This is a genomic window from Streptomyces piniterrae, from assembly GCF_005048155.1.
GTDB lineage: Bacteria > Actinomycetota > Actinomycetes > Streptomycetales > Streptomycetaceae > Streptomyces > Streptomyces piniterrae.
The window spans coordinates 173015-288357 of sequence record NZ_SUMB01000009.1 but is presented as its reverse complement, the minus strand read 5'-3'; the positions used below and the strand labels follow the sequence as shown (position 1 = coordinate 288357).

The window sequence follows — 115343 nt, the reverse complement described above, 5'->3', positions numbered from 1 at the left end:
CAGCTGGACGAGGTAGGCGCGCTGGCCGTAGCGGTAGCCGGAAGCGCGCTCGGCGTCGACGGCGACCGGACCGGAGCCGGCCGCGAAGGCGGCCACGACCTCGGCGAGCGCCTCGTCGGTGGCGGTCACCGAGGGGATGCCTTCGCGGGGCTCCAATAGCGGTTCCGGCGCCGGTCCGAGATCCGGAGGAGAGTCTCCGGCTGCTCGCAGTGTCGTGTCTGCTGCGGTCTTTTGGGCGTCGGTCACCAGTCAAGGGTATCTGTGTATGCACGGCGCCCGTCGAGGGAACGTTCCCTCGACGGGCGAGACGGCCTGGTTGAGTGGGTCAGTGGATGATGCCGGTGCGCAGGGCGACCGCGACCATGCCGGCCCGGTCACCGGTGCCGAGCTTGCGTGCGATGCGGGCGAGGTGGCTCTTGACGGTCAGCGCCGACAGCCCCATCGAGACGCCGATGGCCTTGTTGGACTGGCCCTCCGCCACCAGCCGCAACACCTCGACCTCACGGCCCGAAAGCTCGCGGTAGCCGCCCGGGTGGCCGGGGGCGCCCGGGGGGCGGCGCTGCATACGGGCCGCGTTGGCGCCGATGGGCGCGGCGCCCGGCCGGCCCGGGAGGCCGAGGTTGGTGCGGGTGCCGGTGACGACATAGCCCTTGACGCCGCCGGCGAGGGCGTTGCGTACGGCGCCGATGTCGTCGGCGGCGGACAGGGCGAGACCGTTGGGCCAGCCGGCGGCCCGCGTCTCGGAGAGGAGCGTGAGGCCGGAGCCGTCGGGCAGGTGGACGTCGGCAACGCAGATGTCGCGCGGGTTGCCGACGCGGGGACGGGCCTCCGCGATGGACGACGCCTCGATCACGTCACGTACTCCGAGGGCCCACAGGTGGCGGGTGACGGTGGAACGGACGCGAGGGTCGGCCACGACGACCATGGCCGTCGGCTTGTTCGGGCGGTAGGCGACCAGGCTCGAAGGTTGCTCGAGGAGAACAGACACCGGGCCTCCTGGGGGGAGTGGCGGGGACGGAAGCCGACTTGGGAGCGTCGGAATGATCCGTGTTTGAAGGGTCACTGACCTCTTCGGCAGCAATCGGGCGGGACTTTAGAGTTTGATCACGATTTAGTTAGGGGCAATTCGGGCAAATCGGACGCTTGGTCGATCAGAGCTGAGCATCGAGTGACCACAGAGGTGAACAGAGGCGCATGTGATGACGCGATGTCGCCCGGAACGCTTCACGGACGGTGCGGGAAGAGCACGGTTGACGCGCGAAGTTGATCAGGCGTTGTCGTAGGTGCTCAGAGGCTGTCGGTGGGGTGGGGGCGGGAGGGGGACGGGATGGGGGAGGTGTGCTGCCGCCGGCGGGTGGGTGGGCGGGGGTGCCGGGCGTCGTCGTTGCCGGTCGTCGCTGCTGCTTCTGCCGGTCGTCGTCGCTGCTGCCGAACGGTTCGGCGCGGCTGCCGATGATGGTGTCCGGGCGCCCTGGTGTCCGCATCCGCTGCCGCGTGAACCCGGCGGGTCTCGTGTCCCGGCGCGGCCGCACCGGGACACCCGACGCTCAGCGGGGATGCGGCCCCCGGCGCTGCGGCAGCGGTACGACACCGCCGCGCGGCGACGGGTCCGGCGCGGCCGGCGGCAGCCCCGCCACCTGACACAGCAGATCGCACCACGCCGACAGATGCGCCGCCATGTCCGGCACCCCGCCCGGCCCCTCGGCCGGTGTCCACGACGCCCGGATCTCGATCTGCGTCGCCGGCTCCCGCGCCGAAAGACCACCGAAGTAGTACGACCCGGCCCGCGTCACCGTGCCGCTCGCCTCGCCGTACCGCACCCCGCGCGCCTCCAGCGCACCCGTCAGCCACGACCAGGACACCTCGGGCAACAGCGGATCGGCGCCCATCTCCGGCTCCAGTTCCGCCCGTGCCAGCGTCACCACACGGAACGTGCCCTGCCAGGCCTCATGCCCGGCCGGCTGGTGGAGCAGCACCAGCCGCCCGTCCGCCAGATCCCTGTCCTCGTCGCCCGGTCCCGAGGCGTGTTCGACCACCGCCGCCTCCAGCGCGTACGCGAACGGGGCGAGCCGCTTCGGCGCCGGCGTCGGGTCGATCTCGATCTCCGGCCGCAGTCGAGCCGCCCGGAGCGCCTCGACCGCCTGACGGAAGGGGATCGGGGTCTCGTCCGCGCTGTCCGCGAGGTGTTCTTGAGCCGCAGCCATGCCCGGAAGATTAGGCGGAAGGAGGCCGTCATCCCGGGAGGACACCCGGTGCGCGCGTCGCCCATTCGGAGGTGCCCCGGAGGCGCCGGCGCAGTTCCGCCCCCGGGCGCCGTCCCGGACATGCCCTCTGCCGCGCCGCACCGCCCCGGTCGTCACCGGGAGACGGCCGGTCTCCGTCGCCGGGAGGTGCCTGTCTCCCTCACCGGGAAGCGGCCTGTCGGCGAACTCCGGGACCCCGGTCACGCCCTCCGGCGCGCATGCGAAGATTTGGGGCGTGAGCGCCAACGACGCCCCCACGGGCCAGCAGCAGACCGCTACATACGACTCGGCATTCCTCAGGGCCTGCCGCCGCGAGCCGGTGCCGCACACGCCGGTGTGGTTCATGCGCCAGGCGGGGCGCTCGCTGCCCGAATACCGCAAGGTCCGCGAGGGCATCGCGATGCTCGACTCCTGCATGCGCCCCGAGCTGGTCACCGAGATCACCCTCCAGCCGGTGCGCCGCCACAACGTCGACGCCGCCATCTACTTCAGCGACATCGTCGTCCCCCTCAAGGCCATCGGCATCGACCTCGACATCAAGCCCGGCGTCGGCCCGGTCGTCGAGAACCCGATCCGCACCCGCGCCGACCTCGAGCAGCTGCGCGACCTGGAGCCCGGCGACGTCTCGTACGTCACCGAGGCCATCGGCATGCTCGTCCGCGAACTCGGCAGCACCCCCCTCATCGGCTTCGCCGGCGCACCCTTCACCCTCGCCAGCTACCTCGTCGAGGGCGGCCCGTCCCGTAACCACGAGCGCACCAAGGCGCTCATGTACGGCGACCCGCAGCTGTGGGCCGACCTCCTGGACCGGCTCGCGGAGATCACCGCGGCCTTCCTCAAGGTCCAGATCGAGGCCGGGGCGAGCGCCGTGCAGCTCTTCGACTCCTGGGTCGGCGCGCTCGCGCCCGCCGACTACCGGCGGTCCGTGATGCCGTCCTCCGCCAAGGTCTTCGACGCGGTCGCGTCCTACGGCGTGCCGCGCATCCACTTCGGTGTCGGCACCGGCGAACTCCTCGGCCTGATGGGCGAGGCCGGCGCCGATGTCGTCGGCGTCGACTGGCGCGTCCCGCTGGACGAGGCGGCTCGCCGCGTCGGCCCCGGCAAGGCACTCCAGGGCAATATCGACCCGGCCGTCCTCTTCGCCCCGCGCGAGGCCGTGGAGACCAAGGCCCGCGAGGTCCTGGAGGCCGCCGCCGGCCTGGAAGGCCATGTCTTCAACCTCGGCCACGGTGTCCTCCCCACCACCGACCCGGAGTCGCTGACCCGGCTGGTGGAGTACGTACACGAGCAGACGGCGGGCTGAGGGAGGGGCTCGGGGCGTTCCCCGGTCCTTCGGCCTCCCCCGGGGGGCTCCCCTCGCCCCCCGCCCCGCCCCCGCCCCGCCCCACCCCTCGCCCTGACCTGACAGAGCTCTGGTCCGGCCCGGGACGGCTTGATCAGGTCTGGCCGGCCCGCCCAGGTCATACCCCCGCCGCCCGTATCGCCGCCGTCGCCTTGCGGGCCGCGACCAGGACCGGGTCCCAGACCGGGGAGAAGGGCGGGGCGTAGCCCAGGTCGAGGGTGGTCATCTGCTCCACGGTCATGCCGGCCGTCAGTGCCACCGCCGCGATGTCCACCCTCTTGCCCGCGCCCTCGTGCCCGACGATCTGCACACCCAGCAGTCGGCCCGTACGGTGCTCGGCGAGCATCTTGACGTGCATCGGGCGGGCGCCGGGGTAGTAGCCGGCCTGGTTGGTGGACTCGATGGTCACCGTGACGAACCGCAGGCCGGCGGCGCGCGCATGGCGCTCCAGCAGTCCGGTGCGGGCGATCTCCAGATCGCAGACCTTGCTGACGGCGGTGCCGACGACACCGGGGAAGGTCGCGTAGCCGCCGCCCACGTTGGAGCCGATGACCTGGCCGTGCTTGTTGGCGTGCGTGCCGAGCGCGATATGCCGGGTGTGCCCCGACACCAGGTCGAGGACCTCGACGCAGTCGCCGCCCGCCCATATCGCGTCCTGGCCGCGCACCCGCATCGCGAGGTCGGTGAGCAGCCCGCCGGACTCGCCCAGGGGGAGCCCGGCCGCGGCGGCGAGGGTCGTCTCGGGCTGTACGCCCATGCCCAGGACGATCACGTCCGCCGGATATTCGGCGTCCTCGGTGGTGACCGCGCGGGCCCGGCCTTCCGCATCCGTCAGCACCGCGGTCACGGCCGCGCCGCGCACCGTCTCGATGCCCAGCCCGCACATCGCCGTGTGGACGAGCGCCCCCATGTCCGGGTCCAGGGTGGACATCGGCTGCTCGCTCTGTTCCAGCACGGTGACCTCGTAGCCGCGGCGGATCAGCGCCTCGGCCATCTCCACGCCGATATAGCCGGCGCCGACGACGACGGCCCGCCGGCCCTCGGTGGCCTCAAGGGTGTCCAGCAGGGCCCGGCCGTCGTCGAGTGTCTGCACACCATGCACACCCGGCGCGTCGATCCCCGGCAGCGCGGGGCGCCGCGGTCGGGCGCCGGTGGCCAGCACCAGCTTGTCGAAGCCGGTCCAGGACTCCCGGCCGCCGTCGTCCAGCTGCCGGGTGCGCACCCGGCAGCGGTCCAGGTCGAGTTCGGTGACCTCGGTACGCAACCGCAGATCGATGTCGCGGGCGCGGTGCTCCTCCGGAGAACGGGCGATCAGGGCGTCCGGACCGTCGACCACACCGCCGACCCAGTACGGGATGCCGCAGGCGGAGTACGAGGTGAAATGGCCGCGCTCGAACGCGATGATCTCCAGCTCGTCGGGCTTCCTCAGCCGCCGCGCCTGCGACGCGGCGGCCATCCCCGCCGCGTCGCCACCGACGACCACCAGCCGCTCCGCCGCCATCGCGCCACCCCTTCGTCGGATCTCACCGCAGCGCCTCCGCCGCCTCTTGACGATGCGCGGTGTTCGCTGCGTCTTGATTCGTAACGTTAGGACTCGCCGCGTGTCGGCGCGTCAGGAATGCCCCTGAGAAACGCCCTGACGGGCCCCTGAGGAAGACCCTGATGAATCGTCGCGAAGTCCCCTAGGGGCCCGGAAACGGGGGGCGAGAAAAGGGGCCGAACGGGTGCGGGACGGCGCAGGACGGTGCGGGAACGGCACGCGGACAGCACGAGAACGGGCGCTGGCAGGGGCGCTGGCAGGGGCGCTAGAAGGGGTAGGCCGCGGGCGTGGCGCGCACCGTCGTCCAGCGGGTTTCGGTGAACGCGTCGAGGTTGGCCTCGCCGCCGAAGCGCGAGCCGGTACCCGAGTCGGCGAGGCCGCCGAAGGCCGCGACCGGCTCGTCGTTGACCGTCTGGTCGTTGATGTGGACGAGGCCGGTGGGGATGCGTTGGGCCAGGTCCAGCGCGCGGGCCGCGTCGCGGGTGACGATCCCGAGCGCCAGGCCGTAGGACGTGTCGTTCGCCAGCTCGACGGCCTCGTCCAGGGTGTGGAACGCGCGCACGGGGGCCACCGGGCCGAAGACTTCCAGGGCGTACGCGGCGGAGGCGCCCACGGAGCCGGGCCCCGATCCGGAGTCGGCGCCCGCGTCGGCGAGCACCGTCGGACGGTAGTACAGGTCGTGGTGGGTGCCCCCGGCGGCGACCCGTACGCCGGCCTCGGCGCTGCTCCGTACCAGCTCGTCGATCTTGTCGAGCTGACCGCGGTCGATGACCGGGCCGAGGTGCACCTGCTCGCGGAACGGGTCCCCGACGGCCAGCGCGTCCGCCTTCTCCGCCAGCCGGGCCACGTACTCGTCGTAGAGCGAGGCATGCACGAGATGCCGGCCCGCGGTCATGCAGACCTGGCCCTGGTGGAAGAAGGACGCCCAGGCGGCGGTGGACATCGCCGCGTCCAGATCGGCGTCCTCCAGGACGAGGAAGGCGCTGTTGCCGCCCAACTCCAGGTGGGCGCGCTTGAGATGGCTCGCGGCCAGAGCGCCGACGCTGCGGCCCGCGGCGGTCGAGCCGGTGAACGAGACGACGCGGACACGCGGATCCGCGATCAGCGCCTGACCGGTCTCCGCGCCGCCCGGCAGGACGTGCAGCAGCCCCTCGGGCAGCCCGGCCTCCGCGAAGACCGCCGACAGGACATGGCCGCCGCAGATCGCGGTACGCGGGTCGGGTTTGAGGAGGACGGCGTTGCCGAGGGCGAGGGCGGGTGCGACGGATCTGACGCCGAGCACCAGCGGGGCGTTGAACGGCGCGATGACGCCGACGACCCCGGCCGGGACGCGGGTCGTGTACGACAGGCGCGGCGTGGAGGAGGGGAGCACCTGCCCGATGGGGCGGTGGGCGAGTGCGGCGGCCTCGTAGCACTCCTCGGCCGCGGTGCGGATCTCGAAGTCGGCCTTGCCCCGGATGCTGCCGGACTCACGGATGATCCACTCGGCGATCTCCGGCTCGTACCGCTGGATCAGATCGCCGGCCCGGCGCAGCACCGCGGCCCGCTCCGAATACGGCCTGCGGGCCCAGTCCCGCTGGGCGTGGGCGGCGCTGCTCGCGGCCTGCTCGACGTCGGACGGGCCGGCCAGCGTGAAGGTGTCCAGCACGTCGCCCGTCGCGGGCTCGATGGCGTCCGCCTCGCCGCCGTTCAGGGACAGTCGTTCCTTCGGGTCGAGCAGGGGCATCGCGCCAACCTCCGGTCGGGAGAAAACAGTTGAGGAATGAACGAGTGGTCACATTCTCTCGCGAGGGGAGCGGCGGCGCCATGTGTGGAGGGGAAGGGGGCGAGGGGGAGCGGGCCGAGCGGGGTGGGGGCGCGCGGTTATGCGGCGGGGTGCGGGCGGGGTCAGGGGTGCGCTGGGGGAGATCCCCTAGGGGACGTGGTCGCCCCTTGCAGGCCAGAACGCGGGGGCAGGGGCGGGTATTCCGGCATCCGGTCTACCGGCATCTCTACCGGCATCACAGCACCCGATCCGCAGCCCCAGCGCTCCCGAGCCGACCCGCAGCCCCAGCGCTCCCGAGCCAGCCGTCCGAGGCGGCGCTCCCGGGTCAGCGCTCCCGAGCCAGCCGTCCGAGGCGGCGCTCCCGGGTCAGCGCTCCCGGGCCAGCCGTCCGAGCCAGCGCCCCCGAGCCAGCCCTCCCGGGCTAGCGTTCCAGAACCAGGGCGAGGCCCTGTCCCACCCCGATGCACAGTGCCGCGAGTCCCGTGCCCGAGCCCAGTGCGGCGAGCTGGTGGGCCACCGACCCGGCGAGGCGGGCGCCGGACGCGCCCAGGGGGTGGCCGATGGCGATGGCGCCGCCGCGCGGGTTCACCACGGACGGGTCCAGGTCGGGCCACTGGCCGATGCAGCCCAACGCCTGGGCCGCGAACGCCTCATTGAGTTCGAACGTCGCGACATCGCCGAAGCCGCGCCCGGACCGGTCCAGCGCCCGCCGTACCGCCTCCACCGGGCCGAGCCCGAACAGCTGCGGCTCGACGCCGGTCACCGCGCTCGCACGGATACGGGCCAGCGGTTCACGCCCGGTCGCCCGCAGCCCCTCCTCGTCGACCAGCAGCAGCGCCGCCGCGCCGTCGTTGAGCGGCGAGGAATTGCCCGCGGTGACCGTGCCCCCGGCCGTACGGAACACCGGCTTCAGCTTCGAGAGAGACTCCAGGGACGAAGCCTCCCGGATCGTCTCGTCCCGCTCCAGCTTCACATCCGGAAGCGGCACCACCTCCGCGTCGTAGCTGCCCTCCCGCCACGCCCGTGCCGCCTTCTGGTGGCTGGCCAGCGCGAACACGTCCTGCTGCTCGCGGGTGATGCCGTGCTGCTCGGCGATCAGCTCGGCGCCCTCGCCCAGCGCGACCGTCCACTTGGGCCGCATCCGCGGATTGACCATCCGCCAGCCCAGCGTCGAGGAGAACATCTCCTGATGGCCCGCCGGGAAGGCCCGCTCCGGCTTGCGCAGGACGTACGGCGCACGGCTCATCGACTCCACGCCGCCCGCCACCGCGATATGCGCATCGCCGTGCGCGATGGCGCGGGCGGCCTGGATGACCGCCTCCAGACCGGAGCCGCACAGCCGGTTGACGGTCACGCCGGGGACGGTGACCGGCAGCCCCGCGAGCAGTACGGCCATCCGGGCGACATTCCGGTTGTCCTCGCCGGCGCCGTTCGCATCGCCGAAGCAGACGTCGTCGATCCGGGCCGGGTCCAGCTCCGGGGTGCGGTCCACCAGGGCCCTGACCACATGGGCGGCCAGGTCGTCGGGGCGGGTTCCGGCCAGGGCGCCGCCGTATTTGCCGACGGGGGTCCGTACGGCATCGACGATGTAGACATCCCGTACGCGTGGCTCGGTCATCAGGCAGTGTCCTCGGTGTATTCGATGTGCTCGCTCGACGGACTCGCTCTACTTGCGGTCCCGGGCCGGGGGTCGGCGGGCGGCAGGAAGATCGCTGCCGCCCGCCCCGAGTCTTTGCCCGCCGCTCCCCGCTGTCAACGGGGTCCTCGGCCACGGACGGATCCGGCCCGCCTACGGGCGGGCGGATCGGGAACCGGGCAAGGATCCCGATCCGGTTCCGGGTTCCGTGCCTGGTTCCGTTCCCGGGCCGGTTCCGGGTCCGGCCGAGGTCTCCGGTCCGGTTGCGGCCTCCGGTCCGGCCGAGGCTTCCGGTGCGTCCGCGGCGGCCGCCGGTCCGCCGGATGCGGTCCCGTCCTCACCGCCGGAGCCGGCCGCCATACCGGCAGCGCCCGCCATGCTTGCCGCGCCCGCCGCGCCGTCAGCGCCCTTCACACCCAGCGCGCCCACCGCACCCGCCGGATCCACCGGGCCTGCCCCTTGCGACACGCCCCCGCCGTTCACCCCGCGCCGCCGGGTACGGCGTCCCGCCGGCAGCCGGTCGCGGACCAGCCGCCACAGCCCGTGCAGGAGGGCCCCCGCCGCCGCGAACGGCAGCACCGCACCGATGATCACCAGCAGCCACCGCACCGCCTCGGTGAAGGCGTGCCAGCCGCCGGAGAGCGCGTCCCCGAAGGACGTCGGATCGTCCTCGTGCTGCGGGGCGGCGCCCGGCTGCCGCAGCAGCAGCGTGATGGTGGCCATGCCCGTCCGCTCCTTGAGCGACGCCAGCTGGGCCTCCAGCGACTCCAGGTCCGCCTCGCGGGTGTTGAGTTCGGACTCCAGGGAGACGATGTCGCTGATCGTCGTGGCCCGCTCCATCAGCTCCCGGACGCGTGTCACGCTCGCCCGCTGGGTCTTGATGCGGCTCTCGGTGTCCACCACCTGCTCGGTCACGTCCTTCGCCGAGACCTCCCGCGAGACGAGCTTGCCGAGCCGGGACAGCCGCCCGAGCACCGCGTCGTACTCCTTGGGCGGCACCCGCAGCACCAGCTTCGACCGGTCGTGGCCCTCGGCGTCCCGGTCGGTGGTCTCGTCGCCGGTGTAGCCGCCCGCGCCGTCCACCGCCGTACGCGCCTTGGCCAGCGCCTCCGGCAGATCCTTGGTCTCCACGGTGACCGTCGCGGTACGGATGATCTGGCTGGGCGCGACCTTGGCCGCCTTCGGCCGCCCCGGGGCGTGCTCCTCGGCCGCCGCCCCGTTTCGGCCGTCGCCGGGGGCCCGCTGCCCGCCCCGCTCGTACCCGCCGCCCGTCGCCCGAGGCGGCGCGGCCGCCCCCTTGTCGGCGATCGCCTCGCTCGTCGCGGCTTCGTCGCCCGACGCGCCGCATCCGGCGACCGCCAGCGACGCCGCGAGCAGCACCGCGGTCGCGGCACCCCGACGTCCCGCCGCAGCGCGTCCGGCTGGTGCTCCCGGCATCCGTCCCGTTGTTCCCCGCATGACCCGTCCCCCTCGAAGTGGCCTGATGTCGTTGCCAGTTCGACGACTCCCGGGAGCGGCCGGTTGCCGCCTCCGGGTCGCGATGCGGTCACGGTCCGGACTCCGCGAGGACTCCCCACCGGGCAGCGGATTCCACACCAGGGATCTGAGAGAACCAGGCCTCGGGGACAACCCGGCATCCGGGAGAACCCGGAATCCGACGGATCCCGGCCTCTGAGAGAGTGGGGGCATGAGCGCTGCGCATACCAGTACGGGCCGGGCGTCCGGCACCATCCCGCACGTAGTCGTCATCGGTGGGGGCATCTCGGGGCTGGCGGCGGCACACCGCCTGCTCGAAGGCGGCGCGCAGGTCACCGTCCTGGAGTCGTCGGACCGGCTGGGCGGCAAGCTGCGCGCGGGCGAGATCGCGGGCGTACCGGTCGATCTCGGCGCCGAATCGATGCTGGCCAGGCGGCCGGAGGGGGTCGACCTCGCGCGCGCCGTCGGACTCGGCGACCGGCTGCAGCCGCCCGCCACCGCTGCCGCGTCCCTGTGGACCCGTGACGCGCTCCGCCCGATGCCCAAGGGCCATGTCATGGGCGTCCCCGGGGACCTCGCTCCGCTCGCCGCGTCCGGAGTGATCTCCCCTGCCGGTCTGGCGCGGATCTCCGAGGACGAGGTGCTGGCGCGGACCGAGACCGGCGAGGATGTCGCGGTCGGCGAGTATGTCGCGGCCCGGCTCGGCCGCGAGGTCGTCGACCGGCTCGTGGAGCCCCTGTTGGGCGGGGTGTACGCGGGTGACGCGTACCGCATCTCGATGCGTGCCGCGGTCCCGCAGCTCTTCGAGGCCGCGCGGTCGCACCGTTCGCTGCTGGACGGCGTACGGGCCATCCTGGCGCGGTCCGCCACCACGGTCCACCAGACCGGGCCCACCGCGACCGGCCCCGTCTTCATGGGCATCGACGGCGGCATCGGGACGCTGCCGGGAGCGGTGGCCGACGCCGTGCGCGCCGCGGGCGGCGAGATCCGCCTCGACGCCGCCGTACGGGAACTGCGCCGGGCCGGCGCCGACGGCTGGCAGGTGTGCGTCGAGGACCGGGTGATCGAGGCGGCCGCGGTGATCATGGCGGCCCCGGCCGACGCGGCGGCCCAGCTGCTCCGCCACGACTGCCCGGCCGCCGCCACCGAGTTGGACACCGTCGACTACGCCTCGATGGCGCTGGTCACCATGGCCTTCCGCCGCTCCGACCTGGGCAGCGTCCCCGCCGGCAGCGGCTTCCTCGTACCGCCCGTCGACGGGCGCCGGATCAAGGCCTCGACGTTCGCCAGCCACAAGTGGGGCTGGATCGGGAACGCCGATCCGGACCTCTTCGTGCTGCGCACCTCCCTCGGCCGGTACGAGGACGACGCCGACCTCAAGCGCGACGACTCCGAACTGGTCGATCTCTCGCTCGCCGACCTCGGCGAGGCGGTCGGCCTGCACGCCCGGCCCGTCGCGAGCACGGTCACCCGCTGGCAGGGCGGCCTGCCGCAGTACGCCGTCGGCCATCTGGAGCGGGTGGCCAGGATCCGCACCGCGGTCGCCGGGCTGCCGGCGGCGCTGCGGGTGTGCGGCGCGGTCTACGACGGTGTCGGCATCCCGGCCTGCGTCGGCTCCGCGCGCCGCGCCGCCGACGACATCCTGGCCACCCTGGCGCCGGACTCCTCGGGCGGCGAGTGAGAATGGATGACATGACAGACGCTTCCACCCCCGCCACCGCTCCCGAGAAGACCCCGAACGCCGGCAAGAAGGCGAAGGACCTCAACGAGGTCATCCGCTACACCCTCTGGTCGGTGTTCAAGCTGCGTGACGTCCTCCCGGAGGACCGCAGCGGCTACGCAGACGAGGTCGAGGAGCTGTTCGCTCAGCTCTCCGCCAAGGACGTCGTCGTCCGCGGCACCTATGACGTGTCCGGTCTGCGCGCCGACGCCGACCTCATGATCTGGTGGCACTCGGAGAGCTCGGACGCGCTCCAGGAGGCATACAACCTCTTCCGTCGCACCCGTCTCGGCCGTGCGCTGGAGCCGGTGTGGTCGAACATGGCGCTGCACCGCCCCGCCGAGTTCAACAAGTCGCACATCCCGGCCTTCCTGGCCGACGAGGAGCCGCGCGACTACGTGAGCGTCTACCCCTTCGTGCGCTCCTACGACTGGTACCTCCTCCCCGACGAGGACCGCCGACGGATGCTCGCCGACCACGGCAAGATGGCCCGCGGCTTCCCGGACGTCCGCGCCAACACGGTGCCGTCGTTCTCGCTGGGCGACTACGAGTGGATCCTGGCCTTCGAGGCCAACGACCTCTACCGCATCGTCGACCTGATGCGTCACCTGCGCGCCTCCGAGGCCCGGCAGCACGTCCGCGAGGAGATCCCGTTCTACACGGGGCGCCGCAAGCCGGTGGCGGAGCTGGTCGCGGGTCTGGCGTAACCGGGACGGACGCCGCGTCCGGCCGGGGTCCGGGGGTTGCTCCCCGGGTGATGCGGTATCGGGCGCCGGGCCGTACCGAGCCCCGTGCACGGAGTACTGCGGGCCGCCCCCCTGGGGACGGCCCGCAGTGGTTTGCCGCGTCGGGCGCTACTTCTTCACTTCTTCACTTCCTGACTTCTTCCGCTTCGCCGCGGACGGCACGGGTTCCGCGCGCGGTGCGCAGTACACCCGGTCTCCCGGGACCTTCCCGTGCAGCAGGTACGCCTCCGTGTACTTGTTGACGCAGTCGTTGTCGCTGAGCGCGATGCCGTGCGTACCGGCTCCCTTCTCGGTGACCAGCGAGGCACTGCCGTGCAGCCGCCGCTGGAGGTTCAGCGCCCCCGGATACGGCGTCGCCGCGTCCCGCTCGGCCGCCAGCAGCAGCACCGGGGGCAGCGCGCCCGGTGCCGTCTGGATGTCGAGGGGCGCGGGCCCGCCGTGCAGCGCGTCGTCGAGCCCGGTCGCGGCCGCATGGCCGGTGGCGTCGGCCAACCTGTCCAGCCCGTCCGGGACGGCCACCGGGTCCCCGGCGCGGGTGCCCTCCCCGGCGAGCCGGCCGGTGGTCCGGTCGAGTGCGTCATCGAGCCCGGCGGCGGCGAACTCCGACCGTTCCGGCCAGAACGCGCAGGGCAGATTCATCCAGGCGTTGTCCCATGTCTCGAACGGCGCCACCCGGGCGACCTTCGTGTTGTCGCGGTCCCAGGTGCGCCAGTCGCGCGGCCAGGGTGCGTCGTTGCACTCGACCGCGGTGTAGACGGCGTTGCCGTTCTCGTCCTCCTTGGCGCCGCCCGCCTTGGGCGACGCCTGGTCGATCAGCGGCTGCGGGTTGCCGTGCAGATAGGACGAGAGCGCCGCCGCGCGCATCGGCCAGTAGGCGTCGTTGTAGCCGGTCTTGAGGTACGCCGCCTGGAGCTGCGCAGGGCCGATCTTGCCGTTGACGGGCGAGCGCCGGACCCGCTTGAGCGCCCTGTCGTACGAGTGCTGCACGGCCTTGCGGGTCTTGCCGAGGTGGTAGTGGGCGTGGTGCTTGGCGACCCAGTGGAGCCAGTCGCCCCAACGGTGCTCGAAGGCGATGTTCTGATCGAGGTTGTTGGCGTACCAGATCTGGCCGGGATCAGGGTTGACGATGCTGTCGAAGACCATGCGGCGGACGTGGCCGGGGAAGAGCGTCGCGTAGATGGCGCCGAAATACGTCCCGTAGGACGCGCCCATGAACGTCAGCTTCTTCTCGCCCAGCGCGGCCCGCACCATGTCCAGGTCGCGGGCGTTGTTGACCGAGTTGTAAAAGGGCAGGTCGGCGCCCGCATTACGGGCGCACCCGCGGGCGTACGCCTTCGCCTGTGCCACCTTCTTCCGCTTGAATGCCTCGCTCGGGTACCGCTGGGTGTCGGTCGGCGTCTTGGCGTACTCCTCCGGGTTCTGGCAGGAGAGCGGTGCCGAGCGGCCGACACCGCGCGGTGCGTATCCGACGAAGTCATAGGCGCGGGCCGTTCTGCGCCACTTGGCGAGCGCGCCGTAGAGCGGGAAATCCATGCTGGTCGCGCCCGGGCCGCCGGGATTGAAGATCAGCGCGCCCTGCCGTTCGCCGGGCGCGGTGGCCTTGATCCGGCTGACGGTGAGGTTGATTTTCTTGCCGTCGGGCCGCGCGTAATCGAGCGGCACGGCGACCGTGCCGCACTGGACGTGCGCCGGCAGATGCTCCACGGCCGGGCATTTGCCGAAGGCGATGGGGTGCGGAACGGGGGCGGGGGGTGCGGCGGACGGGCCGCTGGCGCCGCCCGCCGGGGCGGTGGCGAGCGCGGTCAGAACCAGCGACCCGATGGTGCCGTACAACGCGAGTGCTCTCACGAGCCGTCCCTTCGTATGGTGCGTGGCGCACGGCGAGAGGCTCACTCCACTAGGCCGCACGGTGTGCATACAAAAGGGATAGTTGGGGCGGTGGTTGCCGATGTAAAGCACCTGGCACCGGTGTCGGCAGCTATGCCCCGGAAGAGTGGCGGGCGGCCCTCGGCGCGGGTTCGGAAAAGCGCTCCGGGACCGGGTGAGGCGAGTGCGACCAGTGTGGCCCCGGCGCGTCCCTCTTGGCGGCCGACGACGCGCCGCACCATCCGCTCGCCCGCCGCGGTCGCCCAACTGGCGGACACGGGGACCTCGATGGCTTCGCTGCGGGGCGCAGTGGCATGGACTGCCGCGCCCGGCCGCGGCGCAACGGCGTCAGCTGCCGCGCCCGGCCGGCCGTCAGCTGCCGCCGCCGCAGCCGCCCCCGCCGCCGCACGATGAACCGCCCCCGCCGCACGACGATCCGCCGCCCCCGCAGGACGACGCGGCCCCGCACGAAGAGCTGCCGCACCCGGAGCCGCCGTCCGACGAGCCGCACCACGACGTGCCCGACCCGTCGCCCGGCGATATCCCACCGGAGTCGGAGCCGGACGAGCCGGAGGAGGCCGAGGCCGAGGCCGTCGTGCGATGCGCCTCCGCAAGATGCTGCCGCAGCGCCTCGTCGGCGATCACCGCCGCCCCGCCGAGCGCCACCAGGGATGCCACGGACTGCACCGCTCCGGGACGGTGGGCGGCACGGGCGGCTCCCAGCGCACGGAGACCGGCCTTGGTGACCCGGCGGCCGCACACCGACTTGCAGACCGCGCCGACGACGATGCCGGCCAACACGCCGGGCATGATCCTGAAGACGGTCGGCGCCTCCGCCAGATCGCCGCTGTCGGCGTCCGCGAAGGTCAGCAGCAGGCCGACGAGGAACACCACCACACAGGCCGTCACCTGGGCGGTGGCCCACCGGCGCCATCCCTGACCGAATCCGGGACGTCGCATCAGGCCGCGGGCCGCCAGCCGGTCGCCGATCTCCTGGACCGCCGGGCTGCGCATCGTATGGCCGCGCACCGCGGCCAGCGCCCCACCGGGTGTCCGGGCCACCGAGTCCAGCACCGCGGCCTCGACCGCGTCCTGGGCGAACGCCTGGCGAACCGTCACCACGCCGGGGCCGCCTACGGCCAGCCGGCCGTCCGCGTGCATGCCGGCGAGCGCGGCGTCCGCCACCCGCCCCGGGCCACCGGCGAGAAACGCGATCTCCCCCATGTCGTGGGTCCGGGCGTAGACGGCACGGCCGGACGGCGGCCCTGCCGCCCGGACGGCCCGGACCGTGCCGGTGACCAGTACCAGCGACGAGGCGCAGATCCCCAGATTCGCGGCGAGTACGAAGGACATGGCCGTCACCCCCGGTGCAGCGCGCGCCGGACGGCGTCCGCGAGACGTGAGACGGGGCTCGCCGACGGCGGCCTGGGCCCGGCGCGATCGCGCCACCACCGCGTCAACTCCCGCCGCGCCTCCGCGTCCTCGGGGCGGCCCTGGGCCAGCAGATACGCCGCGAAGTCCAGGGCGTCCTGCCGGTAGCCGCCGCCCATGGGCCGGTGGCCGGCATAGCCGAGGAACGCGGCCCGGTAGTCCGCGCCGAGGATCTCGGGCAGTTCGGGAGCGACCTTGGCGACGACGGACGCCCGCTTGGCGGTCAGCGCCCGGCTCTGCACCCGCAGCCGGGCGCCGTCGAAGCCCTCCGGTGCGGGCGTCCCCGCGACCAGCGCGGACAGCAGCGCGGTCTGCGCGAGCGCGAGACGCTGCCGCGCCGCCTCGGTGGAGCCCGCCGGAGCGTCCACGCCGCCCACGGCCCCGTCGGGCAGGGCGTCCCTGCCGCCCCCGGACCGCTCCGTCACGGGCTCAAGCCGCCTGGACATGACGGGCCTCCTTCAGTACGGCGCGTATCGCGTCGAGTTCCCCGGCCAGCTCCCCGGCCTCGGGGAAGTCCTCGTCCCGCTCCAGCAGCACGCCGGGCGGCGTGGTGCGCGCGCAGAGCTCGGCGAGCACATCCAGCACCGGCTGGGTCACCGGGTGGGCGTGGCTGTCGTGCCACACCCCGTCCCGCTCCACGCCGCCCGCGACATGGACGTACGCGATGGCCTCGACCGGCAGCTCGTCCAGGGCGACGGCCGGGTCCTCGCCCCGGTTGACGTGGTTCGTGTGGAGGTTGGCGACGTCGATGAGCAGCCGGACACCGGTCCGCTCGACCAGCTCGTACAGAAACTGCCCCTCGGTCATCTCCTCGCCCGGCCAGTTGATGAGCGCCGCGATGTTCTCCAGTGCCAGCGGCACCGGCAGCGCGTCCTGGGCGATCCGTACGTTCTCGCACAGCACGTCCAGGGCGTCGCGGGTGCGCGGCACCGGGAGCAGATGTCCGGCCTCCCTGAGCGGTGAGGCGGTGAGCGGTCCGCCGGCGCGGACGAACGCGATGTGCTCGGTGACCAGGGGCGCGCCGAGGGTCTCGGCGCGCTCGGCGAGGGCGGTCAGCCGCCCGGCGTCCGGCCGGTCCGCGCCGCCGAGGCCGAGCGAGACACCGTGCGGGACGACGGTCGTGCCGCGCTCGCGCAGCTCCTGCAGGGCCGCCGGCAGATGGCCGGGACAGAGGTTCTCGGCCACCACCTCCACCCAGTCCACACCGGGCAGCCCGGCGATCTCCGCGGCGATCTCCGGCCGCCAGCCGATCCCCGTACCAAGGCGCTTCATGCTTCCCCCTCTCGCTCTGTGGTGTCGGTACTCATGGCCAGTTGAGACCGGCCGAACCCTGCGCATGCGGGGTTCAGAGCTTGATTTGAGCTTCCCGCGCCTCACCCCCCTTCAGAGACCGCCCCCGTGAGAGCCGCCCCCTAGAGCTGTCCCCGCAACGCGGGATGATCGGCGACCACCGTGCACGATCCCGCCTCGATCTCCGTGAACCCCGCATCCCGCACCACCGGCAGCCCACTACGGGTCAGCGCCGCCCAGGACTCCCGCTCCGCTGACCGCACGGCCAGCGGGAAGCCCGCCGCCCGCCATGCCGCCCGCTGCTCCGTGCCCAGCTCCCACCACGCGAGCTGCGCACCGTGCCCCACCTGCGCCATCTCCTTGCCGGCCGACATCTCCAGCTCGGGATTGAGCCACAGCACCGGCTGATCGGTGCCGGGCTCGGCCGGCCGCAGCGGATCATCCAACTCCGTCCCCGACACCTGGAGCCGCGCCAGATCCTTCGGCCAGCCGTCCAGCGGCACCGGCGGGAAGACCCGCACCTCCGCGCTCGCACCGCGCACCGTGATCCCCGGCAGCGCCGCCGCGCGCCGCCACTCCGCGCCGCGCGCCCGCCGCACGACCTTCCGGATCCGGGCGTCCTGCCAGTCCCGCACCGCCTCGGCCCACTCGCCGTCGCCCACCGCCCGCTCGTCCGACAGCAGCACGAGCACCGCCCGCGCCGCCGTCTCCAACGCGTCCGTACGCGCCGGCGGCGCCGCCTTCTCGATCCGCGCGACGAGCGGCAGCACGAACTGCGGGGCCGCGTCCCGGTCGGTCTCCTCATGGCGGAACGGGCCGCTGCTCCCCGCCGCCCCGTCGGGGTCGCCGGTGCTGCTGGGGTCGGTGGTCTCGGTGCTGGTCACGCGGCCAAGTCTGCCAGCCGCCACTGACAAGCCGCCCCGCCGGCCGCCGGCTGCCGTTCGCCGGCCGCCGGCCGCGGATCCGCCCGAGCGGTCCGTTGCCGTACGCCGCATCCACGGCCGCCCGTTCCCCGTCACGGCCTAGCATCCAGGCCCATGAACAGTGACCTCTTCGCCTCCGAGAACATGGCCAAGCCGGCGACCGCGCCCGGCATGACGCAGCAGAACGCAAAATCGCTCAAGTACGCCCTGGACGGCGAGTGTTACGCCCGCCAGGGCGCGATGATCGCCTACCGCGGCGACCTGCAGTTCGAGAAGCAGGGACAGGGAGTCGGCAAGTTCCTCAAGCGCGCCGTCACGGGCGAGGGGCTGGCGCTGATGGCCGTACGGGGCCGGGGCGAGGTGTGGTTCGCCCATGAGGCCGCCAACTGCTTCATCATCGACCTCGCCCAGGGCGACGGCATCACCGTCAACGGCCGCAACGTGCTGTGCTTCGACCCCTCCCTCGCCTACGAGATCAAGGTCGTCAAGGGCGCCGGAATGGTCGGCGGCGGGCTCTTCAACTCCGTCTTCACCGGCCACGGCAAGCTGGGCGTGATGTGCGAGGGCAACCCCATCGTCATACCCGTCGCACCGCAGGCCCCGGTGTTCGTCGACACCGACGCGGTGGTGGGCTGGAGCAGCTCCCTGCAGACCTCGCTGCAGCGTTCGCAGAGCCTCGGCTCGATGCTCCGCGGCGGCTCCGGTGAGGCCGTCCAACTCCGCCTGGACGGCGAGGGTTTCGTCATCGTAAGGCCGAGTGAGCTGCGCCCCGAGAAGGCGGCCGGGAACTGATCCGCGCCGGCGCCCGGGAACTGATCCGCCGGCGAGACGTTGAGAAGGTGAGAAGGGCTGGGGGAGCCGGGGGAGGTGCGGCAACGCATGAGGCTGGACGGGGTGGGGCGGCGCTACGGGGTGAGCGGGCCCTGGGTGCTGCGCGATGTGCATCTTGAAGTGCCCGCGCGTGCGCTGTTGCGCGTCGAGGGCACCAACGGCAGCGGGAAATCCACCCTGTTGCGGCTGTTCGCCGGGATCGACCGGCCCAGCGCCGGCCGCATCACCGGGCGCCCGCGCACCGCGTACGTCCCCGAACGCTTCCCGGGCGCGCTCCCCTTCACGGCCCTCGGCTACCTCACCCACCTCGGGCGCGTCCACGGCCTGCGCGGCCCCGACGCGGCCCGCCGCGCAGGCGAGTGGCTCGAACGCTTCGGGGCGGCCGGGCATGCGCGTACGCCGCTGGCCAACCTCTCCAAAGGCACCAGCCAGAAGGTCGCGGTCGCCCAGGCGCTGCTCGCCCGGCCCGAACTCCTCGTCCTCGACGAGGCCTGGACCGGCCTGGACCCCGGTGCGCGCGACGTCCTGGACCGCGCGGTCGCCGAGCGGATCGCGGACGGCGGCACCGTGGTCTTCGTCGACCACGACCCGCGCCGCCTGGAGGGCGCGGCCGACGCGCGCTATCGGGTCGCCGACGGGCGCCTGCTCGCAGAGGCCGGCGGGGCGGTCTCCGGCGCCGCGGTCGCGGCCGGCCCGCGAGTGATCATCGAGGCCGAGGGGGCGCCGGGCAGCGCCCCCGATCGGCTACGGGAGCGCGGCGGCCAGGAGCTGCCCGGCGCCCCCGACATCACGGCCGGCCCGGACGGCACGACCCGGCTCACCGTCCCGGCCGTCCACTCGGACGCGCTGCTGCGGGCCCTGCTCACCGCCCGACCGCCCTGGCACATCCGCTCGGTCGCGGCAGCCCCGAGCCCTGCCACCCCCGATGACCAGCGCATAACTCCCGCCCCCACGCCCAACGCGCCCGCTCACGTCCACCCCCACTCCGACGAGGCTCCGCTCCCGTGACCGCTCTCCTCCGCTATCAGGCGGCCCTGCTGATCGGCTCGCACCGCTGGCTGCCGCCGGTCATCCTCTACGCGGCGTATCTGGCCGTCGGCGTCCAGACCGGCGGCCCGATCCTCGATTCGTTCGGCTTCGCCGCCGCCGGACTGCTGCCCGTCGCGGTGTGGCTGACCCGGATCTGTGTCACCAACGAGCCGCCGGCCGCCCGCAGTTGCGCCGCTGCCGCCACCGGCCCCGGCCGCGTCCATCTCGCCTGCGTGCTCACCGCGACGGGCGCGGCCTCGCTCCTCGCGCTCCTGGGCACGGCGTTCGTCGCGCTGTCCGCCGACCCGCACTCCTCCGTCGGCCGTGTCCCCGTCCCGGTCCCCGCCGCGACCGGTGCGGGGCTGCTCACCGCACTGGCCTGCGTACTGCTGGGGACGGCGATAGGCGCGCTGTGCAACTGGCCGGTCCTGCGCAGCCCCGGCGCCGCGATACCGGCCGGGCTGCTCGCCGCGCTGGTGCTGAGCGTGGTGAGCGCCTCGCCCGCCAACGCCGCCGTATCGGGGCTGGTGACCGGCTCTGCGAGCGGCACCATCAGCACCCCCTGGCTGCCGCTCGCCGCCACCCTGCCGATAGCGGCCGCCGCCACCGCGGTCGCCTGCGCCCTGAGCTCCCGCCGTACATGACCCGGGCGGGCGCGGGCGGCTGCCGGGACCGCCCGGGTGACCCCTCGGCGTAGGCTCTGCCTCATGTCCGACACCGACGAGCCCACACCCCGCGGCGCCGGCCCCGCGCAGGGCGGCTGCTACACCGATGCCGACGTCGACATCGACGCAGGCTCGTCGGAGGCCGCAGCTCACGGGGCCGCGGCGGGCCCGCCGTACGCGGACTGTGTCCAGTGCGGCGAGCCCACCGAGTACCCCGTCGCGCGGCCCGGCATCGTCCTCTGCCCGGTGTGCGAATGGCAGGAAGCCCAGCGCTCGGCCTGTTCCGGCTAGGCCCCGTCCGCCGGCCGGGTCAGTGGCGCCAGGGGCCGGTCACCGCGAACGTGGTCCCCGGCGTGTAGCAGTTGACGTACATCGTGCCGTGGTCGGGTGAGAAGGTCACACCGGCGAACTCGCCCCACTCCGGCTCCTCCGGGGTGCCGATGTTCTGCCGGCCGCGTGCCATGGCGTAGACCTCGCCGCGCCGGGTGAGGCCGTAGACATGCTGGGCGCCCTCGCCGTCCTCGCAGACCATCAGGCCGCCGTTGGGTGCGAGGCAGATGTTGTCGGGGGACTCGCCGGGGAGTTGGAGGTCGCTGTCCGGGCCGAAGACGACGACCTGGGTGAGGCGGCGCCGCTTCGGGTCGTACTTCCACACCTGCCCGTAGTGGTCGGCGGCCGAGCCGTCCTTGCTGTGCGCGAAGCTGGAGATGAAGTAGACGCAGGAGCCGCCCCAGTAGCAGCCCTCCAGCTTCTGGGCGTGGGTGATGCCCTCGGGGCCGAAGTCCTGGAAGCGGATGGGGGTCCGGCGGGCCAGCGGGTCGGGGACGTCGACCCAGGTGACGTGGTCGAAGGTGGCGCCCGGCTGCTGCACGGTGGACAGGTCGGGCACGCCGGGGACGCGCAGCGCCTGGAGGCGGCCGCCGGCGCGCAGTGAGCCGCGGCCGCCCAGCGGCTTCGCCGGCAGAAAGCGGTAGAAGAGCCCGAACGGCTTCTGGAAGGCGTCCTCGGTCTCGTAGACGGTGCCGGTGCCGGGATCCACGGCGATCGCCTCGTGCTGGAAGCGGCCCATCGCGGTCAGCGGGACGGCGCCGGTGCGGCGCGGGTCGTACGGATCGACCTCGAAGATGAAGCCGTGGTCCTTGGTGTAGTTCTCCTCGCCTGCCCGGAACTCGGTTTCCTCGCAGGTCAGCCAGGTGTTCCAAGGGGTGTGGCCACCCGCGCAGTTGGTGGATGTGCCGGCGATGGCGACGCGTTCGGAGCGGACGTTGTCGTCCGCGTCGAGCTCCAGGGCGGTACAGCCGCCCTCGCCTCCGGGGTCGTACGTCAGATCGCGGACCCGGGGGACGGGGGAGCGGGACGCCGTACGGTTCTCATGGTTGCGGACGAGGTGGCGGCGGCCGCCCCGGCCGGGGAAGGCCGACATGCCGTCGCAGTTGCTGGGAACCTTGCCCTCGCCGGACGGCAGCGGGTCGCCCTCCCGGGAGAGGACCTTGTAGCGGAAGCCCTCGGGGAGGTCGAGCAGGCCGTCGGGGTCCGGAACCAGTGGTCCGTAGCCGCCCTGTCCCATGCTCTGGGCGGTGGCGGTCCCCGCGAAGATCTCCGAGAGGCTGCCGGCGAAGGCGATTCCCGCGCCCAACACACCGGTTCTGGCCAGGATCTGACGTCGTGTCGCAGACATGGGCAACTCCCTGTTGGCGGACAGGTGACGTGACCCGCATGTGTGTATCACGCACCCGGGCCGCCGGGAACCGTCCGCGAAGCGCCGTTCTCGATGTGTCGCCGGAGCGCCGTTTCGGCAGGGCCGACGACCCACCCGACAGGCCCTAGTGGGCCACCAGCGGCCCCGCGTCGCGTGCCAGCGCCGTCAGACGGGAGATGGCGCGGAAGTACTTCTTGCGGTAGCCGCCGCGCAGCATCTCCTCGCTGAACAGCTCGTCGAAGGGCTTGCCCGAGGTCAGCACCGGCACCTCGCGGTCGTAGAGCCGGTCCGCGAGGACCACCAGGCGCAGTGCGGTGGACTGGTCGGGCACCGCCTGGACGTCGGTGAGGCAGACGGCCTGGATGCCGTCGCACATCGCCCCGTACCGGCTGGGGTGCACCTTGGACAGATGCTCCAGGAGGGTGGGGAAGTCGTCGAGGGAGGCGCCCGGAGTGCGGTACGCGGTACGGGTGACGGTCTCGTCGTCGTACGGGGCGGGCGCCTCGGGCAGGCCGCGGTGGCGGTAGTCCTCGCCGTCGATGCGCAGCGGGCGGAAGTGGGCGCTCAGTCCCTGGATCTCGCGCAGGAAGTCGGCGGCGGCGAACCGGCCCTCGCCGAGTTTGCCGGGCAGCGTGTTGGAGGTGGCGGCGAGCGCCACCCCGGCGTCCACCAGCTTGCCGAGCAGGGTGGAGACCAGGACCGTGTCGCCGGGGTCGTCCAGTTCGAACTCGTCGATGCACAGCAGACGGTGGTCGCCGAGGGTGCGCACGGTCTGCTGGAAGCCGAGGGCGCCGACCAGGTTGGTCAGCTCGACGAAGGTGCCGAAGGCCTTGCGCTCGGCCGGGGCGGGGGTGGCGTGCCACAGGGAGGCCAGGAGGTGGGTCTTGCCGACGCCGTAGCCGCCGTCCAGGTAGACACCGCGCGGACCCTTGGGTGCGGCCTTCTTGGGGGACTTGCCGAACCAGCGTCGTTTGCCCGTCTCCGTCCCGCCGTCGATGCTCGCGGCGAAGCCGCTCAGGACCTCGACGGCGGTGGCCTGGCTGGCCTGGTTCGGGTCCGGGAGGTAGGTCTCGAAGCGGGCGCCCTGGAAGCGCGGCGGCGGCACCATCTCGGCGACCATGTGCTCGGCCGGGACGTGCGGGGCGCGTGCGGTGAGCGCGGCGGGGGTCGCGTCGCTCCCGCCGGCCGGCTCTCCGGCTATGGGGGCGGGCGGCGGGGACGAGGACTGGGAAGGTGACACAGCCGTCCAGCCTAGTCGCTGTGCGACACCGAGTGGTCAGGCGAGCGAGCCATGTCACACTGCCGCCATGCGACGCCTGTTCCCCCATTCCGCCCCGTCCCTGCCCGCCCCTGACACCGCGAGCCCGGTAGCGGTCCCCGACTCCGTGGACCGCGAGTGGACGCTGGAGGAGCTGGCCGACGCGTACGGATATCCGGAGGCGGACGATCCGGTGCGGGCGGGGCGCACCGGGTGGCTGCGCGCGAACATGGTCTCCTCCATGGACGGCGCGGCCCATCACGAGGGCCGCTCGCAGCCGCTCTCCAGCGACGCGGACATGCGGATCTTCGGTGTGCTGCGGGGTCTCGCGGACGCGGTGGTGGTCGGGGCGGAAACGGTCCGCCAGGAGGGGTACCGGCCGGCTCGCGCCCGCGAGGCGTTCGCCGCCCGGCGGGCCGCGGCGGGGCAGGGTCCGGCCCCCGCCATCGTGGTGGTGACGGCCGGCCTGGGGCTGGATTTCAGCCTGCCGCTGTTCGCCGCGCCGCTGGTCCCCACCCTGGTGCTGACCGGCGCGGGCGCCCCCGCCGACCGGGTGCGCGAGGCCCGCGCGGCGGGTGTCGAGGTGCTGTTCGCGGGCGAGGGCCTCGGCGTCGATCCGGAGCGGGTGGCGCCGACGCTGGCGGAACGGGGGCACACCCGGCTGCTCACCGAGGGCGGCCCGAAGCTGCTGGGGCAGTTCGCGGCGGCCGGGGCGCTGGACGAGATGTGTCTGTCGCTGGCTCCGGTCGTTGCTGTCGGTGACGCGCCGCGGGTCATGAACGGTCCCGCCGTTGCGGTTCCCGAGCGCTTCGCCCTGGTCTCCGTGCTGGAGGAGGCCGGGTTTCTGTTCACCCGCTACCGTCGGTCCTGAATATCAACGGAATTACCCGTTCCGCTTAGCTTCCGTTGGGCACACTTAAGGCCAACAGGCCCCGAGTGGCGACGGGGCAGGATGGTTTCTGTGGGCGCCGCGCCACGTGACGCCCGGAAGAGGAGAAGGGCGCCCGTCGTGTTCACGAGCGTATTGATGATCGAGAAGCCCCTGACGCCCGCCGACGTGGAGTTCGTGAGCACGCTGCACGGCGACGACCCGACCTCCTTCGTCGTCCTCATGCAGCCGCGCGGCAAGCAGGACATCCTGCTGCGGGCGATCGACGACGTCGCGCTCGGCGAGTTCGACGACGCCGTGCGCGAGGGCGCGGAACCCTCGGGACCGCTCGCCGACCGCGCCCTCTCCCAGACCCTCGCCGCGCTGCGCGCCAAGGGCGCCGAGGCCATCGGGCAGGTCGTCGAGGAGCACCCGATCGACCTGCTGAAGTCCGTCGTCGAGCAGACGAAGGCCGACGAGGTGATCGTGCTGACCACCCCGCACTTCGTCGAGGAGTTCTTCCACCGCGACTGGGCCTCCCGCGCCCGCCACAAGGTCGGCGTGCCGGTCCTCAAACTCTTCTCGCACGCGGCCGACGACCGGCCGCAGGACGCCGGCGGGAGCTGAGCTGGCCGCCCGGCGGACGGGGCGCCCACCCGACGGGACGGCCGCCCACCCGGACGGCGTACGCACGCCTCACAGGCTCGCGACCATCCGCGGACGCAGCCGCCCGTCCCGCATCTCGGCGGCCTCGTCCACCGCGTCCAGATGCGAGCGGTCGTGCGTGACCAGCACCGTCGCGGTGGCGCGCTGGTGCGTGAGCGTGGTCAGCAGATCCAGCACCGCCGCGCCCCGCTCGTGGTCCAGCGCGCTGGTCGGCTCGTCCACCAGCAGGACGGCCGGATCGTTCATCAGCGCCCGCGCGATATTGATCCGCTGCCGCTGCCCGCCGGACAGCTGGTGCGGCCGGCGGCCGGCCAGACCGTCCAGACCGACCGCCGCCAGCAGCTCCAGCGCCCGCGCCCTGGCCTTACGGGGCGAGCGGCCGTCCAGGTGCGCCATGACCTGGAGCTGCTCGGCGGCCGTCAGGGACGGCAGCAGGTTCGGCTGCTGGAAGACGGTGCCGATCGTGGTGCGGCGCAGCCGGGTCAGCTCGGCGCGGCTCATCCCTGCGGTGTCCGTACCGTCGACCACCACCCGCCCGCCGTCCGGGGCGATCAGCGTCGCGGCCACCGCCAGCAGGCTGGACTTGCCGGATCCGGACGGGCCGACCACCGCGGTGACGCAGCCCGCCGGCACGGTCAGCGAGACCGCGTCCAGCGCGGTCAGCCGGGCGCCGCCATCGGGATAGGTGAGGGTGACATCGGTCAGTTCGAGGCTCATCGGGCGCTCCCCAGGGCGGTCAGCGGGTCGACGGACGTGATGCGGCGGATGGACAGCGCGGCGCCGACGGCACCCAGCGCGATCATGATCAGAGCGGGCACCAGCACGGTGGACGGGTCCAGTACGAACGGCACGGTGCCGCTCACCCCGGCGCCCACCCCGGCCGCGACGGCGGTGCCGAGGCCCGTACCGATCACCAGCAGGACGACCGCCTGGCCGAGCGCGTCCCGCAGCAGCGAGCCGGTGGAGGCGCCCAGCGCCTTCAGGACCGCGACATCGCCGCCGCGCTGAATCGTCCACACGGTGAAGAAGGCGCCGATGACCAGCGCGGAGATGGCGAACAGAAAGCCGCGCATCAGCTGGAGCGAACCGTTCTCGGCGGTGTACGAGCCGATGGCCTTGAGGGCGTCGTCCGTGGTGACCGTGCGGGTGCCCAGCCGCTTGTCGGCGGCGGCCAGATCGGCCGCGGCGGTGGTGGACAGGGCGAGCACCGTCGCGCCCCCGGAGCCGCCGGGCCCGCCGGCCAGCTTCCGCCAGTCGCCCAGCGACGTCCAGACCACCGGCGTATGGCTGTACATCGCCGTGCCCGAGACCGCCGCGACCCGCACTTCACGGCCGCCCAGCGCGAGCGTGTCGCCGGCCCCTACGCCGAGGGACGCGGCGGCCTTCGCGGACAGCACCGCCGTGCCGTCCCCGACCGGCCCGGCGCCCGGCGCCAGGGGCGACCCGGAGCGCACACCGAACACGGACAGCGCCGCCGTACGGGCGCCCGCCGCCGCCTTCGTCGTGGCGATCCCCAGCGGCTCGGCCCGCCGTACGCCCGGCACCCGCGCCCAGTCCCGCACGGTCCCTTCCGGCAGCCGCGAATCGGTGAACGCGACGGCGCCGCCCTCGGCGGGGGCCGAGAACACCAGGTGGTCGGCGGGCAGCGAGGTGATCGCGGAGGTGTTCTCCCGGCCCAGGCCGGCGGTCAGCCCCGACAGCAGACCCACCAGCACCGTGATCAGCACGATGACGGTCCCCATCAGGGCGAACCTGCCCTTGGCGAATCTCAGGTCTCTCCAGGCGACGAACACAGGCGCGGCCATCCTCGGCTCCGTGCGCCGGGCCCACTGCCCGGCAGCTGGATCCACCGTCGCCTGCCGCCGGGGCCCCGCGCATCGCGCCCAGGAGTGGTTGATCGCTGTCGAAAGATGCAGCCCGGCTTCCACCTTTTGATTGATGCCGGGGCGGGGGCGGGCGCTTAACCTGGGGAATCCGGGCCGGAGAACAGCGACCACCGCTGTCCGGGCGAGCAGTGCCTCGACGGGCGGTTCCGGAACTGCCTCGACGAGCAGTACCGGAACGAGCAGTGCCCGAACCAGCAATGGCCGATGACGCCGTGACCGAAGAAGCCGTGAACGATCACTCCCTCACCCCCGTCCTGCGGGTGCTGCGCATGTGCCTCCATCTGATGGTGGCCGCCCTGCTCACGCTCGCCGCCGTACGGGCGGTCGCCGGCCACGCCCCGGACGCGCCCGCCGTCCTCACCACCGCCGCCGCGCTCTTCGCCCTCTACGCCGCCGGCCCCTCGATGCCCCGCCTGCGCACCTCCACCTCCGCCGCCGCCCTCTGGCTCGCGGCCGTGGCCCTCGTCTGGATGGTGCTGCTCGCCCTCACCCCCGACGGCATCTGGCTGGCCTTCCCGCTCTTCTTCGTCCAGCTGCATCTGCTGCCGACCCGTGGGGCGCTGCCCGCCGTCGCCGCCACCACGGTCGTCGCCATCGCCGGATTCGGCTGGCACACCCACACCCTCACCGTCGGCACGGTCATCGGCCCCTTCCTGGGCGCGGGCGTCGCGGTCGCCGTCGTCCTCGGCTACCAGGCGCTCTACCGGGAGAGCGAACAGCGCCGCCGCCTCATCGAGGAGCTGACCGCGGCCCGCAGCGACCTGGCCGCCGCGGAACACGCCGCCGGTGTCCTCGCCGAGCGCGAGCGGCTGGCCCGCGAGATCCACGACACCCTCGCGCAGGGCCTCTCCAGCATCCAGCTGCTGCTGCGGGCCGCCGAACGGGCCATACCGGAGCGGCCGGAGACGGCCCTGGGCCACGTCCGGCACGCCCGCACGGCCGCCGTCGACAACCTCGCCGAGGCCCGCCGCTTCGTCCGCGCGCTCACCCCGCCCGACCTGGAAGCCGGCTCGCTGCCCGCCGCCCTGGAACGGCTCTGCGCCACCACCGCCCGCTCCTCGGGCCTCGCCGTGCACTGCCAGGTCTCCGGCGCCCCCACCGAACTGCCCACCCCGCACGAGGTCGCCCTGCTGCGCATCGCCCAGTCCGCGCTCGCCAACACCGTCCAGCACGCCGCCGCCGACCGCGTCGAACTGACCCTCAGCTACATGGACACCGAGGTCGCCCTGGACGTCGTCGACGACGGCGCCGGCTTCCTCCCGGCCGAGGCCACAGGACCCGGCTCGGCGGCCGTCCCCGGCACCGGCTTCGGCCTGGCCGCGATGCGCGCCCGGGCCCGCGCCCTCCAGGGCACCCTCGTCGTCGAATCCGCCCCCGGCGAGGGCACCGCCGTCGCCGTCACCCTGCCGTGCCCCGCCGCCACCCCGGAGGCCGCCCCGTGACCGTCCCGGAGTCCCCCATCCGGCTGCTGCTCGCCGACGATCACCCCGTCGTACGCGCCGGGCTGCGCGCCGTCCTGGAGACCGAACCGGACTTCGAGATCGTCGCCGACGTCCCCACCGCCGAACAGGCCGTCGCCCTCGCCGCGCAGCTCGACGTCGACGTGGTCCTGATGGACCTTCAATTCGGCGGCCGGATGCTGGGCTCCCAGGCCACCGCCTCAATCACCGCCCGTGAGGGCGCCCCGCGTGTCCTGGTCCTGACCACGTACGACACCGACGCCGACATCCTCGCCGCCATCGAGGCCGGCGCCACCGGCTACCTCCTCAAGGACGCCCCGCCCGAGGAGCTCGCCGCCGCGGTCCGGACCGCGGCGGCCGGAAAGTCCGCGCTCGCGCCCGCCATCGCGCTGCGCCTCATGGACCGGATGCGCGCCCCCGCGACCGCGCTCTCCCGCCGCGAGACCGAAGTCCTCCAGCTGGTCGCCGACGGTCTGTCCAACGCCCAGATCAGCAAGCGGCTCTTCCTCAGCCAGGCAACCGTAAAGTCCCACCTCGTCCATATTTACTCCAAGCTGGGTGTCGACTCCCGAACCTCCGCGGTCGCCGCCGCCACCGGACAGGGGCTGATCCGCCGCTGAGCGGCGTCTCGGCGCAGGCTGTCAGTGCCGGGTGCGAGAATCATCAACGGCAGCACGCTCGACCGCACCACGCTCGCGACGATCAGGGAGACCCACCCATGGCACCCGCCATCCCAGCCTCGATGGACCGGCCGCACTTCATCGGTATCGGCGGAGCCGGCATGTCGGGCATCGCCAAGATCCTCGCGCAGCGCGGCGCCCAGGTGGCGGGCAGCGACGCCAAGGACTCCGCGACCGCCCAGGCCCTGCGCGACCTCGGCGTCACGGTCCACATCGGCCACGCCGCCGACCACCTCGCCCCCGACGCCACCAGCGTCGTCGTCTCTTCCGCGATCCGCTCCGACAACCCCGAGCTCGCCGCCGCCCACGAGCGCGGCATCCCGGTCGTGCACCGCTCCGACGCACTCGCCTCCCTCATGGACGGCCTGCGCCCCATCGCCGTGGCCGGCACCCACGGCAAGACGACGACGACCTCCATGCTCGCCGTCTCCCTCGGCTCGCTCGGCCTCAAGCCCTCCTACGCCATCGGCGGCGACCTCGACGCCCCGGGCTCCAACGCCGACCACGGCGCCGGCGAGATCTTCGTCGCCGAGGCCGACGAGAGCGACCGCAGCTTCCACAAGTACGCGCCCGAGGTCGCCATCGTCCTCAACGTCGAGCTGGACCACCACGCCAACTACGCCTCGATGGACGAGATCTACGAGTCCTTCGAGACCTTCGTCGGCCGGATCCGCCCCGGCGGCACCCTCGTCATCGCCGCCGACCACCCCGGGGCCCGCGAGCTGACCGCCAAGATCTCCGGCCGGTACGACATCGAGGTCGTCACCTACGGCGAGTCCAAGGACGCCGACGTCCGTGTCCTCAAGGTCAACCCGCGCGGCCTGACCAGCGATGTCACCGTCATGCTCACCAGCGGCAAGATCCTCACCTTCACCGTCTCCGTCCCCGGCCGGCACTACGCCCACAACGCCGTCGCCGCCCTCGCCGCCGGCGTCGCCCTGGGCCTGCCGCCGCACAACCTCGCCTCGGCGCTCGGCACCTACACCGGCGTCAAGCGCCGCCTCCAGCTCAAGGGCGAGGCGGGCGGCGTGCAGGTCATCGACTCCTACGCGCACCACCCCACCGAGATGACCGCCGACCTGGAGGCCATCCGCGGTGCCGTGGACGAGGCGTCCCGGGTTCTGGTGGTCTTCCAGCCCCACCTCTTCTCCCGCACCCAGGAGCTCGGTGCGGAGATGGGCCAGGCCCTCGCCCTCGCCGACGCCTCCGTCGTCCTGGACATCTACCCGGCCCGCGAGGACCCGATCCCCGGCGTCACCAGCGCCTTGATCATCGACGCCGCGCGCACCGCCGGCGCCGACGTCACCGCCGAGAGCGACCAGGCCGCCATCCCGGACGTCATCGCCGGAATGGCCAGGCCCGGTGACCTTGTTCTCACCATGGGCGCCGGCGATGTCACCGACCTCGGCCCGGCGATCCTGACCCGCCTCGACCGCTGAGCTGAGGAGCCACCAGATGCCGTACGAGATCGACAAGCCCGACGAGCAGTGGCGCGCCGAGCTGACCCCCGCGGAATACCAGGTACTCCGCCAGGCCGGCACCGAACCCGCCTTCGCCGGTGAATACACCGACACCAAGACGGCGGGCGTCTACTCCTGCCGCGCCTGCGGCGCCGAACTCTTCCGCTCCGACACCAAGTTCGAGAGCCACTGCGGCTGGCCGTCCTTCTACGACCCCAAGGACTCCGCAGCCGTCGAACTCATCGAGGACCGCAGCCACGGCATGGTCCGCACCGAGGTGCGCTGTGCCAAGTGTGGTTCCCACCTCGGGCACGTCTTCGCGGGCGAGGGCTACCCGACGCCGACTGACCAGCGGTACTGCATCAACTCGATCTCGCTGCGACTGGCTCCGGACGAGGCGTGAGCGGCTGTACGTAGCGGCAAAAAGGTCCTCCGGCCAGTGTGTGTCGCCACTGACCGGAGGGCCGGGGGATCTTGCCGAACAGGAGACCGCCGTCCCGGTGCGCCGGGACGGCGGCGGTCAGCGGCGGGTCAGCGGACCGGTTCGAGGTGGAACATCACGCTCTCCGCGGGTACGGAGATGGGGTGCTCGCCCACGAGACGCCAGCCGGCCTCTTCGAAGACCGGGCGCCACTCCTCCAGGGTGGGGAGGTAGTCACCCATCACCGCGTGGGCGAACTCGAACGCCATGCTGAACACGGGCATCTCGGTGTCCGCGTACGCCGTGGTCCGCGTCGCGTCCGCGAGCAGGAAGTGCTTCAGGTCGGGGAAGACCTCGCGTATCCGGCGCAGCGACGCGACCGCTTCGGCGCGGGGCCAGAAGTCGTGGCCCATCATGAACGAGGTCAGCAGGTCGACCCCGGCGTATTCCGGGCGGGGTTCGAGTGCCGTGGCATCGCCCTGAGTGATGCTGATGCGGTCCGACAGGCCCGCATCAGCCACCGACTTGGTGGCGACCTCGATGGCTCCGTCGGCAGCGTCGATGCCCAGGCCCCGCACACCTTCCCTGGACCGGGCCAGCTTGATCAGCCGCTCGCCGCTGCCGCAGCCCAGGTCGGCGACGTGCGTGAAGTCCAGCTCGCTCACCACCGGCCAGAACACCGGGTCCCACCACTCGGCGTTGATCTCACGGCAGGCCACGCTGATCGCCGCCGCGTCGCGCCGGTAGAAGGAGCCCTCGCGGTTCTCCACGCGGATCAGGTCGGGGAGCGTGGCGAACAGCTCACCGCAGCCCCGTGTCGTCCAGTGGAACAGCGACTTGGCGCGGTCCGCCTCGTCGAAGTTCGAGCCGGGCCGGACCTTGCTGCCCTCCCGCTCGACCACCTCCGCCGCGGCCAGCGCACGGAACAGCTCCTGCATCGAGCGCGCGTCCAGTCCTCGTTCGGCCGCGAACGCCTCGGCGTCCAGGGGGCCTTCCGTGCGCAGTGCGTCGAAGACGCCGACCTCCCATGCCGCGCTGATGGCCGAAGCCGCCACGGCGTGGTTGTACACCTCGTTGATCGTCGTACTGGCCTTGCTCATGCCGCACCCCTCGTTGTCATCATTTTTGGCAAGCGTTGTGGACGGAGGTCCGTCCGCGGCGCGTGTTTGCGCCTCGTAGTTGTTCCTCAGAACCGCGGATGAGCCGTACGGCGCATCTCGAGGTCTGCTCATATCCGGTCCGTTTCCTGTGTCAGTCATTCGCCCCTTGCCCATTCGCTCGTTCGTCGACAGGTAATGGACTTTCGCCAATTGGCAAGGGGACCGGGCATCGGATGACGCTTCACACGAGAACTTCGTGAAGCCCATTGGTGATGTGGTCGAAGACGGCCTGCTCGTGCCGGTGGATGAAGAAGTGGTCGTCGTCCACGAGATGCAGCCGGAATTCGCGGTCCGTGTGGTCGAGCCAGCTCTCCACCGACCAGGTGGGCACCTGCGGATCGCGGGTCCCGCCCAGCGCTGTCACCGGCACGGTCAGCGGGGCCCGCGGGCGGTAGCGGTAGCTCGCCAGCACGGAGAAGTCGGCGCGGATGCGTGGCAGGCACAGGTCGAGGAGGTCCTTGTCCTCGAACACCTCCTGCGGGGTGCCGTTGAGCCGTCGCACCTCCGCGACGAATTCCTCCCTGGGCAGATCGTGAATGCGCCAGCCGGGGCGTTCCACATCGGGCGCCGCGCAGGCGGAGACCGCAAGCAGTTCGGCCGGTCGGCCCGTCAATTCCCCCAGGCGGTGGGCGAGTTCGTATGCGAGCAGGCCGCCCATGCTGTGTCCGAAGAGGGCGTAGCGCTCGCCCGTCCAGGGAGCGATCGCCCGCGCCAGGCGCTCGGTGAGGGTGTCGAAATCGTGCTCCGGCGGCTCATGGAGCCGGTTCTCCCGGCCCGGGAGCTGCACGGGGACGAACATCGCGCCCGAGGCGGGGCGCCGGCTCCAAGAGCGGTAGAGGCCGGCGCCACCGCCCGCGTACGGAAGGCAGAAGACGCGTACCGGCGCTTCGAGATCCGGGGTGCCGAAGGGGAACAGGACACACGGATCGTCAACCGTGGTGCTCATGTGGTCCTTTCGCAAACAAGTCGCAGGCAAGCCGCAAGCACGTCGCAAGCAAGTCGCGAGAAAGTCGTAGGAAATCCGCTGAAGTTTCGCGGAGGTGGGGCGCTTTTCGAGCTGCGCCTTTCAGAATGAGGTCTCGTGAACAGGCTCTTGTGAATAGGGCCTTCTGAGTGGCCCTTCTGCATGGGCCTTCTGAATGGCGCTCCGTCTCAGCCCGCCGGAGCTTCGTCCGCCCCGGCCGCCGCCAGCGCCTGTGCGAGCACGGCCGCGCAGTCGGTGACGGTGCCGCCGTCCAGTACCGCTCGTACGGAGAACTCCACCTGCCATTCCTGGCGGATGCGGGACGCGATCTGCGTGGCCTTGATGGAGTTGCCGCCCAGCGCGAAGTAGTCCTCGTGCGGGCCGACGGAGTCAAGGCCCAGCGTCTGCGCCCACAGTTCGGCCACCCGGCTCTCCAAGGGGGTGAGCGGTGTCGCCGGCCCATCGGCCGGAACGTTTCTCCTGGGCTCCGGCAGGGCCGCGTAGTCCAGCTTGCCATTGGCGGTCAGCGGCAGGGAGTCCAGCGTGACGAAGGAGTTGGGCACCATGTAGTCCGGCAGCGTCCGGCGCAGGAAGACCCGCCAGTCCTCCTCCGGGCGCTCGTCACCCGGGCGTATCACCAGGTAGGCCACCAGCCGCTGGTCGGCCCCGGCCCCTTCGGCGCCGTCGCGCACCTGTACGGCGGCGTCCTTGACGTCCGGATGCTCGCGCAGGGCGCTTTCCACCTCACCCGTCTCGATGCGCAGGCCCCTGATCTTGGCCTGTCCGTCCACCCGGCCCACGAAGTAGAGCCGTCCGTCGGGGCGCCTGCACAGCAGGTCGCCGCTCCGGTAGAGGCGGGCGTCGGGCACATCGGAGAAGGGGTCCGGCACAAAGCGCTCGGCGGTCAGCTCGGGCCGGTTCAAGTAGCCGCGGCCGACCTGGATGCCGCCGAGACACAGCTCACCGGGGATGCCGACCGGGACCGGCTGTCCGCTGCCGTCGAGCAGATGGAGCCGTACGCCGCGGACCGGCCGGCCGACCGACGGGGGCTGTCCGTCCGCCGAGCACTCCTCGACCGTGGCCCAGATGCTCGTCTCCGTGTGCCCGTACACGTTGAAGATCCGCCGGCCCGGGCACCACCGTTCGAGCAGCGCCGGAGAGATCGACTCGCCCCCGAGCACGATGCCGCGCAGCGCGGGCAGTCGCTCCGGCGCCTCCGGCGGGAGGGCGGCGAGCGCGGAGGGAGCCATGACCAGGAAGGTGATGCGCTCGCGCGCCAGCAGGTCGACGAGCCCCTGCCCCGGCATGACGTCCTCCTGGGAGGCCAGGCACAGGACCGCTCCCGCGCCCAGCGCCAGGAAGACCTCGAACACCGATGCGTCGAAGCTCGGGGACGCCCACTGAAGCACCCGGTCCTCGGTCCCGACGCCGAACTCGTCCCGCTGCGCCAGGCAGCTGTTCACCAGCCCGTCGTGGGTGATGAGCGCTCCCTTGGGCCGCCCGGTCGAGCCCGAGGTGTAGATGACGTACGCGAGGCTGTCAGGGCGGACGTCGCTGGACACGGGATCCGTGCTGTGCCGGTCGATCGCCTCGGTCTGCTCGTCCAGCAGCAGGGTACGGATGCCGAGCCCCGGCAGGTGCGCCTTGGCCGTGCTGCTCGTCAGGAGCAGGGACAACTCGGCGTCCCGGCTCATGAAGTCGAGACGGTCCTGGGGGTAGGCGGGGTCGAGCGGTACGAACGCGCCGCCGGCCTTCAGTACACCGAGCATCGCGACCACGAGGTCGATCGAGCGCTCCAGGCAGAGCCCCACACGGGCCTCGGGGCCGATGCCGTGCTCTTGCAGCAGATGGGCCAATTGGTTGGCGCGACAGTCAAGTTGACGGTAAGTCAGGAGGGTCTCGCCGAAGGTCACCGCCGGCGCGTCCGGAGTCAGCGCGGCCTGCTCCTCGAACAGTCGCTGGGCGCACACGCCGGGTGGCGTCGCCGCCGCGCCGGTGTTCCACTCGTCGAGCAACTGCCGCTCCCCACCGGTCAGCAGGGAGATCCGGCCGACCGGACGGGTGAGGTCGGCGGCCACCGTCTCCAGGATCGTGGCGAAGTGTCCCAGTACGCGCTCGACGGTGGCCGCGTCGAAGCGACCCGGGTCATAGCCGATACGCAGGCTGATCTCCTCGTCGGGGATGACGAGCACGGCCAGCGGATAGTTGGTGTGGTAGCGGTACTCCCCGCGCTGGACTTCCAGTTCGCCGGTACGGCGTCCCAGGTTCGCGATCCGCGGCACGTTGAGGATCGTCATGATGCTCTCGAACAGCGGCTCACCCGGTTCGGCATCGCTCCACTGCTGGACATCGGCCAGCGGGCTGGCCAGGAAGCCCCGCAGCCGTGTCTGCGCGGCCTGGACCTGGGCGCACGCATCGGCGAAAGGACGGTCGGGGTCCAGCTCCATGCGCAGCGGCAGGGTGTTGATGAACAGGCCGAGGGTGTCCTCGATCCCGTCCAGCTCGGTCGGCCGGTGCGTCTGGGTCATGCCGAACACCACGTCCGGCTGATCGGTGTACCGGCTGAGCAGCAGGCCCCAGGCGGTCTGGAGCACGGTGCTCAGGGTGAGCCGGTGCTCGCGGGCGAGTGTGCGCAGCGCGTCCCCGGTCTCCCGCCCGAGCACCAACGACACCTCGGGGTTCTCCCGGCCGGTGTCGGCCTCCGCCTGTCGGGCGTCGGTGTGCTGCGTACCGGCGTCGGCCACGAGCAGTGGTGCGGGCCTGAAGCCGGCGAGCTCGTCGCGCCAGAACTCCTCGGCGCGGCCCATGTCCTGACGGCGTACCCACTCCACATAGTCGTGGTACGGCCGCACGGCCCGGGAGGGCGGCTCCTGCCCCCGTACCAGCTGGTCGTACGAGGACAGCGCCTCCTCCAGCAGCATCAGCGCCGACCAGGCGTCGAGCAGGATGTGGTGGTAGCGGAAGACCAGGATGTGCCGCCGCTCGGCCACCCGCATGAGATGCAGCCGGAACAGGGGCGGGCGGTCCAGCCGGAATCCGCGGCGCCGGTCGGTGCGCAGGAAGTCCTCGAGCCGCTCCTCTACGCCGTCGCCATCCGGTACGGCGTCCCGCCAGTCGTGCCGCTCGATGCGCGCGGTGCCGGTGGCGTACACGACCTGCGCGGGCTCGGCGATCTCCTCCCAGTGGTAGGAGGACCGCAGGATCGTGTGCCGGTCGACGGACCGCTGCCATGCCCGCTCCAGGGCCTCGGCGTCCAGGTCGCCGTCGAGTGTCTGCACGATCTGGTCGACGTAGAAGGACGTGCCGGGGTCGGCGATGGTGTGGTACAGCAGACCCTGCTGCAGGGGCGAGAGGGGATGGACGCCCTCGATGCTCGTGGTCATCGGCTTCGCCTTTCTGTGTTGTCGTTGTCGGGGCCGTCGCCGGGGCCGTCGTCCTTGCCGTCGTCCGCCGCGGCGGATCCGATACGGGACAGCAGCCGCGCCAGGTCGTCCTCGGCCAGGTGGGAGTTGTGGACTTCGGTGCCCGCCGGCCCGTCCGCCGCCGGGGCCTGCTGCGCAGGAGCTCCGGCGTCGTCCGGAGCGGGATCGGTGCTCGCGGTGGCCGCCAGCTCCGCCACGGTCGGATGGGCGAAGAAGTCGGCCTCGGTGAGCCGGATGCCCGCCTGCTTGGCCCGGCTGATGATCCGCAGGCTGGTGATGGAGTCGCCGCCCAGCCGGAAGAAGTCGTCCTCGACGCCGATGGGGTGGATGCCCAGCAGCGATTCCCAGATGGCCACCAGCCCGGCCTCGGTCTCGTTCCGCGGGGCGAGGGCGGGACCGAGGTCGGCGGCGCGGTCATACACGGTCTGCCCGGCCGCGGACGGGGTGTTCCGGCGCTCTGCCGCGGACCGGCCCGTTGCCGTCGAGCGGCCCGTAGCGGACGCCCGCCCGCCGGCGGGCTCGCCGCCGTAGACGTACGCGTGCGGAATCCCGGCCCGCAGTACGTCCTCCAGGGCCCGGAACGCGGGCCCCGGTTCCAGCATCCCGAAGCCGCTCTCCCGCACCCGGCGCTCGGCCTGCGCATCCAGGGTCGCGACCATCCCGCTGCCGCTCCACGGCCCCCACGCCACGCTGGTCGCGGTCAGGCCGAGGGACTCCCGGTGGTGCGCGAGGGCGTCGAGGAAGGAGTTGCCCGCGGCGTAACCGCTCTGGCCACGGGAGCCCATCAGGGCGGCCACGGAGGAGTAGAGGACGAAGAAGTCCAGCTTCGCATCCTGTGTCAGCAGGTGCAGATTCCAGGCGCCGCGCATCTTCGGAGCCATCACCGCACGCATCCGCTCGGCGCTCTGCCGCTGGATGCTGCCGTCGTCGAGCACACCGGCCGCGTGGATCACACCGCGCAGCGGCGGCAGGGAGTCGTCCAGTTCGGCGAGCAGCTGCTGTACGGCAGGGGAGTCCGCGACATCCGCCCGGCGGACGAGGACCTGGACGCCTGCCCGCTCCCACTCGCGGATGCGACGGCCCGCGGCCTCCGAGGGAGCCCCGCGGCCGACCAGCACGAGGTGCTGGGCGCCACCGCTCACCAGCCAGTCGGCGGTGTGCAGGCCCAGCGCCCCGAGCCCGCCGGTCACCAGGTACGTGCCGTCGGGGCGGACCAGCTCCTCGTCCGCGGCGGTGCCCGGCGGGGGCGCCGTTTCCTGCGTACGGGCGACGTGCCGCCGGCCGCCGCGGAAGGCCACCTGTGCGTCGTCCGCGGCCCCGAGCCCCTCGGCGCACAGCGCCCCGGCATCACTCTCCACGACCCGCTCGTCCGGGTCGAGGTCGACGAGAACGCAGCGTACGTCGGGGTTCTCGGCGTTGGCGATGGCCGCCAGGCCCCAGAGTGGGGCGTGCGCGACCCGGACGGGGCGCTCGGCGGGCGACTGCGCCCCGCGGGTTGCCACCAGGACGCGGGCGGTGCGGCCGGCGCCGGACAGCTCCTGAAGCAGCATCAGCAAAGCAGCTGAACCGGCTTCTTGAGCCTGATCGAGGGAGTCGGCGGTGGGCTGCTCGCCCTCCGGCTCATCGAGCCCCCACAGGAACGCGACGTTCAACGGGTGTTCGCCGGCGGCCCGTTCCCGCACCGGCGCCTTGAGGTCCGGGTCGTCGTGGACACCGGCCGCCACCACGGTGACCTGGCGCCCGGCCGCGCGCAACTGTGCGGCCAGCGCGGCCCCGACACCCCCGCGGTCGGCCAGGACCAGCCAGTCCGCGGCGGACGACTCAGCTCCGTCAGAGACAAACTGATGCTCCGTCACCTCCCAGACGGGACGCCGTACGACCGCCGTCTCCCGGCGCAGCAGGGCCTCGCCCGACACACGGCGCAGCCACAGGCCGTCCATCTCCAGTACGGCGTTGCCGTCCTCGTCGAGCAGCAGCAGGTCGGCCACGACGGTGTCACCGTCCGGGCTCTGGTCCGGCCGCTCCTTGACGTGACACCACAGGGGCGCGGTCGGCGGCGCCTGGTGGAACCGCATGGCGTCCAGCCTGATGGGCACCCGTACGCCCAGCTCCGCATCCGTGTCGGCGGCCCAGACCAGGGCCACCACGGCCTGCACGCACGAGTCGACCAGTCCGGGCGGCAGGAGGAAGGGACCGTCCCGCTCGTCCCGCTCGGGCGGGCGCATCCGGATCAGCACTTCGCCGTGGTGACGGGTCACCTCGCTGATGTAGCGGAAGCCGGGGCCGAGGTCGGCGCCGTTCTCGCGCATCGCGGCGTAGAAGTCGGCGCCGTCGAGGCGCAGGCCGCCCTGCCGCGCCAGAAGCTCACGCAACTCGGGCAGGCGTACCGCCGTTCCCCGGGCCGGGGACACGGAAGCCGGCGACACCTCCAGCGTGCCCGTGGCATGGGTGGTCCAGCCCTGCCGGTCGGTCGTCCCGGCAGGCGCGCTGACCACTCGGAAGCTCCGGGGCGCCGAGGAACCGTCGCCCTCCATGATCAGCTGGATCTCCCGCTCGGCATCGTCCACGCTCAGCGCCTGCGGGAAGGAGACGCCTTCCAGCACCGCACCCGAGCCCGCGCGCCCTTGCACCGCAGCGGCCACCGTCATCGCCAGGTGGGAGGCCGCAGGGACCACCACCTCGCCGAAGAGGACGTGATCGGCCAGGAAGGCCGGCGAGTCCGTGGTGAACCGGCTCTGGTACACCGTGTCCCGCAGCGCCGGCGAACTCAGCCGGGTACCGGGGAAGACGGGCGTGCCCGTCGGCCGGGCGCCGCGCATCGTCCGCGTGTCCCGCCAGTAGCGCTTCCGCTCGAACGGATAGGTGGGCAGCGGTACCCGGTTGCCGTCGGAACCGGCGTGCACGGCCTGCCAGTCGACGTCGGCGCCGGCCGCGTACAGGCTCCCCAGGGTCCGCAGGACCTGCTGCCAGTCGTCGGTGTGCCGGGACAGCGAGGGCAGCCAGCGACGGTCCCTGCGGGAGTCCAGGCCCTGCTTGGTGACCAGACGGGTCAGAACGGGTTCCGGGCCGATCTCCAGGGCCGCGTCGAAGCGCCGGTCCAGGAGCGTACGGAGGGCGGGGTGGAAGCGGACGGCCTCGCGGGCGTTGCGCACCCAGTAGCCGTCCCGGGCCAGGTCCGCGCCGTGGAGCTGCTCGCCCGTGACCGTGGAGATGACCGCGATCGTCCCCTTGCGGTGTGCCACACCGGCCGCCAGGGTTCCGAACGGCTCCAGCATCGGGTCCATGAGCACGGAGTGGAAGGCGTGCGAGGCGTTGAGCCGCCGGGCGTCGACGCCGCTGTCGCGCAGTGCGCCGAGCAGCTCGTCCACGGCGCCGACGGGGCCCGAAACGACTGTCTGGTGCGGCCCGTTGACCGCCGCGACGCTCAGTCGGCCCGCGTACGGTGCGAGCAGCCCGGACACGGTCGGTTCGTCCGCCATGACGACGGCCATGCCGCCGTCGCCCGGCAGTTCGGACATCAGCCGGCCGCGTTCCGCGACCAGCGGCAGCGCGTCCTCCAGCCGCAGGATCCCGGCGGCGACGGCCCCCGCGAGCTCGCCGACGCTGTGCCCGAGGACGACGGAGGGCGTGATGCCCCACGCCTGCCACATGGACACCAGCGCGTAGGCCACCGAGAAGAGCGCCGGCTGCGCGTACTCCGTACGGTCGACCAGTGACCGGTCACCGTCCTGCGCGTACAGGACGTCGGTCAGGGACCACCCGTACCGCTCCCGCAGCACCTCGGCACAGGTGTCGATGGCCTGTCGGAAGACCGGCTGCCGGTCGTACAGGCCGGCGCCCATGCCGAAGTACTGGGACGCCTGGCCGGTGAAGAGGAAGGCGGTACGGAAGTCGCCGCCCAGGGCGCGGGAGGCGTCCGGTGTCTCGGACGGCTCCCAGGACGCGAGCTGTGCCTTCAGGTCCTCGGTGTCCGAGGCGACGAAGAAGGCGCGCTTGGCGAAGTGGGCGCGCCCGGTGTTCGCCGAGTACGCCACGTCCGCGCAGCCGGCGTCCGGGTACCGCTCCAGGTGAATCCGATAGCGCTCGACCAGGCGGCGCAGGGCGGGCCCGGTGCGGGCCGACAGCGCGACGGGGTGGTACGGCCGCTGCCGTTCCGCGGCGGGCTGCGACGCGACCGGCGGCGCCTCCTCGACGATCACATGGGCGTTGGTGCCGCCGATCCCGAAGGAGCTGACACCGGCCAGCCGTGGCCGCTCGCCGCGGCGCCACGGCCGGGCTTCGGTGGGCACGTCGAGCAGCAGGTCGTCCCAGGCGATCTGCGGATTGCGTTCCTGCAGGTGGAGATGGGCGGGAAGCTCCTCGTGGCGCAGGGACTGCACCACCTTCATGAGCCCGGCGATGCCCGCCGCCGCCTCGAGGTGTCCGAGGTTGGTCTTGACCGTGCCCATGAGCAGCGGGCGTTCGGCGGGCCGGCCCTGCTTGTACACGGCGCCGAGTGCGTTCGCCTCGATGGGATCACCGATCGGCGTGCCGGTGCCGTGGGTCTCGACGTAGTCGATGTCCGCCGGGCTGACCTGGGCGGCCTTCAGGGCGGCGGAGATCAGGTCCTTCTGGGCGCTGCCGTTGGGGACGGTGAGGCCGCTGCCGCGGCCCCCGTGGTTGACGGCGGAGCCCCGCAGCACCGCCAGCACCGTGTCCCCGGCGGCCCGGGCATCCGACAGACGCTTGAGCACGACGATTCCCGCGCCCTCGGCACGGGCGTACCCGTCGGCCGAGGCGTCGAAGGTGCGGCTGCGCCCTTGTGGCGAGAGCACCCCGGCCTGGGAGAGCGAGACGGTCATGTCGGGGGCGGCCATGACGTGGACGCCGCCGGCGAGCGCGAGGTCGCATTCGCCGGAGCGCAGGCTCTGCATCGCCAGGTGAACCGTCACCAGGGACGAGGAGCAGCCGGTGTCGACGGCGAGGGAGGGGCCGCGCAGGCCCAGGAGGTAGGACAGGCGCCCGGCAGCCGCGCAGAAGAGGTTGCCGGTGGCCATGTGCCCGTCGATCCGCGCGAGTTCACCGGTCTGGAGGAGCTTGTAGTCGTCGATGCCGATACCGACGAAGACACCGGTCTGGGTCCCCTCGAGCGCGGTGGGCGCCTGCCCCATGTGTTCCAGGGCCTCCCAGGCGACCTCCAGCAGCAGCCGGTGCTGCGGGTCGAGGGTTTCCGCCTCCCGCGGGGGGATGCCGAAGAACTCGGCGTCGAAGGTGTCGACGGAGTCGAGGAAGCCGCCGCGCCTGGTCCGCACGGTGCCGGGCGTCGCCGCCTCGGGGTCGTGCAGCCGCTCGGCGTCCCAGCGGCCTTCGGGCACCGTGGAGGTCGCGTCCGTACGGGACTTCAGCAGGTCCCAGAAGCGCTCGGGGTCGTGGGCTCCGCCGGGGAAGCGGCAGCCGAGGCCGACCACGGCGATCGGTTCGGTAGCCGGGCCGGCGGCGCGCTGCTGCCGGCGCAGCCGGTCCTCCAAGAGGGCCCGCTGGGACGCGGGGAGTGCCGCGATCCGGTCGGCGATGTTACTCATGCGTCTGGTCCCTTCCGGGCTCGTTTCCGATGGTGAGCTGGTCCAAGAAATGCGCTGCCTCGTCGGCGGAGAGCCGTTCCACCTCGGCCAGCAGCTCTTCGACGCCGTCGTCGCCGGGCGCTTCCTCCTCGCCCGGGGCGAGCGCGAGCTCGTCGAGCAGGTGGGCGGCCAGCGCCGTGCAGGTCGGATGGTCGAAGGGCAGCGTCCCCGGCAGGGTCAGCCGGTCGCCCAGGTCCTCGCGCAGGCGGGTCACCAGCTTCAGGTTCATCAGCGAGTCCAGGCCGAGCTGGAAGAAGCCGGTGTCGGGGTCCACGGCGTGGTCCGCCGCGAATCCGGCGACATCGGCCACCTTCGCGGCCAGGTATCCGACCAGGTGCTCCATCCGGTCCCCGGGGTCGAGCGCGGCCAGCCGGTCGGGCAGGGCGGACACGGTGTCCGCCGCGCCCTCGGCGCTGGTGGCGCCGGACGGGGCGTGCACCAGGGAGAACAGGTCACGACCCGCCGTGGCGGGCAGCCAGTCGTCGTACGCTTCCCAGTCGACCGAGTACACGCCCAGCTGCCGCGCCGGTCGTTCCAGGATCCGGTCGAGCAGGCGGGCACCCGCGGCGCGGGTGATCGTCCGGGCGCCGCGTTCACTCCAGCGGTAGCGGGCCGCGGCGGCCGAGTCCGTCATGCCGACGCCTTCCCACGGACCCCAGTTGACGCTCGTCGCGGGGAGCCCGAGCGACGCGCGATGGTGAGCCAGGGCGTCCAGTACGGCATTGGCCGCCGCGTAGTTGCCCTGCCCGGGCGAGCCGAGCACGGCGACGAACGAGGAGAACAGCACGAACAGGTCGAGCGGCAGGTCCCGGGTGCAGCGGTCCAAGTGGTGGGCGCCGGTCACCTTGGGCGCCAGCACGGCCCGGTAGCGGTCCCAGTCCTGCTGGAGCAGCGTTCCGTCGTCCAGGACACCGGCGGCGTGGAACACACCGCGCAGCGCGGGGCGCTGTCGGCCGAACTCGCTCACCACGCGCGCTACGTCCTCGGCACGGGTGACGTCGGCCTGCAGGACGTCCACGGTGGCGCCGTCCCCCGCCAGTTCCGCCAGTTCCGCGAGCGTGGCGCGGACCTCGGCGGACGGCGCGCGACGGCCGAGCAGCACCAAGTGCCGGGCTCCTGCGGAGACCAGCCATCGGGCGACCACCAGGCCGATACCGCCGAGTCCACCGGTGATCAGGTAGCCGCCGTCCGGGCGGATCGCGGCCGGTTGTACGGAACCGGGCGTCTCGCCGTCGGGCGCCAGCCGTACGACATGGCGGCTGCCGGCGCGGAGGGCGACCTGGTCCTCGCGGTCTCCTGCGAGGAGTTCGCGCACCAGCGCGTCCGCCGCCCGTACCGCGTCGTCCTGCGCCGGGTCGAGGTCCACCAACCCACCCCAGATCTCGGGGTGTTCCAGGGCGACGACCCGGCCGAAGCCCCACAGCGCACCGTGCGCCACGTTCCCCGCGGCCGGCCGCTCGCCCACGGGCTGTGCGCCCGAGGTGACCAGCCACAGCCGGGGCGCGGACCGGTCCGCCCAGGAAGCCAGCGCCTGCACCGTGGCCAGCGCCGGACGCAGGCAGCGTTCCAGGGCCTCCTCGTGCCCCGACTCCGCGTCGGCGTGGGCGAGTTGCAGCACCCCACGGCACGGCACGCCCGCCTCCCGCGCGGCCTGCCGCAGCGCCGCCGACAGCTCCTGCTCGCTGCCGGGTCCGGTCGGGGTCCGTATGAGGGCGCAACTCTGGCCGGCCGACCGCAGCGCCTGTGACACCGCGCGGGCGAGCGGGCCTTCCGGTTCGTCGGTCAGCACGATCCAGCCGCCGGGTCCCTCGCTCCGCACCGCCTTCGCGAGCCGCTTCTCGCGCCACACGACGCCGTGCAGCCACTCGTGCGCGTCCTCGGCGCGGGCCGGTGCGAGCCGCTGGAGGAGCTTGGGCAGCAGATCGGTCTCCGCGTCCGACAGGCCGCCCTGGCGGGCGATCTCGTCGGCCACCCGGTCCACGTCACCGCGCGCGAGCAGGTCCAGCATCGTTCCGGTGGGCTCCCGGGCGGTCAGCGGCGCCGGGTCGAGCCAGTACCGCTCGCGCTGCCAGGGGTAGTCCGGCGTGGTCACGAGCCGGCCGGGACGGGACCGCAGGGCCTTCCAGTCCACGGAATGCCCGTGGGCCCAGAGGGTGCCGGCCGCCTCCCGTAGCGTCTGCCGCTCCGCGCCCTCGCGACGCATGGTCGGTACGACGAGGCCCTCGTAGCCGCTCTGCTCCAGGCACTGGGACGCCGGGGCCACGAGCACCGGGTGCGGCCCGAGTTCCACGAACGAGCGGTGGCCTTGGGCGGCGAGCGCCTCCATCGCCGCCGAGAACCGTACGGGCTCGAAGATCGTCCGCGTCCAGTAGGCGGCGTCGAAGTGCTCTCCCGGGCGGAAGTCCGCGTCGATGGTGGAGAACACCGGTACGTCGCCGGGCCGCGGCGTGACGCCCGCGAGCAGGCGGCCCAGCTCCTCTTCGTACACCCGCATCTGGGGGCTGTGCGAGGGGTAGCCGACGCGGAGCAGCCGGCGGAAGACGGCCGGGTCGAGGTCCTCGAGCAGCGCCCGCAGGGCCTCGGTCGTGCCGCTCAGCAGTGTGGTGCGCGGGCCGTTGACGGCGGCGACGGACACACCCGTACGACCTTCCAGGAGGCGTGCCACGTCCTGTTCGCCCAGGCCCACGGCAGCCATCTGGCCGGTACCGGTCGCCCGCTGGAGGATCCGGCCGCGGTGGAGGGCGACGAGAAGTCCGTCCTCAAGGGTGAGCACCCCCGCGCAGTACGCGCCCGCGATCTCACCGGCGCTGTGTCCGATGACCGCGGCGGGCCGGATGCCCCAGGACCGCAGCAGCTCGGCCAGGCCCGCCTGGAGGGCGAACTGGACGGGCTGGGTGATCTCCGTGTCGTCGATCCGGGACGAGCCCTCGGGCTTGTGGAGCTCGGCGATCAGCGACCAGCCCGCCCGCTCGGCCAGCCACCGGTCGCACCGCTCCAGCACGTCCCGGAAGACCGGCTCACGGTCCAGCAGCTCGCAGCCCATACGGGCGGTCTGGGCGCCCTGGCCCGAGAAGAGGAAGACCGGGCCGGTCGGCCGGCGCCGGGCCTTGCCTGCCACCAGGCCGGCCGGCGCGCCGCCCGCCGCGAACTCGCCGAGCTGTGCGGCGAGTTCCGCGGACGAGGTGAAGACCGCCGCCGCGCGGTGTTCGTGGTGGTCGCGGGCGAGTGCGGCGGTGTGGCACAGGTCGTCGAGGTCGATGCGCCCGGTCTCGTCGAGCAACTTCTGTGTGTCGCGGGCGAGTTGGTGCAGCGCGGGAAGGGAGTGGGCGCTCAGCGGGAGGGTGCGTACGGCCCCGTCCTCCGCCACGGGTACGGCGATCCGCCGGGCGGCAGCGGGGAGTTCGGCAAGGTGCAGGTCTGCCCGGTGGACGCGGCGCCGGTCGATGTCCCGGCCCGCGCGGTACAGCTCGCCGAGGGTGTCCAGCATGGCCTCGCGCGGGTCCGCGCCACGGCGCTGGGACGGCAGGGCACGGGCCTGACCGCCGTGGTCCCCGGCGGTCACCGCCACCTGTCCGGTGAGGACGGCGTGCGGACTGACCTCCAGGAAATGGTCGTACTTGTCGTCCAGCAGCCGCTCGACCGCCTGCGCGAACAGCACCGGATCGCGCAGGTTGCGCACCCAGTACGCGGCGTCGAGCGCGGCGCCGTCCACGAAGTCCGCGGTCACCGAGGAAACGACCGGAACCGTGGCCTGCGACGGCCGGATGCCGGACAGGGCCTCGCGCAGCTCGGGCAGCAGCTGGTCACACTGTCCGCTGTGGGAGGCGACGCCCATGTTCACCCGCCGGCACCGGATGCCGCGCTCGCTCAGTTCGGCCAGGCAGGCGTCGAGCGCCATGGCGTCTCCCGAAACGACGGAGCTGCGCGTGCTGTTGGCGCCCGCGGCGTAGAGGCCGGGGTGGCCGTCGAGCACGCTGTCCATCTCGGCGAAGGGCAGGTCCACGACCGCCACGGCGCCCTCGCCCTCGATCCGGGCCATGAGCCGACTGCGCTCGCAGACGACGCGTACCGCGTCTTCCAGGCGCAGCGCGCCCGCCACATGGGCCGCCGCCACTTCGCCGAGGCTGTGCCCCACGACGGCGTCCGGCTCGATGCCCCACGAGCGCCACAGCGCCGCGAGTGCGACCTGGACGGCGAAGACGGCCGGCTGCATCACCGTTGTCGTGTCCAGCCGTGACTCACCGGCGCCCCGGTTCAGCTCCTCGACGACCGAGATCCCGGCGTGGGCGTGGATCAGGCGGTCGCATTCCAGCAGGGCCTCGCGGAAGACGGGCTCGGTGTGCAGCAGGTCCAGGCCCATGCCGCACCACTGCGAGCCCTGGCCGGAGAAGACGAAAGCGAGGCGCGGCGGGGTGCCGGGAGCGGTGTGGGAGCGGCCGGCGGCGATGCCGTCCAGCGCACCGAGGAGATCGTCCCTGGTGCGGACCGGTGCCGCCGCCCGGTAGGGGTGTCCGCTCAGGCGCAGGGCGGCGGTCGCGCACCAGTCGGGCACGGAGTGTGCCGGCTCCGTGGCCACCGCCTCGCGCAGCCCGTCCGCGGCCGCCCGCAGCTCTTCGGGGCTCGGGGCGGACAGTGCCAGCAGCTGTGCGTCGGGCGCGGGTGAACCCTCCACGACCACATGGCAGTTGGTGCCGCCGAAGCCGAAGGAGCTGAGCCCGGCGAGCATCCGCCCGCCGTCCGCGGGCCAGTCGGTGAGCGCGGTGGGGACCGCGAGCCGCAGCTCGTCGAAGGGAATGTCGGGGTTGGGCGCGTCGTGGTGCAGGGTCGCGGGGATGGCGCGGTGGCGCATCGCCAGGGCGACCTTGATGAGTCCGGCGATGCCGGCCGCCGCTTCCAGGTGGCCGATGTTGGTCTTCGCCGAGCCGATCAGCAGGGGCGCCTGTCCCGGGCGGCCCGTGCCCAGGACCGTGCCGAGCGCATGCGCCTCGATGGGGTCACCCAGCCGGGTTCCGGTGCCGTGCGCTTCCACGTACTGGACGTCGTGTACGTCGACGCCGGCCCGCGCGTACGCCGCTCGGAGCATGGCTTCCTGGGCCGCCGGGTTCGGCGCGGTGAGGCCGTTGCTGGCACCGTCGTTGTTGACCGCGCTGCCGCGGATCAGACAGTGGACGCGGTCCCCGTCGGCCAGCGCCGCCGAGAGCCGCTTGAGGACCACGATGCCGCCGCCCTCGCCCCGCACGTATCCGTCGGCGGAGGCGGCGAACGCCGCGGACCGACCGTGCGGGCTCATGGCGCCGAACTTGGACATCGCGGCGCTGCTCTCCGGCGCGAGGACCAGGTTGACGCCGCCCGCGAGAGCGAGCGTGCTCTCGCCGGAACGCAGGCTCTGGCAGGCCAGGTGTACGGCGACGAGCGAGGACGAGCAGGCGGTGTTGATGCCGATGCTCGGCCCCTGGAGGCCCAGGGTGTACGAGACACGGGCCGGCACGATGCTCGGCTCCTGGCCCGTGGCGGTGTGCTGCTGGATGTCGTCCAGACCGCGCCCGGCGAGCCGTGCGTAATCGCTCCACAGGGTGCCCAGGAAGACGCCTGTGCTGCCGTCACGCAGGGAGGCGGGCGGTATCCCGGCGTCCTGCAGGGAGCTCCAGGCGAGTTCGAGTGAGAGTCGCTGCTGGGGGTCCATCTGGGCGGCCTCGCGTGGCGAGATGCCGAAGAACTGCGGATCGAACTTGTCGACGTCGGACAGGAAGCCGCCGCGGCGGGTGCTCATCCTGCCGGGCTTGTGCGGGTCCGGGTCGTACAGTGCCTCGGCGTCCCAGCGCTCGGCGGGTATGCCGGTGACGGCGTCGGTGCCGGAGCGCAACAGCTCCCAGTACGCCGCGGCGTCCGGGGCGCCGGGGAACCGGCATGCCAGGCCCACGACGGCGATGGGCTCGTCGGACGGTACGGCGTCGCCGGTGCCGGTCGGCGCCGAGGGATTCACCGGGGTGTCCGGGCCGCCGGCGAGGGCGCCGGCCAGGCTGGAAATGGTCGGAAAATGCCAGGCGACCGTGGAAGCGAGGGGCCTGCCGAGCCGCTTGGCCAGCTGCGCGGTAAGGGCGGTCATCCCGGCGGAATCCATACCGAGGTCCCGGAACTGAGTGTCCAGGTCGGCATCACGGACCGCCCTGCCGAGCTCACTTCCCATTTTTTGCCGCAGCCAGTCCGCGATTTCATCGACGGTATTCACAACCGCATCCCCCAATACATGAAAAATAGAAAGCAGCTACCCATGGACACGGCCAGGAGCAGTAGAGATCGCTCTGCTTCAAAACGCCCGTACGGGCATGGCGAAAACCTCGCACCGAAACGGAATAACCATCGCTCCGGCAACCTGTCGAGGTCGCGGATCAAGATCAACTAATTAATAACCCGGGATTGGTGAACAGTCAACTCAGTTTGATGGCTGGAGTGTGCAACCACACATGCGCGCCCTTGGGGCGGCGTGAGATGACAAGCCGATACACGGAATCCCGTCGGCCCGACCGGTAATCGGAATGATGTATTCCGCATTCGTCGCGAAGGGCCGTTGCGGCACAGCAGTATGAGCCGGCGCCGATGACGGAAAGGCCATCGGCGCCGGCAGGCATCGAGTTTTCGGTTTTCCTGTTCGCCGCGTGGTCAGGAAACGTCGGGTGACGCCCCGTCGTCGGGCGGCCCCAGCCGGGGAAGAAAACGCTCACAGTCGAGCGACTGCATGGCCTTCGCCATCGTGCGCACGTGAATCTCTTTTTCCTGGCGCTCGAACATCAGGGTCAGTGCGTCCCGCAGCGCCCGCGTCTCGGAGACGAGCGCCTGCGCGGCCCTGAGCGCCGTGTACGTCCCCGTCGTCTGCGTGGGGTTGGCGTCGCCCAGCCGCTTCAGAACAGCCACATATGCATCCACCACCTTGGACTCGGCTTCGGTGAGAGCCGGAATCTTGGGACCTTCGGGGAACATCACGGACGCAACCGCCTGCCTGCACTCATCTTGATCACTCGGTCAGGGATTCAGTCCCGCTACTGGGCGTTGCGCGGCACCACGACCTGGTCCACGATCCCGTACTCGAGGGCCATCTCGGCCGTGAGGATCTTGTCGCGCTCGATGTCGTCACGGACCTTCTCGATCGGCGCGTTGGAGTGCTTGGAAAGCATCTCTTCCATCTGGGCCCGCATGCGCAGGATTTCGTTGGCCTGGATCTCGAGGTCGGAGACCTGGCCGCGACCGGTTTCGGTGTACGGCTGATGAATCAGTACGCGGGCATTGGGCAACGCCATCCGCTTTCCGGGGGTACCCGCCGCCAGCAGAACGGCCGCTCCGGAGGCCGCCTGCCCCAGACAGACCGTCTGGATGTCGCATTTCACGTACTGCATGGTGTCGTAAATCGCGGTCAGCGCGGTGAAGGAACCGCCCGGGCTGTTGATGTAAAGGGAGATATCCCGGTCCGGGTCCATCGATTCCAGGCAGATCAGCTGAGCCATGATGTCATTGGCCGAGGCGTCGTCGATCTGCACGCCCAGGAAGATGATGCGCTCCTCGAAGAGCTTGCCGTACGGGTCGTACTCACGGACACCCTGCGAGGTGCGCTCCACAAAGCGCGGGACCACATAGCGCGCCTCGGCCTGGGGCAGTCGGGCGCGAGCGTCGGAAACATTCCTGAAATTCACAGTACCGTCCTGTTGATGGAAGTAGCCTGGCGAGAACCGGATAACTAAAAGAGAGCGGCGCAGCTCACGCCCTTACCGCAAAAGAACTTTCGATGGCCCGCTCGATAATGGGTGCGACATCTCCCAGCCGGGCGTCGTCCATCATCGTGTAGTGCGTACCGCCGGCCCAGGCGACGGACACCGGGCGGCCGGTCACCTCGGACCAGCCCAGGCACTCCGGTGCCGCGTTCCAGCCGGTTTCGTCACGCGCCCGGATCACCAGGAGTGGCGCCGAACAGGGCCTGGCCTGCCAGCTGTTGTCGAAAATCCCCTGGTGCCAGCGGTAGATGTCCCAGAAGGGGCGTAGATCCTGGCCCGTGAGACCCGGTGCGTCACTCGCGACGGCGATCAGGTCCGCCGCGTGGTCGAGAAGCGCGTGGACCGCGGAGCCGTCGACCCCGGAGTTGTCGGCCGAGGCCCTGGCGGAGCGGCCGGCCCCGGACATGTCGATCCCGAAGAGCCCGCCCACCTCCGTGGCCAGATCGGTCGTACGGCCCTCCATCACCTCATGGGTCGCGCTGTCCAGCAGGATCACGCCGGCCGGAGTGACCCCCCTCTCCTCGGAGAGGCGCGCCATCTCCACGGCGACCGGCCCGCTGAAGGACCAGCCGACGAAGACCGGCACCGACCGGGAGTCGGCGGCCAGATACTCCGTCAGATAGGCGTCCGCGATGCCCTCGATGGACCGGCGTCGGCCGGGGTCGATGCCCGTGGCCTGGAAGGCGTAGACGGAGGAGTCCGCTCGCAGATGCGGCTCCAGGGCGCGGAACGAGGCGGCCGAACCGCTCGCAGGGTGGATGAAGACCAGGGCATGCCGCCCACTGGACGCCTTCAGGCAGACCAGGTTTCCGCCCACGTCACACAGCTCCTTGTCGATCAGGCTCACGGCAGGCCGACGGGGGCAGGGCATGACTCGCCCTCCCTCGGCAGCAGCGCAAGCGCGTTGATCCAAATGTACAGGACGTACAGAACGTAGGATGACCGGATGGCTTATGAGATTCCCGTGACGCAAGCCCGGGCCGAGCTCGCGGACCTGATCAACCGTGCGGTGTACGGCGGGGAGCGAGTGGTCGTGACCCGCCACGGCAAACCGCTCGTCGCCCTCGTATCGGCCGAGGAGCTGGAACGGCTGGACTCCGCGGCGCAGGAGGCTCAGGAGGAGCAGGAACGGGTGATCGGGACCGTGTCCTACGTGTCGGAGGTCCAGCCCTCCGGCGGCGAACAGGGCCAGGGCCGTTTCGGCCTTGTCGCCGAGTACGGCTCCCCGTACCGGTCTTACGGGCCCTGACGAGGCGCGGACCGGAGCGGCGCGACGGGACGAATTCCGGCTCGCTCACCATGCGGAGGGTGCGCGAGCCGGGTTGGCGTCAGCAGGCAGCAGGCAGCAGGCAGCAGGCATACGCCACCTGGCTGACGTTCCGTCACGCCGGTACCGAGATGGCCGTGATCACCAGCCCCGACGCGACGAGCCACCGGCCGGTGAATTCCGTGATGCGGGTGCCGGCTACCACGGGGCCGGGGACGAGGAGGCGGGCGGTGAAGGTGGCGTCCGTCGGGTCGAGGGTGAGCCGGGCTTCGTCGAAGTCCAGCCAGCGGCCCGTGAGCGGGTACCACGCCTTGTAGACGCTCTCCTTGGCGCTGAACACCAGGCGTTCCCAGCAGACTTCGGGCTGCAGGGCCGCCAGCTGGGGGAACTGGGCGCGTTCCTCGGGGCGCGTGATGGCCTCGACCACCCTGGGGTCGGCGATCGGCTCGTTGGGTTCGGCGTCCAGGCCGATGGTGACGACGTCCGTCGAGCGGGCCACCGCCGCGGCGCGGAAGCCGGTGCAGTGCGTCATCGCGCCGACGATTCCGGCCGGCCAGCGTGGTGCGCGGTCGGGGCCGGGCAGCAGGGGCGCGGGGGCGATGCCGAGTTCGGACAGGGCGCTGCGCGCGCAGCGGCGTACGGTGCCGAATTCCCTCTGCCGCTTCGGGACCGCGCGGGCCACCAGCTCGAGCTCCTCGGGGAACATCGCGGACAGCGGGGCGTCGTCGTGGAGGGCTTCGGCGGTGGCGATCGGGGCCGGCAGCAGCTTGTCGATCATGCGCTGGCCCCGGTGGTGGCGGGCAGGATCTGGACGGGGCGGCCCGGCGGGGCGGAACGGCGTTGCCATTCACGCGGGTAGCCGAGCGACACCTCCTGGTGGGGGACGCCGTCGCAGATCAGCAGCCGCGGGATGTGGAGATGGCCGTAGACCACAGCGGCTGCCCGGAACCGGCGCGGCCAGTCCGCGGTGGCCTCCGTTCCGCACCACAGCGCGAACTCCGGGTACCACAGCGGGCGGGTGGGTTCGCGTACCAGCGGAAAGTGGTTGATGAGGAGGGTCGGCAACTCCTCCGGCACCGCGGCGAGTTTGGCCTCGGTGGCCTTCAGTCGGTCCCGGCACCACGCGTCCCGTGTCGGATACGGGTCCGGATGCAGCAGGAACTCGTCGTTGCACACCACCCCGGCCTCCTTGGCGACGGCGAGTGCCGAGTCCTTGGAGTGCGTCCCCGGTGGCCGGAACGTGTAGTCGTAGAGGACGAACAGGGGCGCGATGACGACCGGGCCGCCCTCGCCTTCCCAGACCGGGTACGGGTCCTCGGGGGTCAGGACGCCCAACTCCCGGCAGATTTCGACGAGATGGTCGTAGCGGGCGACACCGCGCAGCTGCACCGGATCCTTGGCGGGTGTCCACAGTTCGTGATTGCCGGGTACCCATACGACGGTGGCGAACCGGCTGCTGAGGAGGGTGAGGGCCCAGCGGATGTCTTCGACGTATTCGCCGACGTCCCCGGCGATCAGCAGCCAGTCGTCCTCGGACTCCGGTCTTAACGCCTCGACGATGTCGCGGTTTTCCGTGTACCGGACGTGCAGATCGCTGACGGCCACCAGCTTGCCGCGGCCGTTGCCCCGGGCGGACCCGGGCGCGGGGGCGGGTGTGCGTGTGGTGGTGCTTTCGGGAGGAAGGGTGCGGATCTCGTAGGTCACGATCGAAAGTAAAGACGTTGGCGGCGGAGAGTCAAAGGGAGTTCGGCGCGTCGCCGCGGCGGATGCGGGTGGCGAGCCAGAGGTCGAAGCGGTCGTCGGGGTCGTCGAGGCGGCGCCCGGTGAGATCCATGGCCTTGTCGAGGCGGTTGCGTACGGTGTGGCGGTGGACGCCCAGCCGTCGGCTGGTCGCGTCCCAGGCACCGCCGGATTCCAGCCAGGCCGCCAGCGTGGCCAGCAACTCCTCACCGTTGTCCGCGAGATCGAGCGGGCCGAGCACGGTGTCGGCATAACCGTGCAGCGTACGGCGGTCACCCAGGTCCAGCAGCAGCCGGCTGGCCGCGCGCTGCCGGACCTCGGCGGGCTCGCCGCTCGACCGGCTGACGGCGAGCAGTCCGGCCGCCTGGCGCAGGGACACCCGAATCGCTTCGGGGGCGGCCACCGGGCCGATGCCCGCCGGACAACGCGGCGCGAACCGGCCGAGCACCTCGCGGATGTCCAGGTCCTCGCCGACGACGGCCTCGATGAGCCAGGGCGCGGCGGTTTCCTTGGGCGTGGCCTCCGACGCCCCGTGCGCCGTCCCGGCGACCGCCCCGTCCCGCACCCGGACCAGGCCGCCCGGAATCGCCAGCGCCAGGTCGGCGGCCATGTCCTGCGCGGTGCCTGCCGCGGCCGGCTCCGCCTCGAGCGGCTCGACCACGACCCCGCGCACCCGCTCCGCGGTCAGGCCGGCCGCGACGAGCATGTCCCGGGCCCGCTCGGCCGGCGGCTCCACCTCGGACAGCAGCTCCGACAACAGCGCCGACCTGCGGCGACGCTCCGGCTCATCGCTCAGATGGCGCCGCTCCAGTTCCAGCGAGAGGAGGGAGATCAGGCCCGGTACGACCGACCGGGCGGCGGCGTCCGGGCGGCCGGTGAGCAGCAGCAGGCCACGCAGCCGGCGCGCGCCCAGCGGCTGGACCTCCAGCTGCCGCCCCGCTGTCGTACTGGACGCGCTGCCGCGCAGCCCGCGTGCCGCGACCCGCTCGATCAGGTCGCGCGCCTCGGCCGGCGGCGTCCGCGCGTCCGACTCGCCCGCCGCGAGCATCCGGCCCAGCGGATCGAGCACCGCGGCCCCGACGCCGGTGGCGGCCGTCCACTCCTCCAGCATCGCCCGCAGCTCGCCGCCCGTGGCCGCGGCCGTCAGCCGCCGCTGGGTCGCGAACGCCCGGTGCAGCACCTCGCTCTGCTCACTGGCCCGCGCGTCGAAGACGGCCTTGGTGACGGCGATGAACGGCACCTCGTCCGGCACCGTCAGCAGCGGCAGCCCCGCCTCCCTGGCGGCCGTCACCAGCGGCTCGGGGGCCTCCTGGTACGGCAGTCCCCGTCCGAGCCCGAGGGCCAGACACGCCGCACCGCCTTCGGCGACGTCCCGTACGTACGCCTCGCATGCGGCCTGCTCCATCGGCAGCAACAGGCCGATGGTCATGAGGAGTTCACCGCCCTGGAGCCATTTTCCCGGTGCCGGCAGATCCGAGACGGTCGCCGCGTCGATGGTGCGGGCCAGTAGCTCGGGCGGCACGTCGTAGGTGAGCGACAGTCCGAGATCGGGCCGGGCCAGCAGGTCGGAGATATGCAGCGGCATAGACACAGTGTCCAGCAGCTGGTGGCGGAATGGACGGTCGGGCGATAGGGGTGGTGGCCCACCCGCCCTGGATATTGGTCGAGGCCGATGTGGTGCGCGGCCGGACGCTTTCAGCGCGTGCGGGCGGGCGGGCCTGACGAGCCGCCCGGGCGCGGGAAGACCTTGGACTGCTTGACGCTTCCGAAGGCGAAGCTGGACTCGATCGACGCGATGCCGGGAATGGCGTGGATCTGTGTGCGCACGAGGATCTCGTACGCCTCCAGGCTTTCGATGACGACTCTGAGCAGGTAGTCGCTGCTGCCCGCCATCAGGTAACAGTCCTGGATGTGCTCGATGCGGCCGACATGCTCCTCGAAGACGTTGACGGCCTCGCCGGTGTGGCGTTCCAGACGGACCCGTACGAAGACGGTGATCGGCAGGCCGAAGGCGACCTGATCCACCATGGCCGTGTATCCGCCGATCAGGCCCGATTCCTCCAGGCGGCGTACCCGGCGCAGACAGGGCGAGGGGGACAGCCTGACCCGGTCGGCGAGGTCCTGGTTGGACAGGCGCCCGTCCGCTTGCAGCTCGTGGATGATCTGGAGATCCACAGCGTCCATCGTCACTCCTTGGCAGATTCTGCCCTCACGCTAGGGCTGGAGGGCAGAACTAGCAATCGTCTGCCCTGCGGAAAGCTCTAACGTTGCCTCCCGCGGCAGGGCCGGTTGTCGGTTCCGCCTGAGCGGCTCCAAGCGGGAGGAATCTTCAGTGGTCGTGACGAAGGCAGCGGGCGCGGCACCCGCCGGCGCGGGGAGTCCTGCCCCGGCGGGTGGCGGCGGGCGCGGGCTGGTCTCCCCGCAGGCTGTGGCCCTACTGGCGCTGCTGCTCACGGTCGCCATCTGGGCCGGGTTCGCGCTGAGCGCCCGTGCGCTGAGCGCCTCCACACTGCTGCCAGCCGACGCGGCACTGCTCCGCTTCGGCGTGCCCCTCGTGGTGCTGGCGCCCGCCCTGTGGCGGCGCAGGCGCCGGCTGGCCATGGTGCGGCCGGGCCCCGCAGCCAAGATCATCTGTGGTGCGGGGGTGCCGTTCTTCCTCGCGGCGATGTACGGCGGTTCGCTGACGTCGGCCGCGTTCGTCGGGGCGATCGTCCCCGGGATGGTCCCGCTGTTCGTCTCCGCCCTCATGGTCGCGGGCGGGAGGAGCGCGCCGCGCGGCACGCAGTCGGCCGGGCTCCTGCTGATCGTCGCCGGTGTCGTGGCGCTGGTCTGGCGCTACACCGCGGCGCTGGACGCGGACGTCCTGCTCGGCGCGGGCACGCTTCTCGTCGCCAGTGGGCTGTGGGCCCTGTACACGGTGGGTCTGCGGGAAGTGGACCTCGATCCCGTCGGGTCCATCGGACTGCTGTGCCTGCCCTCCTTCGCTGTCATCGCGCTCCTGGTCATGACCGGAGTCCTGCCGACCGGTCTCGCCCGGGCGGCCGGCGGCGACATCGTGTTGTTCCTCGTCGTCCAGGGGCTGGGCGTCGGCCTGTGTGCCGGTCTGCTGTACGCCTTCGCCATCCGCCGGCTGGGACCGGAGCGGAGCTCGGTCGTCGGCAGCCTCAGCCCGGTCGCCGTCGTCCTGCTCGCCATGCCCCTGCTGGACGAGTCGCCGACCCTGCCCGTCCTCATCGGCGTCCCGCTCATCACCACCGGCGTCGCGCTCGCCAACCGACGCCCCCGATCCAAGGTTTCCCCCGATGCTTGAGCTGCTTCCCACCCCGCCGGCCGACCCTCTGTGGGACCTGGCGGCCGAGTTCGCCGCCGACCCGCGCGCCGAGCGGTTGAACCTCGTCCTCGGCGTCTACCGCGACCACACCGGGGCCACCCCTGTCATGACGGCGGTCAGGGAGGCCGAAATACGCCTGGCGGAACGCTCCGCGTCCAAGGAGTACCGAGGGCTCTCCGGCAATACCGCCTTCAACCGGGCCATGCTGTCGATGGTGTTGGGCACCGAAGCCCCGACCGGACGGGCAACGGCCGTCCAGACCGTGGCGGGCACCGGAGCCCTGCGCCTGCTGGCCGATCTCGTGCGCCGGACCCGACCGGGCACCACGGTGTGGATCAGCGACCCCGCCTACGTCAATCACCGGCCCATCCTGGAGGCCGCCGGTCTCACGGTCCGGACGTACGGCCGGCTCGACGCCGCGGGACTCCCGGACCCCACCGGTCTGCTCGACGACCTGCGGGCCGCACGACATCACGACGTCGTCCTGCTCCAGGGCTGCTGCCACAACCCCACGGGCGTCGATCCGTCCTTCGAGATGTGGGAGGAACTGGCCGGACTCGCCGCGGCGAACGGCTGGGTTCCCTTCGTCGACCTGGCGTACCACGGGCTCGGCGACGGCCTCGAGGCCGACCTGCGGGCCACCCGGATGCTGGCCGACCGGCTCCCCGAAGTGCTGGTCGCCGTCAGCTGTTCCAAGAACTTCGGCCTCTACAGCGACCGCACGGGGTGTGCGATCGTCGTCGGATCGTCGCGGCAGACGCTGCGGCACGTCGAAACGGCACTCCAGAACGCCGCACGGACGCTGTACTCGATGCCGCCCGAGCACGGCGCCGCCATAGTCACCACCATCCTGGAGGACGAGGGGCTTAGGGCCGCCTGGCGGGCCGAACTCGACGTCATGCGCGACCGGATCGCGGCCAACCGGGCGGACCTGGTCGTCCATCTCCGTGCCCTCGGCCACGGCGAGCAGGCGGCGTCGCTCGCACGGCAGAAGGGCATGTTCTCCATGCTGCCGCTCACGCCTGACCATATGCGCCGGATGCGCCGGCAGTTCGGCATCTACGGCACGGCCTCGGGACGCATCAATATCGCGGGTGTCTCCGCGCACCGGATCCCGTTCCTGACGCAGGGCATATCCGCTGTCCTGGAAACGGCTCCGGTCGGCCCAGTCGTCTGACGGGCGCGCACACACGGGGTTCAGGGGACTTCACCCAGCACCACCGCCGACTCCGGCGGCAGTCGCACTGCGCCCTCGCGACCGTCGCCGGGGACGCGATCCCCCGGCCAGGCGGCCAGTGGGCGTAGCCGCGGAGTGGCGACGTCCGATGCAGGGAGCGGAACGGCGGCCACCGCGTCCCGTGACAGATTGACCGCCACCCGCACCGGACCCCGGCGCATCAGCAACCACCGGGCCCCCTCGTCGTAGGCGACCTCGGTGCCGGCCGGGTCAGGGTCGGTCAGGGCGGGCAGTCTGCGGCGCAGTTTCAGCAGCGTGCGGTGCCAGGACAGGAGCGCGGCATGGGGCTCGGTGTCCGGTTCGGTCCAGTCGAGGACGGAGCGTTCGCGGGTGGCCGGGTCCTGCGGGTCGGGCCAGTCGGCCGATGCGCCGCCCCAGTCGTGCGCGGCGAACTCGCGGCGTCGCCCCGCGCGTACCGCCTCCGCCAGTTCCGGATCGGTGTGGTCGGTGAAGTACTGCCAGGGAGTTCGTGCTCCCCACTCCTCGCCCATGAACAGCATGGGGGTGAACGGCGCGCACAGGACCAGCGCCGCGGCGCAGCCGAGCAGGCCGGGGGAGAGGGCGGCGGCGAGGCGGTCGCCGAGGGCGCGGTTGCCGATCTGGTCGTGGGTCTGGCTGTATGCCAGCAGGCGGTACGGGGGTGTGACGCGCAGGTCGAGCGGTGCGCCGTGGGCCCGGCCGCGGAAGCTGGAATGCGTACCGTCGTGGAAGAAGCCGCCGGTCAGGGTCTTGGCGAGGGCGGCCAGCGGGGCGCGTGCGAAGTCGGCGTAATAGCCGTGGGATTCACCGGTGAGGGCGGTGTGCAGGGCGTGGTGGAAGTCGTCGTTCCACTGGGCGTGCAGACCGTGGCCACCGGCCGGGCGCGGTGTGGTGGTGCGCGGATCGTTGAGGTCGGACTCGGCGATCAGGAACAGCGGGCGCCGGAGGCGGTCGGCGAGCGTGTCCACGGCGGCGGAGAGTTCGGCGAGGAAGTGCCGGCTGCCGGTGTCGTGCAGCGCGTGCACGGCGTCCAGCCGCAGCCCGTCGATCCGGTAGTCGCGCAGCCAGCTCAGCGCGCTGCCGATGAGGTATCCGCGGACCTCGTCGGACCCGGGGGCGTCGAGATTGATGGCCGCGCCCCATGGCGTGTGGTGGGTGTCGGTGAAGTACGGGCCGAAGGCGGGCAGATGGTTGCCGGAGGGGCCCAGGTGGTTGTGTACGACGTCGAGGACGACGCCGAGGCCGTGGCCGTGCGCGGCGTCGACGAGGCGTTTGAGCCCGTCCGGGCCGCCGTACGGCTCATGGACCGCCCACGGGGCGATGCCGTCGTACCCCCAGCCGTGGCGGCCGGGGAACGGGCAGACCGGCATCAGGGAGATATGGGTGATGCCCAGGTCGGCGAGGTGGTGCAGGCGCGCGGCGGCGGCGTCGAAGGTGCCCTCGGGGGTGAAGGTGCCGATGTGCAGCTCGTAGAGGACCGCGCCGGGCAGCGGGCGGCCGGGCCACGGGTGTTGCCAGGCGAACCGTCCGTGGTCGACGACCGCGCCGGGACCGCCGGGGCCGTCCGGCAGACGGGCGGCGCGCGGATCGGGGAGCGGTGGGCCGCCGTCGAGCCGGAAGCCGTAGCGGTCGCCGTCGTGGGCCGGCGCCTCGGTACGCCACCAGCCGTCGCGGCGGGCATCGCGCGCCAGGGGGACCGGTGGCTCGCCGGCCCGGTCGCCCGCCCACTGGAGCGCGACCCGACCGGCGTTCGGTGCCCATACCTCGAACAGCACGGTGTCCTCCTTCCGTCCCGGGCCTGGGGGAAGGCGTCCGACGTCCCCCGGGCCCCAGACGAAGAAAGCACGTCAGCGCGTCGCCCGACAGTCCGACGTGGCGCCGTGGCCGACATCGGGCCATCGCACTGGGCCGTTCCGGCGAGCGGCGGCGCCCGGTCCCGTGGCGGTCCGTGGGGATCCGGCCGGCCGTCCCGCCCCGGTCGCACGCCCCCGACCGGCCATAACGGATACCTCGCCTGGACAGCGGCACGCGGTGGCCGGACAATCACCGGCATGACTTCGCTCGAGTTCCCGGCACGGCCGGCGCGCCCGTCCGACGCCGACCGGGAACGCGCCCTCGATCTGCTGCGCGAGGGCGCAGCGCAGGGACGACTGTCCCAGGACACCTTTCTGCGCCGGATGGAACTCGTCCTCACCGCCCAGGCCCACTCCGAGCTCGCCCTGGCCACCGCCGACTTGGAGAGCCGCGGCAAGGTCCAGGGCACGCTGCTGCGGATGGTCGGCCGGGTGTCGGCCTTCCACATCCGGGTCCGCAGGGCCTGGCGCACGGAGCGGCTGCCCAAGCTTCTGCTGCCCGAGCCGGGCCCGTTCCCGCTGCTCATAGGGCGCGCCCCGGGCGTCGGCCTGCGCCTCAACCACGAAACCGTCTCCCGCGCGCACGCGGAGCTGCGCAGCGCGGGCAAGGGCTGGATGCTGCGCGACCTCGGCTCCACGAACGGCACCTGCGTCAACGGGCGCCGGGTGGTGGGCGAGGTGCCCGTCGGGCCCGGCGACCACATCACGTTCGGGCGGGTGGACTACGTACTGACGGAGCGTTGACGGCCCCTCAGTGCTGAGGCAGCCCGTCGACGGTCCCTCAGTGCTGATGCAGCCCCCGGCCCGCCAGCGTGAGAAACGTCTCGCCGACCGCCTCCGACAGCGTCGGATGCGCATGGATGTGCTGCGCCACATCGGACGGTTCGGCGTCCCATGCCACGATCAGCTGGCTCTCCGCGATCATCTCCGAGACATGCGGCCCGACCAGATGGACGCCGAGCACCGTGCCGCTTGCCTCCCCGCCAGCCCCGTCCGCCGCCGCGATCACCTTCACCATGCCGCCCTGCCCGTGCACCATGCCCTTCGCGGTCGCCGTCAGCGGCATGGTGTTGACCTTGACCTCCCGCCCCTGGGCGCGCGCCTCGGCCTCGCTCAGTCCGACCGAGGCGGTCTGCGGACTGGAGTACGTCACCCGCGGCACCGTCGCGTAGTCCACCGGCGGCGACGGGATCCCGGCCAGCGTCTCGGCCACCAGCAGCCCCTCGGCGAACGAGGCGTGCGCCAGGCCCAGCGACGGCGGCGGCAGCAGATCGCCGACCACATGGATGCCAGGGACGGCCGTCTCCAGCCGCGTCCAGTCGGCCGGCGGGAGGAACCCCCGTTGGTCCGTGGCCAGTCCGGCGGCCTCCAGACCCAGCCCGTCGGTCACGGGAGCCCGGCCCACCGCGACCAGCAGCCGCTCCGCCTCGACGACGACCTCCCCGCCGCCCGGCGTCCGGACGGTGGCCCGCACCCCGTCCTCCAGGAGCTCGGCGCCGACCAGTGTCGACCCCGTACGGACCCTGATGCCGCGCTTCTTCAGGCCGCGCACCAGATGCCGGCCGACGTCCTCGTCCTCCAGCGGCAGCAGCCGGTCCGCCGCCTCGACGAGGGTGACCTCGGCGCCCATGGAGCGGTGGAAGGACGCGTACTCGACGCCGATCGCGCCACCGCCCAGCACCAGCACCGATTCCGGCAGCCCCGGGGCGAACAGTGCGTCGTCACTGGTGACGACCCGCCGGCCGTCGGCCGTGAGGCCCGGCAGCATCCGCGGCCGTGAGCCGGTCGCCAGGACGATGCCGCGCCGGGCCGTGAAGGCGCCGCCCTCGGGCCCGTCGACGAACACCGAACGGTCCCCGGTCAGTCGCGCCGAGCCGCGCACCACCCGCACCCGGGCGCGCGCCAAGTGGCCTGCCACGCCCTGGTGGTTGCGGGAGACGATGTCGTCCCGGGTGGCGGTCAGCGCGCCCCAGTCGATGGCGTCCAGTGTGGTCTTCACCCCCCACCGCTCGCGCGCCTCCGCGATACCGTCCACCAACTCCGCGGCGTGCAGCATCGCCTTGCTGGGAATGCAGCCGCGGTGCAGGCAGGTGCCGCCGACCAGATCGCGTTCGGCGAGCACCACCCGCAGTCCGAGTCCGGCGGCGCGCAGCGCGGTGCTGTAGCCGCCGGTGCCACCGCCGATCACGATCACGTCCGGCTCGTTTGTCTCGTACATCTCTTGCAGCTGGTCGGCGTTCATGTCGTCAAGGCTGCGCCCACCTGCGTCGATGCGTCCAAGGCAATGTTTCTATGGAGGCCATGAGGGGCGTGCATGACCTGGGGAGGGGCGGATGAGCCTGCGGCAGATGGAGTATCTGGTGGCGGTCGTCGAGGAGGCGTCCTTCACCCGCGCCGCCGAGGCGCTGCATGTCACCCAGTCCGCCCTCTCGCACCAGATCAAGGCACTGGAACGCGAGGTCGGCGGGCCGCTGTTGGAGCGGATGAACCGCGGCGTACGGCTGACCGCGATGGGCCGGGCCTACTTCCCGCACGCCGAACTCGCCGTCCGCAGCGCCCGCCAGGCCCGCCGCGCGGCCCTGGCGGCGGCCGGCGCGGAGAGCGGCGAACTGCATATCGCGTCGGTGCACGGACAGGCGATCGGTGTGCTCCCGGAGGTCTGCGCCCGCTGGGCCCGCGAGCATCCCAGGGTGCGTCTGATCCTCCACGAGTACGCCACCACCGAGGAGTTGTACGACCAGATGGAGCGCGGCGTGGCCGATATCGCCCTCGGGCCGCGCCCCAAGAACTGGCAGGGGCCGGTCAGTGTCGTCGGCCAGGAGCAGATGGTGCTGGTCGTGCCGCATGACGATCCGCTCGCCGCCCGGGAGTCGGTGCGTCTCACGGATCTGGCGGAACGGCCGTGGGTGCGGTGCGGACTGGAGCCGATGGTCGACGGCCGGCGCTGGCTGGACGTGGAGTGCGAGCGGGCCGGCTTCGCGCCGCGTACCGCCGTCCGTACGCAGCACAGCTCGACGGCAGTGCGGATGGCGTCGGCCGGTGTCGGTGTGCTGCTGACCGCGGCCCATGAACTCACCGGCCTCAACTGCGCGTCCGTGCCCACCGATCCGCCGTGGCGGCGCGATATCACCGTCTTCTCGCGCGTCGAACCGAGTGGTGCGGCGGCGGAGTTCACCGAGCTGCTGCGCGCCCGTGCGGGACAGGTGGAAAGCGGCCGGCAAGTCGGCAATCGCGCATAGAACAAGGCGGCAATCAGGCGTAGCGCTACGCGGCAATCAGGCATAGATATCTATTACTTAATCACGTCGGGCCGCATGGCGCATCTCGGGGGTAATTACCCTGTCAACTTTATTCGTTGATGGCATTTCCGCTGGTCACTGGTAACCTGAGTGGTGTCTGAACTGTCGCCGTTTCCCTCTGGAAGAAGGTGGCGTAATGCTGAGGTACACGGCTCCCACGCTGACCCGTTTGGGTCGCATCGAGGAACTGACCGGACAGCTCCGTAGGGGCGTTCCGGACGTCCTCGGCCACGGCAACATCTTGTGACATCCCCCCAGTCGGGCCCCTCGTCCGCAGCGCGGTCGGCGCTGCGGAGAGGGGCTTTGACGTCCGGAGAACCGCTGGTGGCGGACTTCGCCGGATGCTCGGGACGGGCCGTACCGGGAGGTCCGCGGTCCGGTGTCCCGCAGCACGGACCGCACGGCCGGAACGAACCGAACGGCCCGCAGGGACCGTACGGATACCGGGTGATGGAGATCGGCGCCCGGAACGGACTGCCCCGTGCCGGGTGTTGCGCATTTCAATGGTTGCGCCCTGGAGTTCTTGAAGGTTTGCCACAACCGGTCCCGGACTGCTTTCTGCTGCTTTCCGGGCCGCTGCCACGGCGCCGGTCATCGTCCGCGGATTTCGTGGAGCGCATCGTGCGCGCCGCGGAATTCCCTCAAACATTCACCGACCTGCTCGCCCAACTCCCGGCGGAACTCTCCGGATGTGTGGTGACGCCGGAGCGCGTCGTCATCTTCCGTGGCCTCACCAGCCCCGACCAGATCTTCTTCCGCAGGTCGCGGGCCGGGGTCGAATGGTCCTCCGATCCGCGCGACCTGCTCGACGGGCGATTTCCCGAATTCGACCGGGAAACCCTCTGGCGCAGCTGCCGCGGCGAGGACGTGTTCGTGTATCCGGGCCTGGGCCGGTTGCGCTCCGGACAGCTCGTCGCCTTCGATCCCGAGGCGACGTGGACCCAGCAGTACGAGCGGACCACCCCGATGGCGCTGCCGCGCCGCACCACCCTCCGCGAGTACGCCCGTCTCACCTACGACCTGCTCCTGGACGAGACCCGGCCCTATGCCGGCTGCGGTGACCGGCGGGTGGGCATCCTGCTGTCGGGCGGCGTCGATTCGGCCACCGTCCTGGCGGCGCTCGTGGACCACGGCGCCGACGTCATCGCGTACCACATGGGCACCGACGACCCGTCCGCCGACGAGTCCGGCTACGCCCGGCAGGTCTGCCGTCACCTGCGGGTACCCCTGGTCACGGTGGAGCGGGCCTCGGAGGACGAGGACTACTTCTCCACCGGGGCGGACTTTCCGCACCCCTTCAACCACGTCTGGCTGCGCTCTCTGGAGCGCGTCGCCGACCGCGTCGCCGCGGACGGGGTGCACATCCTGACGTCCGGGCTGGAGGGCGACATGCTCTTCGGCCCGCTGCGGTACGGACTGCACGACATCGTCGCCGGCGACGTACGGCGGCGGGAGAAGTTGCGGATGCTGCAAGGGCTGCTCGCCACCCGGTGGGAGCTGAGCCGGATCCTGCGCAGCGCCCGGCCCTCGTACTCGCTGTACGCGGACCAGGCGGCGCTCGATGAGGTGGAGCTCGGCAGCGACTTCCTCATCCCGCATCCGGACGCCGCCCCCGAGACGGACGACCTGGACTACGCGCCCCAGGAGCAGACCCTCAACCTGGGACTGTGGCGGCCGCGCGGCATCCACCTCGCCAAACCGTGGGGCGGCAGAGACCTTCGCCGGCTGGCGGCGCGTATTCCCGACGCCTACCGGCTGATTCCGTACGGCGGACGGACCATCGACAAACCGGTGCTGCGCCTCGCCGCGTCGCACCGGCTGCCGCCGGACGTCTGGCGGCACTACGGACGCACCTGGCTGGGCTCCCCCGACGAGAACTGGTGTCTGCGCCATGCCGAGGTCCTCGCCCGGATCCTCGGCGGCCCCGACACCCGGCTGACCGCCCTGGGGATCGTCGACCCGGTGCGGATCCACGAGGTGCTCGCCGACCCGCGAGCGCTGCGCCGTAACGCCGAGAACCTGCTGTGCTCCGCGATGGTCGAGCTGTTCCTGCGCGACCTGGAAGGGAAGACCGGCCACGCACCCCGGAGGTGATGCGGTATGCCACTGCTCCAGCTCACCGAACAGACGGTTTTCGACCAGGCCGACGGCGCCGGAATTCTGCTGGACGGCGCCCAGGGCGTCTACTTCGAGCTGAATCCCGTCGCCACCCTCATGCTGGACGCCGCCCTGCGGTACGACACCGCGGACGAGGTCGTCCAGCACCTCAGGGAGCGCATCGACGCGGGCGACGACACGCTGCGCGAAGGCATCGCCGCGCTGGCCGACCAGCTCGCCGAGAGCCACCTGGCCGAGCCCCGCAGCGACCCGCCCGCACCATGAAAGGCTCCACCGCGCGCACCGTGAGCGGCCCCACCACCTGGGAGTTCCTGCTCTGGGACAACGATCCGGGGCCGCCGCCGCTGCCGGTGCCCCGGCGGCTGCGGCTGCTCGCCGCCGTCCGCACCGCCCAGGCGCTGCGGGTACTGCGCCGGCGCGGCTGGCAGGACGCCCAGCGGTATCTGCGCGAGCTGCGCCCGCTGCCGCTCGCCGCCGGGCTCCGGCCGTCCGACGCGGTCCGGCTGGCCCGCCGGGAGGCGCAGCCCTGCCTGACGGTGCTTCGGATGGCCGAACCGGAGGCGCTGTGCCTGCCCCGGTCGTACGCGCTCGCCACCTACCTTTCGGTGCTCGGCCTGCCGGCCGAGGTCGTGGTGGCGCGGCAGCGCTCGTCGATCGGCGGCCGGTTCGCCTTCCACGCCTGGGCGGAGCTCTACGGGGAGGTGCTGGCCGACATCCCCGGCGTCCAGTCGGGCTTCACGGTCCTGCAACGCGTCGGCTGCGCGCACGCGGTGCGGGCCCCGGAGGCGGAGCACGGACCGGGCGCGGTGTCCGGATCCGGTGCGGAGCACGGGCCGGGAGCGGTGCCCGGATGACGCCCGACGCCGCCACCGTCACCCCCGCCGGGCGGCCCCGCACCGGACCGCAGGAGGTCCGCCGCGTGCTGCGCGGGCACGGCCGCAGGATCACCGTCGCCAGCGTCTTGGCAGTGGCCGGCTCGGCGCTCGCGCTGGCGCAGCCGCTGCTGGTCAAGCGGGTCATCGAGGAGGCCGGTGCGGGCATCGGCACGGGCCGCACCATCGGGCTGCTGATCGTGTTCTTCCTCGCCCAGGCCGCCGTCGCCGGGCTCGCCCGCTACGTCCTCGTGCGCACCGGTGAGGGGATCGTCCTCGGGCTGCGGCTGAACCTCATCGGTCATCTGCTGCGGCTGCCCATGCGCACCTACGACCGGCACCGGACCGGCGACCTGATCTCCCGCACCAGCGCCGACAGCACCGCACTGCGGTTGCTGATCTCCGAGGGCTTCACCGACGCCCTCACCGGCAGCATCGGGCTGGTCGGAGTCGTCGCCCTGATGGCCTGGCTGGACTGGGTGCTGTTCCTGATCGTGCTCGCGGTGGTCGCCCTCGGCTCCCTCGTCGTCGCTTCGGTGCTGCGTGGAATCGAGCGCTCCTCGCTCCACGCCCAGCAGGCCACCGGCGCGATGACCGCCGAACTGGAGCGTGCGCTGGGCGCCATCCGCACGGTTCGGGCCAGCCGCGCGGAACACCGGGAGACGGAGCGCATCGGCGAACAGGCCAGGTCCGCGTACGCGCAGAGCGTGCACGTCGGCGCGCTGGACGCGGTGGTCTCACCGGCGATCATGCTGACGATCAACGGCTCGTTCCTGCTGGTGCTGCTCATCGGCGGCATGCGGGTCGCCGGCCACGACGGATCCGTCGCCGACCTCGCGGCCTTCCTGCTCTACATGCTCTACCTCATGAGCCCCATCGGCGCGGTCTTCCAGGCGCTGAGCACCATGCGGCAGGGCCTCGGCGCGCTCCGCCGGATCAGCGAAATCCTCGACCTGCCGGGCGAACCGGACACCGCCGCGCGCCCCCGCCGGGCCCTGCCCGCCCCGCCCCCCGACGTACCCGTCCTGGAGTTCCGGGACGTCTGGTTCGGTTACGAGCCGCACCGCCCGGTACTGCGCGGGGTCTCGTTCCAGGTGCCGCCGCGCGGCCATGTCGCGCTGATCGGCAGCTCCGGCGTCGGCAAGTCCACCGTCTTCGCGCTCGCGGAACGCTTCTACGACCCCGATTCGGGCCGCGTCAGGTTCGAGGGCCGCGATGTGGCGGCCGTCGGCCGGGCCGAGCACCGGGCCCGGATCGGCCTCGTCGAGCAGCACGCCCCGGTGCTCTACGGCACGCTCCGGGAGAACCTGCTGTACGCCGCGCCCGACGCCGGCCGGGACGAGCTGGACCGGGCGATCGAGCTGGCGCAGCTGACCGAGCTGGTGGCCCGGCTGCCCCAAGGGCTGGACACGGAAGCAGGCGAACACGGCATGGCACTGTCCGGCGGCGAGCGCCAGCGGATCGCCCTCGCCCGCTCGCTGCTCGTCCGGCCCAGCCTGCTGCTGCTCGACGAGCCGACGGCTCATCTCGACGCGGTCAACGAGGCGGCGCTGCGCCGCTCGATCCGGTCCATCGCGCAGGAGTGCGCCCTGCTGGTCATCGCCCACCGCTCCTCCACGATCCGCGCCGCGGACCGCATCGTGGTGCTGGACGGCGGCCGGGTCATCGCCACCGGCACCCACGACGAGCTCCTGGACAGCAGCGACCACTACCGGTTCCTGGCGCGGGCACAGCAGGCGGGGGAGACGGTGGCGGGGTAGGGCCCTGGCGGATGGGCCAAGGCCGGCCCGCTCACTCCGCCACGAACAGCGCCACCGGCGACACCGCCAGCAGCTCGCTCAGCCTCACCGCCGTACCGCCCTCCCCCGAGCTCTTACGGAGCAGGGAGGTACCCCCATACTCCCGCCCGGTCAGCAGCTCCCGCCAGGGCCCGCCGGGCGGCAGCCGCAGCACCGTGTCCCACCAGCCACCGGTCTCCGCCAGCCGCAGCGACAGCCGGGTCGCCACCGTCACCACACGGGCGCCGCGGCAGAACGCCACACAGTGCTCGGCCGCCGGCCCCGCCGCGGGCAGCGGCTCATACGAAGCGGCCGCGCCGAACCACTCCGGATGCTCGCGCCGCAGCCGTAGCGCCGCCGCCGTCAGCCGCAGCTTCTCGCCGGACAGATCGCGCGGCGCGGCCCCGCCGTCCAGCTCCGCGAGCAGCTCGGGACGGAACCGGGCGGGCCGCCGGTTGTCCGGGTCGACGAGCGCCTGATACTCCCGCTCGGTCCCCTGATAGACATCCGGCACCCCCGGCATCGTGAGGTGCAGCAGCGCCGCACCCAGCACATTCGCCCGGACGTACGGGGCCAGCTCCGCGTGCAGCGCGGCGAGCGGATCGGCCGCCGGACCACACGGACCACCGCGGACGAACTCCGCCACCGCGTCCTCGTACTCCGTGTCCTGCTCCGTCCACGAGGTCCGCAGCCCGGCCTCCCGAACGGCCTTGAGGACCGCCTGCGTCACTCGCCCCGCATGGTCCGCCGGCGGCCCGTCACCCGGCGCCCCGCCCAGCCCGAACACGGTCTGCCAGGCCAGCCAGGACACCATCGGATCCGCCGGCTCCGCGCCCTCCGCCGGCTGGCCACCAGGCCCGCCCGCCACCGCGCCCAGCACATCCCGCCACCGGTCGGGGCACTCCGACAGCACCGCGATCCGTGCCCGCACATCGGCGCTGCGCTTGGTGTCGTGCGTGGAGAGCACCGTCCCGGTGGCCGGCCAGTCCCGCTGGACGCGGGCGCAGTAGGCGTGGAACGCCGCCGGGCCGAGTGCCGGCTCGCCGGGATCGCCACCGACCTCGCAGGCCGACAGCAGCACCGGATAGCGGTAGAAGGCGGTGTCCTCCACGGACTTGGCGCGCAGCGCGGAAGCGGTCTGCGCGAAGCGCGCCGCGAAATCGGCGACGTCCGGATCGGCGACGTCCGGATCGGCGGAGGCGGAGTCCGAGCCGTCGGTACCCGCGCCGCTCCCGAGGTGCCCGGCCGCCAGATCGCGGATCAGATCCACGGCGCGCGCCTCCTCCGGAACCCGGAACGCGGTACGCGCCCGCGCCGCCGCCGCGTCCAGCATCGCCGCGTCGTGCTCCGCCCGGTCCGCGTCCGGGTACGGCCGGTAGACGGGCAGCCGTACCAACAGCTCGCGGATCGCCTCGCGCAGCGCCCACGGCGCATGGTCGCCCGGCCAGGGCAGACGTTCGCCGATCCGTGCCGCGGTCCGCACCAGCCGCTCGACCTCCGCCGCCAGATCGTGCGTGACGACCTCGTACGCGGCCCGGCGCACCGTCTCGTCCCAGTCGCCGCCCTCGTCCGCCAGCGGTGTGACGAAGTCCCGGTAGTGGGCGAAGAGGCGTCCCGCGCCCTGCGGGCAGACGAACAGCGCGTCGATGCGGCGCAGCGCGTCATAGCCGGTCGTGCCCGCGCACGCCCAGCCGTCCGGCAGCCGCTCCTCGCCGGTCAGGATCTTCTCCACGACCGTCCAGCGGCCGCCGGTCCCCTCGTGCAACCGGTCCAGGTAGCGGCCCGGGTCCACCAGCCCGTCCGGATGGTCGACGCGCAGCCCGTCGATGACGCCCTCGCGGACCAGCCGCAGCAGCGTGCCATGCGTCGCCTCGAAGACGCCGGGGTCCTCCACGCGTACCCCGATCAGCTCCGAAATCGTGAAGAAGCGCCGGTAGTTGAGCTCGCTGCGGGCCAGCCGCCACCAGGCGAGGCGGTACCACTGGGCGTCCAGGAGGCGCGCCAGCGGCAGCTGTTCGGTCCCGGGGCGCAGCGGGAAGGCGTGCTCGTGATAGCGCAGCACCCCGTCCTCGACGCGGAGGTGCCGGGCCTCCTCGCCGAGCCGTCCGCCGAGCACCGGCAGCAGCAGCCGCCCGCCGTGCCCGCCGTCCCAGTCGATGTCGAACCACCGGGCATACGGGGACGCCGGGCCGTCCCGCAGCACCGCCCACAGCGGCCCGTTGAGCGACACGGGCGCCGGTACGGCCATGTGGTTCGGCACGATGTCGACGATCAGACCGAGGCCGTGCGACCTGGCCGTGCCCGCCAGCGCCCGCAGCCCCCGCTCACCGCCCAGCTCGGCCCGTACCACCGCGTGATCGACCACGTCGTAGCCGTGTGTGGAGTGCGGCACCGACTCCAGGACGGGGGAGAGATGCAGATGGGAGACGCCGAGCGCGGCGAGATGCGGTACCGCCCGCTCGGCGGCCGAGAACGGGAACTCCGGCTGGAGCTGCAGCCGGTAGGTGGCGGTCGGCGGTGTTCTCGGTGGCCTCGATGGCTGCGTCATGGGAACACCCGTACCCCGCTGACGGCCCGTTGTGTCATCCGCGGGTGTCGTCCGCTGCCGTCGACCGTCCGCGCCCGCCGATGCGGCTGCTCCCGTCCGCTCGTCGAATCCTCCGATCCCGGGGGCCGGCGCGGCGCATACCTTCGTACGTCCGGTGTGTACGGCCCGCGGCGGCTCGGCCGCTAGCGTCGGGCGATGACCGCCGTTACCGCCACCTATCGCCAGGTGGTCGCGCTGGGCGGGCCCCTGCTGCCCGTCGTCTCGTTCCTCGGCCGGCTCCCGACCGCGATGTGCCAGCTCGGCAGCCTGCTGCTGGTGGCGGAGACCAGCGGCAGCCTCACCACCGCCGGACTGGTGGGCGGTGCGCTGGCGGCGGGGCAGACCGTCGCCGGTCCGCTGATCGGGCGGCTCGCCGACCGGCACGGCCAGCGGCCTATGGTGCTCGCCGCCTGCTGGGCCAACGCGCTCGCGGTGACCGCCCTGGTGGTGGCCTCCCTCGTGCACCTCGCGACGCTGCCACTTGCGCTGACGGGCCTGCTGGCCGGCGCCAGCGTGCCGCAGATCGGACCGCTGGCCCGCACCCGGCTGGTCGCGCTGGCGCGGCGGGGCCGGGGGGAGCCGAAGCTGATCAACGCCGCCCTCTCGTTCGAGGGCACGCTGGACGAGGTGTCGTTCGTGCTCGGCCCGGCCGTGGTGGGACTGGCCGCCGCGGTCGCCCATCCGGCCGTCGCGCTGTCGCTGGCCGCGGTGCTGCTGGCCGTCTGCGGTACGGCCTTCGCGCTGCATCCGACGGCGTCCGTCCCGGGCGCCCGCGGCACAGGACCCCATGGCGGTGCCACCCGTGCCGCGCGCCCCCGGCGGCCCGCCCGTCCCCGGATGCCGGGAGCCGTGCACGGCATGCGGGCCTCGATGGCGCTCCAGGGCGCCATGTTCGGCGCCTGCCAGGCCGGTATCACCGCGCTGACCGAGCGCCTCCACCAGCCCGCCCAGGCCGGCCTGGTCTACGCCGCGATGGGGGTGATGAGCGCGGTCGCCGGGCTCTCGCTGGCCCTGGTGCCGGCCCGGATCGGGCTGCCGACCCGCTGGCGGGCGGCCGCTGTCGCCCTGATCGTGCTCTCCGTACCCCTGCTGTTCGTACGGTCCCTCTGGGCGCTCTATCTGGTCGTCGTGGTCCTCGGGGTGGCCTTCGCGCCGCATCTGATCACGCTCTTCGGCCTCACCGAACGGGTGGTGCCGGCCACCCGGCTGGCCGAATCGATGGCCTTCCTCACCAGTGCGGTGGTCGGCGGGCAGGCCCTGGCGCTGGCCGCGTCGGGCCGGCTCGCCGACGCACACGGCCCGTCCGCCGCGTTCGCCGTCGCGGTCGGCGCCGCGGTGCTGATCCTCTGCGTCGCGGTCGGCGCCCGGGTGACGCCCCGGAACGCCGCGCCGACGGACGGCCCCACCAGCGCTACCTCGGCCGCTGGAGTACCAGCAGGCTCCGGTCGGTGAGCGTCAGCCGGTCCCCGGCCTTGACCTTCGCGCCGCCGCCGTCCGCCACCGCCGACGGCCGGTCGGTGTCCACCACCACCTGCCACTGCCGACCGTGCAGCACCGGGACCGTGAACTCCTTCTCCTGCGCATGGGCGTTGAACATCAGCAGGAAAGAGTCGTCGGGGATCGGCTCGCCGCGCGGCCCCGGTTCGGAGATCGAGCTGCCGTTGAGAAAGACCGTCAGCGCCTTGGCGTGCACGGACTGCCAGTCGCGCGGTCCCATTTCCGTGCCGTCGGCCGTGAACCACGCGATGTCGGACAGCTCGTCGTAGGTGCCCTCCACCGGGTGGCCCTGGAAGAACCGGCGGCGCCGGAACACCGGGTGGTCGCGCCGCAGCCACACCATCTGCCGTACGAAGGCCAGCAGCGCCGGCTCGTCGTCGGCCGCGGCGGCCTCGCCCGCGCCCTCCGGCTCCTCGGCCTTGTCCGGTTCCCGCTGCGGCCACCGCACCCACGACAACGCGTTGTCCTGGCAGTACGCGTTGTTGTTGCCGCGCTGTGTGCGCCCGAACTCGTCGCCGTGGCTGAGCATCGGCACACCCTGCGACAGCATCAGCGTCGCGATGAAGTTCCGCATCTGCCGGGCCCGCAGCCGGCGCACCGAGGGGTCGTCGGTCGGCCCCTCGACCCCGCAGTTCCAGGACCGGTTGAAGCGTTCGCCGTCCCGGTTGTCCTCGCCGTTGTCCTCGTTGTGCTTCTCGTTGTACGCGACCAGGTCGTGCAGGGTGAATCCGTCATGGCAGGTCACGAAGTTCACCGAGGCGAGCGGCCGCCGCCCGTCGCCCTGGTAGAGATCCGACGAACCGGTCAGCCGGGACCCGAACTCCGCCAGGGTGCGCGGCTCGCCCCGCCACAGATCCCGCACGGTGTCCCGGTACTTCCCGTTCCACTCGGTCCACAGTGGCGGGAAGTTCCCCACCTGATAGCCGCCCTCCCCGAGGTCCCACGGCTCGGCGATCAGCTTCACCTGGCTCACGACCGGGTCCTGATGCACCAGATCGAAGAACGACGACAGCCGGTCCACCTCGTGGAACTGCCGGGCCAGCGTCGCCGCCAGATCGAACCGGAACCCGTCCACATGCATTTCCTGCACCCAGTAGCGCAGTGAGTCCATCACCAGTTGCAGTACGTGCGGACTGCGCATCAGCAGGGAATTCCCGGTGCCGGTGGTGTCCATGTAGTACCGCTTGTCTTCCGACAGCCGGTAGTACGAGGCATTGTCCAGTCCCCGGAACGACAGCGTCGGGCCCAGGTGATTCCCCTCGGCCGTGTGGTTGTAGACCACGTCGAGAATCACCTCGATACCGGCGCGGTGCAGCGCCCGTACCGCCGTCTTGAATTCCAGCACCTGCTGCCCGCGGTCGCCCCAGGACGCGTAAGCGTTGTGCGGGGCGAAGAATCCGATGGTGTTGTAGCCCCAGTAATTCGTGAGCCCGGCGTCCACCAGCCGGTGGTCCTGCACGAACTGGTGCACCGGCATCAGTTCCAGGGCGGTGACCCCCAGTTTCGTCAGATGATCGATGATCGCCGGATGCGCCAGCGCCGCATACGTGCCGCGCAACTCGTCCGGCAGCTCCGGATGAAGCATCGTGAGGCCCTTCACATGGGCCTCGTAGAGCACCGTCTCGTGATACGCGGTACGTGGCGGCCGGTCGTCGCCCCAGTCGAAATACGGATTGACCACCACCGACGCCATGGTGTGCGGCGCCGAATCCAGATCATTGCGCGTTTCCGGCCGCCCGAAGTGATATCCGTACACCGCCTCGTCCCAGTCGATGCGGCCGCTCATCGCCCGCGCATACGGGTCCAGCAGCAGCTTCGCCGAGTTGCAGCGGTGCCCGCGCCCCGCGTCGTACGGACCGTGCACCCGGAATCCATAGCGCTGGCCCGGCATCACCCCCGGGAGATAGGCGTGCCGGACGAACGCGTCGGTCTCCCGCAGCTCGACGGCGGTTTCCGAACCGTCGTCGTGCAGCAGACACAACTCGATGCGTCGCGCGGCTTCGGAAAACACCGCGAAGTTGGTGCCCGCCCCGTCGTAGGTGGCACCCAGCGGATACATCTGTCCCGGCCAGACCTGCATGCGTAGACTCTTCCACTTTCTCGTCAGGGGCTGCGGCGACTCCACGACAAGCGTCCGCGGACCGAATCGAAATCCTTCCCCAACGTGTCGCGGAGAGCGGGATTTTCGCGAGGGCGAGTCGCGCGCCGCCGGCCGGCACATCTGCGGCGACACCAAACACCCCCTCCTTATCGCCCCCTACAGGAAATATGAACATTTCACCAGCGAGAACCTGGCCAACCCTGGCGGATGGGTGACGGGACCGCCCGCCGCCGGGTCAACGGCCCGCCGCCGAAACACCCCATCGCGTGGGTCCACATCAGGTTCGAGCACAGTGCCGGGAGCTCCCGAACAGGCGTCGACGGGCGTCCGCCAGCCGCCAGAGCCGGCCCTTCGACAACCCCACAAGCTGGCAGCTCGCGACGTGTGAGCTATGAATCCGCTCACTCCACCCGCGCTTTCCGGCCGCAACGGGCAATATGAACAAGGGGAGTTGGCCGACGACTCCAGGCATCCTGCTGCACCGCCTCCCGCGTCGCAGTAGTCTGCCTTGATCGTTGGCACGGGGGTTCGGAAGGCGGTGGCAGGTGAGCGGCGGGCTGGAGTTGCCCCCTGGTGATGAGAGTCACGAGGGCCATGAGGGCGGCTCCGTCGACGCACCGCCCGGCGCGGTGTCCCTGGCACGGCCGCTGGAGATCGGCGCGGAACTCGACTGGGGCGCCGACGCCTGGGCCGAGGTGCGCACCCGCGCCCGCCGGGCCGGACGCGCCTATATCTGGCTGAATCTCGTCGAGCAGCGGCTCCGGGCGGTCGTCTCCGCGGTCCTTCGTCCCATCTACGAGCCGGTGCACGGTGACGAATGGGTCATCGCCGCGGCAGGCCCCGCCGGGCAGGAATGGGTGCAGCGCGCCGTCGCCGTCCGCGAGGTCAGCCGCCGCAAGGGCTACCTCCTGGACCCCGCCGACGACAACATCGTCAGTTTTCTGACGCTGCCCCAGCTCCGCGAGCTGATGGTCCAGCACTGGCCCTGCTTCGAGCCGTACTTCGACGACCGCCGCGATGTCGAGCTGGGCCTGGACGAACTGGAGGTCGCCCGCAACATCGTCTCCCGTAACCGTGCCCTGTCCGAGACCGTCCTCGCCCAGGCGGAGCGGGCGTCGGCCCGGCTGCTGGACATCCTGGGCTCCGGCGTCGGCACCCGTATCTCCGGCCGGCTCCCGATCGACGCCGTCGAGGATCTCGTCGGCGACCGTTACGCCGATGTCGTCGGCGTGCACTCCGACCGGGTGCGGCTCCAGCGCCAGCTGCCCGCCGAAGACCTCTTCGGGGGTGCCCGCCGCCTCGACGCCGTGGGCATAGGCCTGAACCTCCTGGTGCAGAACTACTCCGGCCGCCGGCTGGTCCGGCTCGCCGAGTCCGGCTGCCGTGTCCGCCTGCTCTTCCTCAACCCGGCCAGTAGCGCGGTCCGCCGCCGGGAGCGCGAAATCGGGCTGAAGAAGGGGGAGATGAGCCGCTCCATCGAGATGAACATCCTCCACATGCGACGGGTGCGTGCCCGGCTGCGCGACCCCGGCGCCTTCGAGATCCAGGTCTTCGACGAGACCCCGCGCTTCACGGCGTATCTCGTCGACGGCGACGGTCCCGACGGTATGGCCGTCGTCCAGACCTACCTCCGGAAGAGACGCGGGATGGAGTCGCCGGTGCTCGTCCTCCGCGGGGGCGGCCGCGACGTGGTCCGTCAGGACGGCGACGGGCGTGCCGGCCGGGACGGCGAGGGGCTGTTCGAGACGTACCGCGAGGAGTTCGAGAGCGTGTGGGCGGATTCGCGGCCGGTTTCGTAGGCGCGGAGCACTCTTTCCCCGGTGGCTGAATTCGGCGCGCCTCAGCGCCCCTTGCCACCGTCGTCGGCATCGCCCCGGAATCAAATAGTCCGGATCGGACATCGCCCGCGAGATCGTAAAAAAGTTCGATCAAGTACTCCTTCTGGGTGTTAGCTTGGTTCTCGGTGGCCGGATGGCTACCGGTTTATGCCGCTTTTTTTATGAAGGAGGCTGTGATGGAAGAGCAGACCGAGCTGTCGAACGTGGAGCCGTACGCGCCCCCGATGCTGGTCGAGGTCGGCGAGTTCAGCGAGGACACCCTGGGCTTCATCGGCTGGGGCAAGGACATCTTCGGCCACTACGGCGGCTGATCGTCGAGAGCTGACTCTCAGGAGCGCGTAGAGATGACCGGTGCTGGGTTCGTGGTTCTGCCGGACACGGCGTCCGCAGTCGAGGCTCGCGCGGCGGTGCCCTGGGCGGCGCCGCGGGTGCACTCGCATGCGTCAGGGCGCCCATGGCTGGTAGGACGCTGGCTACCCGGAGAAATCCAGGTGGCCACCGCGGGCCCGGTACGAGTGGCGGTGATCGGGGTCTGCCCGGTCACCGCCACGCGGTTGTCCGAACTCACCGCGCGAATAAGGACGGTGTCCGATGTGGACACTCTGGCCGCGACGCTGCCGGGCTCCTGCCACGTGGTCGCCTCCGTCGACGGGCAACTGCGCGTCCAGGGCAGCCTGACCGGGCTGCGGCGGGTGTTCCACGCGCGGGTGAACGGCGTGACGGTGGCCGCGGACCGGGCCGACCTCCTGGCCGCGATGACCGGCGCCGGAATCGATGAACGCGCCCTGGCCGTACGGGTGGCCTGCGGAGGGCTCGTCCCGTCTCCGCTGAGCGACGCCCCCCTGTGGCAGGGGGTCTCCCCACTGGCCCCGGACCACTGTCTGGTGTGGGACCGCGGAAGCGCCCGGGACCTGCGGTGGTGGCAGCCGCCGGCCCCCGAACAGCCGCTGTCGGCCGGCGCGCAGGCCGTACGGCAGGCGCTCACCGCCGCCATGCGGGACCGCGGACCGGCCGAGGGCCGGCTGAGCTCGGACCTCTCCGGCGGCATGGACTCCTCCTCCCTGTGCTTCCTCGCCGCCCGCGACGTCCCCGACCTCCTGACGTTCCGATGGGGCGAGGCCGAGGCGGGCAACGACGACGCCGCCTTCGCCGCACTCTCCATCGGCTCCCTCGACCGGGCCGAGCATGTGGTGGTGCCCCCGGCCGAACTCCCCGCGCTGTTCGCCGACGCCGACGCACTGGTGGACACCGAGGAGCCCTACCCCTTCGTCCGCACCGCCGCGCGCACCCACCACACCGCGCGGATGCTCGCCGACCGGGGATCGCACCGCCACCTGGCCGGCCATGGCGGAGACGAACTCTTCACCCCGTTCCCCGGCTATCTGCACCAGCTGCTCCGGCGCCGTCCGGTGACCGCGATCCGGCACGTCCGCGGATACGCCGCGCTCAAACGGTGGCCGCTGCTGCACACCCTGGCCGCGCTGGTGCGCCCCGGAGACGAGGCGGCATGGTGGCGGGCGCAGTCCGAGCACCTCACCGACCCGCCGCTGCACAAGCGCCGGCCCAGCCTGGGGTGGGGCCTGTGGCCGTTGCGTGCCCCGTCCTGGGTCACCGCCACGGCGGTCGAGTCGGCCCGGGAGGTCCTGCGGCACACCGCGGACACCACGCGGCCGCTCTCCCGCGACCTGGGGCAGCACCAGTCGCTGCTCGCGGTACGCACCAGCGCCCCCTGGTACCGCTTGCTGGCCCGTCCGTTCGCCGACGCCGGAGTCCAGCTCGACTCGCCGTTCTTCGACGACCGCGTCGTCGAAGCCGTCCTGGGAGTCCGCGCCCACGAGCACTCCGGCCCGTGGCGCTACAAACCGCTCCTGGCCGAGGCGATGCGCGGCATCGTGCCCGAGACGGTGCTCGGGCGCTCCACCAAGGGCGAATTCAGCGAAGAGGCCAGCTCCGGCCTGCGTCGCAACCTGCCCGCGATTCTGGAGCTGTTCGCCGACTCCGCACTCGCCGCCCATGGCCTGATCGACCCCGACGAACTACGCACCCGTCTGCTGGCCCCCCAGGCGGACAACGCCACGGGCATCGCCCTGGAACCCCTGATCGGCTGCGAAACCTGGCTGCGCGCCGCCACCCGACCCACCCCTGCTTGGAGGTTCGACGCCCATGCGTCTGCATCCTGACGTGGTCTCCACCGACACCGACGACGGGACCGTGCTGCTCAACGAACGCACCGGACGGTACTGGCAGCTCAACGCCACCGGAGCGCACGTACTACGGCAACTCCTCGACGGCCACGACCCCGACGACATCGCGGCCGGCGTCGCGACCCGGCACCGGATAGACCGGCCCAGGGCCGAGCGGGACGTCACCACCGTGATCGAGCAACTGCGCGGCGCGGAGCTGGTGATCGCGTGAGCATGCCCGTCGCGCTGGCCGAGCGGCGCCGGCTGCCTCCGCACCGTCGCCTGGTGCCCCTGGTGGCGGTCGGCATCGCTCGCCTGCTCGCCAAGGCCAAACCCGCCCGGCTGCGCACCGTCCTTGAATTCGCCCGCCGCGGCGCGGCCCCGGCCACGGCCGACCAGACCCTCGCGGCCCGTGAGGCGGTGGTCTCGGTCAGCCTGCGCTGCGCCGGCCAGGGCTGCCTGCAACGCTCCATCGCCACCGCCCTGCTCTGTCGCACCCGCGGCGTCTGGCCCACGTGGTGCACGGGCGTACGTACCCACCCCTTCGCCGCCCACGCCTGGGTGGAAGTCGACGGCCGGCCCATCGGCGAGCCCCACCCCAAGGGCCACTTCAAACCGCTGATCTCCATACACCCGCTGCGGGGGAGCGAGGAGAAGGCAGGGGTCGGCGCGGGCGGATGAGCACGTCGCTCGCCAAGTGGCCCGGCATCAGGCCACGTCGGCGTCCGCGGAGGGCACTTCGCCGCAGGGGATGAACATGCGCCGCCCTACGGCGTGCCGGTGATGCCGCCGTCGACCCGGAGCTCTATGCCGTTGACGTAGTCGGCGACCGGGCTGGCGAGGTAGGCGACCGCGGCGGCGATGTCCTCCGGGCGTCCCAGCCGCCCGGAGGGGTTCGGCGCGTACTCCGCGACGATGGCCGCCTCGGCTGCCTCGGCCGCCCCCTTCGCGCCGTCCCCGTGCTCGTGCCCGTCCGACGCCGCGCGCTCCTCTGCCGCGCGCTCCTCGAACATCCGGTGCATGGAGGGGGTGGCGATCACGCCGGGGCTCACACAGTTCGCGGTGACCCCGGTGCCGGCCAGATGCCGGGCCAGGCTCGTGGTCATGTTCACCACGGCCGCCTTGGCCGCGGAGTACGTGACCATGTTGGGCAGCGGTGTCCGTACCGCCCGGCTGCCGATGGTGATCACGCGGCCCCAGCCGTGTGTGCGCAGCGACGGCAGCAGGGACTGGGTGACCCGTACGGTCGGCAGGACGTTGCCCTCGAACGCGGCCCGCCAGTCGGACGGCCGGGAACTCTCCCAGTCGTGTTCGGCGAACGGACCGGCGTTGTTGACCAGGATGCGGGCCCCGAAGTCGCGTGCGGTGACCGCGACCTGCTCGGCGATGCCCGGTTCCGTCAGATCGCCGAGCACCACTTCGGCGCGTACGCCGCGGGCCGCGATCCGCTCGGCGACGGCCGCCGCGGCCGCCGCGTCCCGTCCGTGGACGAGGACATCGCACCCTTCGTCCGCCAGCGTTTCGGCGATCGTCGCACCGATCCCCGAACTGCTGCCCGTCACCAGCGCGCCGTGTCCTGCGAGTCGTAGGTCCATGACGGTCAGCCTAGGGCGGCGGGCCTGGTTCGGGTTCTGGTTCGGGGTCTGGTTCGGGCCTTCGTTCCGGGCCTGGCGGGACGGCCCGCCGGTCGATTGTCAGTGGTGCGTGCGAGAGTGTTCGAGCAACGGGGGATGTACCACCGAAGGAGGCCGCAATGAGTTGGCATCAGGAGCTGTTGGTCGGCTTCGACCTGGAGACGACGGGCACCGACGTCGAGCGGGACCGCATCGTCACCGCCGCGCTGATCCGGCTGGAGGGCGACGGCCGGGCGGCCGGCAAGCAGTCCTGGCTGCTCGATCCCGGCGTGCCGATCCCTGATGAAGCAGCGGCTATTCACGGCATTTCGACCGCATATGTCCAAGAGCACGGCCGACCGCCGGCGACGGCGATAGAGGAGATCACCGAGGCGCTGGCCGATGTGCTGCGCGAGGATATCCCGCTGGTCGTGATGAATGCCCGATATGACCTCTCGCTCCTCGACCGCGAGTGCCGGCGCCATGACGTGAAGACGCTGTCCGAGCGGCTCGGCGGCCCGCTCGCGCCGGTCATCGATCCGCTGGTGCTGGACAAGCATGTGGACCGCTACCGCAAGGGCAAGCGCGCACTCCAGGCGCTCTGCGATCATTACGGCGTGCGGCTGGACGGCGCGCATGAGGCGGGGGCCGACGCGGTCGCCGCGGCCGGCGTCGCCCGGCGCATCGGCGAGAAGTACCCGGCCGTCGCCCTCCCGTCGCCCCGCGCCCTGCACACCCTCCAGGAGGAGGCCGCCGCCGAACAAGCCGCCTCGTTCCAGGCGTATTTGCGGCGCTCCGGCGACCCACAGGCGATAGTCGAGGCCTCCTGGCCGCTGATTCCGTACCAGCGCTGAGGGCCGTCCCAGTTCTGAGCGTCCGTATCGGAGTTGAGCGTCCGTATCAGGGGTGAGCGAGCCGCCGCACCGCACGCGTGCCCGGCTCAGGTCCTCAGAACGGATACCACCGCACCGTCTCGTCCTTCTCGCGCAAGGAGGCGATCCGGCGCCGGAACTCCTCGCGGGCCGCCGGGTTTCCGGGCGCGTGCTGGGAAACCCAGGCACAGCTCGCCGTCTCCCGGGCGCCACGCAGCACCGCGCAGCCCTCCCAGTCCCGTACGTCCCAGCCATAGACCGATACGAACGTGTCGTACGCGTCCGCCGTCAGGCCGTAGCGATCCCGGCTCAGGGCCATCACGACGAGGTCGTGCTCGCGCAGATCGGAGGCAAAGGTTTCCAGGTCGACCAGCACCGGTCCGTCGGGCCCGACATGGACGTTGCGGGGCAGCGCGTCGCCGTGGATGGGGCCGCGGGGAAGCCGTGGCTCCAGCGCGGTGGCGGCCGCCGCGAACGCGTCCCGCCGCCCGCGCAGATACTCCGCGTCCTGCGCCGACACGGCGTCGCCGGCCAGCCGCAGCCAGCGCTCGACGCCGCCCAGCAGCTCGCGCCGGGGGAGTGCGAAAGGCGGTTCCGGCAGCGCGTGGACGCGCGTGAGCAGCGCGGCGAGATCGCCCGGCCCCGCGGGGCGTACGGCCTCCGGCAGCCGGTGCCAGTACGTCACCGGATGCCCGTCGACCAAGGTGGCCACGGGCTCGGCGGCCCGTACGGCCGGTACGTTTTCGGCCGCCAGCCACCGCGCCACCGCGAGTTCCCGCTCGGCGCGCTCCAGGAGTTCCGCGCTGCGGCCCACCCGTACGACCGGACCGCTGTCGCCCAGCGCGAAGACCGCGTTCTCGCCGAGTGCCAGCAGCTGGGCACCGGCCGCCGCGCCGGGCAGCCCGGCCGCGGCCAGGACGCCACGGGCGCGCGCCTCCGTGAAGGCGCCGGGGCTCGGTTCGGTCATCGTGCTGCCTCCTGCGGTGCGTGATCGCGACCAGTGTCGCAGGTGCGGAAGACCTCCCAGGTGGGGAGATCCCTCGTGGATACCGGCGGGAGCCTTGACGGCGGTGGCGGCCCTCACGACGATGACGGCGGCCGGCTGCGGTCAACGGGGGAGAGGGGGGCGGCTCTTGGAGCGCCGAGTGCGGGAGTGCGCGCGGATCGCGGACGTACCGGCCGCCGTCACACCGGCCGCCGTCACACCGGTCATCGAAACGTCGCCACCAGCGCCGTCACCGTGTCACCGCCACCACCGCCATCGCCGCCATCGCCGCGTCACCGCACCACGGAAGCCGGGCTGCCGCGCAGCGGAGCGCCGGGCCGAGTCGCGTCCTAAGGAGCCTCTGCCGTGACCTCGACGACCGCGCCACAGCGGTCACCCGCAGCCGGCTCCCGCCGCCTCGCCGGACCCCGGCGTGACCATGGCGCGTGGTTCCTCGTGCTGCCCGCGCTGTTACCCATCCTGGTCCTGAGCGTCGGACCGCTGCTGTACGGCATCGGGCTGGCGTTCACCGACGCCCAGTCGGGCCGCACCCAGCCCACCCAGTGGGTGGGCGCGCTGAACTTCTCCGATCTGCTGCAGGACACCCTCTTCTGGGACTCGTTCCGGATCGGCCTGGTGTGGGCCGTCGGCGTCACCGTCCCGCAGTTCGTCTTCGCCCTCGGCCTCGCGCTGCTGCTCAACCTGGATCTGCGGCTGCGCTGGCTGGCCCGCGCCCTGGCGATCATCCCGTGGGCGATGCCGGAGGTCGTCGTCGGCATCATGTGGCGGCTGGTCTACCACCCGGACGCCGGTGTGCTCAACGAGACGCTGCGCGGTCTCGGTCTGGCCGGGGCCGGCGACGGCACGGACTGGCTGAGCGGGCTGGCCACCGCCCTGCCCGCGGTCATCCTCGTCGGCGTGTGGGCCGGAATGCCGCAGACCACGGTCTCGCTGCTGGCCGGCCTGCAGAACGTGCCGCGCGAGCTGCACGAAGCCGCGTCGATGGACGGCGCCGGCGCCTGGCGCCGCTTCCGCACCGTGACCTGGCCCGCCATCAGGCCCATCGCGCTCGCCATCACCGCGCTCAACTTCATCTGGAACTTCAACTCCTTCGCCCTGGTCTTCGTGCTGACCGACGGCGGCCCCGGCGGCCGGACCCGGCTGCCGATGCTCTTCGCGTACGAAGAGGCCTTCCGTTACGGGCAGTTCGGATACGCCGCGGCGATGGGCCTGGCGATGGTCGCGGTGATCTCGGTCCTGCTGGCCGTCTACCTGGCCGGCCGGCTGAAGGGAGACGAGGAAAAGTGAGCCAAGTGAGCCGCCGCCCCGCCCTCAAGCGCACCGCCGGCCGTACGGGCCAGTACGCCGCGCTCCTCTGCTATCTCCTCTTTCTCGCCTTTCCCTTCCTCTGGCTGATCTCCACCGCGTTCAAGCCGCCCCGCGAGCTGGCCGACATCCACCCCACATGGATTCCCGAAGCGCCCACCCTGGAGAACTTCCGGCAGGCGTTCGCCCAGCAGCCGCTGCTGGAGGCCGCGGGCAACAGCCTGCTCGCGGCGGCGATATCCGCGGTGACGGCGATCCTGCTGGCGACCCCGATGGCATACGTCCTCGCCCGCTTCCGCAACCGCTTCTCGCGGGCGGCCACCGGCTGGGTGGTGATCAGCCAGGCGTTCCCCCTGGTGCTGGTGATCATCCCGCTGTTCCTGATCCTGAAGGGGCTCCAGCTGATCGACTCCCGGATCGGTCTGGTCATGGTCTATGTGGTGTGGTCGCTGCCGTTCGCCCTGTGGATGCTGACGGGCTATGTCCGCGCCGTTCCCCGGGAGTTGGAGGAGGCGGCGGCCGTGGACGGCGCGGGCCGGGCCCGTACGCTGATCTCGGTCACCGCGCCGCTGCTCGCGCCGGGCATCGTCGCCACGGCACTGTTCGCCTTCATCACCGCCTGGAACGAGTTCTTCTTCGCCCTGGTACTGCTCAAGTCGCCCGAGAAACAGACGCTGCCGGTCGTGCTGACCCACTTCCTCGGGGCTGAGGGCGTCGCCGACCTCGGCCCACTCGCCGCCGCCGCGCTTCTTGCCACCCTCCCGAGCCTGCTCCTGTTCGCTGTCATCCAGCGGCGAATAACGGGCGGGATGCTCGCCGGGGCGGTGAAGAGCTGATGCCACGACCCGAGCCCACGGCGCCGCGGCCCCGCGCCCGTATCCACCGCCGGGGCCTGCTCGCGGCCGCCGCCGCGCTGCCCGCCGCGGCCCTGCTGCCCGGCTGCTCCGACGACGACCGGCGCCGGACCGGCGGCCGGATCACCCTGCGCTTCCAGTCACTGGCCTGGCAGCAGGACTCCGTCACGGCCAACAGACAACTCGTCGCCGAATGGAACAGAAAGCACCCGGACGTGCAGGTGCGATACGTCCAGGGCGCCTGGCCGACCGTCCACGACCAGCTGCTCACCTCCTTCGAGGGCGGCGAGGCGCCCGACATCATCCATGACGCCTCCGACGACCTCGCCGACTTCGCCTACGGCGGCGACCTCGCCGACCTCACCGCCCTGCTGCCGCCGCGCCTCAAGCGAGATATTCCGCAACAGAGCTGGCAGACCGGCACGTTCGACGGCCGGGTGTACGGCATCCCGTTCCTCCAGGAACCGCGGGTGCTGATCGCGAACCGTACGATCCTGAAGCGGTCCGGCGCCCGCATCCCGACCCCCGAACACCCCTGGACCTGGGAGGAGTTCGAGGAGACGGCGAAGCGGCTGACCCGCGGCGGCACCTACGGCGTCGCATGGCCGTTGAAGGAGCCGGTCTCCGCCACCCTCAACCTCGCCCTGTCCACGGGCAGCCAGGTCTTCCACCGCCACCGGGACGGCAAGGTCGAGGTCCGCTTCGACGCCGTCGACCAGGTGGTGCCGCGCACCATCCACGACCAGCTGAACGTCGACCGCACCGCCTCCCGTACGACCCTGGGCATGGGCGGCTCCGACACCCTGCCGGGCTTCTTCGCCGGGCGGTACGCGATGGTGCCGCTCGGGTTCTCCTACCGTCAGCAGATCGCCCAGCAGGCGCCCAAGGGCTTCGACTGGACGGTGCTGCCCGCACCGCAGGGCACGGGCCTGGACCAGGGCGTGAGCCCGCAGACCCTGTCGGTCGCCGCGGACTGCCCGCACAAGGAGGAGGCGATGGCCTTCATCGACTTCTTCCTCAGGCCGCCGAACATGGTCCGGCTCGCCCTGGGGGACTGGATGCTGCCGACCGGTCAGGAGGCGCTGAAGGACCCGGCGCTACGGGTCGCCAGGTACGACTGGGCGGCCGGCACCGCGCTGGCGGGCTCGCTGCGCTCCGCCCCCGCCCAGTCCGTACGCGGCTATCCGGAGTGGAAGGACAAGATCGCGACGCCCGGTCTGCAGGAGTACTACAGCGGCGCGATCGATCTGGACTCCCTACGGAAGCGGTTGGTCCGGGACGGGAATCTGGTGCTGGCGCGCTACCAGCGCTGAGCGGCGAGGGCGGAGCCGGACCGGCCGCACGCGGCCTGCACAACCAAATTGCACGAGACGTATCGTCTCGCTTACTCTCGCGGAGTACACCTGCCCCGCGCGGCCGCCCCGCGCCGCACCGCTCAAGGAGTGTGCCCGCCATGCCGCGCGCCCAAAAACCCGCCCATATCGCGATGTTCAGCATCGCGGCCCACGGCCACGTCAACCCGAGCCTGGAAGTCGTACGGGAACTCGTCGCCCGCGGGCATCGCGTCACCTACGCCATCCCGCCGTCCTTCGCCGACCTCGTCGCGGAAACCGGCGCCGAACCTCGGCTGTGGAACTCCACCCTCCCCACCGACGACGCGCCGGAGGACTGGGGCACCGAACTCATCGACAACATCGAGCCGTTCCTCGACGACGGCATCCAGGCACTCCCGCAGCTCATCGAGGCCTACCGCGGCGACGAACCCGACCTGGTCATCCACGACATCACCGCCTACCCGGCGCCCCTGCTGGCCCGCCGCTGGAACGTCCCGGCGATCCAGCTCTCCCCGAACATGGTCGCCTGGCAGGGCTACGAGACGGAGGTGGAGCCGATACGGGCCGAACTGCGCGCCACCGAGCGCGGCCGGGCGTACTACGCGCGCTTCCGGTCCTGGCTCGAAGAGCACGACATGGCGTCGGTCACCGACCCCGACCGCCTGGTGGCGCACCCACGCCGCTGCCTCGCCCTCATCCCCAGGGCCATGCAGCCACATGCCGACCAGGTCGACGAATCCGTATACACCTTTGTCGGCGCCTGCCAGGGCGACCGCTCCCATCAGGGCGACTGGCAGCGGCCGGCGAACCGCGCGCCCGGCACGAAGATTCTCCTGATCTCCCTCGGCTCCGCCTTCACCAACGAACCCGGCTTCTACCGGGCTTGCATCGAGGCATTCCGTGATCTGCCCGACTGGCATGTGGTGCTGCAAATCGGGAAGTTCGTCGACCCGTCCGAACTCGGCGATATCCCGGGCAACTTCGAGGTGTATTCCTGGGTGCCGCAGCTCGCCATCCTCCGCCAGGCCGACGCCTTCATCACACACGCGGGAATGGGCGGCAGCCAGGAAGGCCTGGCGAACGGGGTGCCAATGCTCTGTGTGCCGCAAGCCGCCGACCAGTTCGGCAACGCGGACATGCTCCAGGCACTCGGCGTCGGCCGGCATTTGCCGAAGGCGGAAGTCACCGCGCTGACGCTGCGTGAGGCAGTGTTCTCACTTGTGAACGATCCGGAGGTCGCGGTGACCGCCGAGCGGATCCGCCGCGAGATGTCGGCAGAGGGCGGCACCGCACGCGCCGCGGACCTCATCGAGGCCGAACTCACCGAACGAGACGGCGTATTGACGGACCGTAGTCTCGTTGGCGGGCGGCGCCGGTGACTGCCTCGGGCACGCCTCCGTACACACATCTTGCGGGGCGCGAGCCTGCCATACCGGCCAACCGGCCTTACGCGCGATTCGCGTAATGTCACCCACCGTTACGCGAATGTAAACAGAGTTGAGTCTCCCAGCTTCAACTCAGCAGCTCTTTATGACCAGTTCTGAACCGGTTTCGAGTTTTTGCAGAGTTGTTGCCTATCTCACACGGCCGGGCTGGCCTTGAATTGGACCCGTCAATCCGACAGGGTTTCGAACCAGTCCGACGCAGATCTTCCGGTCTCCGCGGGCTATTGCGCAACGCTTTCCCCCCACACCACGAACGAGGAGAACCCTCGCAATGGCTCACAAGCGTTCCAGCAAGAAGCGGCTCATCACGGCAATAACCGCCGCGGTCGCCGCCACTGGTATCGCCGCCGTCACCGCGGTCACCGCCGGCGCCTCCCCCGCCGCCCCCCAGGGCAAGATCTACGGGGCCGAGGCCAAGGGCGCCGTGAACGGCAGCTACATCGTCATGCTGAAGAAGTCCGTCCGCACCGCCGAAACCGGCGACCTCGCCGACAAGTACGGCGGCAAGGTCAAGCGGAACTACTCCTCCGTCGGCGGCTTCTCGACCAGCGGCCTGACCGAGGAAGAGGCCAAGCGCCTCGCCGCCGACCCGGCCGTCGACAAGGTCGTCCAGAACAAGAAGTTCCACATCGACGGCACCCAGGACAACCCGCCGTCGTGGGGCCTGGACCGCATCGACCAGGCGGACACCGAGGGCGACAAGAAGTACAACTACCCCGACAGCGCGGGTGAGGGCGTCACCGCCTACGTCATCGACACCGGTGTCCGCACCACGCACAAGGACTTCGAAGGCCGCGCCTCCTCCGGCTTCGACGCCGTGGACGGCGACGACGACGCCAACGACGGCAACGGCCACGGCACGCACGTCGCGGGCACCATCGCCGGCGCCGCGCACGGTGTCGCCAAGAAGGCCAAGATCGTGGCCGTCCGCGTGCTGGACGACCAGGGCTCCGGCACCACCGAGCAGGTCGTCGCCGGTATCGACTGGGTGACCAAGAACCACAAGGGCCCGTCGGTCGCCAACATGTCGCTCGGCGGCGGCGCGGACGAGGCGCTCGACGCGGCCGTCAAGAAGGCCATCGAGTCCGGTGTCACCTTCGGCGTCGCGGCGGGCAACGAGTCCACCGACGCCGGCCAGGGCTCCCCGGCCCGCGTCAAGGAGGCCATCACCGTCGCCTCCAGCACCGACAAGGACGAGCAGTCCGACTTCTCCAACTTCGGCAGCGTCGTGGACCTTTACGCTCCCGGCTCCGACATCACCTCGGACTGGAACGACAGCGACGAGGGCACCAAGATCATCTCCGGTACGTCCATGGCCACCCCGCACGTCGTGGGTGCCGCCGCGGTCTACCTGGCCGGTCACCAGGACGCCAAGCCCGAAGACGTCGCCAAGGCCCTGACGGACGGCGCCACTCCCGACAAGATCACGAACCCGAGCGAGGGAACGCCCAACAAGCTGCTGAAGGTCACCGAGTAACCAGCTCACACCCTCAGCACCACACGCCGGCCGTCGCGCTCGCCCCCACGGGGCGCGGCGGCCGGCGCTTTTGTGTGTCGACGCCGTCCGCGCCCCAACTCACACTCCCCAACCCGCACTCCCCAACACTCAACCCCAACCCGCAATCAGCGAAACGGAGTTATCCACAGGAGGGTGCCTCCGAAACCATTCCTCGCGGAACCTCGCTACCGTCGGTGACATGCACGGAGGACTGCCATTCATCGGCATCAGCACCATCGTCTACGGCGCGATCGGCCTGACCGTCGTCGCAGCCGGCAGGATCCGCAGGACAGGGGGAGCCCAACATGCACACCATCACCATCATCGTCCCAGCTCACAACGAGGAGGAGGGGCTGCCGGCCACGCTGGAATCCCTTGCCCGGCAAACGGTCCCGGCTGACCGCGTCCTGGTCGTGGACGACGCCTCCACCGACCGTACGGGCGAGGTGGCGGCGTCACACGACGTGACCGTGCTCCGCCCGCCGCGGAACTTGGGCAGCAAGGCCAAGGCACAGAACTACGCCCTTCCGCACTGCACCACCGACCTCGTACTGGCCGTCGACGCGGACACCGTCCTCGCACCGGACTACATCGAGACCATCCTCCCCGCCTTCGACGACCCCAGCGTCTCGGTCGCCGCGGGCACGGTCCGCACCCGCCACACCCGCACCATCTGGGAACGCGGCCGGTCCACCGAGTACCTCTTCGGGTTCCACTGGCACAGGCCCATCCAGGCCCGCGCCAACAGCCCCATGGTGTGCTCGGGTTGCTGCTCCGTCTTCCGGCGCGACGATCTGGTGGCCTTCGGCGGATTCCCCGAGCGGACCATCGTCGAGGACATGGACTACACCTGGTCGCAGCAGATCGCGGGCAGACGCGCGGTCTACGTCTCCGATGCGGTCGCTCTGGCCGCGGACCCGGAAGACCTCACCTATCTGCGCAAACAGGTCTGGCGCTGGATGGCCGGCTTCTGTCAGAACGTCCGGCTCCACCTCGGGCGGTTGATCGTCCGCAAACCCCTGCTGGCGGTCTGGGTGCTGCTCGCTCTCCTGGAGATCCTCACCGCGCCCTTCTGGTGGGCCACACCCTTCGTGGCCGCCGCGACGACGGACCAGCCGCCGCTGGTCGTCTTCGCCTGGTGGGCCGGAGCCGAGATGCTGCTGACCACGCCACCATTGATCTACGCCGCCAGACGACGCAAACTCCCGCTCCTGGGCGTCCTGTTGAACATCCCCTGCGTCTATGCGACCAAGGCCGTCAATCTCGTCTACGCCTGGAAGGCGCTTATCGTCGAACTCCTGCTGGTGCCGCTGCACTTGGCGCGGGGCCTCACCGTCTACGAGAAAGGCCGCGCCGATTTCCGGCCGGGGAGGACCGCGGCGGCCGTATGAGCGGCGGCCATGGCCGTGTCGCGCGGTGCCGCCTCAGGCCACCAGCGCAGGCACATCCAGGCGTGCCGAGGCCGACTCGTCGTAGCGGCGGAGGAGGAGGCGGGCCAGCTCCGGGGCGGGACCGAGCACCGGCGCGAGGATGTCGGCGCCGGCCTCGCGGGCACCGGCGGCGATGCGGTCCGGGAGGAAGCCCGGCGCGATGACGTAAGGGGCGACGGCCACCCGGTCGACGCCTTCGGCCCGCAGGGCCCGTACGGCGTCCGCTGTGCGAAGGACGCCTGTGGCGGGGGAAGCGGCGGAGGCGAACGCAGGACGCACGGCACACCAGTGAGCAGTGCGCCGCCACTCCCGCGCGGTTTCAGCGATCACTGCGATCGCCTCCGGGTCTGAGGAGCCCGCCGAGGCCAGTACGACCCCGGTCGAGCGGCGGTCACCGGGCCGCAGCCCGGCTTCCTCCAGCCGGCGCTCCAAGGCGGCGGTCAGGAGGGACGAAGGGCCGAGCACCTCGGCCTGGTGGATGGTCAGCAGGGGCAGCCGCAGCGCGGCCTCCCGCAGCACCGACGGAATATCGGACTTCGCGTGGAAGGCGCGAGTAAGGAGGAGAGGCAGGGCCACCACGTCACGCACGCCCTCGGCCGACAGCCGCTCCAGCACCCGGGGCACGCTGGGCGCGTTGAAGTCGAGATAGCCGACCTCGACCCGCAGCCCCGGCCGCAGCGCCCGTACCCGCGCGCAGAGCGCGGAGACGGTCGCCGCGTGCCGCGGGTCGCGGCTGCCGTGGGCGATGACGAGAAGAGTGGGGTGAGTGGGGCGTGCGTGCATGGTTCAGCTCTTGACGAGGAGGCCGCGGCTGCGCAGGACGCGGCGCTCGATCGGGGCGAAGATCAGCAGCTCGATACCGATACCGACGATCAGGATCAGCAGGATCGCGGACAGCACCCAGGACATGTCCTGGAGCTCCCGGCCCTGCTCCAGGAGCTGGCCCAGACCGGTGCCCAGGTCGGCCGCGTTGACGATGAGTTCGGCGGCCATCAGGGAACGCCAGGAGAACGCCCAGCCCTGCTTCAGTCCGGCGATGTAGCCGGGCAGCGCGGCCGGCAGCAGCACATGCCGTACGCCGGCAAGACCGCTCGCACCGATGGTGCGGCCCGCCCGCAGATAGAGAGGAGAGATCTGGTCGACACCGGCCACCAGACCGTTGGCGATGGACGGGACGGCGCCGAGCAGTACCACCGCGTAGATGGTCGCGTCGCTCAGCCCGAACCAGATGATCGCCGCCGGGACCCAGGCCACCGAGGGCAGGGACTGCAGACCGCTCAGGATCGGCCCGACCGCGGCCCGTACGACCTTGACCTGGGCGACGATCAGCCCGAGCAAAGTGCCGATGGCGACCGAGGCGAGGAAGCCGAGGGCGCCGCGGGAGACGCTGGTCCAGACGAAGCCCAACAGGGTGCCTTCGAACCACTTCTGTTGCAGTGACCGGGCCACGTCGATCGGGCTCGGCAGCAGGTAGTGCGGCTTGAGTTCGAGGTGGTAGGCGAGCTGCCAGAGCGCGAGAACGATCGCGATGGCGATGAGGGGAGGAAACGACTTTGCGACGATGGTGCGCAGCCACGGCTGCCTGGCGACGACGGTGGATTCCAGGGCGTCGAGCCCGGCCTCCAGACCGGCGAGATCGGCGGAGGCGTCACCGGCTGTGGTGCCGCCGGCGCGGTCCGGGTCGTCGGCCTTCGCGGTGGCGGGCTGGGCCTTGGTCTCAGTGCTGGCCATGGCGGCGGATCTCCCCACGGAGCTGTTCGGTGATCTCGACGGAAAGGTCGGCGACCGCGGCGTCTTCGATGCGGCGCGGCTGCGGGATGTCCACCTGCCACTCGCGGGCGATCCGGCCGGGGCGGGAGGAGAGCAGCACCACCCGCTGGGCGAGCCGTACGGCCTCGCGGACGTTGTGGGTGACGAAGAGGACGGAGAGGTTGCCCGTGCCGGAGGCGTCGTCGTTGGCGGCGCTCCAGATGCGGGTCAGTTCGTCGTGCAGGACGTCCCGGGTGATGGCGTCGAGCGCGGCGAACGGCTCGTCCATCAGGAGCAGTTGGCTGTCCTGGGCGAGGGCGCGGGCCATCGCGACGCGCTGGCGCATGCCGCCGGACAGCTCGTGCACGCGCTTGCCGTACGCGCCCTTGAGCCGGACGAGTTCGAGCAGCCGCTCGGCCTCGTCGCGGCGCTCGGCGCGCGGTACGCCGCGCATCCGGAGGGCCAGTTCGATGTTGCGGCCCGCGGTCAGCCACGGGAACAGCGCGTGTTCCTGGAACATCAGGGCCGGCCGGCCGCCGGGCGTCTCTATGGCGCCGGCGGACGGCGCGTCCAGGCCGGCCACGAGGTTGAGAAGGGTGGACTTGCCGCAGCCCGAGGCCCCCAGGAGGCAGACGAACTCGCCGGGTGCGACATCGATGCTGATGTCGTCCAGCACTTGCTGCTGCGCGCCGGGACGGCCGAACGACTTCGAGACATGGTCGATGCGAGCGGCGTACGGACGGGTGGTGCCCGGGTCCGCCGTGGCGGGCTGCTTCGTGAGCGTGGTGGTCGTCATCGGTGTCACCTCCTGGGGGACTGCGGTGCTGATGGTGCGGGAGTTACTTGCTGCCGAGGCCGGCGTCGTCGACCTGCGGCCTGCCCTCGGCCTTCAGCACCTTGTTCAGCAGCGTGAGGTCGTAGATGCCCTTGAGGTCGGGCTTCGTCAGCAGACCGGCCTTGACGGCGTGGTCGGCCTCCTCCTGGAGGGTCGCGGCCAGCGGGTCATCGGTGATGTCGACGTTCTTGAACGCCGGGTCGATGACGTTGGCCGGCAGGGCCTTGCCCGCGATCTTCGGGTCGGCGAGCTTGGCGTTGAGGGCCTCACGCGCGTCTACCGGGTTGGACCGGATCCAGGCGTTGGTCTTCACCGAACCGCGCAGCACCGCCTCGACGACCTTGGGGTGCTCCTTGAGGAACGACTGGGAGACGATCACGTTCGTGATGACGAACTTGCCGTTCTTCCACAGCTTCTTCTCGTCCAGGATCGACTTGCCGCCCGCGGCGACGAGCTTGGAGGCCGTCGGCTCCGGCACCCAGGCGCCGTCGATGGAGCCCTGCTCGAAGGCGGTGGGCGTCACCTTGTTGTCGGTGCGCTGGATGGTGACGTCGCCCTTGCCGGAGGTGGCGTCGACCTTGTAGCCCTTGTCGGCCAGGTAGTTCAGCAGCGCCACGTCCTGGGTGTTCCCGAGCTGCGGGGTGGCGATCGTCTTGCCCTTGAGGTCGTCCAGGCTCTTGATCTTCTTGGGGTTGACCACCAGCGAGACACCGCCGGACGCCGAACCCGAGATGATCTTCAGGCTCTTGCCGTGCGACTTGACCCAGCCATTGATCGAGGGGGAGGGGCCGATCCAACCGATGTCGATGGCACCCGAGTTGAGGGCTTCGATCTCGGCGGGGCCGGCGTTGAAGATGGAGGACTTGACCTCAGTGCCGCCCAGTTCCTTCTGGAACAGGCCCTTCTGGAGGCCGATCAGCGGGGTGGCGTGCGTGGTGTTGCCAAAGAGCCCGATCTTGACCTGGTCGAGCCCGTCGATCTTCGCGCCCTTGGGGGCGACATTGGCCGCGGTGTTCTTCTTGGCATCGGAGCCATAGCCGCAGGCACCCAGCGCGGCTACGAGGACGGGGACGGTGGCGGCGGCCGCCAAAAGGCGGAAGCGAACGGCAGACACGGGAGGAGTTCCTCTCGGAGGGCCGGGTTGCGCGCCTCTCTATGGCGCGCCCGGCAGTTCAGTCGATCTTCGGAAGTGGGGTGTGGGGGGCACGGAGTCGAGCATCGTCAGCACACACATCGGCCGACTCCGCCCTGGCCGCTCCCAAGGGCGCCGCTGCCTACCCGGCCGCCCTCCTTCGCGAAGGTCGAGAAGAAGTCCTTGAGCATTTTCAGAAGTCCCATCCCTCGTCGTCGGCTTCGGTGGCCGGAGCGGCGTCCGCGGCCGCCTCCGCGAAGGCGGTGCCCGCCATGCCCGCGGTCAGCGTCGTGCCGTCGGCCGGGTCGATTAGCAGGAACGAGCCGGTACGGCGGGAGTCCGCGTAGGCGTCCAGGGCCAGCGGCTCGGCCGTGCGGACCTTGATCCGTCCGATGTCGTTGGCGACCAGCTCGCCGGGCGCCGGGTGCTGGGAGAGGTCGTCCAGCGTCAGCCGGGACGGGATCTCCTTGACGATCGCCTTGACCGTGCGGGTGGTGTGCTTGAGCAGCACCCGCTGGCCGACGGTCAGCGGACGGTCCGCCACATGGCAGATGGTCGCCTCGATGTCCTGCGAGGTGGCCGGCGCCGAGGCGGTCGGGGTGATCAGGTCGCCACGGGAGATGTCGACGTCGTCGGTGAGCCGGACGGTGACCGACTGCGGCGCCCAGGCGACGTCCACGGCCTGCCCGAGCGCGTCGATCGCCTCGATGGTGCTCGTGCGGCCCGAGGGCAGCACGGTCACCGCGTCGCCGACGCGCAGCACGCCGGAGGCGATCTGGCCCGCGTAGCCGCGGTAGTCGGGGTGCTCCGCGGTCTGCGGGCGGATGACGTACTGGACCGGGAAGCGGCCGGGGTCGTCCGACGGGTCGGCGACGACGGGCACCGTCTCCAGGTGCTCCAGCACGGTCGGACCGCCGTACCAGTCCATGTTGGCGGACGGCGTCACGACGTTGTCGCCGGCCAGCGCGGAGATCGGGATCGCGGTGATCTCCGGGACGCCCAGCGAGGCCGCGTACGTCGTGAACTCCTCGGCGATGGCGGCGAAGACGGGCTCCGCGTAGTCGACGAGGTCCATCTTGTTGACGGCGAGGACGACGTGCGGGACGCGGAGCAGGGCGGCGACCGCGGCGTGCCGGCGGGTCTGCTCGACCACGCCGTTACGGGCGTCGACCAGCACCACGGCCAGCTCGGCGGTGGAGGCGCCGGTGACCATGTTGCGGGTGTACTGCACATGCCCGGGGGTGTCGGCGAGGATGAAGCGGCGCCGCGGGGTCGCGAAGTAGCGGTAGGCGACGTCGATGGTGATGCCCTGCTCGCGCTCGGCGCGCAGCCCGTCGGTCAGCAGCGCCAGGTCGGGCGCCTCCTGGCCGCGGTTGCGGGAGGCGTGCTCGACGGCCTCCAGCTGGTCGGCGAGCACCGACTTGGAGTCGTGCAGCAGCCGGCCGACCAGGGTCGACTTGCCGTCGTCGACGGAGCCCGCGGTGGCGAAACGCAGCAGCGAGGTGGCACCCGCGTCGATAACGCTCTCAACATCATGGGTCGTGCTCATGGTTAGAAGTACCCCTCGCGCTTGCGGTCCTCCATGGCGGCCTCCGACAGCTTGTCGTCGGCCCGGGTCGCGCCCCGTTCGGTGAGCCGGGACGCGGCGATCTCCGCGATGACGGCCTCGATGGTGTCGGCGTCGGAGTCGACGGCCCCGGTGCAGGACATGTCGCCGACGGTGCGGTAGCGCACCTGCCGGGTCTCCAGCACCTCGCCGTCCTTGGGGCCGCCCCACTCACCGGGCGCGAGCCACATGCCGCTGCGCGCGAAGACCTCGCGCTCGTGGGCGTAGTAGATGGCGGGCAGCTCGATCTTCTCGCGGGCGATGTACTGCCACACGTCCAGCTCGGTCCAGTTGGACAGCGGGAAGACGCGGACATGCTCGCCGGGGGAGTGCTTGCCGTTGTAGAGCTGCCACAGTTCGGGGCGCTGCCGGCGCGGGTCCCAGCCGCCGAACTCGTCACGCAGCGAGAAGACCCGCTCCTTGGCGCGCGCCTTCTCCTCGTCCCGGCGGCCGCCGCCGAAGACCGCGTCGAAGCGGTTCTTGTCGATGGCGTCCAGCAGCGGGACGGTCTGCAGCGGGTTACGCGTGCCGTCGGGGCGTTCGCGCAGCTCACCACGGTCGATGAAGTCCTGCACGGACGCGACGTGCAGCCGCAGGCCGTGCCGCTCGACGGTGCGGTCGCGGTATTCGAGGACCTCGGGGAAGTTGTGCCCGGTGTCGACATGCAGCAGCGAGAAGGGCACCGCCGCCGGCGCGAACGCCTTCAGCGCGAGATGCAGCATGACGATGGAGTCCTTGCCACCGGAGAACAGGATCACCGGCCGCTCGAACTCGCCCGCCACCTCGCGGAAGATGTGCACCGCCTCGGACTCCAGGGCGTCCAGGTGGGACAGCGCGTACGGGTTGTCGGCGTCTCCGGCGTTCCCGATCACAGTCGCGGCGGTGGTCATGCCAGTCCCCTCTCGGTGAGCAGCGCGTAGAGCGCCGCCGCGGACTCCTGCACGGTCTGGGTGTGCGACTCGATGCGCAGATCGGGCGACTCCGGAGCCTCGTACGGGTCGTCCACCCCGGTGAGCCCGGAGATCTCGCCCGCCGCCTGCTTGGCGTACAGGCCCTTCACATCGCGTTCGGAGCACACCTCGACCGGCGTGGCCACATGCACCTCCAGGTACGCGGTGCCCTCGGTCTGGTGGCGCTTGCGCACCGCCTCCCGGCTGTCCGCGTACGGCGCGATCACCGGCACCAGCGCCTTGACGCCGTTGCTCGCCAGCAGCTCGGCGACGAAGCCGATGCGCTGGACGTTGGTGTGCCGGTCCCCGCGGGTGAAACCGAGGCCCGCGGAGAGGAACTCGCGGATCTCGTCGCCGTCGAGCACCTCGACGCGGTGGCCGTCGCCGCGCAGCTTGCCGGCCAGTTCGCGCGCGATGGTCGTCTTGCCCGCGCTCGGCAGACCGGTCAGCCAGATCGTGGCGCCCGTCATCGGTATCTCCTGAACCTGTGTCTTCTCGTGCCGCTGTGTCTTCTCGGGGGACACTCCCGAAACCTTCGCCATCAGTGCAGCCCGCACTCGGTCTTGTTGCTGCCGGCCCAGCGGCCGGCCCGCGCGTCCTCGCCCGCCAGTACCCGGCGGGTGCAGGGCGCGCAGCCGACGGAGGCGTAGCCGTCCATCAGCAGCGGGTTGGTGAGCACTCCGTGCTCGGCGACGTACGCGTCCACGTCGGCCTGCGTCCAGCGGGCGATCGGCGAGATCTTGACCTTCTGGCGCTTGGCGTCCCAGCCGACGACCGGGGTGTTCGCGCGGGTCGGCGACTCGTCCCGGCGCAGCCCGGTCGCCCAGGCGTCGTAGCCGGTCAGGCCCTCTTCGAGGGGCTTGACCTTACGCAGCGCGCAGCACAGGTCCGGGTCGCGGTCGTGCAGCTTGGGGCCGTACTCGGCGTCCTGCTCCGCCACGGTCTGACGGGGCGTCAGGGTGATGACGTTGACGTCCATCACCTCCGCCACCGCGTCCCGCGTCCCGATGGTCTCCGGGAAGTGGTAGCCGGTGTCGAGGAACACCACGTCCACGCCCGGAACGGCGCGCGAGGCGAGGTGGGCGACGACCGCGTCCTCCATGGAGGAGGTCACGCAGAAGCGGGGGCCGAAGGTCTCGGCGGCCCACTTGAGGATGTCGAGCGGGGCCGCGTCCTCGAGTTCGCGGCCGGCGCGCTCGGCGAGCTGCGGCAGATCGGTGGCAGTGGTCACGACGCGTCTCCAGCGGATGGTGAGGCGGCAGCGGACAGGCCCTGGGAGAGCAGGCCGAGGAACTTCAGCCGGAACGCCCGGCTGCACGACCGGCATTCCCAGGCCGCGCCCTCACCGCGGACCGAGCCCTCCTCGGAGGGCCGCAGGTCCTCGTCACCGCAGTACGGGCAGTAGAAAGGCGCCGCGCGCTCGCTCACTTCAGCGCACCCTCTTCCGCACGGGCCGCCCACTGGGCGAACCGCTCACCGTCGGTGCGCTGCTCCTGGAAGTTGCGCAGCACCCGCTCGACGTAGTCGGGGAGTTCGTCGGCGGTGACCTTGAGGCCGCGGACCTTGCGGCCGAAACCGGCCTCCAGGCCCAGCGCGCCGCCGAGGTGCACCTGGTAGCCCTCGACCTGGTTGCCGTCGGCGTCCAGCACCAGCTGCCCCTTGAGACCGATGTCCGCCACCTGGATACGGGCGCAGGCGTTCGGGCAGCCGTTGATGTTGATGGTGACCGGCTCGTCGAACCCGGGGAGCCGGCGCTCCAGCTCGTCGATCAGGGAGGAGCCGCGGCCCTTGGTCTCGACGATCGCCAGCTTGCAGAACTCGATGCCGGTGCAGGCCATCGTGCCGCGCCGGAACGGGGACGGCTTGACCCGCAGGTCCAGCGCCTCCAGCCCGGAGACCAGCGACTCGACCTGCGCCTCGTCGATGTCCAGCACGATCATCTTCTGCTCGGCGGTGGTCCGCAGCCGGCCCGAGCCGTGCGCCGCGGCCAGCTCGGCGATCTTGGTGAGGGTGGCACCGTCCACCCGGCCGACGCGCGGTGCGAAGCCCACGTAGAAGCGGCCGTCGTTCTGCTTGTGCACACCGACGTGGTCGCGCCACTGCTGGTCGGGCTGTGCCGGGGCGGGGCCGTCGGTCAGCTTGCGCTTGAGGTACTCGTCCTCCAGCACCTGGCGGAACCGCTCCGGGCCCCAGTCGGCGACCAGGAACTTCAGCCGGGCGCGGGTGCGCAGCCGACGGTAGCCGTAGTCGCGGAAGATCGAGATGACGCCTTCGTAGACATCGGCGGCCTCGTCCCGGGAGACCCAGGCGCCCAGCCGCACACCGAGCTTGGGGTTGGTGGACAGTCCGCCGCCGACCCACACATCGAAGCCCGGACCGTGCTCGGGGTGCTCGACGCCGACGAACGAGATGTCGTTGATCTCGTGCGCGACATCCAGCAGCGGCGAGCCGGAGACCGCGGACTTGAACTTCCGCGGCAGGTTGGAGAACGCGGGGTTGCCGATGATCCGGCGCTGGATCTCGTCGATGACCGGGGTGCCGTCGATGATCTCGTTCTCGGCGATACCGGCGACCGGCGAGCCGAGGATGACACGGGGCGTGTCGCCGCACGCCTCGGTGGTGGACAGTCCGACGGCCTCCAGGCGCTGCCAGATCTCCGGTACGTCCTCGATCCGGATCCAGTGGTACTGGACGTTCTGCCGGTCGGTGATGTCCGCGGTGCCGCGCGCGAACTCCTGCGAGATCTCGCCGATCACGCGCAGCTGCTCGGTCGTCAGTCGCCCGCCGTCGATACGGACCCGCAGCATGAAGTACTTGTCGTCCAGCTCCTCCGGCTCCAGGATCGCGGTCTTGCCGCCGTCGATTCCGGGCTTGCGCTGGGTGTAGAGGCCCCACCAACGCATCCGCCCGCGCAGGTCGTTGGGGTCGATCGAGTCGAAGCCGGCCTTGGAGTAGATCGTCTCAATGCGTGTCCGCACATTGAGACCGTCATCGTCCTTCTTGAACTGCTCATTGCCGTTCAGCGGCGTGAAGTGGCCTTTGGCCCACTGGCCCTCTCCGCGGTGGCGTCCGGCCTTGCGGCGGGTCGTGGCGGCGGGGGTATCGGGGGTGGCGGCCATGGGTGTACGTCCTTCTGGGCGGCTCAAGGGGGCGGGCTGGGCGGGTCACACCCGCTGTGACCTGTGCGGACACACCTGAAGGCGGCGCGCGGCGACGCGTCGCGTGCGGTGTGGGAGGTCGGGGTGTGGGTGCGTCCGCGACGATGGGGACGCGGGGGATGCGGTGGCGCTGCGACTATCAGCCCGCCGGACAGATGGCGCTGGACATGCGGCAGAGGTCGACGTGCCGTCGACTCACCAAGGCAATTCCAGCTGCAGACATGACGGAAGCGTGGCACGTCGATCTCGGGCCAGTCCACCGTCATCCATTATTTGGACAAGACTGTCCCGCATCGCGAGACAATGTGTCGTCGATCACGTTTCGCGCGGGGCGAGCGGCCCCGCCCCGGGCCAGGGCCCCGGAGCCGGCACCTCGGGCTCGTCGGTCACCGTGGTCTCGTACAGCCGGAAGCCGCGCCGCTCGTAATTGGCCATCGCGTGCGGGCCGTCATCGCTGCAAGTGTGCACCCACACCCGCCGGGTCCGCGGCCGCTCCGGCCAGCGTTCGGCCAGGTCCCAGGCCCGCGCGGTGCCCTCCGCGAGCAGCAGCCCGCCGATCCGGCGCCCCCGGAACGCCGGGAGCAGCCCGAAGTAGGCGATCTCCACGACCCCCTCCGGCTGGGCGTCGAGCTCGATGAACCCGGCCGGTGTGCCGCGCTCGTACGCCACCCAGGTCTCCACTCCCGGCCGCCCGAGGTACTCCGCCCATCGCGCATAGGACCACGACAGCCGGTCGGTCCAGAGGATGTCCCCGCCCACCGCCGTATAGAGGAAGCGGCTGAATTCGGGCGACGGACGCTCGGAGCGGACGATACGGACACCCTGCTCGGCCGGCGGGCTCCCGGCGGGGGCCAGGTCGGCGGGCGAGGTCTGCTGGAGGTAGTAGGTGGTGACCGAGTGAGTCATGCGGTCAGCACATCACACGGGAATCCGGGGGCCGGGGCGGGGCCGCTCCCTGAGACCCGGGCAACGGTGCGTGGGCCGCAGGGCTCTCTCGCGCGCCCCGCCGGACAGGGCCCGGACGGCCCTAGGAGACCCCGGTCATCCGGGCGAAGACCACCACGTTGCCCGTGTAGCCGGCGCTCGCGGAATAGCCGCCGCCGCAGGTCAGGACCCGTAGCTCGGGGCGTCCTGTGGCGCGGTAGACCCGCGCGGACGGGAAGTCCTTCTTGGCGAACACCTGAATTCCGTAGACCTCGAAGGCCGCGGCCCTGCCGTCCTTACGGGTCACCCGGATCGTGCTCCCCTTCTTGAGGGAGCCCAGGCCGAAGAAGACCGCGGGGCCGCTGACATTGTCGACATGCCCGACGATCACGGCGGTGCCGTTCTCGCCCGGTGCCGGCCCGTCCGCGTACCAGCCCGCGAGATTGCGGTTCTCGGGCGGCGGGGCGGCGATCCAGCCGTCCTTGTCCAGGCCCAGTGGAACGACCGGCGCCGACACCTTGAGCGAGGGGATGGCCACCCGGGCGGCGGCGGAACGGGTCAGCGGGGCCGGTCCCGAAGCGTCGGGGCGGCTCTCGGCGGGCGAGATCGGCCGTGCGCCGCCGCCCGGCTGCGGCGGCCCTTCCGCCTGGTCCGACAACCCGTTGCGCACCAACGCGAAACCGGTGAGAGCGAGCAGGGCGATCACGCCCCATCGGGGGCGGTGCGAGCCGGGCGTTTCCGGGTGCCGCTCCTCCGGTTCGCCCAGCGGGCTCATCGTGCTCCTCCAGCGGTCGCGTTCCCTTGGTGCGTGGTCCGCTGTCGGCACGCTAGGGGCGGGGGAGGAGGGGCGCGACAGGAGACGGCCGAACGGGTGGGGCATGGGGGTACGGGGGCATGGGGGCCGGAGGACGAGCGGTCGGTCGTGGACGGATGCGCCTGGGCGGGCAGCCGTGGCGGGCCCGTACGCCCGGCGCGGGGGCCGGGCCGTCTCCACATCACGGAACAGAGGTCCATCTGGTGGGACGGCAGCCCGGCGGTCGGCAGCCCGGCGCCGCGTTGCCGACCCGCACGCCCCCGGCGTGCCACCTGAATCACTCCCCCTGAATCACTCCCTCCCCCCTCCGCGCCGCCGCCACCGCCGGCGCCGACGAGTGCGGCAGCAGCAGCATCGGCCGGGCCGGCAGCCGCAGCTCCACCTGCACCCCGTCCGCGAAGCGATACGGCCGGTGGGCCAGCACACCGCCCAGATGGCGGCGCAGCCGCGACAGCTCGGCCCGCACCGTGACCGTACGGCCGCCGTCACCGAACAGGTCCCGGGCGAGCTCGGCGGCGGTGCGTCCCTCCGGATGCGCGGCCAGGACGAAGAGCAGCTCCGCATGGCGCGGGGTCAGCTCATGCGACCAGTCGCCCACCGGTCCGGTGACGGTGATGCTCGCGCCGTCACGGGCGCTGACGTCCAGCAGCACCCGGCTCGGCCCGGGGACCGGTTCCGGCCGCCCGACGCGGACCAGCCAGCCGCCGGGCAGCGGCTCCAGCGTGCACATGCCGTACCGGGGCAGCCACAGCGGTCCGGCCGCGGGCGCCCTGGGCAGCGCCACCCGGTCGGGCGGGGTCATACCGGTGACCCCCGCGATCCAGCCGTGGGGGTCGACGGCCAGCGCGCGGCCGCCGATCCGCGCCAGGATCGGCGCCGCGCTCGACCGCAGCCGCTCCAGGGACAGCTGGTGGCGGGTACGCAGCTCGGCTTCCGCGAGCCGGGCGACCGCGGAGACCAGCGGGAGCGTCGTGGGGTGGAAGGTGTGCGCCGGGCCGCTGATGTCCACGGTGCCCAACAGGCGTCCGTCACGCGGGTCGTGCAGCGGCGCGGCGGCACAGGTCCACTGGTGGTGGCTGCGGACGAAATGCTCGGCGGAATGCACCAGCACCGGGCGCCTGGCGACCAGCGCGGTGCCGATGGCGTTGGTGCCGACGACGCCCTCCGTCCAGTCGGCGCCCTTGTCGAAGCCCAACCGGTCGGCCATCCGCCGGACCGGCGCACAGCCCTCCCGCCACAGCACCCGCCCGTCCGCGTCGGTGACGACCATGATCTGCTGCGCGGCGTCGGAGGTCGCCAGCAGTCCTTCGTTGAGGACCGGCAGCACCGTCGCCAGCTGGGAGTGCTGCCGACGGTGCTCCAACTCGGCGACGGACAGCAGGCGTTGCCGGCTGTCCCGGTCCGGGTCCACACCCGACCCCAGCGCACGCAGCCAGGATTCGCCGATCAGCGGGCGGGGCGCGTCCGACGGCCCGTCCGGGGGCGGCTCACCGGCCAGCGCTGCCTCCCGGACCGAGGCGATCCTGCGCGCCGTCTCGCGGACGTCATGGGCCGACCAGACGGCCCGGTTGATCGGTGTCTCGCTCACGCTGCTCCCGTTGGGCACTGATCGCCTGGACGGCCGGGACGGTTCGGTCGGTGCCCATCGTGCCGTCAGCGGCCGTTCCGGAAAGGGCCATTCCACAGATCCACTGCAACCGCTTGCAACCGTTGTGGCCTATGACGCTTGCGGGGAATCTGGGATGCGCGGCCGGTGGCGTCCACACCGAGGTTGCCCGGTCACCCGTCGGGGGACCCGCGGTTGTCCACCAAGGACGCCGTCGGCCGCGCGCCAAGTCAGCACCGTGTGGGAGGGGGCTCACCATGGTGGCCGCTCCGCGCATCGTGGTGATCGGCGCGAACGAGGGACTGCGGATCGCGCGCGCCGCCCGGCTGGCCGACCATTACGGGATTCCCCGGATGCCCGCCGTCGACGTGCTGATCAACCGTCAGCCACCGCCCGCGGACGGCTATGTCATCGACGGTGCGCCCCAACTGCTCGACCGGGTGGCGGGCGTCGGCGGCCTGCTGCCCGCGCTGGCCTTCGCGGATCTCGTCGTCCATCTGCTGGGCCCCGCCCGGACGCGCGCGGGGGAGGTGCAAGGCGAGGGCCCCGGCATCCGCGACGCCTGCCGTGTCATCCGCTACTACGAGGCGCGGGGCGCGCTGGTCGGCTTCCGGCCGGACGTACCCGACGCCGACATCATCGTGGCCATCGACGCGGCGCTGCGCGGGCGTACCGCGACGGACCCGCCGAGATGGACCTGAGACCGGGAGCGGCGCCGAGTCGGCGCGGCACCGCTCCCCGACCGGCGCGGCGGCGGTAACCCCCTGTCCCCGTCCCTTGAAGGGCGCCCCTGAGGAGCGCCCCCGAGGGTGACGGGGAGCCGCCGCCGCGCTGGATGCTTTTGGCTGGATGCCTTTGGCGGGTTGGTCGAACAGGTCCCCTAGGGGTTGGTCGAACAGATCCCCTAAGGGTCGCGAGGCCCCCCTGCGGGGCCACAACGCGGGGGTGCCGGGCGGTATTCCCGTCGTGGGGGTGCCGAAGGGCATTCCCGTCGTGGGGCGCCTGACGGGATTCCCGTGGGTCGCAGCACGTTCCCGTCGTCTGCCGCGCGATCGGCGGGACACCACCCGGCATCCGGCATCTCCCGGCGGCACGACCGCCGGGACCCTACCCCGCCGGCACCGGCCGGGCCCGTTCCACGATGGACGCCAGGTCCAGTGTGTGCGGCAGGGTGCCGAAGGCCGCGCCCGCGTCGCCGCCCAGCCGGGAGGCGCAGAAGGCGTCCGCGACCTCCGGGGGCGCGTACCGGACCAGCAGCGAGCCCTGGAGGACCAGCGCCATCCGTTCCACCAGCCGCCGGGCGCGCGCCTCGATTCCGTCCAGGTCGGCGAGTTCGGTGAGCAGGGCCTTGATCGCCCGGTCCAGCCGGTGGTCCGCGCCGCGGGCCGTACCGATCTCGGTCAGGAAGGCGTTCAGCGCGGCGGGTTCGCGTTGCAGCGCCCGCAGGACGTCCAGCGCCTGGACGTTGCCCGAGCCCTCCCAGATCGAGTTCAGCGGAGCCTCGCGCAGCAGCCGCGGCATCCCCGATTCCTCGACGTAGCCGTTGCCGCCCAGGCACTCCAGCGCCTCCGCCGCCACCGGCGTACACCGCTTGGTCACCCAGTACTTGGCGGCCGGCACCGCCAGCCGCAGAAAGTTCCGGTCCCGCTCGGTGCCGCCGTCGTACGCGGCCGCCAGTCGCAGTGCCAGCGTCGTCGCCGCCTCCGACTCCAGCGCCAGATCGGCCAGCACGTTCCGCATCAGCGGCTTGTCGATCAGCGGCCCGCCGAACGCCTCCCGGTACGCGGCGTGGTGCACGGCCTGCGCCACCGCCTGCCGCATCACCGCCGCCGACGCGCTGACGCAGTCCAGCCGGGTCGCCGCGACCATCTCGATGATCGTCGCCACGCCCCGTCCCTCCTCGCCCACCCGGCGCGCCCAGGTCTGCCCGTCGAACTCCACCTCCGCCGAGGCGTTGGAGCGATTGCCGAGCTTGTCCTTGAGTCGCTGGATGCGGAAGGAGTTACGCGTGCCGTCCGGCAGCACCCGGGGCAGCAGGAAGCAGGTGAGTCCCCCGGGCGCCTGCGCCAGCACCAGGAAGACATCCGACATCGGCGCGGAACAGAACCACTTGTGCCCGGTGAGGGCGTACTCGCCGTCCGCGGCCAGCGGCTCCGCGCGCGTCGTGTTGGCGCGTACGTCGCTGCCGCCCTGCTTCTCCGTCATGGCCATCCCGGCCAGCGCGCCCGGCTTTTCGGCGGCCGGCCCCAGCTCGCGCTCGTAGACCCGCGAGGTCAGCCTGGGCTCCCACTCCGCCGCGAGCGCCGGCTCGGCGCGCAGCGCCGGCACCGCCGCATGGGTCATCGACAGCGGACAGCCGTGCCCCGCCTCGACCTGGGTCCACACGAGGAACCCGGCGGTGCGGCGGAGGTGTCCGTCGGGGCGCGTCCAGGCGTCGGTGAGGCCGGCGGTGACGGCGTGGCCGAGCAGCCGGTGCCAGGCCGGGTGGAACTCCACCTCGTCGATGCGGTGGCCATAGCGGTCATGGGTCCGCAGCACCGGCGGATGGGTGTTGGCCTGCTCGGCCCAGCGCTGGGCGTGCGCCGAGCCGGCCGCCTGCCCGAGCCTGCTCAGCTCCTCCCGTACCTCGTCGATATGGGCGTCCGCCGCGTACCGGGCGATGCCCTCGGTGAGGACCGGGTCGGCGGTGAAGACGTCGTATCCGACCAGCGGCGGAGGCTGGTTCGTGACCGTGTGGGTGGTGGCTGCCATGGCGCACACGGTACGGAGGAGCCGACGGGAAGCGGATGAACCGGGCGGGGCGTGGGTCGTATGACCGGAGTCACGGGCGCTGCATCATGGCCTGCGCAAGGCATTGACAGCCCCCGGGCTCGGGCAGATGATCCTTGCCACCACCTAGCGAACGAAAGTTCACTACGCGAACAATCGTGAATCTCAACCGTGAATCTCGAATCTCCCGCGCCTCTCGAATCTCCTGCGAATCCGAGGTCAGGTCCTCATGCCGCCAACCGGTAACCCCTCATCCGCCGGCACGTCCGGCCCCGCCGTGCCCGCCGTCCGGCGCCACACCTTCCGCTCCGTAGCGCCCGTCCTGGCACTGTGCTGGCTCGCCGTGTTCTTCGACGGAATGGACGTCAGCGTCTACGGCGCCGTCATGCCGCATATGCTCGACGACCCCGGCTTCGGGCTCACCCCCGGCGCGGCCGGCACGATCGGCAGCTGGACCACCTTCGGCATGCTGATCGGCTCTCTCGGCACCGGCACCGTCACCGACTGGCTCGGCCGCCGCCCGGTCCTGGTCGCCAGCGTGCTGCTGTTCTCCGCGGGGTCGGCGGTCTGCGCCCTGGCCGGCTCACCCGAACTCTTCGGCGCCGGACGCTTCCTCGCCGGCCTCGGACTGGGCGGCCTGATGCCCATCTGCCTCGCCCTGGTCATGGAGTTCGCGCCGCCGCGCCGGATCGCCCTTGCCACCGGCCTGCTGATGACCTCGTACCACGTGGGCGGCATGTTCGCGACGGGCCTGGGCCTGACCCTCGCCCCCGCGCTCGGCTGGCGCTGGGTCTTCTGGGCCGGTGTGCTGCCCGCGTTCGTCGCCGCCCCCCTGCTGCTGCGACTGCTGCCCGAATCCCCTGGCGTGCTGCTGGCCAAGGGCCGCGCCGCGGACGCCGATGCCATCGCCGACCGCTACGGAATCGCCCGCCCCGTCCCCGCCGACGCGCCGACCCAAGGAGCCAAGGGTCGCCTCGACGCGATCCGGGCGCTCTTCCACCCCGGCGCGCGCTGGGCGACCCCACTGCTCTGGCTCGCCTCGTTCTGCGGTCTGCTGCTGATCTACGGCGTCAACACCTGGCTGCCCCAGATGATGCGCGCCTCCGGCTACGGCCTCACGTCCTCCGTCAGCTTCCTGCTCATCATCAACGTGGGAGCCATCGTCGGCATGTTCGTCGCCGGCCCCATCGCCGACCGCTACGGCCCCGTCCGGGTCGCCGTCACCTGGTTCCTGCTCACCGCCGGCGGCGCGCTGCTCCTGGGGGCGCACCTGCCGCTCGGCCTCACCTATGTGGTCGTCGCCGCCACCGGCGTCGTGCTCTTCAGCGCCCAGGTGATGGTGTACGCGGCGGCCAACCGCGTCTACCCGGCGCACGAGCGGGCCACCGGCATCGGCTGGGTCACCGGCATCGGACGCACCGGAGCGGTGGTCGGCCCGTGGCTCGGCGGCACGCTGGCCGCGAGCGGAAACGACCAACTGGGCTTCACGGTCTTCGCGTTGGCGGGGTTGATGGGCGCCGTCGCGATCGGTGTGGTGCCGCTCGCGCGCCGTATCGGGCGGCGGGCGGACGAGCCGTCACCGGAGCCGGTCCGGGCGTAGTCCTGAGAACCGGGCTGCCGGTCCCGTCGCAGTGTCGTGCGGTCGCAGGGTCGTTTCGTCCCCACACTGCACCGTCACCGCGCCGTCCCGTCACAGCACCGGGATCCGTGCGTACCGACCCGCGACATGCAGATCGGCCTCGATGCCGGCGGCCGCCTCGCGCAGCGCCGGCAGGATGCTCTCCCTGGCCTCGTCCGCCGTGCAACGCCCGGCGTGCGTCGAGACGTTGACCGCGGCGACGACGTGGCCGCCGCGGTCGCGTACCGGCACGGCGATCGAGCGCAGGCCCTCCTCCAGCTCCTCGTCGACCAGCGCGTAGCCGTCGGCGCGTACCTGATCCACGAGGGCCAGTAGCCGGTCGGGATCGGTCACCGTGTGCCCGGTGAGCGGCCGGAGATCGGTGAGGGCCAGCCGCGCGGACAGCTCCGCCGGGGGCAGGCCGGCGAGCAGCACCCGCCCCATCGAGGTCGGATACGCCGGGAACCGGGTGCCCAATGTGATGTTGACGCTCATGATGCGCACGGTGGGGACCCGCGCCACGTACTGGATGTCGTCGCCGGACAGGATCGCCATCGAGGCGGAGTCGTGCACCCGCTCCACCAGGGAGGCCAGATGGGGCTGGGCGATGGCGGGCAGTGTCAGGCCGGAGAGATGCGCGAAGCCCAGCTCCAGGACCTTCGGCGTCGGGCGGAAGAGCTTGCCGTCGGTGGCGATGTAGCCGAGGTGTTGCAGCGTGATCAGGGCTCGGCGGGCGGTGGCGCGGGCCAGCCCGGTGGCCTCCGCCACGGCGCTGAGCGGGAGCTCGGCGCGCCCGGCCCCGAACGCGGTGAGCGTGATCAGCCCGCGCGCCATCGATTCGACGAACTCGGGGCCCAACTCCTGCTTGGAGGCGCGCATCCAGGACGCGTGGCCCGGCCCGGATTCCGCGTCGGGGGCGGGGTGCGAGGGCGGCCCGTCCTGGGGCGCGCTCAACGCGTCCTCCATGGCGGACACCGTGTCGCGGAGCCGGGGGAGTACCGCGTCCGGCAGTTCCTCGGGGCCGAGCCGGCTGGTGTGGCTGACGACGCTGAGCGCGCAGACCGCGCGCCCTGACGCGTCCCGGACCGGCATCGCCACCGCGATCAGGCCCGGCTCGATGAGCTGGTCGTCCAGCGACCAGCCGGCGGCGCGCGCCGCGGCCACCCGGGCCTCGAAAACGGCGGCCGCGGAGGTGTCGTCGGCGCGCCGCGGCGGTACGGCCGGGAAGCCGGCGTCCGTCGGGTCGACGGCACGGCGGCGGCGCCAGCGCGCCCAGTCCTCCGCCTGCCACTCGTCCGCGAACAGCGCGCCCGGCGCGCCCCGCTCGGCCGGCAGCAGATCGCCGATGCGGAAGGCGAGCGACATCGCACGGCGGCGGGTCGCCTGATGGACGAAGCGCACCCCGTCGCCGTCCGGCACCGCGAGCGAGACGGACTCGTCGAGCTCGTCGGCCAGCCGGTCGGCGAGCGGGCCGAGCCGGTCGGGGAGTTCGGAGGCGGCGAGGTAGGCGTTGCCGAGCTCCAGCAGGCGCGGCGCGAGCACCGCGTCCCGGCCCTCGGTCCTTACGTAGCCGAGCCGGGTGAGGGTGCTCAGCACGCGGTCGACGGTGGAGCGCGCGAGCCCGGTGCCGCGCACCAGGTCGCCCACGGCCTGCCGGCCGCCGCCGGCCGTCAACTCGCGCAGCACGGACAGGCTGCGCATCAGCGGTCCCACCGCTTCCGGCGGCGCGGAGGGCGAGGACGGCGCGGACGGCGAGGACGGGGCGGTGGGCTCGGGGTCGGTCATGGACTCTCCACGGTGCGGCGATCTCGTCGGAACCGTACCCGGCCGACCGTTGACAGGGCGGGGGACGGCGGCCAAACTCAGGGACAGCTCATTATGAACTTAAGTTCACTATGCGAACAAGCCTGGTGGGGCCGGACACGAGGCCGACCGCGAGCGTGAACGCGAGGGCGAACGCGCTGCCGCCGAGCGGTCCATGGCGGTCGCGTGGTGCCCATACGACCCGAGGGCGAGGACATGGCCGACATCCGTTCCCTGCACGACGCCGTCAAGGAGCTGATCCACGACGGGGACACCGTGGCCCTGGAGGGGTTCACCCATCTGATCCCGTTCGCCGCGGCGCACGAGATCATCCGCCAGGGCATCACCGGCCTCACGCTCGCCCGGATGACCCCGGACGTGGTCTACGACCAGCTGATCGGCGCCGGCGCGGCCCGCAAACTCGTCTTCTCCTGGGGCGGCAACCCCGGCGTCGGCTCCCTGCACCGCTTCCGGGACGCGGTGGAGAACGGCTGGCCCGTCCCGCTGGAGATCGACGAACACAGCCACGCCGGGATGGCCAACCGCTATGCCGCGGGCGCCTCCAGGCTCCCGTTCGCGGTGCTGCGCGGCTACCGCGGCAGCGACATCCCGGCCCGTACGTCCACGGTCGCCACCGTCACCTGCCCCTTCACCGGCGAGGAGCTCGCCGCTGTCGCCGCCCTCAACCCGGACGTCACCGTCATCCACGCCCAACGGGCCGACCGGGCCGGCAACGTCCAGTTCTGGGGCCTGACCGGCGTACAGAAGGAAGCGGCGCTCGCCGCCCGGCGCGTCCTGGTCACCGTCGAGGAGATCGTCGACGAGCTGGCGCCGCACCCGGGCGGCATCGTCCTGCCCACCTGGGTCGTCGACGCGGTCGCGGTCGTCCCCGGCGGCGCCCACCCCTCCTACGCGGCCGGCTACTCGGTCCGCGACAACGCCTTCTACCAGGCGTGGGACGGCATTTCGCGGGATCGGGAGGCGTTCGGGCGGTGGCTGGAGGAGAGCGTGCGGGGGGAGCGACGGGAGGCGGGGGAACCGGGGGAGTCGGGAGCGGTCGCCTCGGAGTCCGCCCCCGCCCATGCCCCCGTCCCCACCCCCGCCCACACTCCCTCCCGGCCGCCTTCCTGCACCCCCGACGAACTGATGGAGGTCAACGCCGCCCGCGAACTCGCCGGCGCGCGCACCTGTTTCGTGGGGATCGGCCTGCCCAGCACCGCCGCCAACCTGGCGCGCCGGACCGTCAACCCGGACCTGGTGCTCATCTACGAGTCCGGCACCATCGGCTCCAAGCCGACCCGGCTGCCGCTGTCCATCGGGGACGGCGAATTGGCCGACACCGCCGACTCGGTGGTCTCCGTCCCCGAGATGTTCAACTACTGGCTCCAGGGCGGCCGGATCGACGTCGGCTTCCTGGGCGCCGCGCAGGTCGACCGCTTCGCCAACATCAACACCACCGCCGTGCACCGAGGCCCCGACAGGCCCGAAGGGCGGCTGCCGGGCGCGGGCGGGGCACCCGAAATCGCCGCCAACTGCGGGCAGGTGCTGATGGTCCTCCGGCACAGCCGCCGCAACTTCGTCGGCGCCCTCGACTTCGTCACCACCCTCGGCCACGGCCGCGGCCCCCGGGACCGCGCGGCCCTCGGCCTGCCCGGAGCCGGCCCGACCGCCGTCATCACCGACCTCGGCGTGCTGCGCCCCGACCCGGCCACCGCCGAACTCGTCCTCACCGAGCTGCATCCGGGCGTGACGGCCGATCAGGTACGGAACGCCACCGGCTGGGACCTCAAGCAGGCCCCGCGGCTCGGCGTCACCGCCCCGCCCACCGAGGCCGAACTCACCGCCCTGCGCGCCCTGAAGGCCGCCGCCGCACACCAAGATCCCGGCTCCCGCCCGGCCGTCGGCCGCACGTCGTCGTCCCGAAAGGACGCGTCTTGACCACCGAAAGCAGCACCCACGGCAGCACCGAAAGCGTTGCCGGCCGCGATTCCGGTCGCCTTGCCGGCCGTCTCCGGGACGTCTACGTCGTCGACGCCGTCCGTACCCCCATCGGCAAATACGGCGGCGCGCTGTCCGGCGTACGCCCCGACGATCTCGCCGCGCATGTCGTCAAGGCCCTCGTGGACCGCGCGCCGGGACTGGACCCGGCGCTGATCGACGATGTGTACCTCGGCAACGCCAACGGCGCGGGCGAGGAGAACCGCGACGTGGCCCGGATGGCCGTGCTGCTCGCCGGGCTCCCGGTGACCGTGCCGGGCGTGACCGTCAACCGTCTCTGCGGCTCGGGAATGGAGGCGGTCATCCAGGCCGCGCGGGCGGTGGCCCTCGGCGATGCCTCCGTGGCCATCGCCGGCGGGGTGGAGTCGATGAGCCGCGCGCCATGGGTGCTGCCCAAGCCCGAACGGGCCTTTCCGGCCGGGCCGCAGACCCTCCACTCCACCACCCTGGGCTGGCGGCTGACCAACCCGCGGATGCCGGAAGAGTGGACCGTCGCCCTCGGCGAGGGCGCGGAGCTGATCGCCGACCGTTACGGCATCACCCGCGTCCAGCAGGACGCATACGCCGTCGCCAGCCATGAGAAGGCCGCGCGGGCGTGGAAGGACGGTGCGTTCGACGCCGAAGTGGTGCCGTACGCAGGCGCTGCCCTTCAGCGCGACGAGTGCATCCGCACGGACACCTCCCCCGAGGCGCTGGCGGCGCTGCGCCCGGTGTTCCGCAAGGACGGAGGGACCGTCACCGCCGGCAACTCCTCGCCGCTGAACGACGGCGCGGCCGCGCTGCTGCTGATGGACGAACAGGGACTGCGCGCTTCCGGGTGCGAACCGCTCGCCCGTATCCGCAGCAGCGCCGTCACCGGTATCGAGCCGCAGTACTTCGGCCTGGGGCCGGTCGCCGCCGCCGAACGGGCCCTGGAGAAGGCCGGTCGGAGCTTCGGCGAGCTGCACACCGTCGAACTGAACGAGGCGTTCGCCGCCCAGGCGCTCGGCTGTCTCGGAGGCTGGCCCGGCCTCGACCCCGGCATCGTCAACCCGCACGGCGGCGCGATCGCCCTCGGCCACCCCCTCGGTGCCTCCGGGGCCCGGATCGCCGGCGCGGTGGCCCACCGGCTGGCGGCCGCGGGCTCCGGTACCGGGCTGGCGACGCTGTGCATCGGAGTGGGGCAGGGGCTGGCGGTGGTACTGGAGCGGTAGGGCGGCTCGTCGGCCGCCCCTCGCCCTGCCCCGCCGCGCCCGGCCCGTAACCACAACCACTTGGAGACGGCACCCATGACTCCACCCGCACCGAAGCCGCTCATAACTCCACCAACTCCACCAACTCCACCGACACCAGAGCCACCAGAGTCACTCATAACGCCACCGACACCGACGCCGTCCGTGGCCCCTCCCGCACCGCACCTCCCCACCCAGGCCCACATCAGCAGCGAGATCGCCGCCCTGCACGCCGCCGCACACGACCGTGCGGCGGGCGGCCCCGCGCCCGACCACCCCGCCCGGGACTTCACCCCGTACCGCAGCAGCACCGCACGCCACCCCCGCCAGCCGCTGGTCGAGATCGACGGGCTGGCCGACCCGGAGGCGGTCGAGCTGAGCGGCCCCGCGTTCGGCGTCACGGACGTCACCGACCTGGACGCCGACCTCACCCGGCAGCACGCGGGCGAGCCGCTCGGCGAACGCATCACCGTCAGCGGCCGCATCCTGGACCGCACCGGCCGCCCCGTACGCCGTCAGCTCGTCGAGATCTGGCAGGCCAACGCCTCGGGTCGCTACGCCCACCAGCGCGACCAGCACCCCGCCCCGCTCGACCCCCACTTCACCGGTGTCGGCCGCTGTCTGACCGATGACGACGGCCGGTACGCGTTCACCACCATCAAGCCCGGCGCCTACCCGTGGCGCAACCACGACAACGCCTGGCGCCCGGCCCATATCCACTTCTCGCTCTTCGGCTCGGCCTTCACCCAGCGGCTGGTCACCCAGATGTACTTCCCGGGCGACCCGCTGTTCCCGTACGACCCGATCCTCGCCTCGGTCACCGACCCCGGCGCGCGGGCGCGGCTGGTGGCCGCCTACGACCACGAACTCTCCCGCCCCGAATGGTCGCTGGGCTACCGCTGGGACGTGATCCTCGACGGGCCGTCCGCCACCTGGATCGAGGAAGGCCGCCTATGACCCGCACCCCCGACCCGCAGTCACCGTCCCCGTCCCCGTCCCCATCCCCATCCCCGTCCCGGTCCCCGCTCGCCCCCACCCCGTCGCAGACCGTCGGCCCCTTCTACGGCTACGCCCTGCCGTTCCCCGGAGGGGAGCAGATCGCGCCCGTGGGCCATCCCGACACGATCACCGTGCACGGATACGTCTACGACGGAGCGGGTGCGCCGGTGCCGGACGCGCTGCTGGAGTTCTGGCAGGCGGGCCCCGACGGCGGCCTGACGGGCGCGCCGGGCTCACTGCGCCGCGATCCCGCCACGGGGGCAGTGCTCGGCCGCGACGGCGTGGGCTTCACCGGATTCGGCCGCGTCCCGACCGACGCCGACGGCCACTACGTGGTGCGCACGCTCCCCGCCACGGCCCCGGCCGGGCGGCCCGCCGCTGCGCCCTACCTCGCCGTTTGTGTCTTCGCCCGGGGACTGCTCCACCATCTGTTCACCCGCGTCTACTTCCCGGCGAACGAGGCGGCCAACGCCGCCGACCCGCTGCTGTCCGGGCTGCCCGAGAACCGTGCGAGCACACTCCTCGCCCGCCCCGACGGCCCCGCCCGATACCGGTTCGACGTCCGCCTGCAAGGGCCGGCGGACGGGTCCCATGACGGCGCACAGGAGGAGACGGTGTTCCTTGCCTTCCGATGACATCTCCCAGGTCCAGGCCCAGGACCAAGCAGAGGCTCAGGCGACGGCGCCCCAAATCCCTTACGAGGAAGCCGACTTGGGGCTGCTGGCCCCGTCCTCGGCAGGCTCCGCCGCAGCGCTTGCCACCGGCGACGCCGCCTATCTGCGCGCCATGCTCGACGCCGAGGCCGCGCTGACCCGGGCGCAGGCCGGACTCGGGCTGGCACCGGAGTCGGCGGCCGCCGCCGTCACCGCTGCCGCCGCCGACACCCACCGTCACGACCCGCGTGACCTCGCGCTACGGGCCCGCGCCGCCGGCAACCCGGTGGTCCCCCTGGTCGCGGATCTGACCGCCGCCGTCGCCGCATGCGATCCCGAGGCCGCCGCGTACGTCCACCGGGGCGCCACCAGCCAGGACATCCTGGACACCGCCACGATGCTGGTCTGCGCCCGCGCCCTGGCCACCGTCCTCGCGGACCTGCGCCGTACCGCCGACGCGCTGCGCGCTACGGCCGCCGCGCACCGCGACACCCCGATGGCCGGCCGTACCCTCACCCAACACGCGGTACCGACCACGTTCGGCCTCAAGGCCGCGGGCTGGCGCGCCCTCGTCGTCGACGCCCATGACCGGCTCGCCGCCGTACGCATCGCGCTGCCCGCTCAACTGGGCGGCGCGGCGGGAACCTTGGCGGCGTTCGGGGCGTACGCGGAGGCCGACGGCGGCACCCCCGAGCCTCCCGCAGCCGGTCCCGGTCCCGGTCCCGGTCCCGGCCCCGACCCCGACCTCGGCCTCCGCCTCCTCGCCGCGTACGCCGCCGAGACCGGGCTCGCCGAACCCTCCCTGCCCTGGCACACCCTGCGCACCCCCATAGCCGATCTCGCCGGTGCACTGGCCTTCACCGCCGGTGCTCTCGGCAAGCTGGCGGCCGATGTCCTCACCCTCTCCCGTACGGAGGTCGGCGAGCTCGCCGAGGGTGGCCGCGGGGGAGCGTCCTCCGCCATGCCGCACAAGGCCAACCCGGTGCGCGCCACCCTGATCACGGCCGCCGCCCGGCAGGTCCCGGCGCTGGCCGCGGTCCTGTACGGGGCGCTCGCCGCCGAGGACGAGCGCCCGGCCGGCGCCTGGCACGCCGAGTGGCAGCCGCTGCGCGACGCCCTGCGGCTGGTGGGCGGTGCCGCGCGGGACGCGGCCGAGCTGACCTCGGGGCTGCAGGTCCACGCCCCACGGATGCGGCGGAACCTCGACGCGACCGGCGGCCTGATCACCAGCGAACGCCTCGTCGCGGCCCTCACCGCCCTGACCGGCCGCGACGAGGCCCGTCGCACCCTGGACGCGGCGGCCCGGCGCGCGATGGCGGACGGCATCGGCCTGTACGAGGCGCTGCACGCGGAAGCCCCGGCCCTCGCGGCGCTGCTTTCCGGGAAACGCCTGCGCCAACTCCTCGACCCCACCGACTACTTGGGGTCCGCCCGTGCCCTCGTGGACCGTGCCCTCGTGGACCGTGGCCTCGACCGTACCGGGCTCGACCCGCAGGAGCCCACATGACCCACCCGCCCGCCGGCCCCCCGAGCGCGCTCGTGCACTACGCCATCGACGGCCCCGAAGGCGCGCCGCCACTCCTCCTGGGCCCCTCGCTCGGCACCTCACTCGCCGTCTGGGACCACCAACTCCCTTCCCTTGCACGGCAGTTCCGCGTCATACGCTGGGATCTTCCGGGGCACGGCGGCACCCGCACCGACATACTGGCCGCCCCGCCCACGGGAGGGCCCGCGACCACGCCCACCGCTACCGCCACCGTCCCCGACCTCGCCCGCCTCGTCCTGGACCTCGCCGACGGCCTCGGCATCGACCGTTTCGCGTACGCCGGGATCTCGCTGGGCGGCGCCGTCGGGGCCTGGCTCGCCGCACACCACCCCGAGCGGGTCGCCTCGCTCGCCCTGATCTGCTCCTCCGCCCGGTTCGGCGCGCCGGCGGCCTGGCGTGAGCGGGCCGCGCTCGTACGGGAGAGGGGCATCGGGCCGGTCGCCGAGACCACCGCGGCCCGCTGGTTCACCCCGGCCTTCGCCGACTCCCCGGACGCCCGGGGCCTGCTCGACACGCTGCGCCGTACGGTGGATCCCGCCGGCTACGCGGCCTGCTGCGACGCCCTCGCCGGCTACGACCTACGCGCCGACCTGGGGCGCATCGCCGCCCCCACGCTCGTCGTCGCGGGCCGCGCCGACCCGGCCACGCCGCCCGCACACGCCCGCGAACTCACCGACGGCATCCCGGACGCGACGCTCGTGGAGCTGCCCGGGGCCTCCCACCTCGCGAACGTCGAACGCCCGGCACCCGTACTCGCCGCCCTCCTGGGGCACCTCGCGGCACACCCGGCCGGTGAGCGGGCCTCCGGCGACCGGGCTTCCGAAGACTGCGCTTCCGAGGCCCGGAGCTCAGATGACCGGGCGTGCGACGACCGGGCCCGGCGCGCCGCCGGTACGGCCGTACGCCGAGCCGTCCTCGGCGACGCCCACGTGGACCGCTCGATCGCCCGCACCACCGCCCTCACCGCGGTCTTCCAGGACTTCATCACCCGCTACGCCTGGGGCGAGATCTGGACCCGCCCCGGCCTGACACGCCGGACACGCAGCTGTATCACCCTCACCGCCCTGGTGGCCCGCGGCCATCACGATGAACTGGCGATGCATCTGCGTGCCGCGCTGCGCAACG

General features: G+C 72.1%; 92 protein-coding genes and 2 pseudogenes (2 of these 94 running past the window's edge). 45 read left to right on the top strand and 49 right to left on the bottom strand.

Annotated features, from left to right (window positions below; translation table 11 throughout):
- The 3 genes from FCH28_RS25475 to FCH28_RS25465 form a co-directional block, all read right to left on the bottom strand.
- Positions 1 to 246, bottom strand: the start of a protein-coding gene (locus FCH28_RS25475; RefSeq protein ID WP_136742469.1) for a ribonuclease D. It extends 1029 nt beyond the left edge of the window; the window shows 246 of its 1275 coding nt (coding positions 1-246); its start codon is at positions 244 to 246; its stop codon lies beyond the left edge, outside the window.
- A gap of 79 nt (positions 247 to 325) precedes the next feature.
- Positions 326 to 988: a response regulator transcription factor gene (locus tag FCH28_RS25470; RefSeq protein WP_016573641.1), complete on the bottom strand. Its 663-nt coding sequence runs from the start codon at positions 986 to 988 to the stop codon at positions 326 to 328.
- A gap of 559 nt (positions 989 to 1547) precedes the next feature.
- Positions 1548 to 2204, bottom strand: a complete 657-nt coding sequence (locus tag FCH28_RS25465) for a DUF3000 domain-containing protein (RefSeq protein ID WP_136742468.1) — start codon at positions 2202 to 2204, stop codon at positions 1548 to 1550.
- A 274-nt stretch (positions 2205 to 2478) separates the two neighbouring features.
- Between FCH28_RS25465 and hemE the strand changes: the two genes are divergently transcribed.
- A complete protein-coding gene (gene hemE / locus FCH28_RS25460; RefSeq protein ID WP_136742467.1) occupies positions 2479 to 3546 on the top strand; it encodes a uroporphyrinogen decarboxylase in 1068 nt (355 codons plus the stop codon).
- Between the two features lie 157 nt (positions 3547 to 3703).
- Here the strand turns inward: hemE and FCH28_RS25455 are convergent, their stop codons facing one another.
- The 4 genes from FCH28_RS25455 to FCH28_RS25440 all read right to left on the bottom strand — a co-directional run bounded on the left by FCH28_RS25455 (position 3704) and on the right by FCH28_RS25440 (position 9963).
- Entirely contained in the window at positions 3704 to 5086 is a 1383-nt protein-coding gene (locus FCH28_RS25455; RefSeq protein WP_136742466.1) for an FAD-dependent oxidoreductase, read from the bottom strand.
- Positions 5087 to 5390: 304 nt separating this feature from the next.
- Positions 5391 to 6851, bottom strand: a complete 1461-nt coding sequence (locus FCH28_RS25450; RefSeq protein ID WP_136742465.1) for an aldehyde dehydrogenase family protein — start codon at positions 6849 to 6851, stop codon at positions 5391 to 5393.
- Positions 6852 to 7311: 460 nt separating this feature from the next.
- Entirely contained in the window at positions 7312 to 8508 is a 1197-nt protein-coding gene (locus tag FCH28_RS25445; RefSeq protein ID WP_136742464.1) for a thiolase family protein, read from the bottom strand.
- Positions 8509 to 8679: 171 nt separating this feature from the next.
- Positions 8680 to 9963 carry a DUF4349 domain-containing protein gene (locus tag FCH28_RS25440; RefSeq protein WP_246103179.1) on the bottom strand — a complete coding sequence of 428 codons (1284 nt, stop codon included), beginning with the start codon at positions 9961 to 9963 and terminating at the stop codon, positions 8680 to 8682.
- Between the two features lie 250 nt (positions 9964 to 10213).
- Between FCH28_RS25440 and hemG the strand changes: the two genes are divergently transcribed.
- A complete protein-coding gene (hemG, locus tag FCH28_RS25435) occupies positions 10214 to 11683 on the top strand; it encodes a protoporphyrinogen oxidase (RefSeq protein WP_136742463.1) in 1470 nt (489 codons plus the stop codon).
- A gap of 11 nt (positions 11684 to 11694) precedes the next feature.
- Entirely contained in the window at positions 11695 to 12429 is a 735-nt protein-coding gene (gene hemQ / locus FCH28_RS25430; protein WP_136742462.1) for a hydrogen peroxide-dependent heme synthase, read from the top strand.
- Positions 12430 to 12576: 147 nt separating this feature from the next.
- Here the strand turns inward: hemQ and FCH28_RS25425 are convergent, their stop codons facing one another.
- From FCH28_RS25425 to FCH28_RS25410, 4 genes and pseudogenes are all read right to left on the bottom strand, one after another.
- Entirely contained in the window at positions 12577 to 14316 is a 1740-nt protein-coding gene (locus tag FCH28_RS25425) for an alpha/beta hydrolase (RefSeq protein ID WP_246103177.1), read from the bottom strand.
- Positions 14317 to 14706: 390 nt separating this feature from the next.
- Entirely contained in the window at positions 14707 to 15687 is a 981-nt protein-coding gene (locus FCH28_RS25420; protein ID WP_136742461.1) for a TIGR04222 domain-containing membrane protein, read from the bottom strand.
- Between the two features lie 5 nt (positions 15688 to 15692).
- Positions 15693 to 17037 (bottom strand): annotated as a pseudogene (locus tag FCH28_RS25415) (MbnB/TglH/ChrH family RiPP precursor modification enzyme).
- A gap of 140 nt (positions 17038 to 17177) precedes the next feature.
- A complete protein-coding gene (locus tag FCH28_RS25410; RefSeq protein WP_425471992.1) occupies positions 17178 to 17939 on the bottom strand; it encodes a peptidyl-tRNA hydrolase in 762 nt (253 codons plus the stop codon).
- Positions 17940 to 18092: 153 nt separating this feature from the next.
- Between FCH28_RS25410 and FCH28_RS25405 the strand changes: the two genes are divergently transcribed.
- From FCH28_RS25405 to FCH28_RS25390, 4 genes are all read left to right on the top strand, one after another.
- Positions 18093 to 18770: an AIM24 family protein gene (locus FCH28_RS25405; RefSeq protein WP_136742459.1), complete on the top strand. Its 678-nt coding sequence runs from the start codon at positions 18093 to 18095 to the stop codon at positions 18768 to 18770.
- Between the two features lie 87 nt (positions 18771 to 18857).
- Positions 18858 to 19817 (top strand): ATP-binding cassette domain-containing protein, encoded by a 960-nt coding sequence (locus FCH28_RS38575; RefSeq protein WP_136742458.1) that lies wholly within the window; start codon positions 18858 to 18860, stop codon positions 19815 to 19817.
- On the top strand, positions 19814 to 20482 hold the full coding sequence (locus tag FCH28_RS38570) for an ABC transporter (protein ID WP_136742457.1): 669 nt from the start codon (positions 19814 to 19816) through the stop codon (positions 20480 to 20482). Before FCH28_RS38575 ends, FCH28_RS38570 begins: the two co-directional genes overlap by 4 nt.
- A gap of 63 nt (positions 20483 to 20545) precedes the next feature.
- Entirely contained in the window at positions 20546 to 20794 is a 249-nt protein-coding gene (locus FCH28_RS25390; RefSeq protein ID WP_136742456.1) for a hypothetical protein, read from the top strand.
- A 19-nt stretch (positions 20795 to 20813) separates the two neighbouring features.
- Here FCH28_RS25390 and FCH28_RS25385 read toward each other — a convergent pair whose 3' ends face one another.
- Together FCH28_RS25385 and zapE are read right to left on the bottom strand one after the other, a co-directional pair.
- Positions 20814 to 22181, bottom strand: a complete 1368-nt coding sequence (locus tag FCH28_RS25385; protein ID WP_136742455.1) for an alkaline phosphatase PhoX — start codon at positions 22179 to 22181, stop codon at positions 20814 to 20816.
- Between the two features lie 145 nt (positions 22182 to 22326).
- Positions 22327 to 23442, bottom strand: a complete 1116-nt coding sequence (zapE, locus tag FCH28_RS25380) for a cell division protein ZapE (RefSeq protein WP_187363917.1) — start codon at positions 23440 to 23442, stop codon at positions 22327 to 22329.
- A gap of 67 nt (positions 23443 to 23509) precedes the next feature.
- On the opposite strand from zapE, the gene FCH28_RS25375 reads away from it, so the two are divergent.
- Both FCH28_RS25375 and FCH28_RS25370 read left to right on the top strand, forming a co-directional pair.
- On the top strand, positions 23510 to 24331 hold the full coding sequence (locus FCH28_RS25375; RefSeq protein ID WP_136742454.1) for a pyrimidine reductase family protein: 822 nt from the start codon (positions 23510 to 23512) through the stop codon (positions 24329 to 24331).
- Positions 24332 to 24487: 156 nt separating this feature from the next.
- A complete protein-coding gene (locus FCH28_RS25370; RefSeq protein ID WP_187363916.1) occupies positions 24488 to 24955 on the top strand; it encodes an indole-3-glycerol phosphate synthase in 468 nt (155 codons plus the stop codon).
- A 69-nt stretch (positions 24956 to 25024) separates the two neighbouring features.
- Here FCH28_RS25370 and FCH28_RS25365 read toward each other — a convergent pair whose 3' ends face one another.
- Positions 25025 to 25711, bottom strand: coding sequence for an ABC transporter ATP-binding protein (locus tag FCH28_RS25365; RefSeq protein ID WP_136742452.1), 687 nt, complete (start codon positions 25709 to 25711; stop codon positions 25025 to 25027).
- Complete coding sequence (locus FCH28_RS25360) at positions 25708 to 26787, bottom strand: ABC transporter permease (protein ID WP_136742562.1); 1080 nt, start codon at positions 26785 to 26787, stop codon at positions 25708 to 25710. Before FCH28_RS25360 ends, FCH28_RS25365 begins: the two co-directional genes overlap by 4 nt.
- Before the next feature lie 290 nt (positions 26788 to 27077).
- Here FCH28_RS25360 and FCH28_RS25355 point away from each other — a divergent pair, with 290 nt between their 5' ends.
- From FCH28_RS25355 to msrB, 4 genes are all read left to right on the top strand, one after another.
- Positions 27078 to 28322, top strand: coding sequence for a sensor histidine kinase (locus FCH28_RS25355; protein ID WP_136742561.1), 1245 nt, complete (start codon positions 27078 to 27080; stop codon positions 28320 to 28322).
- Entirely contained in the window at positions 28319 to 28960 is a 642-nt protein-coding gene (locus FCH28_RS25350) for a response regulator (RefSeq protein ID WP_136742451.1), read from the top strand. Before FCH28_RS25355 ends, FCH28_RS25350 begins: the two co-directional genes overlap by 4 nt.
- Before the next feature lie 98 nt (positions 28961 to 29058).
- The gene (gene murC / locus FCH28_RS25345) at positions 29059 to 30459 is read left to right on the top strand and encodes a UDP-N-acetylmuramate--L-alanine ligase (RefSeq protein WP_136742450.1); all 1401 of its coding nucleotides are present in this window, start codon (positions 29059 to 29061) and stop codon (positions 30457 to 30459) included.
- Between the two features lie 16 nt (positions 30460 to 30475).
- Positions 30476 to 30883 carry a peptide-methionine (R)-S-oxide reductase MsrB gene (msrB, locus tag FCH28_RS25340; protein WP_136742449.1) on the top strand — a complete coding sequence of 136 codons (408 nt, stop codon included), beginning with the start codon at positions 30476 to 30478 and terminating at the stop codon, positions 30881 to 30883.
- 128 nt (positions 30884 to 31011) lie between these two features.
- Here the strand turns inward: msrB and FCH28_RS25335 are convergent, their stop codons facing one another.
- The 8 genes from FCH28_RS25335 to FCH28_RS25300 all read right to left on the bottom strand — a co-directional run bounded on the left by FCH28_RS25335 (position 31012) and on the right by FCH28_RS25300 (position 50681).
- The gene (locus FCH28_RS25335; RefSeq protein WP_136742448.1) at positions 31012 to 32001 is read right to left on the bottom strand and encodes a class I SAM-dependent methyltransferase; all 990 of its coding nucleotides are present in this window, start codon (positions 31999 to 32001) and stop codon (positions 31012 to 31014) included.
- A 241-nt stretch (positions 32002 to 32242) separates the two neighbouring features.
- The gene (locus tag FCH28_RS25330; protein WP_136742447.1) at positions 32243 to 33007 is read right to left on the bottom strand and encodes a thioesterase II family protein; all 765 of its coding nucleotides are present in this window, start codon (positions 33005 to 33007) and stop codon (positions 32243 to 32245) included.
- Positions 33008 to 33213: 206 nt separating this feature from the next.
- Positions 33214 to 36408: a non-ribosomal peptide synthetase gene (locus FCH28_RS25325; protein ID WP_136742446.1), complete on the bottom strand. Its 3195-nt coding sequence runs from the start codon at positions 36406 to 36408 to the stop codon at positions 33214 to 33216.
- A complete protein-coding gene (locus FCH28_RS25320; RefSeq protein ID WP_136742445.1) occupies positions 36405 to 42008 on the bottom strand; it encodes a type I polyketide synthase in 5604 nt (1867 codons plus the stop codon). Before FCH28_RS25320 ends, FCH28_RS25325 begins: the two co-directional genes overlap by 4 nt.
- Positions 42001 to 48276: a type I polyketide synthase gene (locus FCH28_RS25315; protein ID WP_136742444.1), complete on the bottom strand. Its 6276-nt coding sequence runs from the start codon at positions 48274 to 48276 to the stop codon at positions 42001 to 42003. The genes FCH28_RS25320 and FCH28_RS25315 overlap by 8 nt, the downstream gene beginning before the upstream one ends.
- A 431-nt stretch (positions 48277 to 48707) precedes the next feature.
- On the bottom strand, positions 48708 to 49025 hold the full coding sequence (locus FCH28_RS25310; RefSeq protein WP_136742560.1) for a hypothetical protein: 318 nt from the start codon (positions 49023 to 49025) through the stop codon (positions 48708 to 48710).
- Between the two features lie 59 nt (positions 49026 to 49084).
- Positions 49085 to 49732, bottom strand: a complete 648-nt coding sequence (locus FCH28_RS25305; protein ID WP_136742443.1) for an ATP-dependent Clp protease proteolytic subunit — start codon at positions 49730 to 49732, stop codon at positions 49085 to 49087.
- Positions 49733 to 49796: 64 nt separating this feature from the next.
- The gene (locus FCH28_RS25300; protein WP_136742442.1) at positions 49797 to 50681 is read right to left on the bottom strand and encodes a thioesterase domain-containing protein; all 885 of its coding nucleotides are present in this window, start codon (positions 50679 to 50681) and stop codon (positions 49797 to 49799) included.
- 75 nt (positions 50682 to 50756) lie between these two features.
- Here FCH28_RS25300 and FCH28_RS25295 point away from each other — a divergent pair, with 75 nt between their 5' ends.
- Complete coding sequence (locus FCH28_RS25295; protein ID WP_136742441.1) at positions 50757 to 51059, top strand: type II toxin-antitoxin system Phd/YefM family antitoxin; 303 nt, start codon at positions 50757 to 50759, stop codon at positions 51057 to 51059.
- 133 nt (positions 51060 to 51192) lie between these two features.
- Here FCH28_RS25295 and FCH28_RS25290 read toward each other — a convergent pair whose 3' ends face one another.
- The 4 genes from FCH28_RS25290 to FCH28_RS25275 form a co-directional block, all read right to left on the bottom strand.
- Positions 51193 to 51855 carry a 4'-phosphopantetheinyl transferase family protein gene (locus FCH28_RS25290; RefSeq protein WP_136742440.1) on the bottom strand — a complete coding sequence of 221 codons (663 nt, stop codon included), beginning with the start codon at positions 51853 to 51855 and terminating at the stop codon, positions 51193 to 51195.
- Complete coding sequence (locus FCH28_RS25285; protein WP_425471990.1) at positions 51852 to 52781, bottom strand: metallophosphoesterase family protein; 930 nt, start codon at positions 52779 to 52781, stop codon at positions 51852 to 51854. The genes FCH28_RS25290 and FCH28_RS25285 overlap by 4 nt, the downstream gene beginning before the upstream one ends.
- 31 nt (positions 52782 to 52812) lie before the next feature.
- Positions 52813 to 54402 carry a PucR family transcriptional regulator gene (locus tag FCH28_RS25280; RefSeq protein ID WP_136742439.1) on the bottom strand — a complete coding sequence of 530 codons (1590 nt, stop codon included), beginning with the start codon at positions 54400 to 54402 and terminating at the stop codon, positions 52813 to 52815.
- Between the two features lie 110 nt (positions 54403 to 54512).
- Positions 54513 to 55001: an Lrp/AsnC family transcriptional regulator gene (locus FCH28_RS25275; protein ID WP_136742438.1), complete on the bottom strand. Its 489-nt coding sequence runs from the start codon at positions 54999 to 55001 to the stop codon at positions 54513 to 54515.
- Positions 55002 to 55155: 154 nt separating this feature from the next.
- Here FCH28_RS25275 and FCH28_RS25270 point away from each other — a divergent pair, with 154 nt between their 5' ends.
- Together FCH28_RS25270 and FCH28_RS25265 are read left to right on the top strand one after the other, a co-directional pair.
- Entirely contained in the window at positions 55156 to 56127 is a 972-nt protein-coding gene (locus FCH28_RS25270; protein WP_246103174.1) for a DMT family transporter, read from the top strand.
- On the top strand, positions 56120 to 57325 hold the full coding sequence (locus FCH28_RS25265) for an amino acid aminotransferase (RefSeq protein WP_136742437.1): 1206 nt from the start codon (positions 56120 to 56122) through the stop codon (positions 57323 to 57325). The genes FCH28_RS25270 and FCH28_RS25265 overlap by 8 nt, the downstream gene beginning before the upstream one ends.
- A 20-nt stretch (positions 57326 to 57345) precedes the next feature.
- Here the strand turns inward: FCH28_RS25265 and treZ are convergent, their stop codons facing one another.
- On the bottom strand, positions 57346 to 59139 hold the full coding sequence (gene treZ, locus FCH28_RS25260) for a malto-oligosyltrehalose trehalohydrolase (RefSeq protein ID WP_136742436.1): 1794 nt from the start codon (positions 59137 to 59139) through the stop codon (positions 57346 to 57348).
- Positions 59140 to 59415: 276 nt separating this feature from the next.
- On the opposite strand from treZ, the gene FCH28_RS25255 reads away from it, so the two are divergent.
- A complete protein-coding gene (locus FCH28_RS25255) occupies positions 59416 to 59961 on the top strand; it encodes an FHA domain-containing protein (RefSeq protein ID WP_136742435.1) in 546 nt (181 codons plus the stop codon).
- A gap of 37 nt (positions 59962 to 59998) precedes the next feature.
- Here the strand turns inward: FCH28_RS25255 and lpdA are convergent, their stop codons facing one another.
- Complete coding sequence (lpdA, locus tag FCH28_RS25250; protein WP_136742557.1) at positions 59999 to 61435, bottom strand: dihydrolipoyl dehydrogenase; 1437 nt, start codon at positions 61433 to 61435, stop codon at positions 59999 to 60001.
- Between the two features lie 115 nt (positions 61436 to 61550).
- Between lpdA and FCH28_RS25245 the strand changes: the two genes are divergently transcribed.
- From FCH28_RS25245 to FCH28_RS25220, 6 genes are all read left to right on the top strand, one after another.
- Positions 61551 to 62456: a LysR family transcriptional regulator gene (locus FCH28_RS25245; RefSeq protein ID WP_136742434.1), complete on the top strand. Its 906-nt coding sequence runs from the start codon at positions 61551 to 61553 to the stop codon at positions 62454 to 62456.
- Between the two features lie 196 nt (positions 62457 to 62652).
- A complete protein-coding gene (locus FCH28_RS40130) occupies positions 62653 to 62763 on the top strand; it encodes a lasso RiPP family leader peptide-containing protein (protein WP_136742433.1) in 111 nt (36 codons plus the stop codon).
- A 374-nt stretch (positions 62764 to 63137) separates the two neighbouring features.
- Entirely contained in the window at positions 63138 to 64610 is a 1473-nt protein-coding gene (locus FCH28_RS25235) for an asparagine synthase-related protein (protein WP_169314250.1), read from the top strand.
- A gap of 6 nt (positions 64611 to 64616) precedes the next feature.
- Complete coding sequence (locus tag FCH28_RS25230; RefSeq protein ID WP_136742431.1) at positions 64617 to 64898, top strand: PqqD family peptide modification chaperone; 282 nt, start codon at positions 64617 to 64619, stop codon at positions 64896 to 64898.
- A gap of 20 nt (positions 64899 to 64918) precedes the next feature.
- The gene (locus FCH28_RS25225; RefSeq protein ID WP_169314249.1) at positions 64919 to 65488 is read left to right on the top strand and encodes a lasso peptide biosynthesis B2 protein; all 570 of its coding nucleotides are present in this window, start codon (positions 64919 to 64921) and stop codon (positions 65486 to 65488) included.
- A complete protein-coding gene (locus FCH28_RS25220) occupies positions 65485 to 67266 on the top strand; it encodes an ABC transporter ATP-binding protein (protein WP_136742429.1) in 1782 nt (593 codons plus the stop codon). Before FCH28_RS25225 ends, FCH28_RS25220 begins: the two co-directional genes overlap by 4 nt.
- Positions 67267 to 67297: 31 nt before the next feature.
- Here FCH28_RS25220 and treY read toward each other — a convergent pair whose 3' ends face one another.
- Complete coding sequence (treY, locus tag FCH28_RS25215; protein ID WP_136742428.1) at positions 67298 to 69832, bottom strand: malto-oligosyltrehalose synthase; 2535 nt, start codon at positions 69830 to 69832, stop codon at positions 67298 to 67300.
- Positions 69833 to 70027: 195 nt separating this feature from the next.
- Here treY and FCH28_RS25210 point away from each other — a divergent pair, with 195 nt between their 5' ends.
- Positions 70028 to 71323 (top strand): MFS transporter, encoded by a 1296-nt coding sequence (locus FCH28_RS25210; protein WP_136742427.1) that lies wholly within the window; start codon positions 70028 to 70030, stop codon positions 71321 to 71323.
- Here the strand turns inward: FCH28_RS25210 and glgX are convergent.
- The gene (glgX, locus tag FCH28_RS25205; protein ID WP_136742426.1) at positions 71283 to 73448 is read right to left on the bottom strand and encodes a glycogen debranching protein GlgX; all 2166 of its coding nucleotides are present in this window, start codon (positions 73446 to 73448) and stop codon (positions 71283 to 71285) included. The genes FCH28_RS25210 and glgX overlap by 41 nt on opposite strands.
- Positions 73449 to 74014: 566 nt before the next feature.
- Here glgX and FCH28_RS25200 point away from each other — a divergent pair.
- The 5 genes from FCH28_RS25200 (at position 74015) to FCH28_RS25180 (ending at position 78171) form a co-directional block, all read left to right on the top strand.
- Entirely contained in the window at positions 74015 to 75268 is a 1254-nt protein-coding gene (locus tag FCH28_RS25200; RefSeq protein ID WP_136742425.1) for an SAV2148 family HEPN domain-containing protein, read from the top strand.
- Positions 75269 to 75483: 215 nt separating this feature from the next.
- Entirely contained in the window at positions 75484 to 75618 is a 135-nt protein-coding gene (locus tag FCH28_RS25195) for a lasso RiPP family leader peptide-containing protein (protein ID WP_169314248.1), read from the top strand.
- A gap of 33 nt (positions 75619 to 75651) precedes the next feature.
- The gene (locus FCH28_RS25190; protein WP_136742423.1) at positions 75652 to 77487 is read left to right on the top strand and encodes a lasso peptide isopeptide bond-forming cyclase; all 1836 of its coding nucleotides are present in this window, start codon (positions 75652 to 75654) and stop codon (positions 77485 to 77487) included.
- Positions 77471 to 77722, top strand: coding sequence for a lasso peptide biosynthesis PqqD family chaperone (locus FCH28_RS25185; RefSeq protein WP_136742422.1), 252 nt, complete (start codon positions 77471 to 77473; stop codon positions 77720 to 77722). Before FCH28_RS25190 ends, FCH28_RS25185 begins: the two co-directional genes overlap by 17 nt.
- On the top strand, positions 77719 to 78171 hold the full coding sequence (locus FCH28_RS25180) for a lasso peptide biosynthesis B2 protein (RefSeq protein WP_136742421.1): 453 nt from the start codon (positions 77719 to 77721) through the stop codon (positions 78169 to 78171). The genes FCH28_RS25185 and FCH28_RS25180 overlap by 4 nt, the downstream gene beginning before the upstream one ends.
- A gap of 86 nt (positions 78172 to 78257) precedes the next feature.
- Here FCH28_RS25180 and FCH28_RS25175 read toward each other — a convergent pair whose 3' ends face one another.
- Positions 78258 to 79085 carry an SDR family NAD(P)-dependent oxidoreductase gene (locus tag FCH28_RS25175; RefSeq protein ID WP_136742420.1) on the bottom strand — a complete coding sequence of 276 codons (828 nt, stop codon included), beginning with the start codon at positions 79083 to 79085 and terminating at the stop codon, positions 78258 to 78260.
- Between the two features lie 158 nt (positions 79086 to 79243).
- Here FCH28_RS25175 and FCH28_RS25170 point away from each other — a divergent pair, with 158 nt between their 5' ends.
- The gene (locus FCH28_RS25170) at positions 79244 to 79957 is read left to right on the top strand and encodes an exonuclease domain-containing protein (RefSeq protein ID WP_136742419.1); all 714 of its coding nucleotides are present in this window, start codon (positions 79244 to 79246) and stop codon (positions 79955 to 79957) included.
- A 94-nt stretch (positions 79958 to 80051) separates the two neighbouring features.
- On the opposite strand, the gene FCH28_RS25165 is transcribed toward FCH28_RS25170, so the two are convergent.
- On the bottom strand, positions 80052 to 80942 hold the full coding sequence (locus FCH28_RS25165; protein ID WP_136742418.1) for an aminoglycoside phosphotransferase family protein: 891 nt from the start codon (positions 80940 to 80942) through the stop codon (positions 80052 to 80054).
- Between the two features lie 384 nt (positions 80943 to 81326).
- Here FCH28_RS25165 and FCH28_RS25160 point away from each other — a divergent pair, with 384 nt between their 5' ends.
- The 6 genes from FCH28_RS25160 (at position 81327) to FCH28_RS25135 (ending at position 88808) form a co-directional block, all read left to right on the top strand.
- The gene (locus FCH28_RS25160; RefSeq protein WP_136742417.1) at positions 81327 to 82268 is read left to right on the top strand and encodes a carbohydrate ABC transporter permease; all 942 of its coding nucleotides are present in this window, start codon (positions 81327 to 81329) and stop codon (positions 82266 to 82268) included.
- 5 nt (positions 82269 to 82273) lie between these two features.
- Positions 82274 to 83122: a carbohydrate ABC transporter permease gene (locus FCH28_RS25155; RefSeq protein ID WP_136742556.1), complete on the top strand. Its 849-nt coding sequence runs from the start codon at positions 82274 to 82276 to the stop codon at positions 83120 to 83122.
- Entirely contained in the window at positions 83122 to 84453 is a 1332-nt protein-coding gene (locus tag FCH28_RS25150) for an ABC transporter substrate-binding protein (RefSeq protein WP_136742416.1), read from the top strand. Before FCH28_RS25155 ends, FCH28_RS25150 begins: the two co-directional genes overlap by 1 nt.
- A 140-nt stretch (positions 84454 to 84593) precedes the next feature.
- Positions 84594 to 85853 carry a macrolide family glycosyltransferase gene (locus FCH28_RS25145; protein ID WP_136742415.1) on the top strand — a complete coding sequence of 420 codons (1260 nt, stop codon included), beginning with the start codon at positions 84594 to 84596 and terminating at the stop codon, positions 85851 to 85853.
- Positions 85854 to 86190: 337 nt separating this feature from the next.
- A complete protein-coding gene (locus FCH28_RS25140) occupies positions 86191 to 87396 on the top strand; it encodes a S8 family peptidase (protein WP_136742414.1) in 1206 nt (401 codons plus the stop codon).
- A gap of 326 nt (positions 87397 to 87722) precedes the next feature.
- A complete protein-coding gene (locus tag FCH28_RS25135) occupies positions 87723 to 88808 on the top strand; it encodes a glycosyltransferase family 2 protein (protein ID WP_136742413.1) in 1086 nt (361 codons plus the stop codon).
- Positions 88809 to 88841: 33 nt separating this feature from the next.
- Here the strand turns inward: FCH28_RS25135 and FCH28_RS25130 are convergent, their stop codons facing one another.
- The 14 genes from FCH28_RS25130 to FCH28_RS25065 form a co-directional block, all read right to left on the bottom strand.
- Entirely contained in the window at positions 88842 to 89630 is a 789-nt protein-coding gene (locus FCH28_RS25130; protein ID WP_136742412.1) for a sirohydrochlorin chelatase, read from the bottom strand.
- A 3-nt stretch (positions 89631 to 89633) separates the two neighbouring features.
- Positions 89634 to 90578, bottom strand: coding sequence for an ABC transporter permease (locus FCH28_RS25125; protein WP_136742411.1), 945 nt, complete (start codon positions 90576 to 90578; stop codon positions 89634 to 89636).
- A complete protein-coding gene (locus FCH28_RS25120) occupies positions 90565 to 91392 on the bottom strand; it encodes an ABC transporter ATP-binding protein (protein ID WP_136742410.1) in 828 nt (275 codons plus the stop codon). The genes FCH28_RS25125 and FCH28_RS25120 overlap by 14 nt, the downstream gene beginning before the upstream one ends.
- 43 nt (positions 91393 to 91435) lie before the next feature.
- Entirely contained in the window at positions 91436 to 92545 is a 1110-nt protein-coding gene (locus FCH28_RS25115; RefSeq protein ID WP_136742409.1) for an aliphatic sulfonate ABC transporter substrate-binding protein, read from the bottom strand.
- A 211-nt stretch (positions 92546 to 92756) separates the two neighbouring features.
- Positions 92757 to 94112, bottom strand: a complete 1356-nt coding sequence (locus tag FCH28_RS25105; protein WP_136742407.1) for a sulfate adenylyltransferase subunit 1 — start codon at positions 94110 to 94112, stop codon at positions 92757 to 92759.
- A gap of 2 nt (positions 94113 to 94114) precedes the next feature.
- Entirely contained in the window at positions 94115 to 95059 is a 945-nt protein-coding gene (gene cysD, locus FCH28_RS25100) for a sulfate adenylyltransferase subunit CysD (RefSeq protein ID WP_136742406.1), read from the bottom strand.
- Entirely contained in the window at positions 95056 to 95589 is a 534-nt protein-coding gene (gene cysC, locus FCH28_RS25095; protein ID WP_136742405.1) for an adenylyl-sulfate kinase, read from the bottom strand. Before cysC ends, cysD begins: the two co-directional genes overlap by 4 nt.
- A gap of 71 nt (positions 95590 to 95660) precedes the next feature.
- Positions 95661 to 96350, bottom strand: a complete 690-nt coding sequence (locus tag FCH28_RS25090; protein ID WP_187363915.1) for a phosphoadenylyl-sulfate reductase — start codon at positions 96348 to 96350, stop codon at positions 95661 to 95663.
- Positions 96347 to 96547, bottom strand: a complete 201-nt coding sequence (locus FCH28_RS25085; protein WP_136742404.1) for a hypothetical protein — start codon at positions 96545 to 96547, stop codon at positions 96347 to 96349. The genes FCH28_RS25090 and FCH28_RS25085 overlap by 4 nt, the downstream gene beginning before the upstream one ends.
- Complete coding sequence (locus FCH28_RS25080) at positions 96544 to 98238, bottom strand: nitrite/sulfite reductase (RefSeq protein WP_136742403.1); 1695 nt, start codon at positions 98236 to 98238, stop codon at positions 96544 to 96546. Before FCH28_RS25080 ends, FCH28_RS25085 begins: the two co-directional genes overlap by 4 nt.
- Positions 98239 to 98416: 178 nt before the next feature.
- Positions 98417 to 98500, bottom strand: coding sequence for a putative leader peptide (locus FCH28_RS39935; protein ID WP_342781668.1), 84 nt, complete (start codon positions 98498 to 98500; stop codon positions 98417 to 98419).
- A gap of 92 nt (positions 98501 to 98592) precedes the next feature.
- A complete protein-coding gene (locus FCH28_RS25075) occupies positions 98593 to 99183 on the bottom strand; it encodes a GNAT family N-acetyltransferase (RefSeq protein WP_136742402.1) in 591 nt (196 codons plus the stop codon).
- A 121-nt stretch (positions 99184 to 99304) separates the two neighbouring features.
- Complete coding sequence (locus FCH28_RS25070; protein ID WP_136742401.1) at positions 99305 to 99976, bottom strand: class F sortase; 672 nt, start codon at positions 99974 to 99976, stop codon at positions 99305 to 99307.
- Between the two features lie 316 nt (positions 99977 to 100292).
- Positions 100293 to 101603: a helix-turn-helix domain-containing protein gene (locus tag FCH28_RS25065; protein WP_136742400.1), complete on the bottom strand. Its 1311-nt coding sequence runs from the start codon at positions 101601 to 101603 to the stop codon at positions 100293 to 100295.
- 275 nt (positions 101604 to 101878) lie between these two features.
- On the opposite strand from FCH28_RS25065, the gene FCH28_RS25060 reads away from it, so the two are divergent.
- Positions 101879 to 102322: a hypothetical protein gene (locus FCH28_RS25060; protein ID WP_136742399.1), complete on the top strand. Its 444-nt coding sequence runs from the start codon at positions 101879 to 101881 to the stop codon at positions 102320 to 102322.
- A 406-nt stretch (positions 102323 to 102728) separates the two neighbouring features.
- On the opposite strand, the gene FCH28_RS25055 is transcribed toward FCH28_RS25060, so the two are convergent.
- Positions 102729 to 104372: an acyl-CoA dehydrogenase family protein gene (locus FCH28_RS25055; protein WP_136742398.1), complete on the bottom strand. Its 1644-nt coding sequence runs from the start codon at positions 104370 to 104372 to the stop codon at positions 102729 to 102731.
- A gap of 247 nt (positions 104373 to 104619) precedes the next feature.
- Here FCH28_RS25055 and FCH28_RS25050 point away from each other — a divergent pair, with 247 nt between their 5' ends.
- Entirely contained in the window at positions 104620 to 105990 is a 1371-nt protein-coding gene (locus tag FCH28_RS25050; RefSeq protein WP_136742397.1) for an MFS transporter, read from the top strand.
- 90 nt (positions 105991 to 106080) lie between these two features.
- Here the strand turns inward: FCH28_RS25050 and FCH28_RS25045 are convergent, their stop codons facing one another.
- Positions 106081 to 107793 (bottom strand): IclR family transcriptional regulator domain-containing protein, encoded by a 1713-nt coding sequence (locus FCH28_RS25045; protein ID WP_136742396.1) that lies wholly within the window; start codon positions 107791 to 107793, stop codon positions 106081 to 106083.
- Between the two features lie 234 nt (positions 107794 to 108027).
- On the opposite strand from FCH28_RS25045, the pseudogene FCH28_RS25040 reads away from it, so the two are divergent.
- The 7 genes and pseudogenes from FCH28_RS25040 to pcaDC all read left to right on the top strand — a co-directional run.
- A pseudogene (locus tag FCH28_RS25040) lies at positions 108028 to 108828 on the top strand (CoA transferase subunit A); the annotation flags it as partial.
- Between the two features lie 129 nt (positions 108829 to 108957).
- Entirely contained in the window at positions 108958 to 109749 is a 792-nt protein-coding gene (locus FCH28_RS25035; RefSeq protein ID WP_136742554.1) for a CoA-transferase subunit beta, read from the top strand.
- Positions 109746 to 111002, top strand: coding sequence for a thiolase family protein (locus tag FCH28_RS25030; protein ID WP_136742395.1), 1257 nt, complete (start codon positions 109746 to 109748; stop codon positions 111000 to 111002). Before FCH28_RS25035 ends, FCH28_RS25030 begins: the two co-directional genes overlap by 4 nt.
- Positions 111003 to 111185: 183 nt before the next feature.
- Positions 111186 to 111977, top strand: coding sequence for a protocatechuate 3,4-dioxygenase subunit beta (gene pcaH, locus FCH28_RS25025; protein WP_246103170.1), 792 nt, complete (start codon positions 111186 to 111188; stop codon positions 111975 to 111977).
- The gene (gene pcaG, locus FCH28_RS25020) at positions 111974 to 112654 is read left to right on the top strand and encodes a protocatechuate 3,4-dioxygenase subunit alpha (protein WP_136742393.1); all 681 of its coding nucleotides are present in this window, start codon (positions 111974 to 111976) and stop codon (positions 112652 to 112654) included. Before pcaH ends, pcaG begins: the two co-directional genes overlap by 4 nt.
- 55 nt (positions 112655 to 112709) lie before the next feature.
- Positions 112710 to 114179 (top strand): 3-carboxy-cis,cis-muconate cycloisomerase, encoded by a 1470-nt coding sequence (gene pcaB / locus FCH28_RS25015; RefSeq protein ID WP_136742553.1) that lies wholly within the window; start codon positions 112710 to 112712, stop codon positions 114177 to 114179.
- Positions 114176 to 115343, top strand: the 5' portion of a protein-coding gene (gene pcaDC / locus FCH28_RS25010; protein ID WP_136742392.1) for a bifunctional 3-oxoadipate enol-lactonase/4-carboxymuconolactone decarboxylase PcaDC. Its footprint extends 176 nt past the window's final position; 1168 of the gene's 1344 nt are visible here — the first part of the coding sequence; its start codon is at positions 114176 to 114178; its stop codon lies beyond the right edge, outside the window. Before pcaB ends, pcaDC begins: the two co-directional genes overlap by 4 nt.

Excerpts from the sequence above, each read along its gene's own strand:
- FCH28_RS25465 (WP_136742468.1), bottom strand. The coding sequence starts at position 2,204 with ATGGCTGCGGCTCAAGAACACCTCGCGGACAGCGCGGACGAGACCCCG.
- FCH28_RS25455 (WP_136742466.1), bottom strand. The coding sequence starts at position 5,086 with ATGGCGGCGGAGCGGCTGGTGGTCGTCGGTGGCGACGCGGCGGGGATG.
- FCH28_RS25450 (WP_136742465.1), bottom strand. The coding sequence starts at position 6,851 with ATGCCCCTGCTCGACCCGAAGGAACGACTGTCCCTGAACGGCGGCGAG.
- FCH28_RS25445 (WP_136742464.1), bottom strand. The coding sequence starts at position 8,508 with ATGACCGAGCCACGCGTACGGGATGTCTACATCGTCGATGCCGTACGG.
- FCH28_RS25440 (WP_246103179.1), bottom strand. The coding sequence starts at position 9,963 with ATGCCGGGAGCACCAGCCGGACGCGCTGCGGCGGGACGTCGGGGTGCC.
- hemG (WP_136742463.1), top strand. The coding sequence starts at position 10,214 with ATGAGCGCTGCGCATACCAGTACGGGCCGGGCGTCCGGCACCATCCCG.
- hemQ (WP_136742462.1), top strand. The coding sequence starts at position 11,695 with ATGACAGACGCTTCCACCCCCGCCACCGCTCCCGAGAAGACCCCGAAC.
- FCH28_RS25420 (WP_136742461.1), bottom strand. The coding sequence starts at position 15,687 with ATGTCCTTCGTACTCGCCGCGAATCTGGGGATCTGCGCCTCGTCGCTG.
- FCH28_RS25405 (WP_136742459.1), top strand. The coding sequence starts at position 18,093 with ATGAACAGTGACCTCTTCGCCTCCGAGAACATGGCCAAGCCGGCGACC.
- FCH28_RS38575 (WP_136742458.1), top strand. The coding sequence starts at position 18,858 with ATGAGGCTGGACGGGGTGGGGCGGCGCTACGGGGTGAGCGGGCCCTGG.
- FCH28_RS25390 (WP_136742456.1), top strand. The coding sequence starts at position 20,546 with ATGTCCGACACCGACGAGCCCACACCCCGCGGCGCCGGCCCCGCGCAG.
- FCH28_RS25385 (WP_136742455.1), bottom strand. The coding sequence starts at position 22,181 with ATGTCTGCGACACGACGTCAGATCCTGGCCAGAACCGGTGTGTTGGGC.
- FCH28_RS25375 (WP_136742454.1), top strand. The coding sequence starts at position 23,510 with ATGCGACGCCTGTTCCCCCATTCCGCCCCGTCCCTGCCCGCCCCTGAC.
- FCH28_RS25370 (WP_187363916.1), top strand. The coding sequence starts at position 24,488 with ATGATCGAGAAGCCCCTGACGCCCGCCGACGTGGAGTTCGTGAGCACG.
- FCH28_RS25365 (WP_136742452.1), bottom strand. The coding sequence starts at position 25,711 with ATGAGCCTCGAACTGACCGATGTCACCCTCACCTATCCCGATGGCGGC.
- FCH28_RS25355 (WP_136742561.1), top strand. The coding sequence starts at position 27,078 with ATGGCCGATGACGCCGTGACCGAAGAAGCCGTGAACGATCACTCCCTC.
- murC (WP_136742450.1), top strand. The coding sequence starts at position 29,059 with ATGGCACCCGCCATCCCAGCCTCGATGGACCGGCCGCACTTCATCGGT.
- msrB (WP_136742449.1), top strand. The coding sequence starts at position 30,476 with ATGCCGTACGAGATCGACAAGCCCGACGAGCAGTGGCGCGCCGAGCTG.
- FCH28_RS25335 (WP_136742448.1), bottom strand. The coding sequence starts at position 32,001 with ATGAGCAAGGCCAGTACGACGATCAACGAGGTGTACAACCACGCCGTG.
- FCH28_RS25330 (WP_136742447.1), bottom strand. The coding sequence starts at position 33,007 with ATGAGCACCACGGTTGACGATCCGTGTGTCCTGTTCCCCTTCGGCACC.
- FCH28_RS25325 (WP_136742446.1), bottom strand. The coding sequence starts at position 36,408 with ATGACCACGAGCATCGAGGGCGTCCATCCCCTCTCGCCCCTGCAGCAG.
- FCH28_RS25320 (WP_136742445.1), bottom strand. The coding sequence starts at position 42,008 with ATGAGTAACATCGCCGACCGGATCGCGGCACTCCCCGCGTCCCAGCGG.
- FCH28_RS25310 (WP_136742560.1), bottom strand. The coding sequence starts at position 49,025 with ATGTTCCCCGAAGGTCCCAAGATTCCGGCTCTCACCGAAGCCGAGTCC.
- FCH28_RS25300 (WP_136742442.1), bottom strand. The coding sequence starts at position 50,681 with ATGCCCTGCCCCCGTCGGCCTGCCGTGAGCCTGATCGACAAGGAGCTG.
- FCH28_RS25295 (WP_136742441.1), top strand. The coding sequence starts at position 50,757 with ATGGCTTATGAGATTCCCGTGACGCAAGCCCGGGCCGAGCTCGCGGAC.
- FCH28_RS25290 (WP_136742440.1), bottom strand. The coding sequence starts at position 51,855 with ATGATCGACAAGCTGCTGCCGGCCCCGATCGCCACCGCCGAAGCCCTC.
- FCH28_RS25280 (WP_136742439.1), bottom strand. The coding sequence starts at position 54,402 with ATGCCGCTGCATATCTCCGACCTGCTGGCCCGGCCCGATCTCGGACTG.
- FCH28_RS25275 (WP_136742438.1), bottom strand. The coding sequence starts at position 55,001 with ATGGACGCTGTGGATCTCCAGATCATCCACGAGCTGCAAGCGGACGGG.
- FCH28_RS25265 (WP_136742437.1), top strand. The coding sequence starts at position 56,120 with ATGCTTGAGCTGCTTCCCACCCCGCCGGCCGACCCTCTGTGGGACCTG.
- FCH28_RS25255 (WP_136742435.1), top strand. The coding sequence starts at position 59,416 with ATGACTTCGCTCGAGTTCCCGGCACGGCCGGCGCGCCCGTCCGACGCC.
- lpdA (WP_136742557.1), bottom strand. The coding sequence starts at position 61,435 with ATGTACGAGACAAACGAGCCGGACGTGATCGTGATCGGCGGTGGCACC.
- FCH28_RS25245 (WP_136742434.1), top strand. The coding sequence starts at position 61,551 with ATGAGCCTGCGGCAGATGGAGTATCTGGTGGCGGTCGTCGAGGAGGCG.
- FCH28_RS40130 (WP_136742433.1), top strand. The coding sequence starts at position 62,653 with ATGCTGAGGTACACGGCTCCCACGCTGACCCGTTTGGGTCGCATCGAG.
- FCH28_RS25230 (WP_136742431.1), top strand. The coding sequence starts at position 64,617 with ATGCCACTGCTCCAGCTCACCGAACAGACGGTTTTCGACCAGGCCGAC.
- FCH28_RS25220 (WP_136742429.1), top strand. The coding sequence starts at position 65,485 with ATGACGCCCGACGCCGCCACCGTCACCCCCGCCGGGCGGCCCCGCACC.
- treY (WP_136742428.1), bottom strand. The coding sequence starts at position 69,832 with ATGACGCAGCCATCGAGGCCACCGAGAACACCGCCGACCGCCACCTAC.
- FCH28_RS25210 (WP_136742427.1), top strand. The coding sequence starts at position 70,028 with ATGACCGCCGTTACCGCCACCTATCGCCAGGTGGTCGCGCTGGGCGGG.
- glgX (WP_136742426.1), bottom strand. The coding sequence starts at position 73,448 with ATGCAGGTCTGGCCGGGACAGATGTATCCGCTGGGTGCCACCTACGAC.
- FCH28_RS25195 (WP_169314248.1), top strand. The coding sequence starts at position 75,484 with ATGGAAGAGCAGACCGAGCTGTCGAACGTGGAGCCGTACGCGCCCCCG.
- FCH28_RS25190 (WP_136742423.1), top strand. The coding sequence starts at position 75,652 with ATGACCGGTGCTGGGTTCGTGGTTCTGCCGGACACGGCGTCCGCAGTC.
- FCH28_RS25185 (WP_136742422.1), top strand. The coding sequence starts at position 77,471 with ATGCGTCTGCATCCTGACGTGGTCTCCACCGACACCGACGACGGGACC.
- FCH28_RS25175 (WP_136742420.1), bottom strand. The coding sequence starts at position 79,085 with ATGGACCTACGACTCGCAGGACACGGCGCGCTGGTGACGGGCAGCAGT.
- FCH28_RS25170 (WP_136742419.1), top strand. The coding sequence starts at position 79,244 with ATGAGTTGGCATCAGGAGCTGTTGGTCGGCTTCGACCTGGAGACGACG.
- FCH28_RS25165 (WP_136742418.1), bottom strand. The coding sequence starts at position 80,942 with ATGACCGAACCGAGCCCCGGCGCCTTCACGGAGGCGCGCGCCCGTGGC.
- FCH28_RS25150 (WP_136742416.1), top strand. The coding sequence starts at position 83,122 with ATGCCACGACCCGAGCCCACGGCGCCGCGGCCCCGCGCCCGTATCCAC.
- FCH28_RS25145 (WP_136742415.1), top strand. The coding sequence starts at position 84,594 with ATGCCGCGCGCCCAAAAACCCGCCCATATCGCGATGTTCAGCATCGCG.
- FCH28_RS25140 (WP_136742414.1), top strand. The coding sequence starts at position 86,191 with ATGGCTCACAAGCGTTCCAGCAAGAAGCGGCTCATCACGGCAATAACC.
- FCH28_RS25135 (WP_136742413.1), top strand. The coding sequence starts at position 87,723 with ATGCACACCATCACCATCATCGTCCCAGCTCACAACGAGGAGGAGGGG.
- FCH28_RS25130 (WP_136742412.1), bottom strand. The coding sequence starts at position 89,630 with ATGCACGCACGCCCCACTCACCCCACTCTTCTCGTCATCGCCCACGGC.
- FCH28_RS25125 (WP_136742411.1), bottom strand. The coding sequence starts at position 90,578 with ATGGCCAGCACTGAGACCAAGGCCCAGCCCGCCACCGCGAAGGCCGAC.
- FCH28_RS25120 (WP_136742410.1), bottom strand. The coding sequence starts at position 91,392 with ATGACGACCACCACGCTCACGAAGCAGCCCGCCACGGCGGACCCGGGC.
- FCH28_RS25105 (WP_136742407.1), bottom strand. The coding sequence starts at position 94,112 with ATGAGCACGACCCATGATGTTGAGAGCGTTATCGACGCGGGTGCCACC.
- cysD (WP_136742406.1), bottom strand. The coding sequence starts at position 95,059 with ATGACCACCGCCGCGACTGTGATCGGGAACGCCGGAGACGCCGACAAC.
- cysC (WP_136742405.1), bottom strand. The coding sequence starts at position 95,589 with ATGACGGGCGCCACGATCTGGCTGACCGGTCTGCCGAGCGCGGGCAAG.
- FCH28_RS25080 (WP_136742403.1), bottom strand. The coding sequence starts at position 98,238 with ATGGCCGCCACCCCCGATACCCCCGCCGCCACGACCCGCCGCAAGGCC.
- FCH28_RS39935 (WP_342781668.1), bottom strand. The coding sequence starts at position 98,500 with ATGTCTGCAGCTGGAATTGCCTTGGTGAGTCGACGGCACGTCGACCTC.
- FCH28_RS25075 (WP_136742402.1), bottom strand. The coding sequence starts at position 99,183 with ATGACTCACTCGGTCACCACCTACTACCTCCAGCAGACCTCGCCCGCC.
- FCH28_RS25070 (WP_136742401.1), bottom strand. The coding sequence starts at position 99,976 with ATGAGCCCGCTGGGCGAACCGGAGGAGCGGCACCCGGAAACGCCCGGC.
- FCH28_RS25060 (WP_136742399.1), top strand. The coding sequence starts at position 101,879 with ATGGTGGCCGCTCCGCGCATCGTGGTGATCGGCGCGAACGAGGGACTG.
- FCH28_RS25055 (WP_136742398.1), bottom strand. The coding sequence starts at position 104,372 with ATGGCAGCCACCACCCACACGGTCACGAACCAGCCTCCGCCGCTGGTC.
- FCH28_RS25050 (WP_136742397.1), top strand. The coding sequence starts at position 104,620 with ATGCCGCCAACCGGTAACCCCTCATCCGCCGGCACGTCCGGCCCCGCC.
- FCH28_RS25045 (WP_136742396.1), bottom strand. The coding sequence starts at position 107,793 with ATGACCGACCCCGAGCCCACCGCCCCGTCCTCGCCGTCCGCGCCGTCC.
- FCH28_RS25035 (WP_136742554.1), top strand. The coding sequence starts at position 108,958 with ATGGAGGTCAACGCCGCCCGCGAACTCGCCGGCGCGCGCACCTGTTTC.
- pcaG (WP_136742393.1), top strand. The coding sequence starts at position 111,974 with ATGACCCGCACCCCCGACCCGCAGTCACCGTCCCCGTCCCCGTCCCCA.